This window comes from Pseudomonas sp. 1121_17 (assembly GCF_052850745.1).
Genome location: NZ_VXCX01000001.1, coordinates 683278 through 795691, shown reverse-complemented (window position 1 = coordinate 795691; position 112414 = coordinate 683278). Strand labels below are relative to the sequence as shown.

118 protein-coding genes, 4 tRNA genes and 2 pseudogenes (2 of these 124 running past the window's edge) are annotated in these 112414 nt (G+C 58.9%); 53 read left to right on the top strand and 71 right to left on the bottom strand.

What is annotated here, in order from left to right; translation table 11 throughout:
* Nucleotides 1-978, top strand: partial view of an asparaginase gene (locus FW789_RS03870; RefSeq protein ID WP_101320642.1) — the 3' portion only. Its footprint begins 111 nt before the window's first position; the window shows 978 of its 1089 coding nt (coding positions 112-1089); its start codon lies off the left edge, out of view; it ends in the stop codon at nt 976-978.
* 155 nt (nt 979-1133) lie between these two features.
* The gene (locus FW789_RS03865) at nt 1134-1376 is read left to right on the top strand and encodes a DUF1654 domain-containing protein (protein ID WP_101320644.1); all 243 of its coding nucleotides are present in this window, start codon (nt 1134-1136) and stop codon (nt 1374-1376) included.
* 8 nt (nt 1377-1384) lie between these two features.
* On the opposite strand, the gene FW789_RS03860 is transcribed toward FW789_RS03865, so the two are convergent.
* The 5 genes from FW789_RS03860 to FW789_RS03840 form a co-directional block, all read right to left on the bottom strand.
* The gene (locus FW789_RS03860; RefSeq protein WP_446431056.1) at nt 1385-3436 is read right to left on the bottom strand and encodes a PAS domain-containing protein; all 2052 of its coding nucleotides are present in this window, start codon (nt 3434-3436) and stop codon (nt 1385-1387) included.
* Between the two features lie 132 nt (nt 3437-3568).
* Nucleotides 3569-3994 carry a GTP pyrophosphokinase gene (locus FW789_RS03855; RefSeq protein ID WP_103437805.1) on the bottom strand — a complete coding sequence of 142 codons (426 nt, stop codon included), beginning with the start codon at nt 3992-3994 and terminating at the stop codon, nt 3569-3571.
* A gap of 87 nt (nt 3995-4081) precedes the next feature.
* Nucleotides 4082-4651, bottom strand: a complete 570-nt coding sequence (locus FW789_RS03850; RefSeq protein WP_103437806.1) for an SPOR domain-containing protein — start codon at nt 4649-4651, stop codon at nt 4082-4084.
* Nucleotides 4652-4787: 136 nt separating this feature from the next.
* Nucleotides 4788-4864 (bottom strand) — tRNA-Val (locus tag FW789_RS03845).
* A 192-nt stretch (nt 4865-5056) separates the two neighbouring features.
* Nucleotides 5057-5133, bottom strand: a tRNA-Val gene (locus FW789_RS03840).
* A 200-nt stretch (nt 5134-5333) separates the two neighbouring features.
* Between FW789_RS03840 and FW789_RS03835 the strand changes: the two genes are divergently transcribed.
* Nucleotides 5334-6617 (top strand): NAD(P)/FAD-dependent oxidoreductase, encoded by a 1284-nt coding sequence (locus FW789_RS03835; protein ID WP_103437807.1) that lies wholly within the window; start codon nt 5334-5336, stop codon nt 6615-6617.
* A 47-nt stretch (nt 6618-6664) separates the two neighbouring features.
* Here FW789_RS03835 and FW789_RS03830 read toward each other — a convergent pair whose 3' ends face one another.
* The 3 genes from FW789_RS03830 to FW789_RS03820 all read right to left on the bottom strand — a co-directional run bounded on the left by FW789_RS03830 (nt 6665) and on the right by FW789_RS03820 (nt 8879).
* Nucleotides 6665-7354, bottom strand: coding sequence for a peptidase C39 family protein (locus tag FW789_RS03830; protein ID WP_446430953.1), 690 nt, complete (start codon nt 7352-7354; stop codon nt 6665-6667).
* A gap of 480 nt (nt 7355-7834) precedes the next feature.
* Nucleotides 7835-8587, bottom strand: coding sequence for a TerC family protein (locus FW789_RS03825; RefSeq protein ID WP_101320657.1), 753 nt, complete (start codon nt 8585-8587; stop codon nt 7835-7837).
* 49 nt (nt 8588-8636) lie between these two features.
* Complete coding sequence (locus FW789_RS03820) at nt 8637-8879, bottom strand: hypothetical protein (RefSeq protein ID WP_150568843.1); 243 nt, start codon at nt 8877-8879, stop codon at nt 8637-8639.
* 131 nt (nt 8880-9010) lie between these two features.
* On the opposite strand from FW789_RS03820, the gene nhaR reads away from it, so the two are divergent.
* From nhaR to FW789_RS03805, 3 genes are all read left to right on the top strand, one after another.
* The gene (nhaR, locus tag FW789_RS03815) at nt 9011-9904 is read left to right on the top strand and encodes a transcriptional activator NhaR (protein ID WP_101320661.1); all 894 of its coding nucleotides are present in this window, start codon (nt 9011-9013) and stop codon (nt 9902-9904) included.
* Between the two features lie 66 nt (nt 9905-9970).
* The gene (gene sstT / locus FW789_RS03810) at nt 9971-11182 is read left to right on the top strand and encodes a serine/threonine transporter SstT (protein ID WP_103437810.1); all 1212 of its coding nucleotides are present in this window, start codon (nt 9971-9973) and stop codon (nt 11180-11182) included.
* Nucleotides 11183-11265: 83 nt separating this feature from the next.
* Nucleotides 11266-11913, top strand: coding sequence for a YceH family protein (locus tag FW789_RS03805; protein ID WP_181106770.1), 648 nt, complete (start codon nt 11266-11268; stop codon nt 11911-11913).
* Between the two features lie 27 nt (nt 11914-11940).
* On the opposite strand, the gene ahpF is transcribed toward FW789_RS03805, so the two are convergent.
* The 11 genes from ahpF to FW789_RS03750 form a co-directional block, all read right to left on the bottom strand.
* On the bottom strand, nt 11941-13503 hold the full coding sequence (ahpF, locus tag FW789_RS03800; RefSeq protein WP_446430952.1) for an alkyl hydroperoxide reductase subunit F: 1563 nt from the start codon (nt 13501-13503) through the stop codon (nt 11941-11943).
* Between the two features lie 124 nt (nt 13504-13627).
* Complete coding sequence (ahpC, locus tag FW789_RS03795) at nt 13628-14191, bottom strand: alkyl hydroperoxide reductase subunit C (RefSeq protein WP_101320669.1); 564 nt, start codon at nt 14189-14191, stop codon at nt 13628-13630.
* Nucleotides 14192-14326: 135 nt separating this feature from the next.
* Nucleotides 14327-15292, bottom strand: a complete 966-nt coding sequence (locus FW789_RS03790) for a fimbrial protein (protein ID WP_446430951.1) — start codon at nt 15290-15292, stop codon at nt 14327-14329.
* Nucleotides 15289-17757, bottom strand: a complete 2469-nt coding sequence (locus tag FW789_RS03785; protein WP_446430950.1) for a fimbria/pilus outer membrane usher protein — start codon at nt 17755-17757, stop codon at nt 15289-15291. The genes FW789_RS03790 and FW789_RS03785 overlap by 4 nt, the downstream gene beginning before the upstream one ends.
* A complete protein-coding gene (locus tag FW789_RS03780; RefSeq protein WP_446430949.1) occupies nt 17754-18482 on the bottom strand; it encodes a fimbrial biogenesis chaperone in 729 nt (242 codons plus the stop codon). Before FW789_RS03780 ends, FW789_RS03785 begins: the two co-directional genes overlap by 4 nt.
* Before the next feature lie 55 nt (nt 18483-18537).
* A complete protein-coding gene (locus tag FW789_RS03775) occupies nt 18538-18987 on the bottom strand; it encodes a fimbrial protein (RefSeq protein ID WP_446430948.1) in 450 nt (149 codons plus the stop codon).
* Between the two features lie 271 nt (nt 18988-19258).
* Nucleotides 19259-20614, bottom strand: coding sequence for a glutathione-disulfide reductase (gene gorA / locus FW789_RS03770; protein WP_207073101.1), 1356 nt, complete (start codon nt 20612-20614; stop codon nt 19259-19261).
* Between the two features lie 69 nt (nt 20615-20683).
* Nucleotides 20684-21523, bottom strand: coding sequence for a UTP--glucose-1-phosphate uridylyltransferase GalU (gene galU / locus FW789_RS03765; protein ID WP_101320675.1), 840 nt, complete (start codon nt 21521-21523; stop codon nt 20684-20686).
* Between the two features lie 271 nt (nt 21524-21794).
* Nucleotides 21795-22709 carry a c-type cytochrome gene (locus FW789_RS03760; protein ID WP_446430947.1) on the bottom strand — a complete coding sequence of 305 codons (915 nt, stop codon included), beginning with the start codon at nt 22707-22709 and terminating at the stop codon, nt 21795-21797.
* The gene (locus FW789_RS03755; protein ID WP_411564632.1) at nt 22706-23356 is read right to left on the bottom strand and encodes a c-type cytochrome; all 651 of its coding nucleotides are present in this window, start codon (nt 23354-23356) and stop codon (nt 22706-22708) included. The genes FW789_RS03760 and FW789_RS03755 overlap by 4 nt, the downstream gene beginning before the upstream one ends.
* Nucleotides 23357-23502: 146 nt before the next feature.
* Nucleotides 23503-23862: a hypothetical protein gene (locus FW789_RS03750; RefSeq protein ID WP_103437819.1), complete on the bottom strand. Its 360-nt coding sequence runs from the start codon at nt 23860-23862 to the stop codon at nt 23503-23505.
* A 163-nt stretch (nt 23863-24025) separates the two neighbouring features.
* Here FW789_RS03750 and FW789_RS03745 point away from each other — a divergent pair, with 163 nt between their 5' ends.
* From FW789_RS03745 to csrA, 8 genes are all read left to right on the top strand, one after another.
* A complete protein-coding gene (locus tag FW789_RS03745; protein WP_101320683.1) occupies nt 24026-24328 on the top strand; it encodes a DUF1883 domain-containing protein in 303 nt (100 codons plus the stop codon).
* 7 nt (nt 24329-24335) lie between these two features.
* The gene (locus tag FW789_RS03740; RefSeq protein ID WP_178080774.1) at nt 24336-24506 is read left to right on the top strand and encodes a hypothetical protein; all 171 of its coding nucleotides are present in this window, start codon (nt 24336-24338) and stop codon (nt 24504-24506) included.
* A gap of 51 nt (nt 24507-24557) precedes the next feature.
* Complete coding sequence (locus tag FW789_RS03735; RefSeq protein WP_446430946.1) at nt 24558-25631, top strand: NAD(P)H-dependent flavin oxidoreductase; 1074 nt, start codon at nt 24558-24560, stop codon at nt 25629-25631.
* A 91-nt stretch (nt 25632-25722) separates the two neighbouring features.
* A complete protein-coding gene (modA, locus tag FW789_RS03730; RefSeq protein WP_446430945.1) occupies nt 25723-26478 on the top strand; it encodes a molybdate ABC transporter substrate-binding protein in 756 nt (251 codons plus the stop codon).
* Nucleotides 26478-27158 (top strand): molybdate ABC transporter permease subunit, encoded by a 681-nt coding sequence (gene modB / locus FW789_RS03725; RefSeq protein WP_411562923.1) that lies wholly within the window; start codon nt 26478-26480, stop codon nt 27156-27158. The genes modA and modB overlap by 1 nt, the downstream gene beginning before the upstream one ends.
* A gap of 1 nt (nt 27159) precedes the next feature.
* Nucleotides 27160-28251, top strand: a complete 1092-nt coding sequence (modC, locus tag FW789_RS03720) for a molybdenum ABC transporter ATP-binding protein (protein WP_446430944.1) — start codon at nt 27160-27162, stop codon at nt 28249-28251.
* Nucleotides 28252-28309: 58 nt separating this feature from the next.
* Nucleotides 28310-29326, top strand: a complete 1017-nt coding sequence (locus FW789_RS03715) for a DNA topoisomerase IB (protein WP_186699003.1) — start codon at nt 28310-28312, stop codon at nt 29324-29326.
* 253 nt (nt 29327-29579) lie between these two features.
* Nucleotides 29580-29780, top strand: coding sequence for a carbon storage regulator CsrA (csrA, locus tag FW789_RS03710; RefSeq protein ID WP_101320695.1), 201 nt, complete (start codon nt 29580-29582; stop codon nt 29778-29780).
* Between the two features lie 72 nt (nt 29781-29852).
* Here the strand turns inward: csrA and FW789_RS03705 are convergent, their stop codons facing one another.
* From FW789_RS03705 to FW789_RS03695, 3 genes are read right to left on the bottom strand one after another with little or no spacing between them, the layout of a single operon-like run.
* Nucleotides 29853-30206: a response regulator gene (locus tag FW789_RS03705; protein WP_446430943.1), complete on the bottom strand. Its 354-nt coding sequence runs from the start codon at nt 30204-30206 to the stop codon at nt 29853-29855.
* A gap of 10 nt (nt 30207-30216) precedes the next feature.
* Nucleotides 30217-31662: an ATPase domain-containing protein gene (locus FW789_RS03700; RefSeq protein WP_207073096.1), complete on the bottom strand. Its 1446-nt coding sequence runs from the start codon at nt 31660-31662 to the stop codon at nt 30217-30219.
* Between the two features lie 23 nt (nt 31663-31685).
* On the bottom strand, nt 31686-32828 hold the full coding sequence (locus FW789_RS03695) for a two-component system sensor histidine kinase NtrB (RefSeq protein ID WP_446430942.1): 1143 nt from the start codon (nt 32826-32828) through the stop codon (nt 31686-31688).
* A 338-nt stretch (nt 32829-33166) separates the two neighbouring features.
* Here FW789_RS03695 and FW789_RS03690 point away from each other — a divergent pair.
* A tRNA-Leu gene (locus tag FW789_RS03690) sits at nt 33167-33251 on the top strand.
* 104 nt (nt 33252-33355) lie between these two features.
* Nucleotides 33356-33769, top strand: a complete 414-nt coding sequence (locus tag FW789_RS03685; protein WP_446430941.1) for a DoxX family protein — start codon at nt 33356-33358, stop codon at nt 33767-33769.
* A gap of 37 nt (nt 33770-33806) precedes the next feature.
* On the opposite strand, the gene FW789_RS03680 is transcribed toward FW789_RS03685, so the two are convergent.
* Both FW789_RS03680 and FW789_RS03675 read right to left on the bottom strand, forming a co-directional pair.
* A complete protein-coding gene (locus FW789_RS03680; RefSeq protein ID WP_150568829.1) occupies nt 33807-34013 on the bottom strand; it encodes a hypothetical protein in 207 nt (68 codons plus the stop codon).
* Between the two features lie 354 nt (nt 34014-34367).
* The gene (locus FW789_RS03675) at nt 34368-34535 is read right to left on the bottom strand and encodes a hypothetical protein (protein ID WP_178080775.1); all 168 of its coding nucleotides are present in this window, start codon (nt 34533-34535) and stop codon (nt 34368-34370) included.
* Nucleotides 34536-34758: 223 nt separating this feature from the next.
* On the opposite strand from FW789_RS03675, the gene FW789_RS03670 reads away from it, so the two are divergent.
* A complete protein-coding gene (locus FW789_RS03670) occupies nt 34759-35013 on the top strand; it encodes a helix-hairpin-helix domain-containing protein (RefSeq protein ID WP_186698996.1) in 255 nt (84 codons plus the stop codon).
* A 12-nt stretch (nt 35014-35025) separates the two neighbouring features.
* On the opposite strand, the gene chrA is transcribed toward FW789_RS03670, so the two are convergent.
* Nucleotides 35026-36396, bottom strand: coding sequence for a chromate efflux transporter (chrA, locus tag FW789_RS03665; protein WP_446430940.1), 1371 nt, complete (start codon nt 36394-36396; stop codon nt 35026-35028).
* Between the two features lie 237 nt (nt 36397-36633).
* Here chrA and FW789_RS03660 point away from each other — a divergent pair, with 237 nt between their 5' ends.
* From FW789_RS03660 to FW789_RS03640, 5 genes are all read left to right on the top strand, one after another.
* Nucleotides 36634-37014 carry a hypothetical protein gene (locus FW789_RS03660; protein WP_446430939.1) on the top strand — a complete coding sequence of 127 codons (381 nt, stop codon included), beginning with the start codon at nt 36634-36636 and terminating at the stop codon, nt 37012-37014.
* A 9-nt stretch (nt 37015-37023) separates the two neighbouring features.
* On the top strand, nt 37024-37833 hold the full coding sequence (locus FW789_RS03655) for an IclR family transcriptional regulator (RefSeq protein WP_101320711.1): 810 nt from the start codon (nt 37024-37026) through the stop codon (nt 37831-37833).
* A 249-nt stretch (nt 37834-38082) separates the two neighbouring features.
* Nucleotides 38083-39426 (top strand): MFS transporter, encoded by a 1344-nt coding sequence (locus tag FW789_RS03650; protein WP_411562917.1) that lies wholly within the window; start codon nt 38083-38085, stop codon nt 39424-39426.
* A 22-nt stretch (nt 39427-39448) separates the two neighbouring features.
* Nucleotides 39449-40258: a sugar phosphate isomerase/epimerase family protein gene (locus tag FW789_RS03645; RefSeq protein ID WP_446430938.1), complete on the top strand. Its 810-nt coding sequence runs from the start codon at nt 39449-39451 to the stop codon at nt 40256-40258.
* A gap of 113 nt (nt 40259-40371) precedes the next feature.
* Nucleotides 40372-42081, top strand: coding sequence for an FAD-dependent oxidoreductase (locus FW789_RS03640; protein WP_411562915.1), 1710 nt, complete (start codon nt 40372-40374; stop codon nt 42079-42081).
* A 69-nt stretch (nt 42082-42150) separates the two neighbouring features.
* On the opposite strand, the gene FW789_RS03635 is transcribed toward FW789_RS03640, so the two are convergent.
* The gene (locus FW789_RS03635; RefSeq protein ID WP_103437832.1) at nt 42151-43611 is read right to left on the bottom strand and encodes an L-lactate permease; all 1461 of its coding nucleotides are present in this window, start codon (nt 43609-43611) and stop codon (nt 42151-42153) included.
* Nucleotides 43612-43742: 131 nt separating this feature from the next.
* Between FW789_RS03635 and FW789_RS03630 the strand changes: the two genes are divergently transcribed.
* From FW789_RS03630 to FW789_RS03620, 3 genes are all read left to right on the top strand, one after another.
* Nucleotides 43743-44231: an Lrp/AsnC family transcriptional regulator gene (locus tag FW789_RS03630; protein ID WP_103437833.1), complete on the top strand. Its 489-nt coding sequence runs from the start codon at nt 43743-43745 to the stop codon at nt 44229-44231.
* A gap of 180 nt (nt 44232-44411) precedes the next feature.
* The gene (locus FW789_RS03625; RefSeq protein WP_103437834.1) at nt 44412-45830 is read left to right on the top strand and encodes an ATPase domain-containing protein; all 1419 of its coding nucleotides are present in this window, start codon (nt 44412-44414) and stop codon (nt 45828-45830) included.
* 44 nt (nt 45831-45874) lie between these two features.
* Nucleotides 45875-46237: a response regulator gene (locus tag FW789_RS03620; protein WP_103437835.1), complete on the top strand. Its 363-nt coding sequence runs from the start codon at nt 45875-45877 to the stop codon at nt 46235-46237.
* Nucleotides 46238-46439: 202 nt separating this feature from the next.
* Here FW789_RS03620 and FW789_RS03615 read toward each other — a convergent pair.
* Together FW789_RS03615 and sohB are read right to left on the bottom strand one after the other, a co-directional pair.
* A tRNA-Cys gene (locus FW789_RS03615) sits at nt 46440-46513 on the bottom strand.
* A gap of 153 nt (nt 46514-46666) precedes the next feature.
* On the bottom strand, nt 46667-47686 hold the full coding sequence (gene sohB, locus FW789_RS03610; RefSeq protein ID WP_101323058.1) for a protease SohB: 1020 nt from the start codon (nt 47684-47686) through the stop codon (nt 46667-46669).
* A 197-nt stretch (nt 47687-47883) separates the two neighbouring features.
* On the opposite strand from sohB, the gene FW789_RS03605 reads away from it, so the two are divergent.
* The 4 genes from FW789_RS03605 (at nt 47884) to FW789_RS03590 (ending at nt 51042) form a co-directional block, all read left to right on the top strand.
* Nucleotides 47884-48594, top strand: a complete 711-nt coding sequence (locus FW789_RS03605; protein WP_446430937.1) for a histidine phosphatase family protein — start codon at nt 47884-47886, stop codon at nt 48592-48594.
* A 54-nt stretch (nt 48595-48648) separates the two neighbouring features.
* Entirely contained in the window at nt 48649-48966 is a 318-nt protein-coding gene (locus tag FW789_RS03600; protein WP_101320731.1) for an SCP2 sterol-binding domain-containing protein, read from the top strand.
* A 217-nt stretch (nt 48967-49183) separates the two neighbouring features.
* Nucleotides 49184-50251, top strand: coding sequence for a phosphotransferase family protein (locus FW789_RS03595; protein WP_446430936.1), 1068 nt, complete (start codon nt 49184-49186; stop codon nt 50249-50251).
* 23 nt (nt 50252-50274) lie between these two features.
* Complete coding sequence (locus FW789_RS03590) at nt 50275-51042, top strand: SDR family oxidoreductase (protein WP_150568821.1); 768 nt, start codon at nt 50275-50277, stop codon at nt 51040-51042.
* Nucleotides 51043-51051: 9 nt separating this feature from the next.
* Here FW789_RS03590 and FW789_RS03585 read toward each other — a convergent pair whose 3' ends face one another.
* Nucleotides 51052-51402 carry a hypothetical protein gene (locus tag FW789_RS03585; protein ID WP_103437839.1) on the bottom strand — a complete coding sequence of 117 codons (351 nt, stop codon included), beginning with the start codon at nt 51400-51402 and terminating at the stop codon, nt 51052-51054.
* A 118-nt stretch (nt 51403-51520) separates the two neighbouring features.
* On the opposite strand from FW789_RS03585, the gene FW789_RS03580 reads away from it, so the two are divergent.
* Nucleotides 51521-51823 carry an RcnB family protein gene (locus tag FW789_RS03580; RefSeq protein WP_446430935.1) on the top strand — a complete coding sequence of 101 codons (303 nt, stop codon included), beginning with the start codon at nt 51521-51523 and terminating at the stop codon, nt 51821-51823.
* Between the two features lies 1 nt (nt 51824).
* On the opposite strand, the gene FW789_RS03575 is transcribed toward FW789_RS03580, so the two are convergent.
* Entirely contained in the window at nt 51825-52985 is a 1161-nt protein-coding gene (locus FW789_RS03575; protein WP_446430934.1) for a GGDEF domain-containing protein, read from the bottom strand.
* Between the two features lie 243 nt (nt 52986-53228).
* Between FW789_RS03575 and FW789_RS03570 the strand changes: the two genes are divergently transcribed.
* From FW789_RS03570 to FW789_RS03560, 3 genes are all read left to right on the top strand, one after another.
* Entirely contained in the window at nt 53229-53624 is a 396-nt protein-coding gene (locus FW789_RS03570) for a bacteriocin (protein ID WP_103437842.1), read from the top strand.
* A 202-nt stretch (nt 53625-53826) separates the two neighbouring features.
* Nucleotides 53827-55656 (top strand): SLC13 family permease, encoded by a 1830-nt coding sequence (locus FW789_RS03565; RefSeq protein WP_340610394.1) that lies wholly within the window; start codon nt 53827-53829, stop codon nt 55654-55656.
* 104 nt (nt 55657-55760) lie between these two features.
* On the top strand, nt 55761-57173 hold the full coding sequence (locus FW789_RS03560; RefSeq protein ID WP_103437844.1) for a GGDEF domain-containing protein: 1413 nt from the start codon (nt 55761-55763) through the stop codon (nt 57171-57173).
* 545 nt (nt 57174-57718) lie between these two features.
* Here the strand turns inward: FW789_RS03560 and FW789_RS03555 are convergent.
* Nucleotides 57719-58072 carry an SH3 domain-containing protein gene (locus FW789_RS03555; RefSeq protein WP_411564620.1) on the bottom strand — a complete coding sequence of 118 codons (354 nt, stop codon included), beginning with the start codon at nt 58070-58072 and terminating at the stop codon, nt 57719-57721.
* Between the two features lie 64 nt (nt 58073-58136).
* On the bottom strand, nt 58137-58628 hold the full coding sequence (locus tag FW789_RS03550; protein WP_207073082.1) for a GNAT family N-acetyltransferase: 492 nt from the start codon (nt 58626-58628) through the stop codon (nt 58137-58139).
* A gap of 126 nt (nt 58629-58754) precedes the next feature.
* Between FW789_RS03550 and FW789_RS03545 the strand changes: the two genes are divergently transcribed.
* Both FW789_RS03545 and FW789_RS03540 read left to right on the top strand, forming a co-directional pair.
* Complete coding sequence (locus FW789_RS03545; protein ID WP_446430933.1) at nt 58755-59702, top strand: LysR substrate-binding domain-containing protein; 948 nt, start codon at nt 58755-58757, stop codon at nt 59700-59702.
* Nucleotides 59703-59948: 246 nt separating this feature from the next.
* Entirely contained in the window at nt 59949-60152 is a 204-nt protein-coding gene (locus tag FW789_RS03540) for a hypothetical protein (protein ID WP_446430932.1), read from the top strand.
* Between the two features lie 11 nt (nt 60153-60163).
* On the opposite strand, the gene FW789_RS03535 is transcribed toward FW789_RS03540, so the two are convergent.
* Nucleotides 60164-60478 (bottom strand): hypothetical protein, encoded by a 315-nt coding sequence (locus FW789_RS03535; protein WP_446431055.1) that lies wholly within the window; start codon nt 60476-60478, stop codon nt 60164-60166.
* Between the two features lie 244 nt (nt 60479-60722).
* Here FW789_RS03535 and FW789_RS03530 point away from each other — a divergent pair, with 244 nt between their 5' ends.
* The 6 genes from FW789_RS03530 to FW789_RS03505 all read left to right on the top strand — a co-directional run bounded on the left by FW789_RS03530 (nt 60723) and on the right by FW789_RS03505 (nt 67180).
* Nucleotides 60723-61238, top strand: coding sequence for a sigma-70 family RNA polymerase sigma factor (locus tag FW789_RS03530; protein ID WP_446430931.1), 516 nt, complete (start codon nt 60723-60725; stop codon nt 61236-61238).
* Nucleotides 61238-62203: a FecR domain-containing protein gene (locus FW789_RS03525; protein WP_242548567.1), complete on the top strand. Its 966-nt coding sequence runs from the start codon at nt 61238-61240 to the stop codon at nt 62201-62203. The genes FW789_RS03530 and FW789_RS03525 overlap by 1 nt, the downstream gene beginning before the upstream one ends.
* A 104-nt stretch (nt 62204-62307) precedes the next feature.
* Nucleotides 62308-64755: a TonB-dependent siderophore receptor gene (locus tag FW789_RS03520; RefSeq protein WP_446430930.1), complete on the top strand. Its 2448-nt coding sequence runs from the start codon at nt 62308-62310 to the stop codon at nt 64753-64755.
* Nucleotides 64756-64860: 105 nt separating this feature from the next.
* A complete protein-coding gene (locus tag FW789_RS03515; protein WP_101320755.1) occupies nt 64861-65196 on the top strand; it encodes a hypothetical protein in 336 nt (111 codons plus the stop codon).
* Between the two features lie 215 nt (nt 65197-65411).
* Nucleotides 65412-66653 carry a DUF1835 domain-containing protein gene (locus tag FW789_RS03510; RefSeq protein ID WP_411562908.1) on the top strand — a complete coding sequence of 414 codons (1242 nt, stop codon included), beginning with the start codon at nt 65412-65414 and terminating at the stop codon, nt 66651-66653.
* A gap of 191 nt (nt 66654-66844) precedes the next feature.
* A complete protein-coding gene (locus tag FW789_RS03505) occupies nt 66845-67180 on the top strand; it encodes a hypothetical protein (RefSeq protein ID WP_207073079.1) in 336 nt (111 codons plus the stop codon).
* Here FW789_RS03505 and FW789_RS03500 read toward each other — a convergent pair.
* Entirely contained in the window at nt 67170-68774 is a 1605-nt protein-coding gene (locus FW789_RS03500) for an ATP-binding response regulator (RefSeq protein ID WP_181003847.1), read from the bottom strand. The two genes, FW789_RS03505 and FW789_RS03500, sit on opposite strands and share 11 nt — an antisense overlap.
* A gap of 122 nt (nt 68775-68896) precedes the next feature.
* Here FW789_RS03500 and FW789_RS03495 point away from each other — a divergent pair, with 122 nt between their 5' ends.
* Nucleotides 68897-69499 (top strand): LuxR C-terminal-related transcriptional regulator, encoded by a 603-nt coding sequence (locus tag FW789_RS03495; RefSeq protein ID WP_101320763.1) that lies wholly within the window; start codon nt 68897-68899, stop codon nt 69497-69499.
* A 21-nt stretch (nt 69500-69520) separates the two neighbouring features.
* Here FW789_RS03495 and FW789_RS03490 read toward each other — a convergent pair whose 3' ends face one another.
* From FW789_RS03490 to FW789_RS03475, 4 genes are all read right to left on the bottom strand, one after another.
* Nucleotides 69521-71119 (bottom strand): histidine kinase famiy protein, encoded by a 1599-nt coding sequence (locus tag FW789_RS03490; RefSeq protein WP_446430929.1) that lies wholly within the window; start codon nt 71117-71119, stop codon nt 69521-69523.
* Nucleotides 71120-71271: 152 nt separating this feature from the next.
* A complete protein-coding gene (locus FW789_RS03485; RefSeq protein WP_446430928.1) occupies nt 71272-73758 on the bottom strand; it encodes a TonB-dependent siderophore receptor in 2487 nt (828 codons plus the stop codon).
* A 117-nt stretch (nt 73759-73875) separates the two neighbouring features.
* Nucleotides 73876-74835: a FecR domain-containing protein gene (locus FW789_RS03480; RefSeq protein WP_446430927.1), complete on the bottom strand. Its 960-nt coding sequence runs from the start codon at nt 74833-74835 to the stop codon at nt 73876-73878.
* A complete protein-coding gene (locus FW789_RS03475) occupies nt 74819-75337 on the bottom strand; it encodes a sigma-70 family RNA polymerase sigma factor (protein ID WP_103437856.1) in 519 nt (172 codons plus the stop codon). The genes FW789_RS03480 and FW789_RS03475 overlap by 17 nt, the downstream gene beginning before the upstream one ends.
* 239 nt (nt 75338-75576) lie before the next feature.
* On the opposite strand from FW789_RS03475, the gene FW789_RS03470 reads away from it, so the two are divergent.
* The gene (locus FW789_RS03470) at nt 75577-76194 is read left to right on the top strand and encodes a glutathione S-transferase family protein (protein ID WP_446430926.1); all 618 of its coding nucleotides are present in this window, start codon (nt 75577-75579) and stop codon (nt 76192-76194) included.
* Nucleotides 76195-76444: 250 nt separating this feature from the next.
* Here FW789_RS03470 and FW789_RS03465 read toward each other — a convergent pair whose 3' ends face one another.
* Nucleotides 76445-77062, bottom strand: a complete 618-nt coding sequence (locus FW789_RS03465) for a hypothetical protein (protein ID WP_103437858.1) — start codon at nt 77060-77062, stop codon at nt 76445-76447.
* A 190-nt stretch (nt 77063-77252) separates the two neighbouring features.
* Between FW789_RS03465 and FW789_RS03460 the strand changes: the two are divergent.
* Nucleotides 77253-77495: pseudogene (locus FW789_RS03460) on the top strand (GntT/GntP/DsdX family permease); the annotation flags it as partial.
* On the opposite strand, the gene arfB reads toward FW789_RS03460, so the two are convergent.
* On the bottom strand, nt 77469-77882 hold the full coding sequence (gene arfB / locus FW789_RS03455) for an alternative ribosome rescue aminoacyl-tRNA hydrolase ArfB (RefSeq protein ID WP_186698949.1): 414 nt from the start codon (nt 77880-77882) through the stop codon (nt 77469-77471). The pseudogene FW789_RS03460 and the gene arfB sit on opposite strands and share 27 nt — an antisense overlap.
* Nucleotides 77883-78126: 244 nt before the next feature.
* Here arfB and FW789_RS03450 point away from each other — a divergent pair, with 244 nt between their 5' ends.
* Together FW789_RS03450 and FW789_RS03445 are read left to right on the top strand one after the other, a co-directional pair.
* Entirely contained in the window at nt 78127-78783 is a 657-nt protein-coding gene (locus FW789_RS03450; RefSeq protein WP_371411614.1) for a LexA family protein, read from the top strand.
* Nucleotides 78784-79093: 310 nt separating this feature from the next.
* Entirely contained in the window at nt 79094-79726 is a 633-nt protein-coding gene (locus FW789_RS03445; protein WP_181003807.1) for a polysaccharide lyase family 7 protein, read from the top strand.
* A 296-nt stretch (nt 79727-80022) separates the two neighbouring features.
* On the opposite strand, the pseudogene FW789_RS03440 reads toward FW789_RS03445, so the two are convergent.
* The 4 genes and pseudogenes from FW789_RS03440 to FW789_RS03425 all read right to left on the bottom strand — a co-directional run.
* A pseudogene (locus FW789_RS03440) lies at nt 80023-80142 on the bottom strand (AsnC family transcriptional regulator); the annotation flags it as partial.
* Nucleotides 80143-80151: 9 nt separating this feature from the next.
* On the bottom strand, nt 80152-81522 hold the full coding sequence (locus tag FW789_RS03435; RefSeq protein ID WP_446430925.1) for a pyridoxal-phosphate dependent enzyme: 1371 nt from the start codon (nt 81520-81522) through the stop codon (nt 80152-80154).
* Between the two features lie 242 nt (nt 81523-81764).
* Nucleotides 81765-82085, bottom strand: a complete 321-nt coding sequence (locus FW789_RS03430; protein WP_446430924.1) for a DMT family transporter — start codon at nt 82083-82085, stop codon at nt 81765-81767.
* Between the two features lie 90 nt (nt 82086-82175).
* The gene (locus tag FW789_RS03425; protein WP_411564610.1) at nt 82176-82862 is read right to left on the bottom strand and encodes a B3/B4 domain-containing protein; all 687 of its coding nucleotides are present in this window, start codon (nt 82860-82862) and stop codon (nt 82176-82178) included.
* A gap of 45 nt (nt 82863-82907) precedes the next feature.
* On the opposite strand from FW789_RS03425, the gene FW789_RS03420 reads away from it, so the two are divergent.
* Nucleotides 82908-83510 carry a helix-turn-helix domain-containing protein gene (locus FW789_RS03420; RefSeq protein ID WP_186698942.1) on the top strand — a complete coding sequence of 201 codons (603 nt, stop codon included), beginning with the start codon at nt 82908-82910 and terminating at the stop codon, nt 83508-83510.
* A gap of 99 nt (nt 83511-83609) precedes the next feature.
* On the opposite strand, the gene FW789_RS03415 is transcribed toward FW789_RS03420, so the two are convergent.
* From FW789_RS03415 to FW789_RS03390, 6 genes are all read right to left on the bottom strand, one after another.
* Nucleotides 83610-84815, bottom strand: coding sequence for a trans-sulfuration enzyme family protein (locus FW789_RS03415; protein ID WP_446430923.1), 1206 nt, complete (start codon nt 84813-84815; stop codon nt 83610-83612).
* 16 nt (nt 84816-84831) lie between these two features.
* The gene (locus tag FW789_RS03410) at nt 84832-86385 is read right to left on the bottom strand and encodes an amino acid permease (protein WP_446430922.1); all 1554 of its coding nucleotides are present in this window, start codon (nt 86383-86385) and stop codon (nt 84832-84834) included.
* A 151-nt stretch (nt 86386-86536) separates the two neighbouring features.
* Nucleotides 86537-86917: a RidA family protein gene (locus FW789_RS03405; protein WP_411564607.1), complete on the bottom strand. Its 381-nt coding sequence runs from the start codon at nt 86915-86917 to the stop codon at nt 86537-86539.
* Nucleotides 86918-87004: 87 nt separating this feature from the next.
* Entirely contained in the window at nt 87005-88420 is a 1416-nt protein-coding gene (locus FW789_RS03400) for an aldehyde dehydrogenase family protein (RefSeq protein WP_446430921.1), read from the bottom strand.
* Between the two features lie 2 nt (nt 88421-88422).
* Entirely contained in the window at nt 88423-89472 is a 1050-nt protein-coding gene (locus tag FW789_RS03395; protein WP_446431054.1) for a homoserine dehydrogenase, read from the bottom strand.
* Nucleotides 89473-89600: 128 nt separating this feature from the next.
* On the bottom strand, nt 89601-90038 hold the full coding sequence (locus FW789_RS03390) for an Lrp/AsnC family transcriptional regulator (RefSeq protein ID WP_186698933.1): 438 nt from the start codon (nt 90036-90038) through the stop codon (nt 89601-89603).
* A 290-nt stretch (nt 90039-90328) separates the two neighbouring features.
* On the opposite strand from FW789_RS03390, the gene FW789_RS03385 reads away from it, so the two are divergent.
* The 4 genes from FW789_RS03385 to alr all read left to right on the top strand — a co-directional run bounded on the left by FW789_RS03385 (nt 90329) and on the right by alr (nt 94138).
* Nucleotides 90329-90811, top strand: coding sequence for a DinB family protein (locus FW789_RS03385; RefSeq protein WP_225913027.1), 483 nt, complete (start codon nt 90329-90331; stop codon nt 90809-90811).
* A gap of 119 nt (nt 90812-90930) precedes the next feature.
* Nucleotides 90931-91830: a LysR family transcriptional regulator ArgP gene (locus tag FW789_RS03380; protein ID WP_446430920.1), complete on the top strand. Its 900-nt coding sequence runs from the start codon at nt 90931-90933 to the stop codon at nt 91828-91830.
* Nucleotides 91831-91946: 116 nt separating this feature from the next.
* Nucleotides 91947-92585 carry an FMN-binding negative transcriptional regulator gene (locus tag FW789_RS03375; protein ID WP_186698927.1) on the top strand — a complete coding sequence of 213 codons (639 nt, stop codon included), beginning with the start codon at nt 91947-91949 and terminating at the stop codon, nt 92583-92585.
* A gap of 323 nt (nt 92586-92908) precedes the next feature.
* On the top strand, nt 92909-94138 hold the full coding sequence (alr, locus tag FW789_RS03370; RefSeq protein WP_446430919.1) for an alanine racemase: 1230 nt from the start codon (nt 92909-92911) through the stop codon (nt 94136-94138).
* Nucleotides 94139-94498: 360 nt separating this feature from the next.
* Here the strand turns inward: alr and FW789_RS03365 are convergent, their stop codons facing one another.
* From FW789_RS03365 to FW789_RS03345, 5 genes are all read right to left on the bottom strand, one after another.
* Nucleotides 94499-95167, bottom strand: a complete 669-nt coding sequence (locus FW789_RS03365; protein WP_446430918.1) for a PDC sensor domain-containing protein — start codon at nt 95165-95167, stop codon at nt 94499-94501.
* A 71-nt stretch (nt 95168-95238) separates the two neighbouring features.
* Nucleotides 95239-96021, bottom strand: a complete 783-nt coding sequence (locus tag FW789_RS03360; protein ID WP_446431053.1) for an ABC transporter ATP-binding protein — start codon at nt 96019-96021, stop codon at nt 95239-95241.
* 62 nt (nt 96022-96083) lie between these two features.
* Entirely contained in the window at nt 96084-96794 is a 711-nt protein-coding gene (locus tag FW789_RS03355) for an ABC transporter permease (protein ID WP_186698923.1), read from the bottom strand.
* Nucleotides 96791-97519 carry an ABC transporter permease gene (locus FW789_RS03350; protein WP_186698921.1) on the bottom strand — a complete coding sequence of 243 codons (729 nt, stop codon included), beginning with the start codon at nt 97517-97519 and terminating at the stop codon, nt 96791-96793. Before FW789_RS03350 ends, FW789_RS03355 begins: the two co-directional genes overlap by 4 nt.
* 52 nt (nt 97520-97571) lie before the next feature.
* Entirely contained in the window at nt 97572-98354 is a 783-nt protein-coding gene (locus tag FW789_RS03345) for a transporter substrate-binding domain-containing protein (RefSeq protein WP_047583110.1), read from the bottom strand.
* Nucleotides 98355-99316: 962 nt separating this feature from the next.
* Here FW789_RS03345 and FW789_RS03340 point away from each other — a divergent pair.
* A complete protein-coding gene (locus FW789_RS03340; RefSeq protein WP_446430917.1) occupies nt 99317-99505 on the top strand; it encodes a hypothetical protein in 189 nt (62 codons plus the stop codon).
* A gap of 200 nt (nt 99506-99705) precedes the next feature.
* Nucleotides 99706-99927 (top strand): hypothetical protein, encoded by a 222-nt coding sequence (locus FW789_RS03335; protein WP_186698914.1) that lies wholly within the window; start codon nt 99706-99708, stop codon nt 99925-99927.
* 240 nt (nt 99928-100167) lie between these two features.
* Here FW789_RS03335 and FW789_RS03330 read toward each other — a convergent pair whose 3' ends face one another.
* The 16 genes from FW789_RS03330 to FW789_RS03255 all read right to left on the bottom strand — a co-directional run.
* Complete coding sequence (locus FW789_RS03330; protein WP_446430916.1) at nt 100168-100461, bottom strand: hypothetical protein; 294 nt, start codon at nt 100459-100461, stop codon at nt 100168-100170.
* Nucleotides 100449-100802, bottom strand: coding sequence for a LexA family protein (locus tag FW789_RS03325; protein WP_446430915.1), 354 nt, complete (start codon nt 100800-100802; stop codon nt 100449-100451). Before FW789_RS03325 ends, FW789_RS03330 begins: the two co-directional genes overlap by 13 nt.
* Nucleotides 100803-100810: 8 nt before the next feature.
* On the bottom strand, nt 100811-101026 hold the full coding sequence (locus FW789_RS03320; RefSeq protein ID WP_150569008.1) for a hypothetical protein: 216 nt from the start codon (nt 101024-101026) through the stop codon (nt 100811-100813).
* Nucleotides 101027-101093: 67 nt separating this feature from the next.
* Nucleotides 101094-101597: a DUF2514 domain-containing protein gene (locus tag FW789_RS03315; protein WP_446430914.1), complete on the bottom strand. Its 504-nt coding sequence runs from the start codon at nt 101595-101597 to the stop codon at nt 101094-101096.
* Entirely contained in the window at nt 101594-102025 is a 432-nt protein-coding gene (locus tag FW789_RS03310; RefSeq protein ID WP_446430913.1) for a lysozyme, read from the bottom strand. The genes FW789_RS03315 and FW789_RS03310 overlap by 4 nt, the downstream gene beginning before the upstream one ends.
* A complete protein-coding gene (locus tag FW789_RS03305) occupies nt 102025-102252 on the bottom strand; it encodes a hypothetical protein (protein WP_446430912.1) in 228 nt (75 codons plus the stop codon). The genes FW789_RS03310 and FW789_RS03305 overlap by 1 nt, the downstream gene beginning before the upstream one ends.
* A 58-nt stretch (nt 102253-102310) precedes the next feature.
* Nucleotides 102311-102754: a tail fiber assembly protein gene (locus FW789_RS03300; protein WP_446430911.1), complete on the bottom strand. Its 444-nt coding sequence runs from the start codon at nt 102752-102754 to the stop codon at nt 102311-102313.
* Nucleotides 102751-103266, bottom strand: coding sequence for a hypothetical protein (locus tag FW789_RS03295; RefSeq protein WP_446430910.1), 516 nt, complete (start codon nt 103264-103266; stop codon nt 102751-102753). The genes FW789_RS03300 and FW789_RS03295 overlap by 4 nt, the downstream gene beginning before the upstream one ends.
* Before the next feature lie 11 nt (nt 103267-103277).
* Nucleotides 103278-104123 (bottom strand): hypothetical protein, encoded by an 846-nt coding sequence (locus FW789_RS03290; RefSeq protein WP_446430909.1) that lies wholly within the window; start codon nt 104121-104123, stop codon nt 103278-103280.
* Nucleotides 104123-104428, bottom strand: a complete 306-nt coding sequence (locus tag FW789_RS03285; protein WP_446430908.1) for a hypothetical protein — start codon at nt 104426-104428, stop codon at nt 104123-104125. Before FW789_RS03285 ends, FW789_RS03290 begins: the two co-directional genes overlap by 1 nt.
* Nucleotides 104425-109347, bottom strand: a complete 4923-nt coding sequence (gene gpJ / locus FW789_RS03280; RefSeq protein ID WP_446430907.1) for a TipJ family phage tail tip protein — start codon at nt 109345-109347, stop codon at nt 104425-104427. The genes FW789_RS03285 and gpJ overlap by 4 nt, the downstream gene beginning before the upstream one ends.
* Before the next feature lie 66 nt (nt 109348-109413).
* A complete protein-coding gene (locus FW789_RS03275) occupies nt 109414-109998 on the bottom strand; it encodes a tail assembly protein (protein WP_446430906.1) in 585 nt (194 codons plus the stop codon).
* Nucleotides 109995-110777, bottom strand: coding sequence for a C40 family peptidase (locus FW789_RS03270; protein ID WP_446430905.1), 783 nt, complete (start codon nt 110775-110777; stop codon nt 109995-109997). Before FW789_RS03270 ends, FW789_RS03275 begins: the two co-directional genes overlap by 4 nt.
* 2 nt (nt 110778-110779) lie before the next feature.
* On the bottom strand, nt 110780-111481 hold the full coding sequence (locus tag FW789_RS03265) for a phage minor tail protein L (RefSeq protein WP_446430904.1): 702 nt from the start codon (nt 111479-111481) through the stop codon (nt 110780-110782).
* Nucleotides 111482-111516: 35 nt separating this feature from the next.
* Nucleotides 111517-111864: a phage tail protein gene (locus FW789_RS03260; RefSeq protein ID WP_446430903.1), complete on the bottom strand. Its 348-nt coding sequence runs from the start codon at nt 111862-111864 to the stop codon at nt 111517-111519.
* Nucleotides 111864-112414, bottom strand: the end of a protein-coding gene (locus tag FW789_RS03255; RefSeq protein ID WP_446430902.1) for a phage tail tape measure protein. Its footprint extends 1981 nt past the window's final position; 551 of the gene's 2532 nt are visible here — the last part of the coding sequence; its start codon lies beyond the right edge, outside the window; its stop codon occupies nt 111864-111866. Before FW789_RS03255 ends, FW789_RS03260 begins: the two co-directional genes overlap by 1 nt.

The following is a 112414-nucleotide window of genomic DNA, read 5'->3' as shown; positions in this document are numbered from 1 at the left end:
GTGATTCTCGCCACCGGCGGCACCATTGCCGGCGCCGGCGCCAGCGCCGCCAACAGCGCTACCTATCAGGCTGCCAAGGTAGGCATCGACAAATTGATCGCTGGCGTACCGGAGCTGGCTCAACTGGCCAATGTGCGCGGCGAGCAGGTCATGCAGATCGCATCCGAAAGCATCAGCAACGACGACCTGCTCAAGCTGGGCAAACGCGTCGCCGAGCTGGCTGACAGCAACGACGTCGACGGTATCGTTATCACCCACGGCACCGACACCCTGGAAGAAACCGCCTACTTCCTCAACCTGGTAGAAAAGACCGACAAGCCAATCGTAGTGGTCGGTTCGATGCGCCCGGGCACCGCAATGTCGGCTGACGGCATGCTCAACCTTTACAACGCCGTAGCCGTCGCCAGCGACAAGCAATCGCGCGGCAAAGGCGTACTGGTGACCATGAACGACGAAATCCAGTCCGGCCGTGACGTCAGCAAGTCGATCAACATCAAGACCGAAGCGTTCAAGAGCGCCTGGGGCCCGATGGGCATGGTCGTGGAAGGCAAATCGTACTGGTTCCGCCTGCCAGCCAAGCGTCACACCTCCAACTCCGAGTTCGACATCAAGCAAATCAGTAGCCTGCCTGCCGTAGACATCGCCTACGGCTACGGCAACGTCACCGACACCGCCTACAAGGCTCTGGCGCAAAATGGCGCCAAGGCGCTGATCCATGCCGGTACCGGTAACGGCTCGGTATCGTCCCGCGTGGTACCAGCCCTGCAAGAGCTGCGTAAAAACGGCGTGCAGATCATTCGCTCTTCCCACGTAAACCAGGGCGGTTTCGTACTGCGCAACGCCGAGCAGCCGGATGACAAGAACGACTGGGTGGTTGCCCATGACCTGAACCCGCAAAAGGCACGAATTCTGGCGATGGTCGCAATGACCAAGACCCAGGACAGCAAAGAGCTGCAGCGGATCTTCTGGGAATATTGATCTGTTGATTGCCTGAGCCGAGCAACGCTTTGCTCACCGCTGTCGCGGGCTGTATGGCCCGCGACAGTCACTGGGCCAAGGCTCACGAGGTTGTTGCGAAATTGCCTGCAGTGAAATACTGTACGCACATACAGCACAACAAGGAACGCCCCCCGATGGCCGCTGCCTCTCAAGCCACCCCCAGCCCATACCAACAACTGGGCGAGCGCATTCAGAAAATCATAAACAGCCCTACCGCCCAGCGCAGCAAGTCTGCGTTGATCTTTCGGCTGGAGCACGAGTTGCCGGACGACTGGGCAACACTACTCGAAGAGATCGCTGAAAACGACAACGTCACCCTTGCCTACCGGGATGATGGCGGCGTGCAGATATTCTGGACTGTACCCAAGGAAGACTGAGCAGGAACTCAAGCCTTGGCGGTAGCATCGTCCGCTTGCGGCCTGAGCAAAGCATTGACCTGCGAGGTCAGTGCCTCGAGGGTAAATGGCTTGGTCAGTATCGCCATGGTCGACTCCAGCGGCTGGCGATCGAGCACTTCAGGTTGCGCATAGCCCGTCATCAGCAACACCGGCAGGTCAGGCCTCGACTGCCTGCCCGCCTCCGCCATCTGCCGCCCGTCAAGCCCACCGGGTAAACCGATGTCGGTCACCAGCAGATCAATGCGGATGTCCGAACGCAGCAGTTGCAACCCTGCCAGGCTGTCAGCCGCCTCGATCACCACATAGCCGTAACTGCCCAGGGTTTCGCTGACAAACATGCGCACGGAGGACTCGTCATCGACCACCAAAACCGTTTCGCCAGCTGCGGCCGTGGGCTCGGCACACCCGCCAGGTTGCGCCTGCGGGGCGTCCAGCGCAGCGGCGTGGCCCGGCAACTGCAGCAGCACCCGCGTGCCTCTGCCCGGTTCTGACTCGATCCTCACCTGACCACCGGATTGCTTGGCAAAACCATAGATCATCGACAAGCCAAGCCCGGTACCGGCGCCAACCGGTTTGGTGGTGAAGAACGGCTCGAAGGCCTTGCCGAGCACTTCGGCGCTCATGCCGCTACCACTGTCCGCCACGCAAATGCTCAGGTAGTTGCCGGGGCTCAACTCTGGATCAAGCTCGGGCCCAGTCGTCAGCCGCTGGTCGCGAGTGCTTATCAGAATCCTGCCGCCACCCGGCATGGCATCGCGCGAATTGATACACAGATTAAGCAAGGCGTTTTCAACCTGCGCCGGGTCGACCAGACAAGCACTGGCCTGGGCTGCCAACTCCACCTTCAGGCTGATTGCCGGCCCGACCGTACGCCGGATCAGCTCCTCCATGCCGCCAATCAAGGCATGCACATCCGTCTCGACCGGCACCAGCGTCTGCCGACGGGAGAATGCGAGCAGGCGATGGGTAAGGGCAGCGGCGCGCTGAGCGGCACCATGAGCAACGCCCAGATAACGCTCCAGGTCTGCCGTGCGCCCCTGATTCAAACGCAGCCTGATCAAGTCGAGGCTACCGCTGATGCCGGCCAGGAGATTGTTGAAATCGTGAGCGATGCCCCCGGTCAGTTGGCCCACAGCCTCCATCTTCTGTGCCTGACGCAGCGCAGCCTGAGCTGCCTCGCGCTCGGCAACGGCGACGCTGATGCGGACTTCCAACGTACGATTTAGCTCGAGCAAGGCGGATTCGGCGTTCTTTCGCGCGGTGACATCCATCGAGGAGCCGATCAAACCGATCACCTCACCGGCGTCGCTCAGCAACGGCGCCTTCACCGACAGCCAAACGGCTACAGAACCGTCCGGCATGTCGACCCGCTCTTCGATCTGCTCAGCCTGACCGCTGTCCATGATGCGCTGGTCGTTCGCCATGACCTGGCGCGCCTGCGCTTCGTCTTCAAGGAATTCCAGGTCGGTCTTGCCCAGGTAAACCTCGGGGGGCTTGCCGATCAGCTGCGTAGTGCCGTGGTTGGCGACCAGCATCCGTCCCTGGCGGTCCTTGGCATACACCACGCCAGGAACTGCCGCCGTGAACGTGCGCAACAAGGCGTTTGCGCGATCGCGCTCAGTTTCGGCAACACGCCGTCCCTCAATGTCCATCAGCACGCCTGGAAAGCGCACAGCCATGCCCTGTTCATCGAGCTCGGCGCGACCATTGGCCTCTACCCAGCGATAGCAGCCGTCCTCATGGAGAACACGATATTCACAGCGAAAGCGCCCACCGCGAGCCATGGCCTGTTCGATGTCACGGCCAACCCGTTCGCGGTCTTGCTCGTGGATGGAGGCAAACGCCTCGGAGATCGGAATACCACTGGTGCAGCGTTCTGCACACAGCCCGAATGAGCGGGCGAAGCGCTCATCCGCCGTCACGCAGTCATTACGAATATCCCAAAGCCAGGTACCAATGATGGCGCCAGCATCGAGAGCCAGTTGCAGACGCTCCGAGGCATCAGTCGGGAAAACCTGAAGACGGTCGGGCCTGACCATCGCTTCGACCCGCTCCGCAGGGCCTTCTCGATCCATTGCTACCTCTTGAGTTACCGAGCTTCAAGGTCGGGCATATTACCGACCAAGCGGGTAAATGTGCTATAGGGTAGACAGCGCAACCGAGGCGAGCGTTCAAGTCAAGGCTTGCAGATAGGCACTGGCATGTTGATAGCGGCTGAGCCGGGCAAGGTCAGCGGGACCTGGGCAGGCAATGCGACTGAGGTCACTGTTATCGGCCAGATCAGCCAGCTTGACCTCTCGTGCCAGAGGGTCAGCGCCGGCCCGAATCACAAACGCCTCATAGCTCTCGCCAGGACGTCGACTCAGCGAGAGCAAGGCGGCGAGGATTTTCAGCGGGAAACCCTCAAGAGCGAGGTCCGATACCGTCAGGGGCGTGTCTTCGAGTACATCGTGGAGCACGGCGACAATCCGCTGCTCAGGTGTGGACACTCGCATCATTACCCGCAGCGGATGAAGAATGTAGGCGGCCCCACCCTTGTCGTACTGCCCCTCGTGGGCTTTTGCGGCTACAGCGATGGCCCGTTCCAATGTAGACATGCGACCTCTCCCTGTTCAGCGCCCGCTTAGCCAAGCATAGCCAACGATCGCGTTCAGGCACAGCCCGCCTGCCTCATCAGTCACTTATCAGCGCTGGGCGCCATGCTGGATCACCACAGAGTCAGTGCCTTGACGCGCCATCACATCGGCCTTGCGCGCCTGCGCCTCTTCTTTGGTCGGGAATGGACCCAGCAGCACCACCGGCTTGCCATCACGGTACTCGACTGAAGAGGGAATACCCTTTTCTATAAGGCGCGCAGTCATGTCGCTCAGAGCCCCCATGTTCGGCCCCTGCACCACCTCGACATCCCAGCCCTCTGGCGCCGGCTGATCGGCCAGGGCTTCGGCGCGACGCTGCAGCTCGGCCCCTCCACAGATCTCGCGGATGCGCAGGTCGTCGCCGGTTTCGTCGACGATGATCTGGTACTGGCCATCCCGCTTGATAGCAACGTAGCTGCGGTAAGCCTCGAATTTGCCGTCAGCGTCCTTGCCACGGAATTGACCGCAGATCGAGCCATCGGTATCGAAGCGCACGTTGGCGAATTTGGCGGTCTTGGGATTACTCAGGTGTTCGGCCACCTGTTTGTGCACGCCATCCACTTCATTGTTGCAGCCCGCCAAGGCCAGCATCGCTGTTACCACCGCAAGTTTACGCACGCGTCTAACTCCAGAATCGAAGGCGCGGATTCTACCATGATGGCTGGCTAGCGCCGATGGGCAGGCTGCCGCAGGGTGTTTCAGGCGCGAAACAAATGCAAAAAGGGCGACCCTTTCGGATCACCCTCTTCAAGTTTGGTAGGCACAATTGGACTCGAACCAACGACCCCCACCATGTCAAGGTGGTGCTCTAACCAACTGAGCTATGTGCCTGTCGTGGGGCGCATATTACGAGTGAAGCGCACCCCTGTAAAGCTTTTTTTTGAAGAAAATCAAAACCTTTGCGCCACCGAGCGGCGCACTCTGGTGCACGCCCCTGAGACTGTGGTCGCCCCACCAGTCTCAGCAACCAACAGCAGCGTAAATGAAAAAAGGGTGACCCTTGCGGATCACCCCTTTTCGATTTGGTAGGCACAATTGGACTCGAACCAACGACCCCCACCATGTCAAGGTGGTGCTCTAACCAACTGAGCTATGTGCCTGTCGTGGGGCGCATTCTACGGAATCCAAAAACCCTGTCAACTGTTTTTTCCACGCTAAGCCACTGAATCATAAAAATATTTACTAATAGTCACGCGCCACCGCTGCGTAAAGGATTTTCACCGTACGACTAGCGGGTGTTTATTATTATTGATAGCATCGGTACATTCGTTAAAAATATAAAACACGAGGTCTCTCGAGCATGGCTAATACCCCCTACCCACAGTCCTACTACGCCGCCTCGGCCAACCCGGTGCCGCCACGTCCGGCGCTGCAGGGTGAGGTGGAAACCGACATCTGCGTAATTGGTGCGGGCTATACCGGCCTGTCCAGCGCACTGTTCCTGCTGGAGAACGGCTTCAAGGTCACCGTCGTCGAAGCGGCCAAGGTTGGCTTTGGTGCATCCGGCCGCAACGGTGGCCAGATCGTCAACAGCTACAGCCGTGACATCGACGTGATCGAACGCACTGTTGGCCCGCGCGAAGCACAATTGCTGGGCGCGATGGCCTTCGAAGGCGGGCGTATCATCCGCGAGCGCGTAGCCAAGTACAACATCCAGTGCGACCTCAAGGACGGCGGCGTATTCGCGGCCATCACGCCCAAGCAGATGGCCCACCTGGAATCGCAAAAACGCCTGTGGGAACGCTATGGCCACACCCAACTGGAGCTGATGGACCAGAAGCGCATCCGTGAAGTGGTCGCGTGCGACAGCTATATAGGCGGCATGCTCGACATGAGCGGCGGCCATATTCACCCGCTCAACCTGGCCTTGGGCGAAGCGGCTGCGGTCGAGTCGCTGGGCGGCGTGATCTATGAACAGACCCCAGCCATACGCATCGAGCGCGGCGCCAACCCGGTCGTGCACACCCCGCAGGGTAAGATCCGCGCCAAGTACATCATCGTTGCCGGCAACGCTTATCTGGGTAACCTGGTGCCGGAGCTGGCCTCGAAGTCGATGCCATGCGGCACTCAGGTGATCACCACCGAGCCACTCAGCGATGAGTTGGCTCGTACCCTGCTGCCGCAGGACTACTGCGTCGAGGACTGCAACTACCTGCTCGACTACTACCGCCTGACCGGCGACAAGCGCCTGATCTTCGGCGGCGGGGTGGTCTACGGCGCACGCGACCCGGCCAACATCGAAGCGATCATCCGGCCGAAGATGCTCAAGGCATTCCCGCAGCTCAAGGACGTCAAGATCGACTACGCCTGGACCGGCAACTTCCTGCTGACGCTGTCGCGTCTGCCTCAGGTCGGCCGCATCGGCGACAACATCTACTACTCGCAAGGCTGCTCCGGCCACGGCGTGACCTACACCCACCTGGCGGGCAAAGTCCTGGCCGAAGCGCTGCGCGGCCAGGCCGAACGCTTTGACGCATTCGCCGGCCTGCCGCACTACCCGTTCCCGGGTGGCCAACTGCTGCGGGTACCGTTCAGCGCCATGGGTGCGTGGTATTACAGCCTGCGCGATCGCCTGGGCTTCTGAGCCATAGCGAATGAAGACGGCCGGCCATCAGCGCCGGCCGTTTGCGTTCAGGGCTGGCCGAGGCTGCTGACGGCTTGCCTGGCCGCCATTTCCTGCCCTGCCCGGGCAAGTTCATCGGCGCCTCGCAACCAGCGCTGGCGATCAACCTGTGCAGGCAGTTGCTGCGGTGACTGAATCAACACTGCCCAACTGCCCTGCTCCGCCCACGCCTTGGCAAAAGCGTCGAACGACATCATCTGCCGCCGCTGCATGCCTGCGCGCAGCAGCACCCGCTGCTTGTAGCTGTCATAGCCGACCAGTACCGCATAGCGCGGCTCACTCCACCACGCCGAACCCTCTTGATAACGCAGCAGCACCGGGTTGCCCGCCGCCACCTGGGCGAGCAATGCATCCAGACGCTTGTCCAGCGGATACACCAGCATGCCGTAATCACGCGCCACAGGCGGGATCGATGTTTCCAGCGCTTCGGCTGCTTCAGGCAGCTTCAGCGGCTTGTCGAGCAAGCCCGGGGTGATCCGAATGCCTTGCTGCGAGAGCATGACCGCCAGCGCCATGGCGCCGCTGTGATTGGCGTTGCCGCGGAAGAACGGCACGCTGCTGATCTCGACCCGCTGCGGCAAGCCTTTTACATTCGCTGGAGGCGCGCCGGCGCAGCCAACCAGACTGGCCGCCAGCAGGCATGCAGCGAGCAGGCGCTGTGAAGGGTTGAGCAACGACTTGCGGGAAGCTTGCAACATGGACACTCACTTGTCTGAAGCCGGGCTGGCATCCGGCGATGGTCTCTGATCATAGGGCGGACGCGCGCGCAGGAATAGCCCGACGCAGGCTAGTAACAAATCGGACCAAGGGTTCGACCTAAGCTCAATTGAACGTCATGAAGGTAACGCTAGACTAAGTAAGTGTCTGGAAGGTAAGCCTGGGGCAAGCCCGAGAGAAGGAGGCACACATGAGCCTGACTATGGGAATTCTGCTGTTGGTAGGTATGTGGCTGAGTGTGGCCGCTGCCATGTTATGGGGGGTTCTGCGGATTGTCCGCAGGCATTCACATCATCCACTGCCGGTTCAGGCCAAGCCCTTGCCCGTGCAACGCGCTCGTCAGCCCGCTGCAGCGCACTGACATCGCGTCAGCGCAAAACAAAAAACCGCGCAGCTTGAAGACATACGCGGTCGCTTGATGAAAATGCTATTGCGATGGGGCGCCAAGCGCCCCGCGCACCTCACTCCTGTGCCGCCTCACGCTTGAGGCGAGCGCGGCGGGCAAAGATGTTGAGCATCTCGATCGCAGTCGAGAACGCCATCGCTGCATATACATAACCTTTAGGCACATGGGCACCGAAACCTTCGGCGATCAGGGTCATGCCGATCATGATCAGGAAGCCCAAGGCCAGCATCACGACGGTCGGGTTGTCGTTGATGAAGTTGGCAAGCGGATCGGCCGCCACCATCATCACGATAACAGCTGCCACTACAGCGATGATCATGATCGGCAGGTGCTCGGTCATGCCAACTGCGGTGATGATGCTGTCGACCGAGAATACGATGTCCAGCAGCAGAATCTGGAATATCGCCGCGGCGAAGCCCAGGGTCACGGTGGACGAGACCGTGGCCTCATGCTTGGCACCGTGCGGATCGACACTCTCGTGGATCTCTTTGGTTGCCTTCCACAGCAGGAACAGGCCACCGGCGATCAGGATCATGTCCTTCCAGGAGAACGCATTGCCAAAGATCTCGATTACCGGATCGGTCAACTGAACGATCCAGGCCACGGTGCTGAGCAACGCCAGGCGCATGATCAACGCCATGCTGATACCAATCCGGCGCGCCTTGGAGCGGTACTCGACAGGCAGCTTGTTGGTCAGGATCGAGATGAAGATCAGGTTGTCGATACCGAGCACAACTTCCATTGCCACCAATGTGGCCAAAGCTACCCAGGCGGTCGGGCTTGCGGCGAGTTCCAGCAAATATTCCATGAATCAATCCTGTTTCTGGCTATGTTAGGGCTGTGTTCGCAGCTGTGGATCAGATGTCCTGGGTCTTGCCTTCGCCATCGGCAGGCTTGGCCGATTTCTCACCCTCGCCGCCAATGACGTCATTCAACGCTTGCTGAGCGGCTTCATTGGTCTTGTCGATGGCCTGCTTGGCAGACTGCGCCGCCTGATCGAGCACCTGCTGGGCAGATTTCTCAGCCTGATCGCACCCGGCCAGGCTGAACAGCGCCAGCGCAAGCACCAACGGGGTACCGATGGATTTCAGTTGTAGCATAGGATCCTCACTTGTCATGTCTGGGCAGCGCGCGTGGCGCCTGATGAAAGGCATTCTAATGAAGCGGAAACATCCGGAAAATTCGTTTTTTTAGCGGCTATACTTCGTTTTTTACGAATCCGGAAACAACCATGCTCAATTACCGGCAGCTGCATTATTTTTGGGTAGTCGCACGCACCGGCAGTATTGCCCGCGCCAGTGAGCAGCTGAATCTGACGCCGCAAACCATCAGTGGGCAGATCAGCCTGTTCGAGCAGACCCATGGTCTGGAATTGTTCCAGCGTGTCGGGCGTCAGCTTGAGCTGACCGAGAGCGGCAGGCAGACACTGGTCTACGCCGAACAGATGTTCCAGATCGGCAGCGAGCTCGAGACCATGCTGCGCGCCGGGCCGCAGGAGCAGATCCTGTTCCGCGTCGGCGTTGCAGATGTGGTCCCCAAGTCCATCGTTTATCGCTTGCTGGCCCCGACCATGGAGCTGGACGGCGCCCTGCGCATCAATTGCCGGGAAGACAAACTCGAGCGGCTGCTGGCCGACCTGGCCATCCAGCGTCTGGACCTGGTGATTTCCGACAGCCCCATGCCCAGCCATCTGGATATCAAAGGCTACAGCCAGAAACTCGGCGAATGCGGCTTGAGCTTTTTTGCCACCCCAGCTCTGGCGGCAGAATACTCGGGTGCATTTCCGGCCTGCCTGAATGATGCGCCGTTGCTGATCCCGGGTCAGGAGACAGTTGTACGCAGCCGTTTACTGCGCTGGCTGTCCGAGCAGCAGGTGCAGCCGCGGATCGTCGGTGAGTTCGATGACAGTGCCTTGATGCAGGCCTTCGGTCAGTCCGGCAGCGGCATTTTCGTTGCGCCCAGCGTGATTGCCGATGAGGTGTGCCGCCAATATGCAGTGGTGCTGATCGGCCATACCGAGGCGGTCAACGAGTCGTTCTATGCGATCTCGGTAGAGCGCAAGGTCAAGCACCCGGGGATCGTCGCGATTACCGAGGGTGCGCGCAAAGAGTTGTTCCACTGGTAAGCAGCGGCCGGGAACGCTGGTCTATGGTACAGTCGCGCCCGTCCAAATCCCTGAGATTCGCTGCACATGCTGCCTGTTCTTCGCCTGCTCACCCGCACCAGCCTGGTTACCCAGATCGTCATCGGCCTGATCGCCGGCATCGCCCTGGCCTTGCTTGCGCCTGCCGTGGCGCTGGACCTGGCGTTTCTCGGCAAGGTTTTCGTCAGTGCGCTCAAGGCGGTAGCGCCCGTCCTGGTGTTCGTGCTGGTGATGGCCTCGATCGCCAACCACAAGCACGGCCAGCAAATCCATATCCGCTCGATCCTGTGGCTGTACCTGCTGGGCACCTTTGGCGCAGCCGTGGTCGCCGTGATCGCCAGCATGCTGTTCCCCTCGACCCTGCTGCTCAGCGCCAGTGAGGCGTCGCTGAGTGCTCCGGGCGGTATCACCGAAGTGCTGCAGAACCTGCTGCTCAGCGCTGTCGATAATCCGGTAGCGGCGCTGCTCAACGCCAACTTCGTCGGCGTGCTGACCTGGGCCATCGGCCTGGGGATCGCCCTGCGCCATGCCAGCGAGGCCACCCGCACCGTAGTCGACGACCTGTCCAATGCGGTGACTTATATCGTGCGCGTGGTCATTCGTTTTGCGCCGCTGGGGATCTTCGGTCTGGTCGCAGCGACCCTGGCTCAATCGGGGCTGAGCGCCCTGCTTGGCTACCTGCACCTGCTGGCGGTATTGATCGGCTGCATGCTGTTTGTCGCACTGGTGATGAACCCGCTGATCGTGTTCTGGAAGATCCGCCGCAACCCCTACCCGCTGGTGCTGATGTGCCTGCGCGAGAGCGGCATCACGGCGTTCTTCACCCGCAGCTCGGCCGCCAACATCCCGGTCAACCTGACACTGGCGAAGAAACTCGGCCTGCATGAGGACACCTACTCGGTCTCGATCCCGCTGGGCGCAACCATCAACATGGCCGGTGCGGCAATCACGATTACCGTACTGACTCTGGCGGCCGTGCATACCCTGGGCATCAGTGTCGATCTGCCCACTGCCGTACTCCTCAGCGTAGTGGCTGCGGTGTGTGCCTGCGGCGCATCGGGCGTGGCCGGTGGTTCTCTGTTGCTGATCCCATTGGCGTGCAGCCTGTTCGGCATTCCCAGTGAAATCGCCATGCAGGTGGTCGCCGTCGGTTTCATCATCGGTGTGCTGCAGGACTCGGCTGAAACAGCGCTGAATTCTTCGACTGATGTGATCTTCACCGCCGCCGCCTGTAAGGCCCGGGAGCGACGCGCAGCCTGAGTGATAAGGCGGCGCCGCTGGCAATTGCTTAACGGCGCCGCTTTACCTAGGCTAGTGGCCTTTCCTCGCAACGAGACAGGGCCATGTCAGAACAACACAACGCCAGTGAAGGCCGCTTCAACAGCACCGAGATCCGCATCCTCGGCTCGCTGATCGAAAAGCAGGCCACCAGCCCTGAAACCTACCCCTTGACCCTCAACGCGCTGGTGGTCGCCTGTAACCAGAAGACCAGCCGCGAACCGGTGATGAATCTCTCTCAGGGCCAGGTTGGCCAGGCGCTGCGAGCGCTCGAAGGGCGTGGTTTTACCAAACTGCAGATGGGCAGCCGCGCTGACCGCTGGGAGCAACGCGTAGACAAGGCGCTGGAACTGGTGCCCGCGCAGCTGGTGCTGATGGGTTTGATGTTTTTGCGCGGGCCGCAGACGATCAACGAGTTGTTGACCCGCAGCAACCGCTTGCATGAGTTCGAGGATGACCAACAGGTCCAGCATCAGCTCGAGCGCTTGATTTCACGTGAGCTGGCGGTACACCTGCCGCGCCAGGCTGGGCAGCGGGAAGACCGCTATACCCACGCGCTGGGTGATCCGGCAGAGATCGAGGCTATTCTTGCGGCGCGCCAGCAAGGCGGCGCTGAACGCAGCTCGGCCCCCAGCATCGCTGAAGAACGTATCAGCGCGCTGGAGGCACGAATTGCAGCACTGGAAGAACGCCTGGCCCTGCTGGAAGGCTGAACCCAGCCAGCGCAGCAGGCGTCTACGTCAGGCCGGCGCCGAGCTGCGGATCAGGTGATCGAAGGCGGACAGCGAGGCCTTGGCACCCTCGCCCACCGCAATCACGATCTGCTTGTACGGCACGGTGGTGACGTCCCCGGCAGCGAACACACCAGGGATGTTGGTCTGGCCCTTGGCGTCGACGATGATCTCGCCACGCGGCGACAGCTCGACCGTGCCTTTTAGCCAATCGGTGTTGGGCAGCAGGCCGATCTGTACAAAGATCCCTTCCAGCGCGATGTCATGCAGCTCATCGCTGTTGCGGTCCTTGTAGCGCAGGCCGTTGACCTTTTCGCCATCTCCCAACACTTCGGTGGTCAGCGCACTGGTGATCGCCTTGACGTTGGCCAGGCTGTGCAGTTTGCGCTGCAATACCGCATCGGCACGCAGCTGGCTGTCGAACTCGATCAATGTCACCTGAGCGACGATACCGGCGAGGTCGATGGCCGCTTCCACACCTGAGTTGCCGCCACCGATCACCGCCACGCGCTTGCCCTTGAACAGCGGGCCATCGCAGTGCGGGCAGTAGGCAACACCGCGGGCGCGGTACTGCTGCTCGCCAGGCACGTTCATCTCGCGCCAGCGTGCACCGGTCGCAAGGATCACGGTCTTGGCCTTGAGCGAAGCGCCGCTGGCCAGCCGCACTTCGTGCAGGCCGCCAGCAGCAGCCGGGATCAATGCCTCACCGCGCTGCAGGTTCATGATGTCGACGTCGTACTGTTTGACGTGCTCTTCCAGCGCCGAGGCCAGTTTTGGCCCTTCGGTTTCCTGCACCGAGATGAAGTTCTCGATCGCCATGGTGTCGAGCACCTGGCCGCCGAAACGCTCGGCGGCAACGCCGGTACGGATGCCTTTGCGCGCAGCATAGATTGCAGCTGCGGCGCCGGCTGGGCCACCGCCCACCACCAGCACATCGAAAGCGTCTTTGGCGTTGATCTTCTCGGCCTGGCGAGTGCCGGAGCTGGTGTCGATCTTGCCAAGAATCTCTTCCAGGCCCATGCGGCCCTGGCCAAACACTTCGCCGTTGAGATAGATACTCGGCACGGCCATGACCTTGCGTGCTTCAACCTCGTCCTGGAACAGCGCGCCATCGATGGCCACGTGTTTCACATTGGGGTTGAGCACCGCCATCAGGTTCAACGCCTGGACTACGTCCGGGCAGTTCTGGCACGACAGCGAGAAGTAGGTTTCAAAAGTGAAGTCGCCTTGCAATGCCTGGATCTGCTCGATCACTTCGGCACTGGCCTTGGATGGGTGGCCGCCGACCTGCAGCAGCGCCAGCACCAGAGACGTGAATTCGTGGCCCATGGGAATGCCGGCAAAGCGCAGGCTGATATCAGCACCCGGGCGGTTCAGCGAGAACGAGGGCCGGCGCGCGTCGCTGCCGTCCTTGTTCAGGGTAATCAGGTCCGACAGGCCGGTGATCTCCACCAGCAGGTCGTGCATTTCGCGGGACTTCGCACCGTCGTCGAGGGAGGCTACGATCTCGATCGGCTGGGTGACCCGCTCCAGGTAGGTTTTCAGTTGCGATTTAAGCGTGGCGTCCAACATACGGGCGATTCCTTGAGCAATCAGGGTAAACAAAAACGCCCAGGCAAAAGTGCCCGGGCGTTTGGCAGGGCGGTGATGACTTCAGCTATGGCGGCTGTTCACCGCCCGCGACTGGCGCACGATCTTAGATCTTGCCAACCAGGTCCAGCGATGGTGCCAGGGTGGCTTCGCCTTCTTTCCACTTGGCCGGGCAGACTTCGCCTGGGTGAGCGGCAACGTATTGGGCAGCCTTGACCTTGCGCAGCAGCTCGCTGGCGTCACGGCCGACACCACCGTCGTTGATTTCGACGATCTTGATCTGGCCTTCTGGGTTGATCACGAAGGTACCGCGATCAGCCATGCCAGCTTCTTCGATCAGCACGTCGAAGTTGCGCGAAATGACGTGGGTCGGGTCACCGATCAGCGGGTACTTGATTTTGCCGATGGTTTCCGAAGTGTCATGCCAGGCTTTGTGGGTGAAGTGGGTGTCGGTCGACACACCGTAGATTTCCACGCCCAGCTTCTGGAACTCGGCGTAGTTGTCGGCCAGGTCGCCCAGTTCGGTCGGGCAGACGAAGGTGAAGTCGGCTGGGTAGAAGAACACGACAGCCCACTTGCCTTTCAGGTCGGCTTCGCTGACCTGAACGAATTCGCCGTTGTGGAAGGCAGTAGCGTTGAACGGTTTGACCTGGCTGTTGATGATAGGCATGAGAGAAGCTCCGTCATGGGATTAAGAAGTGGTTGACGGGGAGAATACTAACCACCTAAACCGGCGATGGCTCATTGGCAAAGCTCATGCTGCTGATTGGTTTTGGCTATAAGCGGCTCACTCCGGTAGATCCTTTCATTCATAGGAAAGCAGCACAGTGGCACGCGCCTTGGCCACTCCCGGCCGAACGCTCTGCGCAATCTGCACATACGCCGCACGCAGGCCTATCCGCACAAAGTCGTCCCCAGATCGCACTCTGGCCAAGTTATGCCGAGTGGTGCCCAACTGCAGCAAGCCGCCATCACTGCGCATCAGACGCACCCCCAGGCCCGCAGCACTTGATTCGCCGGCAAGTTGCAGGTGATCAGTTGCGCCACCACCGCTGGCATCTTCGAACTGCGCAAGCACCTGCACTGACCGGCCATTTGTGCTCGGCTGGCAGCGCAACCGCAACTCGAAGTCGACAGCCGCCGACTGGCTGCCAAGGCCCCGGAAACGGCTCCAGGACTGGACGCTGAGGTTGACCTGAGTGTCCCGGCTTGACCCCTCCAGATGGCAGGTCGGCTGCTGCACGCCCACGCTGATCACCGCCGGTGTCAGACCAAGACGCTGAATCAGCTGCGAGCCCGCATAAGCCTCGGCCGCAACCGCTGGCAGCCGTAGTTCACCGGCGCTGATCGGGCCGGTCTTGATCAGCGCGAGCTCATAACCGCTGTCGAAGCGGTGCTCACCTGCCGGCAGCATCCGCTCGCTCATCGGCCAGGTCAGGCCGCTGCGTTCGCCTGGCAGCGGTCGTAACCTCACGCTGATGCCGGCAATACTGGTCGACAGCAGACCGGGCTGAGCATTTCCTGCACCTGGCGCGTGCAACCAGCCCTCGCGCAACGGTGCTGGCTGGCTGCAGCTTACCTGTAGTGACGGGCCATTCACCTGCTTGCTGAACAGCACCTGACCAATGCCAGCCGCCGCCGGCAGTTGCAACTGCGCCGGTAATGCCAGCGCCAGGCGCGCCGGCTGCTGCCCCGAGCCCAACCGGCATTCGGCGGTTGCCAACGGCGTGATGACCAGGCTGATCATGAGTAGGCCGAACGAACACTTCATGCTTGATCCTCAGGGTGGGCAAGGCACACAGCTACCAACGCTTGGGCAGGCACCTCAGTACGTTGCTCAATTCGGCAGCGTTGTCCGGCAGCGCTACCCCAGGTCACATCCAGCGTTGCCTGCTGATCATCACTGCGCAGGTGCAGGCGACTGCCCTGGCCAACCAGACCCAGCTCAGTGCCGTGCACATCGGTCACCTGTGCGCCAAAAGGCAACGCCTGGCCGTACTCGCGGCGGGCTTCGAGAATCCATGGGCGACCGCTGCGAGTGGCGAACTCCAGATAGCCGACGGCGCCAGCGCGCGGCACCAGGGATTGTGCAGTCAATTGCAGCTCGACTTGATCGGTCATGCCTCGCGGGTCGAGCTCGACGGTGTTGACGCTGTAGGGCGTCAGGGCCGGCGTGACGGCATAACCGCGACTGTCCAGACGTATGTAGGGGTGCTGGGCAATCCGCGCCGAGGCAGCGCCGGGCGCGCGAACGATGGCGAAGCTCTCGCCCAACGCCGGCGCTGCGATCACCCCACCCGCATGGGCGACCAGCGCACCACGAATGCCCAGCGCGGCCTGTCGATGACCCGGACGGCTGGCCAGCGAGCCGCTGAGCTCGCCAGCAGCGCTGCGCCGCAGCAGGTCGGCGTCAAGCCCGGTGGCGTTGTCAACGCCACCCTGGCGTACCGCGGCCAAACCATAGCGCCATTGATCATCCTCACCGGCGGTGGCGCTCCAGCGCAGACTGGCACTCGACTGGCCTTCGCTGTCCAGACTAAGGCCGCTGCTGATCGAACCGCTCCGCCGCTCGCCGAGGGGGGCGCTGACGGTAAACGTCAGGCTGTTGACAGCAAGGCCATCGGCACGCTGCTCACGGCTCAGGTTCAGGCCATACCCCATCGCGCGGTAAGCATTGTGATACCCCAGGTTGTAACCGGTAGTAGTGCCCTGTCCCAACCAGCGCTGGCTGCTGATGGCGCTGAAGTTGAGCCGACCGCCGCCAGGCCCGAGGTCTTGATTGAGGCTGGCGCTGGCACGCCAGCGGGCCTGATCGCTGCGGCCATCGGCGCGGGCGAAGGCAAAGTCGTTGAAGGTTTGATAGCCCGCGCTGTCAGTCTGGGTCAGACTCAAACCCAGATCGGTGGCGCTGGACTCGAACCGATGGCGCCAGCTCCATCGCAGCGCTTGGCCTTGCAGCGTCGGCCCGGGATGGGGCGCGGAACGGGATAGGTAAGCGGTCAGGCCGAATGCGCCGAAATGGCTGTTGATCGCCGCGCCCACAGCGCTGGCCAGGTAATCGTCGCTCAGCCAGCCGCCACCGTGGGCGCTAAGCTGATTATTCAGCCCCTGCTGCCAGCTGCCTTGGACGAAACCGGGCCCCGTGTCGCCCTGACCGTCACGCCAGACGCCGCCGTTGAGCTCGAAGCGATGCGCACCAGGACGCAGTGCCAACGGCGCGGCCTGGTAGGGTATGGTGAAACTGCGCACACTGCCATCAGCCTCGCGCAGGCTTACCTGCAGATCCTGGTTGATGCCACTGGCATACATATCCTCGATTTCGAACGGCCCGGGCGGCACGGTCGACTCATGCAGCAACACCCCGCCCTGGCGAATGCTCAGCAATGCAGTGCTGTTGGCTACACCACGTACTACCGGCGCAAAGCCCCGCATCGACTGCGGCAACATGCGTTCATCGCTGCTGACTTGAAGCCCTCGGAATGCACTCGTCTCGAACACATCGCCGGCACTGTGACCGTCCCCTGCAGTGAACTGCGCCGACCAACTGGGGATATCCCGCCTGACCCAGCTCGCCGCAGGTAGATAGTGCGAACGGCCATCACTGGTCGCTTGCCAGCTGCCTTCGTGACGCCAGTACCAGGCGCCGGTATTCACCCCGGCGCGCACGCCAAGGTAACCTTGCCGACTGCTGCTGTGCTGCTGCAAATCCTGTTGCTGGAACAGGTTCAGGCGATAGTCGATAAAGCCCGCCGTGACACCGGACTCCCACGTACTGGGCGGCAGATAACCGTGCGGTTGCCTGAGCAAGGCCTGCTGAGCAACCTCAAGGTGCAGGCGTAGTTCGGCGAAGTTCAAGTCTTCACTGGCTGACAGTTGCAACGCCGGCAAGCTCAGGCAGGCGCTCGTATCAGCCAGCGCCTCAACTGCACCTGCTGGCAGTTGCCCCCTATCCACGCCCAGCGCCTGCAGCAGTGAGGCACTGTAACAAGGGCTGGCTTGCAGGTTGAGCGCCTGGCGCCGCAGTAATACCGAGTGACGTCCCAGCCAGCGCTGGTTGAGCGTTATATCGAGGGTCACTTCGGTCTCCGGTACGCTCTGGTCGTTCTCGTAACGCTGCAGATCAAGGCTGGTGCCAGGTCGCAGAAATCCCGCTTCGAATTCAACCGCGAAGGTCAGACGGGTGGCCAGGCAACTGGCCAGGATGGTCAACCCGCAGGATGTGATCCAGCTTTTCATGGGCGCGCTAGCCCAACGCTCTCGCGCAAGGCGCCGTAGTCGTCGATGGCCGCATAACTGACCTTGACAGTTGCGCCCGGCGCAGGCTGCAAGCCCGGGATGGCAAATCGAGTACTCGCCAATGGGGGCACGTGGCTGGGCTCGCCGTGCAGCTCGCCTCCCCCCTGAAGCATGTCGAGACTGCTCAAGTTAATGAAATACGGGGTCGGGTTATAGGCCTCAAGGGCCCAACCCTGGGTATCGCTTACCAGCTTCCAGGTCAGTTGGAGGTAGGCCTCTGCGGCACTGCCGCTCAGCCCCACGGGCCGATACAACAGCTTGATCCGGCTGCGTAGCGACACCTGCAAGACGTTTCCGTCAGCCTTGGGCGGTACATCCAGGATATTCAGCCAGTACAAGCTCTCACGGTCTGCCGGCAGTGCCTGGCCAAGCTTGGCAATGCGCAGACTCTGGCCCTTTTTGGGGTCGATGCGAAACAACGGTGGCGATAGACTGAACGGCACGTCCAGATCCTCCAGGGCCGCTTGAGCGCGGCCGTCATCGATCCAGGCCTGAACCAGCGAAGGGCTGCTGCCTTCGTTACTGAGCCTTACGGTGACCTCGGATTGCTGCGCCGGGTAAATCACCCGAGTGGTGGCAATCACCACACTGGCACTTGCCTGAGAGGGCAGCACGCAGGCGCACAGCAGCAGCCCGCACACGCGGGCGGGAACGAACGATTGCATGGGGAGTACTCGCTGAGGGTTGGAAGGCAGCTCCGAACAGAGCTGCCTAATGCACTTACAGGTAGTTCAGCGAGTACTGAACGCGCGAGCTGACAGTGCCAGGCGTGGCTGCGCCAGTCGCATAGTAATTGACCGAATACTGCAGGAGCGCGCCGCCATTGCTGATTGCAACGAGCTGCGAGTTCTGGCTGCCGTCTGCGCCAGCCAGGTTCATTGGAACGCGGGCGTTGTTGAGCAGTTGCAGCTGGACGTTGCGGGCCCCCCCGGCGTCGGTGATCAGGCGCCCCTCAGGACTGATGGTCGGGCCTGGCTCGAAATAGGTGGATACACGACCGATGCCTGGAGCGCATTCACTCAGGCGCAACTGGAAGTTTGTATTACCGGCAATCCGGCCGGCACGCGACAGGGCAGAGGCGTTGACTGGCTGCAAACGCACAGGCAGGTCATTGCTGCCTCCATTGATCACACAGGTTGGCGCGACCACTTCCCCGGAAAAGCTGATCACGCCATCCGTTGCATTAGCGGAAGTAGCTGCCACAAGCAATGCGCAGCAAGCCGCAAGCGAGGCTTTCGATACCATGTTCATGTTCACCTTTGCTGATTCAAATAAGCATTCAGGCCTTTGCCTGGACGGCACCACCGCTGGGGTGCCGGCTCAGTATCTGCAAGGTGTGCTTGACTTGATGTCGGCTCTGGTAGTTGCAACAGGCGCTAAGTCACCGGACACCGTAGGAAACTAGGCAACTTAGCGTCGGCCCCTGACCCCACCAGCAGGATCAGCGCATTGCCGTGCGCATGGTTACAAACTCTTCGGCCGCTGTAGGGTGCACGCCAATAGTCTCGTCGAATTGCGCCTTGGTCGCGCCTGCCTTGAGCGCAATACCCAGGCCTTGAATGATCTCTCCCGCGTCTGGCCCGACCATGTGACAACCCAGCACCTTGTCGGTATCGGCGTCCACCACCAACTTCATCAGGGTCTTCTCCTGAATCTCGGTGAGGGTCAGCTTCATTGCTCGGAAGCGGCTTTCGAATACTCGCACCTTGTGACCCGCCTCAATGGCCTGCTCCTCGGTCAGCCCAACCGTACCAATCGGCGGTTGACTGAACACCGCGGTGGGGATGTTCCGGTAATCCACCGGTCGGTACTGCTCCGGTTTGAACAGACGCCGCGCAACGGCCATGCCTTCAGCCAGAGCCACAGGGGTGAGCTGGACTCGACCGATGACATCACCAATCGCCAGAATAGAAGGCTCAGTGGTCTGGTACTGATCATCGACACGCACGAAGCCACGCTCGTCGAGTTCCACACCCGTGTGTTCCAGGCCAAGGTTGTCCAGCATCGGCCGGCGGCCTGTCGCGTAGAACACGCAGTCGGTGAGCAGCTCACGGCCATCCTTGAGGGTGGCCTTGAGGCTGCCGTCTGCCTGCTGATCGATCCGTTGAATGTCGCTATTGAACTGCAGGTCAACGCCGCGCTTGTCCAATTCGTCCTTGAGATGAGTGCGCACCGAGCCGTCGAAGCCGCGCAGGAACAAGTCGCCGCGATAAAGCAGGCTGGTGGCGCTGCCAAGCCCTTGGAAAATGCCGGCAAACTCGACCGCGATGTAGCCGCCGCCGACAACCAGAATGCGCTTGGGCAGCTGCTTGAGGTAGAACGCCTCGTTGGATGTGATCGCCAGCTCTTTGCCAGGGATGTCCGGCACCTGCGGCCAACCGCCGGTAGCGATGAGGATATGCTTGGCTGAGTAGCGCTGACCGTCTATTTCGACTTCATTGGCGCCCGTCAGTCGCGCATGGCCTTCAAGCAGGGTCACCCCACTGTTGACCAGCAAGTTGCGGTAAATGCCATTGAGCCGCTCGATTTCGCGATTCTTGTTGGCAATCAGCGTACCCCAGTCGAAGTGCCCCTCTTCCAGCGTCCAGCCGAAGCCCGCAGCCTGCTCCATTTCGTCAGCGACGTGGGCGGCATACACCATCAGCTTTTTCGGCACGCAGCCCACATTGACACAGGTACCGCCCAGGTAGCGGCTCTCGGCCACAGCGACCTTGGCGCCAAAACCCGCCGCGAATCGCGCGGCACGCACACCGCCGGAACCGGCACCAATCACGAACAGATCAAAATCGTAAGTCACAATCCAGACTCCACAAAAAAGCCACCCAAGAGGGTGGCTGTTTTTCATACGGGCTGCAAGCCTGCAGGCTTAGTAAGCCTTGCCAGCCTTGTAGAAGTTCTCGAAGCAGAAGTTGGTCGCCTCGATGTAACCTTCGGCGCCACCGCAGTCAAAGCGCTTGCCCTTGAACTTGTAGGCAATCACACAGCCTTCCTGCGCCTGCTTCATCAGCGCGTCGGTGATCTGAATCTCGCCGCCTTTGCCTGGCTCGGTTTCACGGATCTTCTGGAAGATGTCCGGGGTCAAGATGTAGCGGCCGATGATGGCCAGGTTCGACGGGGCATCTTCCGGTGCTGGTTTCTCGACCATGCTGTTAACACGGTAGATGTCGTCACGGATCATCTCGCCAGAGATAACGCCGTACTTGTTGGTTTCCTGCGGATCGACTTCCTGAATGGCAACGATCGAGCAGCGGAACTGGTTGTACAGCTTGACCATCTGCTGCAGCACGCCGTCGCCGTCGAGGTTGACACACAGGTCGTCCGCCAGCACGACCGCAAACGGCTCGTCGCCGATCAGCGGTTGGCCGGTCAGGATGGCATGGCCCAGGCCTTTCATTTCGGTCTGACGGGTGTACGAGAACGAGCACTCGTCGAGCAGACGGCGAATACCGACCAGGTATTTTTCCTTGTCGGTGCCTTTGATCTGGTTTTCCAACTCGTAGCTGATGTCGAAGTGGTCTTCAAGCGCACGCTTGCCACGACCGGTCACGATGGAGATCTCGCTCAGGCCGGCATCCAGTGCCTCCTCGACGCCATACTGGATCAGTGGCTTGTTTACCACTGGCAGCATTTCCTTGGGCATGGCTTTGGTAGCTGGCAGGAAGCGGGTTCCGTAGCCGGCTGCCGGGAACAAGCATTTCTTGATCATATACGTCCTTAACAAGGGCTTAGCGTACGAAATTCGGCGCAGTCTAATCAGGCGGCGCGCACCTTACAATGCCCAGCCTGAAGCGACCGCTGCCATGATAGAGATACCCCAGTGTAGTTAGTTCCAACGGATCGCAAATATTCAGCCTCTTGCCGGCAGGTTTGGCCCGCTGACAGCGGGCTCCGGTAGCCCTGAACCCGCTTCGAGGCGCGTCATTTTCACGCCAGTGCATACGCAAAAAGACGCGCATCAGAAGTGTCTACCGCAAGCGTTACCGGGTTGTGCCCTGCCCGATCACTATGCCATCGACCTTTTGCCCATACAGGTTGACGCCGTCATTGGCATGAAACTTCAATCGGGTTTTTTCGACTGAGCCTTCCACCAGGCGCGGGTCCTGCGGCCGTTCGTGGCGATTGATCCATGCAGCGACATCCCATGCCTGCTGATCACTGAGGCTGCCGGGCTTGCCAAGTGGCATGTTGTACTTGATGAACGACGCCGCCGTATTGATCCGGTGCATGCCAGCGCCCCAGTTGTAGGAGTCCTTGCCCCATAGCGGTGGCATCACGTATTCACCTGCCACCTGCTGGCCTTCGCCTTGGTCGCCGTGGCAGATCGCACATTGCTCGCGATACACCTGCTTGCCGCGTTTGAAGTCATACCCACCCTTGGGCTGAGGCACTTCGGGATAACCACGCCCAGGTGCCTCGACCGCGGTCGGCGCATTGGTCGACAGCCAGTATGAGTAAACGCTCAGTGCGGTCATTTGCGGGCTATCCGCCGCAGGCGGCTTGCCGTTCATGCTGAACTGGAAGCAGCCCTGGATGCGTTCGGCGAAGGTGTTGACCTTGTCGTTTTTCCTGCGATATGCCGGGTACATCGGATAAGCGCCCCACAGCGGCGCAGAAAACGCCATACGGCCCTGATCAAGGTGGCAATTGCTGCAGTTCATGCCGTTGCCCACGGCCTCGGGCATCAGCCGGCGGGTATCGACAAACAAGGCATGGCCCTCGCGGACCATCTGGCCAAAGGCGTTGTCCGGGATCTGGCTTTCAGCGGGGGGCGCGAACTGCACTGCAGCCTGCGTGCCGGGCACCTTGAGCTGGGATTGATCTTCCATGGCAATCGGCGTGGCAGCCTGGGCGCTACCCATGGCCAACAACAGGGTTGCAATGATCGGCTTCATGGCTTGACCTCCTGAGCCAGTGGATGGGCGAAGAACTCGGCAACTGCCGTGATCTCGGCATCGGTCATGGCCTTGGCCACGCCGACCATCAACTGATTGGGGTCATTGCTACGGCTGCCGTCGCGCCAGGCATTGAGCTGCGCCACCAGGTACGCCGCGGGCTGCCCCGCCAGTGGCGGGAAGTGCTCACCGACGCCGCTGCCGCCTGGCCCGTGGCACTGCACACAACCCGGGATTTGCCGGTCCCAGTCGCCGTACAGGGCCAAGCGCGACACCGGGTCGGTGGCAATCTGCTGGCGACGCAGATCAGACGCCGGGGCACTCGGCAGGCTGGCCAGGTACTCACTGACGGCTTTGGCTTCCTGCGCGCTCAAGGCTTTGGCCAGCGGCTCCATCACCGGCTGCTTGCGGCTGCCACTGCGAAAGTCTTGCAGCTGCTTGTTCAGGTATCCGGCCGACAAGCCGGCCAGCCGCGGAAACCCTGCAGCGGCGATGCCCTTGGCATCGGGCCCATGACAGCCCAGGCAGGCCATCGCAGCGGGGTTGGCCCCACCCTGGGTGAAAATTTTCTGACCTTCGGCGGCATGCGCCGCAGGCCAGGCCAGGATCAGCGCAGTGCTGATCGCAAAACGACTCAACGGATTCATCACGGGACGCTCCATTTCCTTGTTATAAGCTTAGGCTTAAAAGGTATAAGCACAAAAATAGTAGGCTTATCCTCCGGCAGGCAACAACGCCTACCGGACAAGAACATGAGAATTGGCCCGCTAAATGGCCGTTTAGCTGAGCTGGATCAAGATCCGGAGATGCATTTGGTCGTGGCTGCGCGCACATCACCCAGGCGCAGCGGGAAGTTGTTCAGCCGCTCGCGCAGCTTGATGCTGCTGCCGCTACCACGCTTGTCGATGTCGAGCAACGCAGCAGGACCCGCACCCGCGGTCAGCTTCTGCGGCACGATCAGGCGCAGGCCGTCGCCGCGCTTTTCCTGCACCAGCGCGTCGCGGCTACTCGCCAACTCGGCCTTGATACAATCGGCGTACACCTGAGGCGCCTTGCCAGACATCACATCCATGGTTTCTCGCGATTGCTCCAGCTCAGCGACACTTACACAGCCGCCCAGAGTCAAGGTCATCGCCGCCACCGCCCACTTCATTGGAATACCTCTGCCTGCTTTAAAGAATGTGTATGACAACAACCGGGCGGGTTTGCTCCCTGCTTTGGCGGATTTATCCCTACCCCGGCCATCAGGGGCGGGAGTGTACCGCTACATCGTGATATCTTGCGCAATTGCACGAATAAACTTTGCGGAGCATCACATGAAATTCGTACACCAGCGCGAGCACCTCAACGAGGACGACATTGTCGTGATCGAGTGCTCCCAGCGCTGCAACATTCGCCTGATGAACGACGCCAATTTCCGCAGTTTCAAGAATGGCGGGCGTCATACCTACCATGGCGGCGCGTTCGACCAGTTCCCGGCGAAGATCGTCGTGCCCAGCACCGGCTTTTGGAACATCACCCTCGACACGACCACGCCCCGGCCGATCTCGGTCACGCGCAAGCCAACTTTCACGCACAAGATCAAAATCGTGCGTCGCTCGTCGTCGCAACTGAGATAAGCCCGCCATGACCCAGAACATCAAGTACGTGATCAAATACAAGCTCGATGGCGAGCAACGCTTCGACTTCGCCGTGATGCCGGACAACTCCGAAGAGCAGGCGCGCCTGGCGCTGCAACAGATCCATGGCGATGACGTCGCCAAGATCAGCGACATCAAGGTCAGCAAGGCCCTGTAAACCTGGCCCTGGCTGGGCGCCGAGTTGGAACAGACGTTGACAGGAGTGCACATGAGCAACTGGCCAGACCGCCGTATCCTGGATCTGCTCGGCATCGATGTGCCGATCCTGCAAGCACCGATGGCCGGAGCCACCGGCTCACCCATGGCCATCGCTGTGGGCACGGCTGGCGGCCTGGCCGCTCTGCCCTGCGCCATGCTCAGCCTGGATCAGGTGCGCAGTGAAGTGGCAGCGTTCCGCGCCGCCTGCGCAGGGCCTTTGAACCTGAACTTCTTCTGCCATCAACCGCCGCCCGCTGATGCAGCCCGCGCACTGCGCTGGAAGCAGGCCCTGCAGTCGTATTATCAGGAGCTGGGCGCTGATTTCGCCGCGCCGACGCCGGTATCCAACCGCGCGCCATTCGATGAGCACAGCTGCCAACTGGTTGAAGAACTGCGGCCGCAGGTGGTCAGCTTTCACTTCGGCCTGCCCGCTGCCAGCCTGCTGCAGCGGGTCAAGGCCACCGGCGCCAAAGTGCTGTCGAGTGCGACCACGGTGCAGGAGGCGCTCTGGCTGGAACAGCACGGTTGCGATGCGATCATCGCCATGGGCTATGAAGCCGGCGGCCATCGCGGCATGTTCCTCAGCGATGACATCACCAGCCAGATCGGCACCTTCGCCTTGATCCCGCAAATTGTCGACGCAGTGCGGCTACCGGTGATCGGCGCCGGTGGCATTGCCGATCACCGCGGCCTGGTGGCCGCACTGGCTCTTGGCGCCTCGGCAGTGCAGATCGGCACTGCCTACCTGTTCTGCCCGGAGGCGAAGGTATCTGCAGCACACCGCCAGGCGCTGGATACCGCCCCCGCCAGTGACACAGCGCTGACCAACCTGTTCACCGGGCGGCCCGCGCGTGGCATCAACAACCGCATCATGCGCGAACTTGGCCCGATGAGCGATCTGGCACCCGCCTTCCCCCTGGCAGGAGGCGCATTGATGCCGCTGCGGGCGATCAGCGATAGCGCCGGCAGCAGTGACTTCAGCAATCTGTGGGCCGGCCAGGCTTTGCGCCTTGGCCGACACCTGCCTGCGACAGAGCTGACCAGAGACATTGCCGAGCGCGCGCTGGAGCAGTTAGAGCGCTGATTCGATCCCGCGACTATGGCCCTTCCCGCAGAGCCGACTCTCGCTATATAGTCCCGTATATAACGATAACCTGCTCCCGGAGAGTTGCTTCATGCGTATGCGTTTGTCCTACCTGGCTGCAACGGCGGCCACCCTGCTCGCCTGCACCAATGCCTGGGCCGATGAAGTTCAAGTTGCCGTCGCAGCCAACTTCACCACGCCGATCCAGGCGATTGCCAAAGACTTCGAGAAGGACACCGGGCACAAGCTAGTGGCCTCCTTCGGCGCGACGGGCCAGTTCTATGCGCAGATCAATAACGGCGCACCTTTCGAAGTATTCCTGGCGGCCGATGACAGCACTCCGGCCAAGCTTGAGCAAGAAAAGCAGACCGTTGCCGGCTCGCGCTTCACCTACGCCATCGGCACCTTGGCACTCTGGTCTGCCAAGCCAGGCTACGTCGACGCGCAAGGCGAAGTGCTGAAAACAAATGACTACAAGCACCTGTCGATCGCCAACCCCAAGACCGCTCCCTACGGCCTGGCAGCGACTCAGGTGCTGGCCAAGCTGAACCTGACTGAAGCCACCAAAGGCAAGCTCGTCGAAGGCCAGAACATCACCCAGGCGTTCCAGTTCGTTTCCACCGGCAACGCTGAGCTGGGCTTTGTCGCCCTGTCGCAGATCTACAAAGATGGCAAAGTCAAAAACGGCTCGGCCTGGATCGTCCCGTCCAGCCTGCATGACCCGATCCGCCAGGATGCGGTAATCCTCAACAAGGGCAAGGACAACCCCGCTGCCAAGGCGTTTATTGACTACCTCAGAGGCCCCAAGGCCACAGCCGTGATCAAATCCTATGGTTATCAGATCTGATGCCGCTTGATGCTGCAGACTTCGGAGCGATCTGGCTGACCTTCAAACTGGCCAGCCTGACTACTCTGATTCTGCTCGTCATAGGCACACCGATTGCCTGGTGGCTGGTGCGGACCCGCTCGTGGTTGCGCGGCCCGGTCGGCGCGGTGGTCGCTCTGCCATTGGTGCTGCCGCCGACGGTGATCGGCTTTTATCTGCTGATCGCCCTCGGCCCGCACGGCTGGCTGGGCCAAGCCACCCAGGCACTCGGCCTGGGCAGCGTGGTATTCAGCTTCACCGGCCTGGTAATTGGTTCGGTGGTGTACTCCATGCCGTTTGTGGTGCAACCCCTGCAAAACGCCTTCAGCGCGATTGGATCAAGGCCTTTGGAAGTCGCCGCCACGCTGCGTGCAAGCCCTTGGGACACTTTCATTCACGTCGTGCTGCCGCTGGCTCGGCCGGGGTTCGTCACCGCCAGCATCCTTGGCTTTGCCCACACCGTGGGCGAGTTCGGTGTGGTGTTGATGATCGGCGGCAATATCCCTGACAAGACCCGCGTGGTGTCGGTGCAGATCTTCGACCATGTCGAGTCGATGGCCTACGCACAAGCACACTGGTTGGCCGCAGCCATGCTGGTGTTCTCGTTCCTGGTGTTGCTCCTGCTGTACGCGGGGCGCCGTGGCAAGCCCGGCTGGAGTTGAGATGAGTGCTTCAATACTGACGCGACTGACCCTGGCGCGCGACGATTTCACTCTGGATGTCGACCTGCAACTGCCAGGTTCAGGGATCAGCGCCTTGTTCGGCCACTCCGGGTCGGGCAAAACATCGTGCCTGCGTTGCCTGGCGGGTCTGGAGCGTGCGGCGAGCGCCTACATCGAGGTCAACGGTGAAGTGTGGGAAGACAGTGCCAGCGGGTTTTTCCTCCCCCCACATCGGCGCCCGATCGGCTATGTATTCCAGGAAGCAAGCCTGTTTCCCCACCTGTCAGTGCGCGCCAACCTGGAGTTCGGCTGGCGCCGGGTGCCGGCGGCACAGCGCAAGGTCAGCCTTGAACAGGCATGTGCGCTACTGGGCATTGGTCATTTGCTTGAGCGCCGTCCAGCCACCTTGTCTGGCGGCGAAGCGCAGCGGGTCGGCATCGCTCGCGCCCTGCTCAGCAGCCCGCGCTTGCTGCTGCTGGACGAGCCGCTGGCAGCGCTGGATGGACCACGCAAACGCGAGATTCTGCCGTATCTGGAGCACCTGCATGAAGAGCTGCAGATTCCACTGGTCTACGTCAGCCATGCCCAGGATGAAGTGGCGCGGCTAGCTGACTATCTAGTGTTGCTGGAGCAGGGCAAGGTGCTTGCAAGCGGCCCCATCATCGAGACACTGGCCCGGTTGGACCTGCCGTTGGCTCAGGGCGACGATGCCGGCGTGGTGCTGGAAGGGCTGGTGGTTGGCCATGATCCGCACTATCAACTGTTCGACCTGCGCTTGCCGGGCAATGACAGCCAACCACTGCGTATCGCTCACCCATCGTTGCAGGTCGGTAGCACGCACCGGCTGAAGATCCAGGCCCGCGATGTCAGCCTGGCCTTGGCGGCAGACAGCCAGTCGAGCATTCTCAACCGCTTGCCCGTGCGCGTGCGTGAGCTGCGCGCCGACGATAACCCGGCCCACCTGCTGGTCAGTCTGGATGCGGCCGGGACCACGATGCTGGCGCGCATCACCCGTTACTCCGCCGACCAGCTCGGCGTGCACCCGGGCCAGGCGCTATGGGCGCAAATCAAATCGGTCGCTGTTTTACTCTGAGCATCCACGCCAACGGCGTTGTCCATTGAGCAGACACCTGGTCGCTGGATGCCGCCCCATGCTCGATTGCCCGCTGCCCCGTTCCCTGCACTATGTCGACGACAGCCAGCCTGGCCTGAGCCGGCGCCGATGGCGTGATCGCTTTATCTACCTGGACGCCGACGGTGAACGGGTGCGCGATGAGGCGACGCTTGCGCGCATCGCGGCGCTGGTCATCCCACCGGCCTACACCGACGTGTGGATCTGTGCCGACCCGCAGGGCCATCTGCAAGCCACCGGCCGCGACGCCCGCGGACGCAAACAATATCGCTATCACGCGCAATGGCGCGAAGTGCGCGATCAGCATAAATACGGACGCATGCTGGCCTTTGCTCAGGTGCTGCCCAAATTGCGCAAGCAGCTCGACGCCCACCTGCGCCGCCCAGGGCTGGGCCGGGAAAAGGTCATGGCGCTGGTGGTCAGCCTGCTCGACTCGACCCTGATCCGCGTCGGCAATCGCCAGTACATGCGCGACAACAACTCCTATGGACTGACCACCCTCAACTCCGATCATGTCGAGGTCAAGGGCAGTACCATTCGCTTCCAGTTCAGGGGCAAGCGCGGCGTGGAGCACAACGTTACCTTGCGCGACCGGCGGCTGGCCGGCATGGTCAAACGCTGCATGGAGCTGCCCGGGCAGACGTTATTCCAGTACCTGGATGACAACGGCGAGCGGCACAGCATCGGCTCGAGCGATATCAACCTGTTTCTGCAACAGCTGACCGGCGCTGACTTTACCGCCAAGGACTACCGCACCTGGGCCGGCAGCAGCCTGGCCCTGCACCTGTTACGCCCATTGGCCTGGGAGCCGGAAACCGAAGCCAAGCGCCAGGTCACGGCCATTGTGCGTCAGGTTGCCGCACGCTTGGGCAACACGCCGGCAGTGTGCAGGCGCTGCTACATCCACCCGGCAGTGCTTGAACACTTCCAGCTGGGGCGCCTCGGTGCTCTGCCGCGAGCCCGCATTCGCCAGGGGCTTGAGCCAGAAGAAGTGACCTTGATGCACTTTTTGCGGGCGCTGCAGGAGTCCGATTGAGCGGGTCTATGTGCGCTATCAAGCAGAGAAATTTCCAATCTGCGCGTAAGCCCCCTATTCTTGCCCCCGAGCACCTCCGCCGGGGCACTTCAACCCGCAAAACCGGCACCTGCAGCTAGAGACATGAAACAGATTTTATTTACGGGGGAATTACTATCCTCCGAAAGCGTCTTTAATGAGAAGGAAGAGGGACACGCTCCCGCCGCAGCGGTAACTGACCGCACGGTTTTCGTTATTACCCAAGGAGAACTACATGCTGATACTCACCCGCAAGGTCGGCGAAAGCATCGTCATCGACGATAATATCAAAGTGACCATTCTGGGCGTCAAAGGGATGCAAGTGAGGATCGGCATCGATGCGCCTAAAGATGTTCAGGTTCATCGGGAGGAGATTTTCAAACGCATCCAGGCAGGCAGCCCTGCACCGGAAAAGCCCCACGACGAGCAACACTGAAACCTGCATCGCTTGAAGCCGCACGGATGCGCTTGACCGATCGGCCCGCCGATGCGGGATCTTGCCAGGCCCTCAGCCGCCCAGCAGCTCCCGCACTTTGGCAACCAGTTCATTGGCATGAAATGGTTTCTGAAACACCGCACCGAACAAATCGCAGTCCGCTTGCGCGGCTTGCGCGCCGCTTATCAAGATCAGCGGTAAATGCGCCAGCGCAGGATCATCTCGAATTGCCCTGGCCAATTCCTGGCCATTCTTCTTCGGCATCATGTAATCGGTAATCACCAGATCAATAGGCTTCTGGCGCAGCAGATCCAGCGCCTTTTCGCCATTGTTGGCCTTTTCCACCAGGAAACCCTCGTCCTCCAGGGCATAACCCAGGATCTCAGCGATTTGGTATTCGTCATCGACGATCAAAATGGTCTTCATCGCTGGACTGTCAGCCCCCCTCCGAATGCGTAGGCGTGCCGCTAAGCACTGCGCTGGCACCTTCGAACGCCTTGCGCACTACCACTCCATCCGGCCCCATGCACAGCTCATGGAGCGCAGGGTCGTAGTCGCTGTCGCGCACCTTGAGCAGTGACAGCATGCGCCGCAGCCGGCTATCGAGTTCGACAAATCGGGTCAGGATCAGGTTATCGACGATGCTCGACAGGTCGGGTGACGGCGCACTGACTTCGGCACCAAACAGATCACGCACTTCCCAGGTCATCAACATCGTCACATCGCGGGCACGCAGCTCGCCGATCAGGGCGCGGAAGAAGCCATTGATGCGTGCCGGATCGAATGCCAGCCGGCTGAGTGCACCGAGGCTGTCGATCACCACGCGCTTGGCGCCGAGGCTATCAACCTGTTTCAGCAAGCGCGCACCGACCTGATCGAGCAGGCCCTCGGTGGTTGGCTGCCAGCTCAACAGCAAAGCCCCTGAGCGCTCCAGCTCAGCGAAGTCGTAACCAAAGGCACTGGCCTTCTGGCGCAATCGGGTAGGCGATTCGTAGAAGCCAAAATGCACCGCCGGCTGCACAGGTGACGCAGCCGCTACGAATGCCAGGCCCAGAGAGGTTTTGCCGATCCCCGAAGGCCCCATTATCAATGTAGTTGAGCCGACACTGACGCCACCGCCAAGCATGTCGTCCAGCGCTTGCGAGCCGGTGCTGATAGATTCCATTGTCTCCGAGCCAAGGTGGCTGGGATGGCTGTAGAGCGCCTCCAGACGCGGGAACACCGTCAGCCCGGCGCTATCGATCTGGCACTCGTGCAAGCCAGACAACGCAGCGCTGCCGCGGGTCTTGCGCAGCTGAATAGTACGCACGGCACGGCTGCCAACCAACGTCTCACCCAGTTCGATAACGCCATCGACCATGGTGTGTTCGGGGCTGCCTTCCTGCAGGCGCGAACTGGTCAGCAGCAGCACGGTGCAACCCGCGAAGGCGGCATGCCCTTGCAGCTCGGAGATGAATTTCTTGGTGTCGAGCGTGGTTTCGGCACGTATGCGGGCATTGAGCAGGCCATCGACAATCAGCAGGCTGGCCTGCTGCCGGCTAATTTCCTGACGCATCAGCCGCACCACGGCATCCAGGCCCTCCTGTTCGAGGGTGTCGAACGCGCTGACAAACTGGATCTGATCGCCTACCAGCGCCGGGTCGAAGAACTCCAGCGTCGACAGGCACTGGAACAACCGCTCATGTGATTCGCTAAGCAGAGTGGCCACCAGCACCCGTCCGCCATTGCGCACGTGGCCACACGCCAACTGATTGGCGAGGATGGTTTTGCCGGCCCCAGGCGGGCCTTGAACGACATAGGACGCGCCAGCGACCAGGCCGCCACGCAGCAAAGCATCCAGCCCTTCGATACCTGTCTCGACTCGCTTGAGTACTTCAACCATGGCCGCTACCTGTCGGGTTCGCGTTAAGGGGGGCTCAGCACCGCCGGCAAGTACAGGCACATACTGGTGCCCTCCCCGACCTTGCTGGACGCACAGATGGCACCGTTGCTCTGCTTGGCAAAGCCATACACCTGGCTAAGACCCAGCCCGGTACCCTTGCCAAACGACTTGGTGGTGAAAAACGGCTCGAAGATGCGCGGCAGCACATGCGCCTCGATACCCACGCCGGAGTCTTGCACATTGAACCGCACGAATGGCCCGTGCAGGCCCTCGACCTCACCTGACAATTGCACGCAATCGACCTCGAGGCGAATCCGCCCCTCACCTTCGATCGCATCGCGCGCATTGAACAGAAGATTGAGCAGAACCATCTGCAATTGGCCAGGGTCGGCCTCGATCAGCGGCAGCTCTGTCGCCAGCTGCTGCTCGAATTCGATGCTGCCGGGTAGCGCGTGCTCGATCAAGCCACGGGTCGAATCAATCAGCGCGAGCGGAGCAATGCTCACCGAACTCAACTGGCGATGGCGGGCAAAACTGAGCAGTTGCTGAGTCAGTTGAGTGCCGCGCTGCCCTGCATCGATGATGTGTTCGAGCAAGCGCTGGACCCGCTGCGGATCCTGGCTGCTGCTGGCCATCCGCGCCGAGCTGAGGATAATCGTCAGCAGGTTGTTGAAGTCATGCGCCAGCCCGCCGGTCAACTGCCCCAGGGCTTCGAGCTTTTGCGCCTGGAACAACTGCGCGCGTACCGCGTCGAGCTGCAGCGCAGACTCGCGCCGGTCGGTGATATCGCGCGTAACCTTGGCCAGGCCGATGATCTGGCCCTGCTCATCGCGCACTACGTCCAACGCGGCCAACGCCCAGAACTGCGTGCCGTCCTGACGCACGCGCCAGCCTTCATCCTGGGCGACGCCATTGTCCAAGGCCTCGCGCAAGATCTGCTCGGGGCGATCCTGGGCACAGTCCTCAGGCGTGAAAAAAACGGAGAAATGCTGGCCGATGATCTCGGCGGCCTTGTAGCCCTTGATACGCTCTGCACCCGCATTCCACGACACTACGTGGCCCGAGGGATCAAGCATATAGATAGCGTAATCAACCACCGACTGAACGAGCTGCTCGTAGCGGTTGGCGGTCATTTCGGATTGGTCCGGGTGGTCGGTTGAAACCATGAAAACTCCACAGGCACCACAGGGTGAGGCATAAACATGATGTTGAGTCTACTCGCCCTTTACAGGCTAAGCGAAGCTCTTGACGAGTAGCCGTCTGACGGAGCCGCTTCGGGCTGGCGATATCGCTCGCAGTGAGCAGCATGGTCGACTGAAAAGTCGCGAACAGTGGCTTAATGACACTATCGTGTCAATTGCTTGGAGTTCAGCCCTCAGGGATCAGCCGGAAATGCCTGCATGGAGGGGTGTTTTGTTGACGCATCTATAACGATGGGTTATAAAGCGCGCTTGATTGCTGAGCATCGGTTTAACGTGCCGGTCGCACAGACCCTTTCAAGCGTGCGAGTGTGGTGGAATTGGTATACACAGCAGACTTAAAATCTGCCGGCGTGAGCCTTGCGGGTTCGAGTCCCGCCACTCGCACCACTTATTGCGTAAAGGGCGCCCCACGGGGCGCCTTTTGTTTGCGCGCAAGAATTGTTCGCAACTCCTGCTACAGTGAAATCATCCAACCTCACTGGTATCCCGCCATGCGCTATACCCTGTTCGCCGGTCAACGCGATGCCATCATCCTGCTCGCCCGCATCCTTCTGATGATCCTGTTCTTGCTCTCGGGCTGGAGCAAACTGACAGGCTTTGAAGGCACGGTCAGCTACTTCACCTCGATAGGTGCACCTGCGCCGACACTGGCAGCAGCCATCGCAGTGATCATGGAGTTCTTCGTCGCAATCGTGCTGATTCTCGGGTTCTATACGCGACCATTGGCGATGCTGTTCGCGCTCTTCGTGGTCGGCACCGCAATGATTGGCCACCCGTTCTGGGACATGGTCGAGCCTGCGCGCAGCGCCAACATCACTCAGTTTTTCAAGAACATGAGCATTGTCGGTGGTCTGCTGCTGCTCGCCGTGACGGGCGCTGGCAGGTTCTCGCTGGATCGGCGCTGAGTGCTTGCCCTCGGCTTGAGCTGCGTGCTGGTGTGAGTCAGTCGTCTACGTCATCGTGCCAGGCAGGATGGTCGTATTCGTCGTCGCTGTCATCGAGGGTGCTCTCATCGAGCGTGCTTTCGTCATCCTCGACCTCATCCAGCAAACCCTGGGCATCGGCCTCGGGCGCAAAGTCTTCATAGAGGAATTCGTGATCAAGCAGATGATCGTGTTCGGGTTCGTGGAGGTCGTGTTCGTCGCTCATACCAGGCTCCTTGAATAGCTCGCCTGTATAAAGTGATCATCGGTGCAGGTCAACGGCTGAGCTGTTAATCCCGACTTAACCAGGGCATTGCACCCTGCCTGAGCTCCCTTCAAGAATCCTTGCCTGCCTTACGGCGGGCTTTTTTTCGCCTGCAGATTACCTGAATGATCTTGCTACATCGTCTTCACGTTTTACTGACAAGCCCGGCCAGATACTACACAGGCTCCGTACGATCTTTAGACCCGCCCACCGTTGGCGGGTTTTCTTTGCCTGTGATTCGGCAATCGCGCAACTCGGCGTCCAGCCAGCGCAGCGCAAACGCGCACGCGCCGAAGGACACCTGTTACAGCAGACTCACGGCGTCTTGGCAGCCTGAGCCTTGGTCCAGTGCACCTTGGGCGCGGCAGGGTTGAAACCGCTTACGCCTCGTGGCACTTCCTTGATCTCGCCGCCCTTGGACAAGAACTGCTCAATTTGCTCATTCAAGCGCAGTTGAGCGTGATGGGTCGCAGACTGGGACATGCTGATACCTCACTGATGAGCCACCCAGAGAGAGGACTCGCCCGCCACTATACACCGCAAAGCACGTAAGCAGGACTTTAAAGCCAGATAAAGAGAGATCCCTGCCAAATTTACGCAGATATCAGCAAGATTAACGAGCGTAAAACTTCGCGCTCTTGCCTCGGTTGTGGTGGCCTCGAATATGAGTGAAGCTTGGCGAAACTCACGGAGAGAGGATGTACCCATGCCGTTTTCAGCGGACGAACGCGCAGCACTGCTGGCGCTCAAGGGCGTAGGCCCGACGGTTATCAGCAGGCTTGAGCAGATGGGCATCGAGTCACTGCAGATGTTGGGCGATTCGAACGTAGATGACATTCTGGCGCAGGCTTCGGCAGCGCTGGGGTCAACTTGCTGGAAGAACAGCCCGCAGGCGCGAGCGGCGATAACTGCGGCAGTGATGCTTGGCAAGCAGTCGAGCATTAGCCTGTCACTGCGCTAGCGCGCTCATCTATCAAACCCGCAGCATATGGACTGCCAAACCTGCAACGGCGCAAGCGAATAGAACCTGGATCACTGTTAGCTTGAAGCGGAACAGGGCAATAGCGGCAGCAACCGAGATCACCGCTGCAGTCCAGTCAAATGCGCCGCTGAAGCCTTTTGGCCAGAGCACGTGATAGCCGAAGAACAGGGCAAGATTGAGGATCACTCCGACCACAGCAGCGGTGATGGCTGTCAGCGGCGCGGTGAATTTCAGGTCGTTGTGCGTCGACTCCACCACCGGCCCACCGGCAAGGATGAAGATGAACGAAGGCAGGAACGTGAACCAGGTGACGAGCCCGGCCGCGACTGCGCCTGCAAGAAAGGGATGCTGCGCAACGAACATCGGCTGCACATAGCCGCCGACGAAACCGACAAAGGCGACCACCATGATCAGCGGCCCTGGAGTCGTTTCACCTAAAGCGAGGCCATCGATCATCTGAGCTGGCGTCAACCAACCGTAGTGCCCGACAGCGCCCTGATAGACATAAGGCAGCACAGCATAGGCGCCGCCAAAGGTCATCAATGCAGCCTTGGTGAAGAACCAGCCCATCTGCGTCAGCGTACCATCCCAACCAAACGACAGCGTCAGCAACCCCATGGGCAGACACCAAAGCCCAGCCCCGATCAGTAGCAGGCGCACCAGCTGCGCCCAGCTGAAACGTGCATGTTCAGGCGTCGGGGTATCGTCGTCGATCATGGCTGGGCCGTAGCTGTTGCTCGCCGCGCCATGGCCGCCACCGATGGCGAATATGCCAGGAGCGAAGCGACCACCCATATAGCCGATGATGGCAGCGGCGAGCACGATCAGCGGGAACGGCACGTTGAGGGCAAAGATAGCAACGAACGAGGCACCGGCCAGGCCCCATAACCAACCGTTCTTCAGCGCGCGCGAACCAATCCGGTGGGCCGCATGAACGACGATCGCCGTGACCGCCGGCTTGATGCCATAAAAGATCCCCGCCACTACCGGTACCTCGCCAAAAGCGATGTACACCCAGGACAAACCGATCAGCATGAACAGCGAAGGCAGCACGAACAATGCGCCGGCAATCACCCCTCCCCAACTGCGGTGCATGAGCCAGCCGATGTAGGTGGCAAGCTGCTGGGCCTCGGGGCCTGGCAACAACATGCAGTAGTTGAGCGCGTGTAAAAAACGCTTCTCGCTGATCCAGCGCCTGCGCTCGACCAGCTCCTGGTGCATGATCGAAATCTGCCCGGCCGGCCCGCCAAAACTGATGAAGCCTAGCTTGAGCCAGAACAGGAAGGCCTGGTAAAGGCCAACCGGCTGCACAGCCGGCTTGGATGGCGACTGCTTGTTCACCGCGCAAGTGCTCTCAACCATCTTGAGCTTCCTCATCAGCCAAGGCCGTCAGTTGCGAAAGTCGAAACTCGTTCAAAAAATCTGGACATGAATCGGAATAAACTTATTAACTGGAATTCAATTCCAATTTCTATATCATAGCCTCTGACTCAATCGAGCGGCTCGGTCGCAGCAATGGGCTGACACGTTCGCGCCACACCCTGCTGCTTCGCTTAGGTGCGGGATACGCAGCCTGGGACAGCCCTAAGGAGAGATTGGATGTCACAGTTGTTGATACCCAGCCCAACTGGCAAGACCCGGATTTTTGCGGTTATCGGTGATCCAGTGAAGCAGGTCAAGGCTCCAGAGCTTCTCAACAGAGTATTCGCTGATGAAGCTGTAGACGCAGTGATCGCGGTGCATGCCAGGCCTGAGCAACTCGCGATGGATAATTTTTCCGGCATGCTGATCTCCATTCCGCACAAACCTTGGGCCTTCGTGCCCCCTGGTAGCCACATGCTCAGTGAGCAATTAGGCTGCTACAGACAGTTCTTCAGGATCTGGGCCAAAAACCGGATGAATCGGCAATTCAACGTGGATACCATTTGTCCGGAGGTGGCTGCCACTATCCATGGGGCCGCTGATCTATCGCAAACCTAAGGAAACAACATGAGCAATGCGCTTGAACGCGGCCTGCATGCCATCGAGTTGCTCGCCGGCAAAAGCTCCGGGCTGGCACTTCAACAAGTAGCGGAAGCCTTGGACATTCCGCCGAGCGCGACCCACCGCATGCTCAATTGCCTGGTCGAACAGGGTTTCGTGCGCCAGGAGCATCAGCACGGCAATTACGTGCTTGCCCTGAAACTGGTCTCACTGGCGCTCAAGCATCTGTCCAAGAGCGACATGGTCGACCTAGCCCGCCCGATACTCGAGCGCCTGGCGCAAGCGTCCGGCGAGCTTGTGCGCTTGAGCATCGTAGATGGCGATAACCTGATCTGGATCTCCAAGGCCCAGGGCAGCCGCTCCGGTCTGCGCTACGATCCCGATGCAGGTGCCGAGGCCAAGCTCTGCTGCACGGCGTCTGGCCTGGCCTGGTTGAGCTGCCTCAGCAACGAGCGCGCGCTGGAGCTGGTTTACCGGCAAGGCCTGGCTAAACCGGGCGAATATGGCCCCAATGCGGCCACCACCATCGAACACCTGCTCGACAACCTGAAGATCGCCCGTGAGCAGGGCTATGCCAGCGTCGACGAGAGCTTTGAAATTGGCGCCGCCTCGATGGCTGCAGCAATTCGCGATTCGCAACAGCAGGTCGTCGGTGTGATCAGTATCGCCGGCCCCAGCGTCCGCCTCCCTGCCGAACGCATGCAAGCGCTGAAGGCAGCGTTGCTGGACGCCGTAGAAGAGATCACCGCGATCAACCTGGACAGCCTCCCGAAGCTGTCGCTGATGACCTCCCACATCAGCGAACACACCGCCTGATCGGCACCTCGCTTGACCGCGGCCTGGCTTACTGACCTGGCCGCCGTTCCCTAGCAATTGCTCGACAGCAGGCCCTTCACAGGTCCTGGATTGCCAGCGCCCAAAAAACACATTGGAATCAAATATTAAAATGGAACGGATTTCCAATTATGATAATATCGGCCTACCAACCCCGGTATACCTTGGTGCCAACCTGCCAGCCCATAACCGGAGAGGCATTTTCATAAAAACAAAAAGCAGGAGTTATTCATGGCGAACCCTCCAGATGTAGATGTGAGCACCTTCATGGATGCTCGAAAGATGAGCACCCGACAGTGGCTGGTGCTGTTCCTCGGTTTCATGGTGCTGGTGTTTGACGGCTTCGACACCACCGCGATCGGCTTCATTGCCCCGGCGCTGGTCGACGACTGGGGCGTGCTGCGCCAAGACCTCGGCCCGGTAATGATGAGCGGGCTGCTCGGGCTGGCATTTGGTTCGTTGACTGCCGGGCCATTGGCCGACCGCTTCGGCCGCAGGCCAGTCATCATTGGCTCGGTGCTGTTGTTCGGTTTCTGGAGCCTGGCCTCAGCCTGGTCGACCGGGATCACCAGCCTGACGATACTGCGCTTTCTGACCGGGGTTGGGCTGGGTGCCTCGATGCCCAATACGGCGACCCTGATCTCGGAATACGCCCCCAAGCGCTACCGCTCTCACATGGTTTCGTTCATCTACTGCGGCTTCGCCTTTGGTGCGGCGCTGGGTGGTTTGGGCAGTGAGTGGCTGATCGAAAACTTCGGCTGGCGGTCAGTGTTGGTGGCCGGCGGCGTGCTGCCGATTGCGTTCGCCCTTCTGCTGCTCTTGAGCCTTCCGGAGTCCATCCGCTTCCTGGCGCAGAACAGTGCCTTGAAGGACCGCCTGATCAAGGAAATCAACAAGGTCGCTCCGGGCCTGGCCAACGCCCAGACGCGTTTCCATAGCAGCGAAGCGGCGATCAAGGCGACAGGCAAGGTCAGTGCCCTCTTCGCGCCCGGTTTCACCCTGGGCACCTGCATGATCTGGGTCACTCTGTTCATGGGTCTGCTGACCATGTACCTGCTGTCGAGCTGGCTGCCGCTGCTCAGCCGCGATGCTGGTCTGAGCATGGGTCAGGCGGCGCTGCTGGGCTCGTTGCTGCAGATCGGCGGCATGCTGGGCAACTTCACCGTCGGCATGAAGATGGACCGCTGGGAACACCACAAGGTGGTCGGCACCACGGTGTTCTGCGGCGGGGCCTGCGCAGTGCTGATCGCCTTGCAGCAGCCGACGATGCAGGTGCTCTGCCCGTTGATACTGCTACTGGGCTACTTCCTGAACGGCGTAAACGTCGGCGGCTACGCGCTGGCCGCCTCCTTCTACCCCACTCAGATCCGCGCTACCGGCGTGTGCTGGGCCACTGGCATTGGCCGGCTGGGCGCGATCAGCGGCGCCGGGATCGGTGCACTGATGCTGGCCTCGCAATGGAATTTCAGCCAGGTCTTCCTGTTCCTCGCCATCCCTTCCCTGATCGGGGTTACAGCGCTGTGGATCAAAAGTCGCAAGCGCAACGCGTCGGCACTTCCCGCTGCCATCAACTGAAGCAACTGTAGGTAGACATGCCATGCAAGCCAGCTATTCCATTGCACAACTGACCGCGCTCGCGTTAACCCCGCCGGAAATGATCGAACTGGCTGCACGCACCGGCTATGACCAGGCTGGCGTGCGCTTGCTTCCGGTGGCGCCAGGGGCAGTCGCCTATTCCTTGATGGACGACAAACCGATGTTGCGCGAAACCCTCGCGCGCATCGACGACACCGGGGTCAAAGTTTTTGATCTGGAATTGATCCGCCTCGACGAGCAATTCGACGTGCAGCGTTATCTGCCCTTCCTCGACGTCGGCGCGCAGCTCGGCGCCAAGGCCGTACTGGTGGCAGGCGACGACCCGGAACCCAACCGGCTGATCGAACACTATGCGCGGCTATGCGACGCTATGCAGCCCTTCGGCCTGACGGCAGACCTGGAGTTCATGCCGTGGACGGCTGTCCGCGACCTGGCCAGTGCACTGCACATCGTTGAGCAGGCCGACCGCGCCAACGGCGGCATCCTGGTTGACGCGCTGCATTTCGACCGTTCCGACAGTCGCTTCGAGGACTTGCAACGTATCCCCGTGCAATGGCTGAACTACGCGCAGATATGCGACGGCCCAGCGCGGCGACCGAACACCCGTGACGGCCTGATTCAAGCGGCGCGTGGCGAGCGTCTATTGCCGGGCGAGGGCGATATTGACCTGGCGAGGATCTGGCGCAGCCTCCCGGCTACAGTCCCGGTCAGCGTCGAGATCCCCCATGACCGCAGGGTTGCGCAAGTGGGCGTCGAGGCCTGGGCACGACAGGCGCTGGCCGCTGCCAAGGCAATTATCGAACCGCTCTGATCCGCTTGAGCACACCACAGCAGGCAACTGCTGAATGCTGCCGACACTTCACCTGCACAAGGGCGGGCTGCCAAACCGCCCATGAATTACCACGCCATGAAGGAGCAACCATAATGAGCACCATCGCCCCCCTCCCCTGGGACCAGGAAGTCGACCTGCTGGTATTCGGCGCAGGCGCTGCAGGCATGACCAGCGCATTGATGGCCAGCCACCACGGGCTGGACGTGCTGCTGTGTGAAAAGACCGCCGTGGTGGGCGGCATCAGCGCGACCTCAGGCGGCACCACCTGGGTACCCGGCACCCACCAAAGCCAGCGCGCAGGTGTACCGGACAGCGCGGCAGAGGCCGCGACCTTCCTCAAGGCGGTGGTTGGCCAACGCGGCGGTGAAGCGTTGCGCGAAGCTTTCCTTGCCAGCGGGCCACAGGCGATTGATGAACTCGAGCGCATCAGCGAAGTTAAATTCGTTGCAGCCGCCGCTCATCCCGATTACGTCAGCGGCCCCGGTGCAGCGTTCGGTGGCCGCGCCCTGGCGCCCCTCGCGTTCGATGGCAGGCTGCTGGGCAAAGACTTTGCCCGCGTGCGCCCACCTCGGCGCGAGTTCATGGGTCTGGGCGGCATGATGGTGCCACGCGCCGATCTGGATGCGCTGCTTTCGCCCTTCGCTTCGATGCACCACCTGACTCGCACCTTGAGCACAGTCGGCCGCTATTGCATCGACCGCCTGAGCTACCCACGCGGCACCAATCTGGTGATGGGCAACGCCCTGGTCGCCAGGCTGTTCTACAGCCTGCGCCAGCGCAAGGTGGCGCTGCGCTTTGAAACCCCTTTGCACGAACTCATTGTGGAAAACGGTCACGTAATGGGCGCAGTGGTGCTGCACAACGGCGAGGCCATGCGCATCCGCGCGCGTCGTGGCGTGGTGCTGGCTACCGGGGGCCTGACGCGCCACCCAACTCTACGCAAACAGCTGTTCCCGAGCGCTGCCCAAGCCCTTTCACTGTCGCCCCTGACCCACACCGGCGACGGCATCGATCGCGCGCTGAAGGCCGATGCCCAGCTCGACGACGGCCACGACAGTCCAGGCCTGTGGATGCCCTGCTCGATCCGCACCGCGAAGGACGGCTACCAGGCCATATGGCCACACATCCTGCTCGACCGCGCCAAGCCTGGATTGATCGCCGTGAATGCCCAAGGCAAGCGCTTCGTCAACGAGTCGAACTCCTACCACGACTTCGTCATGGGGATGCTTAACGACGGCAGCGCCACTGCTCACCTGATCTGCGACCAGAACTTCCTGCAACGCTACGGCCTGGGCCTGGTCATGCCGCTGCGCAGCGCCATCAATATTGCCAGGTTCGTCAAAGCCGGCTACTTGATCAAAGGCAGCACCCTGGGCGAACTTGCCAGCAAGCTCAAGGTTGATGCCGAGGGGCTGGCAAACACCGTCAGAACCTACAACGCCGCCGCTGCAAACGGTGACGACCCTGCATTCAACCGCGGTACCAGCCCCATGAACCGTCACAATGGCGACCCGCAGCAACTGCCCAACCCGTGCGTGCGCCCGCTAGGCGATGGGCCCTACTATGCCGTCACAGTGCAACCGGCCGATCTCGCCTGCAGCGCAGGCTTGAGTGGTAACGCCGATGGCCAGGTGCTGAACATGCAAGGCCAGGTGATCGATGGGCTATACGCCTGCGGCAATGACCTTGCTTCAATCTTTCGCGGCACCTACCCAGGCCCAGGCACCACGCTGGGACCTGCGATCGTATTCGGCTGGCGAGTGGCGCGGCATGCTGCGCGAGTTGCTGATCGCCAGTGTTGAAGCTAGCGACCAGTGAGCGCCTGCTTCGGGTTCGGGCTGTGTGGAAAAGTGCCATCCGCCAACACCAGGCTAGCCAAGCCATCCACTCAGCATCGCGGCGCCCAACGCAACTAACGCGGTATTGAGGCAAACCAGCATGAAGCCGAACCTTATCAGTTCGCCTTCCTCCCTGGCCTGGGTTTTGGCAAGCCCCAGAATCAGCATGACAACCGATAGCGAGCCCAGCGCCGCATGCCCCGCCGAGCTGTTCTGGACGGCAGCCAGCAGTAAACGGGAGGACTCTGGCAACGTCGCGATGGCCGGCATGAAGATCGCATTGCCGCCAACATTCGACCCGGTCATGTAGCCAGACAACGCGCCAAACAGGGCAACCAACGCCGTCGCGGCGGTGGGCGACAGCCCAGCCAGCAGTTGCATCAACCCCGCAAGGAAGCCGGCCTTAACCATCATCTGCGACATCGCGAGAAAGAAGAAAATGGTCAGCAATGGCCGCTTCGCCCGAGCCAACAGCGCAGCAGGCAGGTTAACGTCGTGTGCGGTCCGGGATTGTATGTTGCGCGCACGAACGCCTAGCACGATCAGGACAATGCCCAACGCCAGCCCTGGTGAGGCGAGTGGCTTCCAGTTGACCTGGGCGCTCTGTACAACCCAGTGCTCCTGCCAGGAGGTGATCGCCCACAGCATCTTCAAGCCGACAATGCAGACAATCAGCACCAGATACGGCCATGCCTGACGCGGCCATTGCACCGGACCGCGCTCGCTGTCGTAGCGGCGCAGGCGCCACAGCCCAACAGAGAGTACCGCTGCTGCCGTCACCAGGCCCGCAGCAACGCCGGCTACTTCCGGCCCCAGCCACCGACTTGCGCTGTAAAGAACGCCCACAAACAGCAGCCAGAAAACGCCCAACGCCCCCCATCCCCGCGAGTCACGAACGCCTGCAAGATAAAGCGCGAATGCACTGAGAGCGAAGAAAACCGGGGCGCTGGTCAATGCCGAGGTCGATGCCAGCATGGGTGCGTCCAGGTTAACCAACGAAGCACCAATGACAGATGCCAGGCCCAGCGTTCCCCAGGGCATGATGGCCATGCCGGCCAGTGCGATCCGGAGCGCGACCCGACGCTCGAAGAGACTGAGCAGCAGGGGCACCGTAGCGATCAACGACACGCCGAAACCAGTCATCGCTTCGAGCAACGGTGCCAACCCAAGGACGATTAACACGACTTGATCGCCGCGCCCAAGCCCCAGTGACCGCACCCATTGGCTCAGCGCCAGATTGACGCCCATGCGCTCGATAAAAATCACGAAGAGCAGACCTGGGACTATAACGAAAGCGGTACTTGCAAACAGCACGACGGTATCTTGAGCGGCGGCCACCATACTGCTCAGGCGCCATGCGTCTGCCGCGCCGGCGAGCCAGAGCACAATGACTAACAGAGTGCCTGCAACGGCGGCGTGAACGGGCGGCCGGCGCAATACCACGAGCATGACTGTAACCAACAGGACCGGGGAAAGATGGAACAGTGCGAGCATGCCAATAATATCCTGTGTGTGTTCCCGAATAGGCTGCATACGCAGACTGCTGGCAAGATAATATTGCTCTTGCCTAGATAAAGGGCCGCAGTTTTCTGGTAGTTTTCGAGAAAATTTCTCACGGATTTGCAATGGCCAAAAACGACGCTGAACCTGAATCGCTAGACAAATTTGACCGTGCCATCCTGGACCTGGTCCAGCGCGACAACACCATGCCGCTGCGCCTTATGGCCGAGCAGGTCAATCTTTCCACGGCCGCCGTTCAGCGCCGCATCAAACGAATGGAAGACCGGGGAGTCATCACGGGCAACGTAGCCATCGTCGATCCCACCGCCGTAGGCCGGCCGATCACGATAATCGTGGAAGTGATGGCTGAGCGCACCAGCATCGAAGCGCTGGAGGCGATGAAGGCACACTTCGCGGTGCCCGAAGTTCAGCAGTGTTACTACGTCACCGGCGAAGTGGATTTCATTCTGGTACTCACCGTCGCCAGCATGAAGGAATACCAGACTCTGGCGCGGCGATTGTTTGCCGAAAACTCCAACGTTACCTGGTTCAAGACAATCGTCGCGCTGGACCGTGTGAAAGTCGGGCTTGATGTGCCAAGCATGGCTGGGTAGATGCTCATGCAAAAGCCTGTGGTGGCTCGCGCCATGGCGGCAGATTTGCGCCCCAAGTCGCCAGCGCAACAAAAGCCACGACTGCTGCGCACTAGCCGGCAATAGCCCCTGAACGAAATTGGCGTTAGCATCACACTCTTAGTCGGCTTAACAGCCTGTTTTTCAGATCAGGGTCGCATCGTGGAAAAGCTCAAACGCCTCCAAAGTGGAATAGAAGGACTGGACGCTCTGCTCAAGGGCGGGCTGGTTGCAGGTGCCTCGTACATTATCCAAGGGCGCCCAGGTTCAGGCAAAACGATCCTGGCCAACCAACTTGGATTCCATCATGCGAACAACGGCGGCCGCGTTTTGGTTGCCACGCTGCTGGCCGAGTCACATGACCGCCTTTTCCAGTTTCTTTCCACACTGAGCTTTTTCGACTCATCCAGAATTGGCGAAGAAATTCAGTTCGTCAGCGCGTTTGACACACTGGAAAACGAAGGTCTGGATGAGGTGGTAAAGCTGCTGCGTCGCGAGATCAGCCGTCGCAAAGCTACCGTACTGGTCGTCGATGGCCTGCTCAATGCGCGCTCCAAAGCCGACTCACACATCGACACCAAAAAGTTCATTTCAGAGCTGCAGGGTCACGCCGCTTTTGCTGGTTGCACCGTGCTGTTTCTAACCAGTTCACGGCTGGACGACGGTAGCCCTGAGCACACCATGGTCGATGGCGTCATTGAAATAGGCGAAGAGCTATTCGGCACCCGCTCGGTGAGGCGCATTCAACTGCGTAAAACGCGCGGTAGTGCTGCGTTGGCAGGCCTTCACGAGTGTGAGATTACCGACAACGGGCTGGTGGTTTATCCTCGTCTGGAAAGCCTGTACAGCCACCCGTCCGCACCCGACAGTGCTGACATGACGCGCATTGGCAGTGGGATTGCCTCACTGGACACGATACTGGGAGGCGGCCTTTACAGTTCCAGCGTGTCTTTGGTCATGGGCCCTTCCGGCATCGGAAAAACGACGCTGGGTCTGAAGTTCCTGGCGGAGTCGACGGTGGACAGCCCAGGGCTGCATTTTGGCTTTTACGAAAGCCCGCAACGCCTGCGGCTCAAGGGCGACTCACTGGGCATCGACATCAAAGGCATGGAAGACAGCGGCGCCCTGACCATCGCCTGGCAGCCCACGACTGAAGGCCTGCTGGACGGGCTTGGCGCACGCTTGCTGAGTATCGTCGAAGAAAATGGCATCAAGCGTGTGTTCGTCGACAGCCTTAGCGGCATGACCCGGGTTGCAACCAATACGGCAAGGATTACTGACTTCCTCAGTGCGCTGATGAACGAGCTGCGCGCCCGAGGTGTCACGGTACTGGCAACGTGGGAAATGCGCGATCTGCTGGGCTCCGAGGTCAGCGCGCCCAACTCCGACCTGTCGAGCATCGTCGACAACCTGATGCTGATGCGCTTCGCCGAGAATGACTTTGAACTAAAGAGAACGCTTTCAGTTCTCAAAGTTCGAGATAGCGCTTATGACCCCTCCCGATTCGAGGTCGTCATCCAAGCCCAGGATGTTTTACTCAAAAAGGCTTCAAGACATGAACCATCAGTCCCAACTGAGTGATGTCCTGGTTCGATCTCTTAGGTTTTTGAGTGGATTACAATAAAGTGACTACCATCTTGGTCGTCGACGACGAATATTTAATTGCTGACATTCTCAGCTTCGCGCTGGAGGATGAGGGGTTTTCCGTGGTAACGGCCAGCAATGGCCGAAAAGGGCTCGATGCTCTGGACAGAGTCAAGCCAGCCTTGATCATCACCGACTTCATGATGCCGGCCATGGACGGCCTGGAGTTCGCTACCGCCGTGCGAGCCCTGCCATCGCTACTTCAAGTCCCGATTATTCTGATAAGCGGCGCCCAGGCACATATCGGTATGCAGCGACCGGATTTATTTGACGCGGTATTGCCTAAGCCCTTCAATATCGACGCAATTATTGCCGAGGTCAGAAAACTGCTGCATTCAGCGTAGCCGTGTCCACGCAGCTGACCCTGACTGCGCCGGCCACAGCCGAGTCATCTCCGAGCCTGCTCGGTTGCCCAGGCGTCTCATCGGTCATTTCTATCTATTCGGCACCCCATCAATAAACATTGGACTTCAGCTGCTTCACTCCATACTTTTCCGACCCACAAAGAAAAACCCCGCAGACGTTAATCTGCGGGGCTTTCAAATATGGAGGCCGAGGTCGGAATCGAACCGGCGTAGACGGATTTGCAATCCGGAGCATAACCACTTTGCTACTCGGCCTCAAAGGTTGGATCTAGCGGCTTGCGCCCTGCTATCTCCTTGAAACTTCAGCGCTTTTTCAAGCTTGCTGCGCTTCAATGGACGCCATTATGTCTGCATTCGCTTGGCCTTGCAACCCCCATGTCAGAAAAAATCTTCAAGGGGTTCAAGGTGTTAGCGCAGGCGGCCGAGTTTGCTCCACAGCCCCACCAAGGTGTTCTCAACCGCGCCGCTGGCGGCCACACCAATGCGCTCCTGCAAGCTTTTGCGTTCGGCAAAGCGCAGGTGGTAAAGGTTGGCTTCACGGGCGCGGTCACTGAGGTATTCGTCGCTGGTGCGCAGCTCATCAACCAGCTGCATGTTCAGCGCCGCAACACCCAGCCAGACCTCACCGGTGGCCACTTCGTCCATGTGCAGCTGCGGGCGGTAACGACCAACAAAGTCCTTGAACAGCTGATGGGTGACGTCAAGGTCTTCCTGGAACTTCTCGCGGCCCTTCTCGGTGTTCTCGCCGAATACGGTCAGCGTGCGTTTGTACTCACCGGCGGTCAGCACTTCAAAATCGATGTCGTGCTTTTTGAGCAGACGATTGACGTTCGGCAACTGAGCGACCACACCGATCGAGCCAAGGATGGCAAACGGTGCACTGACGATCTTGTCGCCGATGCAGGCCATCATGTAACCGCCGCTGGCAGCAACCTTGTCGATGCACACGGTAAGCGGGATACCGGCCTGACGGATGCGCGCCAATTGCGACGAGGCCAGGCCATAACTGTGCACCAGCCCACCGCCGCTCTCGAGCCGCAGCACGACTTCATCACGCGGGGTGGCGAGGGTCAGCAGCGCGGTAATTTCATTACGCAGACTTTCGGTGGCAGAGGCTTTGATGTCGCCATCGAAATCAAGAACGAAGACCCGCGCCTTGTCCTCGCCCTTGGCTTTCTTCTGCTGCTTGTCGGCCTTGGCCTGCTGCTTGCGCAGGGCCTTGAGTTGAGCCTTGTCGAACAGGCCCGCCTCGAGTCGCTCACGCAGCGCCTTATAGAAGTCGTTGAGACGGGTGACCTGCAACTGCCCGCCGGGCTTGCCGCGGCCTTTGCCACGCAGGCCGGCAATAGCCGAAAGCACCACCAGAAAAGCAATCACCAGGGTGGCGGTTTTGGCGAGAAAGCTTGCGTATTCTGCAAGAAACTCCACGTTGACTCCTTGATAAATCAGCACCTGCACGGTGCGAAACTGCTGCCAGCATACCGGGGCGTACGGGGCACTGCCAGCAGGCGAAAACGCTGGCAACATCTTTCAAACAAGCTTTTCAAACGCTTGTATGTTTTTTCGTTGACAGCCACTCTGGCGCATCCTAACCTCCCAGCAACTTCACTCGGCCGGATATCGATGTGGGCAACCTCTACCTGATCCGACATGGCCAAGCCTCATTTGGTGCCGCCGACTACGACGTGCTGTCGCCGGTCGGCGTGCGTCAGAGCCAGGCCTTGGGCAGCCATCTAGCCAACCTCGGCTTGCGCCTGGATCGTTGCATCGCCGGCGACCTGCGCCGGCAACAGGACACCGCCCTGCTCGCGCTTGAAGCCATGAGCACCCTGGGCTGCGCGGTACCGGCGCTGGAGACCGATGCCGGCTTCAATGAATTCGACGCCGATGGGGTGATCCGCACACTGCTGCCGGCGCTGCTGCCAGATGAGCCGCAGGCACTGCATGTGCTCAGCAACGCTGCGCAAAACCGCAGCGAGTTTCAGCGCCTGTTTGCTTTGATGGTCCAGCGCTGGCACGACGGCGAGCATCCGGTCGATGGGCTGGAGAGCTGGGAGGCTTTTACCGGCCGCCTGCGCATTGCCCTGCAGCGGGTATTGGACGCCGCCGACAGCGGCGACAACGTGGCTGTTTTCACCTCGGGCGGCAGCATCGCCGCCCTGCTCCACCTGATTACCGGCATCACCCCCAGCCAGGCGTTTGCGCTGAACTGGCAGATTATCAACACGTCGTTCAGCCAGCTGAAGTTTCGCGGCCATGACGTGGCACTGGCTTCCTTCAACTGTCAGGCCCATGTGCAGCTGTTGAAGGCGCCGGAGCTCATCACCTATAGGTGAGCCCGGCCTGTTGTGTCCCTGCGGACGCGAATTTCACTTAACAAGGAATACACCATGAGCGATGTAGCTAAAGCCGTCGAAGCGATGAAAGCCAAGTTCAATCCCGCTGCTGCTGAAGGCCTGGACCTGGTGTTCGGCTTCAACATCACCGACGAAGACAAGCAATACGCGCTGGTCGTCAAAGACGGCACCTGCGACATCCAGGAAGGTGAAAACCCAGATGCCAACTGCACCCTGGTGCTGGACAGCGAAACCCTCAAAGGCATCGTCAGCGGCGAAACCGATGGCATGCAAGCGTTCATGGGCGGCAAGCTGCGTGTTGAAGGTGACATGATGCTGTCGATGAAGCTCAGCGAGCTGTTCCCTGCCTGAGTGGCAACGACGACTGCATGAAAGAAACCGAAGCCGGCCCCGGCTTCGGTTTTTTTTTGCCTGATCTGGCCTTCATCGCACAGTGCAGAGGCCGCGCATCAAGCGCACTGATCAAGCGCCAACACGCCTGCCTATATGGCGATTGGCACGCTTGTTCCATTACCTCAGGCCGATTAGATTAGCCAATAATCCTCGACACCGAGAATAAGGATCACGCATGACGCTGACTGACCAGTCCACCCAGGTACGCCCCGGCGAAGAACTCGATGCCAGCGTCATCGATCCCTATCTCAAAGCTCATCTGCCTGGCCTGGAAGGCATGCCGCTGATCAGTCAGTTCCCGGGCGGCGCCTCCAATCTGACCTACCTGGTCAGCTACCCACAGCGTGAGTTCGTGTTGCGGCGTCCGCCCTTTGGCGCCAAAGCCAAGTCAGCGCACGACATGGCCCGTGAGTTTCGTATCCTCAATCAGCTCAACAGCGGTTTTCCTTACTGCCCCAAAGCGTACCTGCACTGCACCGACGAAAGCCTGATCGGCAGCGAGTTCTACCTGATGGACCGGGTCGAAGGGATCATCCTGCGCTCGGACATCCCGCTGGAGCTGGCCCTCGATGCCCAGCGCACCGAAGCCCTGTGCAAAAGCTTCATCGACCGTTTGGTGGAATTGCATCAAGTGGATTACCGCGCCTGCGGCCTGGCTGACCTGGGCAAACCCGAGGGTTACGTGCAGCGCCAGATCGAGGGCTGGATCAGCCGCTATGAGAAGGCCGCCACCCCGGATGCACCGCGCTGGCAGCAGGTCATCGACTGGCTGCGGGCAAAGATGCCAGCCGACCACCCGCGCTCAGCCATCGTGCACAACGACTACCGCTTCGACAACGTCATCCTCGACGCAGCCAACCCGATGCAGATCATCGGCGTTCTGGACTGGGAGATGGCCACCCTCGGTGACCCGTTGATGGACCTGGGCAACAGCCTGGCTTACTGGATCGAGGCCGATGACCCCGCCCCCATGCAACTGATGCGGCGCCAGCCAAGCAACGCTCCGGGCATGCTCAGCCGGGCGCAGTTCGTTGCCTACTACGCCGAGCGCGCCGGCATCCGCATCGACAACTTTGACTTCTACTATTGTTATGGACTGTTCCGCCTCGCAGGGATCGTCCAGCAGATCTATTACCGCTTCCACCACGGCCAGACGCAGGACAAACGCTTCGCGCAGTTCATTCACATGAACCGCCTGCTTGAGCAGATGGCACTGCAAGTGATCGGCAAGTCCGCACTTTGACCACACACAACAAGGGACACAGCATGGCCAAGACGCAACTGTTCGACCTCGACGGCAAGATTGCCTTCGTTTCCGGCGCCAGCCGCGGCATCGGCGAAGCCATCGCCCACTTGCTGGCGCAGCAAGGCGCGCATGTGATTGTCTCCAGCCGCAAGCTCGACGGCTGTCAGCAGGTCGCCGACGCGATCATCGCAGCCGGCGGCAAAGCAACTGCAGTGGCCTGCCATATCGGTGAGCTGGAACAGATCCAACAGGTGTTTGCCGGCATTCGCGAGCAGTTCGGCAGGCTCGACATCCTGGTCAACAACGCGGCCACCAACCCGCAGTTCTGCAACGTGCTGGACACCGACCCGGGCGCCTTTCAGAAGACCGTCGACGTCAACATCCGCGGTTACTTCTTCATGTCGGTAGAGGCCGGCAAACTGATGCGTGAGCACGGTGGTGGCAGCATTATCAACGTGGCCTCGATCAACGGCGTGTCCCCGGGGCTGTTCCAGGGCATTTACTCGGTGACCAAGGCCGCGGTGATCAACATGACCAAGGTGTTCGCCAAGGAGTGCGCGCAGTTCGGCATCCGCTGCAACGCTTTGCTGCCAGGCCTGACCGATACCAAGTTCGCCTCGGCACTGGTCAAGAATGACGCCATCCTCAACGTCGCCCTGCAGCAGATCCCGCTCAAGCGTGTAGCGGCGCCCAGCGAGATGGCCGGCGCAGTGTTGTACCTGGCGAGCGACGCCTCGAGCTACACCACCGGTACCCTGCTCAATGTCGACGGTGGTTTTCTGTCCTGAGCCGGCCGGTTACAGACAGGTCGCAGCAGCTGCCCGGCGGCGCAGTGCGGTGGTGTCGGCTGTTTGCGCGTAATAGTCGACGCGTGTGCCACCGTCTTGCGGGTAGATGTCGGCAAACGACTCTGCCTCACGGGTATATACCGTCAAGCCGCCACTCTTGCGCGGCTGCAGGTAACCACTGGCGTCGACCCCAAAGACAGCCTCATCCTGCCAACTGAACTGGATGCACTGGGCAACCAGTTCCGCAGCCTTTTGCGACTTCAGCTGTGCAGTCGGCGCAGTGCCGCGCGCGGCATCCATGGTCGACGAGGCACACCCCAGCAGCATCAATGCTGCGGCCATCGGCACAATTGCACGCATGTTTCATCCTCGTGGGCAAAAAAAGAACACGACTCTAGCATTTGCGTGCCTGCACAAGTGAATTCTCGACGCTCAGCTGTTGTCGCATTAACACACCTATTGCATTTGGAGACTGTGCATGAAAATGCGCCCACTGCTGTCCGCCCTGCTGCTCACCGCCACCCTGCCTTGCCTGCCATTGGCTGCCACTGCAGCCGAAAGCAACGTCGAGAGCGTCAAGGCGCCGGAATCCCACGACCGCGAGCTGAAGGTCGGTGACAAGGCCCCGGATCAATACAAACGCGATGATGCCGCCGTGGTTGACTGGAAAGCCAACGGCCTGCCAGCGCCGGAAAAAGAAAGCCACTGGGTGAAAATGGGCAATCGCTTCGTGCTGGTGCAGATCACCAACGGCGTCGTGCTGGCCATTCACGCGAAGTGATCTAGCAGGGGCCAGACACTGCTGCCATGTGCACGGTGTTACGCCCATCCGCCTTGGCTTGATACAGCGCCGCATCCGCTCGCCCGAGCAGCGCTGCCGCACTGTCATCAGGCCCGGGCACTGCGCACCACAGGCCGACGCTGAAGCGCAGCTCGATAGTGTCGTCAGCGAACTGCGCCGGGCTTTGTGCGATGGCCTGGCGCAAGCCCTGAAGTGCCGCCATCGCGCCCTCACGATCGGTATGTGGCAACAGCAGCAGGAATTCCTCCCCGCCATAACGCCCCAGGCTGTCAGCCGCACGCAGGCGCCGTTGTAGCTGGCGAACGCAGTGGCACAACACCTCATCCCCAGCCAGGTGGCCATACAGATCGTTGATCCGTTTGAAATGGTCGATATCGATCATCGCCACCGCCAGGTAATTGCCCTCATCACGTGCGCGCTCCAGCTCTTGGTCGAAACGCTGCAGGATGGCCCGCCGGTTGTAAGTTCCGGTCAGCACATCGTGCAGCGCCATGTGCTGCAAGCGCGACTCGCTGCGCTCTTTGGCCATCAGCACCAGGCCGAGCGAATACATCATCACCGTTACCGTGCCGATCGCCACCGATACTGTCTGCTTGAGGTTGCTGATGTCGTAGCGCATATCGGCTGCCTCCCCAGCCAGCACCGCGATAACCCGCATGCCCAGGCCTACCAGGCTTATAGAAGCGCCGATCACCAACAGCAGATGCGCCCGACCGGGACGTTCGGCATGACGCCGCGCCCAATGCAGCAACAGCCCGCATTGAGCCATGAGCACCACGGTGGCCAGCAGCATGCGTGGCTCGAGCGTCTCCAGCAGAAGCAGCAGCCCGCCTAACATGCATAACGGAATGATGAAAATAACTCGCCACGGTACTTTCAGTTCACGCACCCGAAACAAGCTTGCCGAGTAGAACGCCAACGCCAGCGACAGCAGGCTGTTGCCCAAGGCATAGCTGACCCACAGCGGGGCCTGGGCATACAGCGTGTAGCAGATGTATGCGAGGGCGTGCGCGAGCAGGCCGCAGCCGGTCAGCAGCAGGTTGTCACGGCGGTTGTATTGACCCACCAGCAACAGACAGAACGCCATGATGGTGGCGACCAGCGCGACGGCGGCGAACAGTGTAGGGGTATGGGCGATCATGTTGGTTAACCAGGCAGCGGGTGGCCGTCTCACTGCGGCCTGACGATAGTCTAGGGCGCCCTGCGCAAACCGGCCATGACCGAACGGGACAGATCAGCAGCCATCAAGCCCGAGCGTTCCCTCGCGTGACAAAAAATTCATTGTCGAAGAAACCAAATCGATCGAACCCGGTCCTACTGAGTACCCCGTAATCCCTTACGGATCAATGACCTGACTTAGCCACTTGTTTTGAGGTTCACCATTATGCGTCTGACTCTGCCTTCTCTCGCCTTGGGTCTGTTGCTGAGCCAAAGCGCTTTTGCCGGTGACGGCACTGCAGCTATCGGCGGCGGCCTCGGCGGCGTGCTCGGTAATGTGGTCGGTCAACAGATGGGCGGCCGCACCGGCGCAGCTATCGGCGCGGGCCTGGGCGGCGCAGCCGGTAGCGCCGTCGGCGCGCGCAAAGGCAATCGCACCGAGGCAGCGCTGGGCGGCGGCCTTGGTTCGGCAGGTGGCTCGCTGGTCGGTGGCGCCCTCGGCGGCTCGACCGGTTCGACCGTCGGCGCTGGCCTGGGCGGCGCAGCAGGTGGCGCTTTGGGTAACCACATGGGCGACAACGGCGGCAGCAAGAAGAAGCACAAGCGCCGCCATCGCCACTGATTGCAATTTCAGAAGGCCGGGGCCACGTTGCAGCCCCGGCAATCGCAAGCCGCCCTACCCTAACAATGCTTAGGCTGATCCCGCCCTGCGCCAGCACAGCGCGTCAAAAACCTGCATCACATCAACACCTCCATCACGCCAAACTGCCACACTGACTGCTACTGTCTTGTGTGCCCCCTGCGTGAAGGATCACTTCCTCGTCATGAACCCTGACCTACTCATGGTGCTCGGCCTGCTGGCCGTGGTTATCCTGTTATTCATCCTCAACCGCCCACGCATGGACGTGGTTGCGTTGCTGGTCATCGTATTTCTGCCGCTGTCCGGCATCCTCACTGTAGAGCAAGCCCTGGCCGGCTTCAGCGATCCTAACGTGGTCCTTATCGCGGCGCTGTTCGTCATCGGCGAAGGCCTGGTGCGCACCGGCATTGCCTACCGCATCGGTGAATGGATGAGCGCCCGCGCAGGCAACAGCGAAGCGCGTCTGCTGGTCTTGCTGATGGTTTCAGTAGCCGGCCTGGGTTCGGTGATGAGCTCGACTGGAGTCGTCGCTATCTTTATCCCGGTGGTGCTGAGCATTGCCGCGCGGCTCGGCCTGGCACCCAGCCGACTGATGATGCCGTTGAGCTTTGCCGGTTTGATCAGCGGCATGCTCAGCCTGGTGGCCACGCCGCCCAACGTGGTTGTGCACAGCGAGCTGGTGCGTCATGGCGAGCAGGGCTTCGGCTTTTTCAGTTTTACCCCGTTCGGCCTGGTAGTGCTGGTGCTGGGCATCGGCTACATGCTGCTGACCCGACGCTGGCTCAACGGCGAAGTACGCAAGGATGGCCGCACCGAAAGCCGCCGCACGTTGCTCGACCTGGTGCTCGACTACAAGCTCAATGGCCGCGAACGGCGCTTGCGCATTCGCCCTGACTCACCGCTGGTGGGGCATACCCTGGGTGAACTGGAATTACGCACTCGCCACGGCGCCAACGTGATCGGTATCGAGCGCCAGCACAAGTTCACCACCCGGGTGATCAGCGCCGACTCCAACAGCGTTTTGCAACAGGGCGATGTGCTGCTACTCGATCTGTTCGCCAACCGCGATGATCTGCGCAGCCTGTGCCAATCGATGCGCCTTGAGCCGCTGCACTTCAAGGCGGCCTACTTCATCGATCAGTCACAGGAACTGGGCATGGCCGAAGTTTCGCTGCCACCCGGCTCGCAGCTGATCGGCAAAAGCATTCTTGAGCTGACCTTCCGCAGCCGCTACGACCTCAACGTAGTCGGTCTGCGCCGCGAACAGGCCGCCATCGACGAGCAACTGGTGGAAGAAAAACTGCGCCAAGGCGATACCTTGCTGGTGGTCGGTCCCTGGAAAGCCGTGCGTCAGCTGCAAAGCCAGCCCAGGGATTTTCTGGTGCTGAGTCTGCCTGCCGAGATCGATCAGGTGGCGCCGGCACGAAGCCGCGCGCCATACGCCTTGATCAGCCTGGCGGTGATGGTTGGCTTGATGGTCAGCGGGCTGGTCCCCAACGTCATCGCCGCGCTGATCGGCTGCCTGCTGATGGGCGCCGGGCGCTGCATCGACATGAACAGCGCCTACCGCGCGATCCACTGGCAGAGCCTGGTGCTTATCGTCGGCATGTTGCCATTTGCCTTGGCCCTGCAGCAGACCGGCGGCATCGATCTGGCGGTCGGCGGCCTGGTCAGCCTGCTCGGCAATGCCGGGCCCAGCGCCATTCTTGCCTGCCTGTTCGCCGTGACTGCGATTATCGGCCTGTTCATCTCCAACACCGCCACCGCAGTACTGATGGCGCCAGTGGCGATCAGCACCGCCCATCAACTGGGCATGTCGCCCTACCCGTTCGCCATGACTGTTGCACTGGCAGCCTCGGCGGCGTTCATGACGCCGGTGTCTTCGCCGGTCAACACCTTGGTCCTGGGGCCTGGCCAATACCGCTTTGCTGACTTCGTCAAAGTGGGGGTGCCGTTCACCTTGCTGGTGATGCTGGTAACTGTGGTGATGGTGCCGTGGTTCTTTGGGCTCTAGTGAGGCAATTTGACAGCAGGCGGGCCGGCGAAACACACTGACACTAATGTCCCAGGTGCCTGCAGTCGTTGTCCTGGATCCGTCTATGCCAGCCGGTAGAACCCATGGTGTTTCCAGCACGCTCGCAGCTCTTGCCTTATGTTGTCCTGTTCAGCCTGACCCTGGCCCTTACCCTGGGCGGCATTCTCGCCCGCCCGATCGAGTCGTTGTCGCTGTTCTGGCCGGTCAATGCAGTGCTGGCAGGCGTCCTGTTGCGCTATCCCCGCCAGGCAACTCCACTAGGCTTCGCCCTGGTGTGGCTGGCCATGGTGGCTGCCGACCTGGCCTGCGGGAGTAATTGGCAACCGGCGCTGTGGTTCAACCTGTGCAATCTGAGCGTGATCGTTACGGTTTGGCTGCTGCTGGTCCGCTTGCCGCGCCAGCACCGGCGCATGCGCAGCCCTCAGGGCGTGCTTTGCGTGTTTGCCGCGTGCGCCGCTGGCGCCATGGTGGCGGCAAGCATGGCCTGCCTGATGTCGGCACCGTGGTTTCAGGAGTCGATGCGCGCGACTTGGCTGGCCTGGTTCAGCGAACAGTTCTCCACCTGCATATTGATTGTGCCGGCCCTGCTGACCGCGCCCTCGCGGGGCGTGTTGCTGCATGGCGGCGGTAAGCCCATTCGCCTGGCACCGCTGCTGGTGCTGGTGGGTTCGTTGGCACTGAGCATCGTATTTGGCGGCCCTGGCGCGATTGCGTTCCCGATCGCCGCCTTGCTCTGGTGTGCCTGGACCTACTCACCCTTCCTTTTGTCGCTACTGGCGCTGATGGCGGGCAGCAGCTTGATCGTCGCCGTGGCGCAAAATCTCATGCACTTCAGCGTGCCGCAGAGCGTGCCGGGGGTGACCACGCTGATGTCGGCACGGCTGGGCATCGCCATGCTGGTATTGGGCCCTCTGGTAGTGGCCTGCGTAAGTAATGCCAACCGGAGTCTACTGGCGCGGCTTGAGCATCAGGCAACCATCGATCATCTGACCGGCGCCCTCACCCGCAGCGCCTTCACGCGTTTGGCCAATGCCCTGCTCGACAGCCGCCAGCAGCTTGATCAGGCCATGCCGCTGACCTTGATGATGCTCGATATTGATCACTTCAAGAGCATCAATGACCGCCATGGCCACGGTGTCGGCGACCAGGTGCTGCGCACCTTCGCCCATGCCCTGCAAGAGCAGCTGCGCGATGGCGAGCTGTTTGCCCGGTTGGGTGGCGAGGAGTTTGTCGTGATCTTGCCCGGGCTTGCGCCCGAGCATGCCCAGTTCACTGCCGAGCGCCTGCGCCGCGCAGTGCAGGACCTGCACCTGACCCACGCCGACCCGCGCCTGCAGATGACCGTCAGCATCGGTTTGGCAGGTTGTGCCGAGGGCGGCCCATCGCCTGCGCTGGACGCGCTGCTGGTATGCGCCGACAAGGCGCTGTATCGCGCCAAGGCACATGGCCGCAATTGCGTCGAGCTCGCCGAACAGGCGCTACGGCAGACCGTCTGAATCCAGGCCGATAATCGCTGCTCAAATTCTGCTCAATCTAACGCAGGCCGCTAACTACCTAACCTGCAGCGATTTATCCACAGACCTACCCACGTTTTCTGTGGACAGTTTTCCCAAGACAAAGAACGACTTATCGCACATACGACAACGTCGAGTCGGCTTGTAGGCCACTCGGCTATGGGTAGGTGCACAAGGGTGAGCGCCGCAGCTCTGGCCCGCCTGGGGAAGCAGCGGGCCGGCAGCGAGGTATCGCCGGTCAAGGCGGCGGAATGGTGCCCAAAAGGCCGATACAGATTGTCAGCAGCAGAAAACCACCGAGGAACAGCGCAAGCTTGCCCATTGGAACCTCTACAGTGTGAACACGAATTGGCGTAGCTGGCCCGGGGCGGACCATCGCGGCACAAGTAGCTTGGCGTGCAACGGTCAGTCGATTGGGCTTGTGAGGTATTTTCCGCCTTCGGCTGATACGGTTACAGATGCAGGTTCGCGGAAAAAAAGCAGATCAGATGAGACCAGCAGCTGGCCGCAGGCACCTATTCAACGCGTCACTCCAGCAGTTGCAGCTTCTCGCGAGGCAGCCAGCCCAACTCACCATTGCCAGCAAGGCGGCACCACAACCAGCCGTTCATGGGCAGCAGGGCGAGCACCTGCTGCCCCGGATCAACATCCAGCTCATGCGCCGAGTAGTGCTCCAGCGCCCTGCCATGGGCGACGCCAACCCGCTCGATAAGCTGCGCCGGGATCCAGCCAGGCTCCTGCCCGGCGCAAGTGCACAGGTACCAGTCCAGCCAGCTCTCGTTACCCTCGTAACGCTGGCCGATCTCGAGCAGATCGCCCTTGGCGACCCGGATGGGTCGCGGGTATCCGGATCGATGCGCTTGGATAACAACGTACTTCACTTGCCTCTCCCTGGCTGAGTGCGCGTCGGGCCAACGCTGGCGCGCCCGAAATCATATAACTGCGTTACAACGCCATGACCATCTCGTGCCAGCTCATGCCACCGTGATCGGAGGGTGATGGCTGCACATAGCGATAGCCGAGTTTTTCGTACAGTGTGACGTGGCGCTGCTTGCACATCAGATGGATAGTCGCCTTGCCCCGCGCGCGCATCTGCTCGACGAAGTGCGCCATCAGCAGCCCGGCAAAGCCGCGCCCCTGCAGCGCCGGGTCTACCACCACCGACATGATCACCACATTGGCAGCGCGCGGATCATGCCCGACCAGCTCCTTGAAGGCCTCATCGGACATCACCACCTGCTCGGCGCAACCGCTGTTGATGAAACCAGCAATCTCGCCATCCAGTTCCAGAATCAGAAAGCCCTCTGGATACTGCTCGATGCGCATGGCTATTTTTTCCCGAGTGGCCGCCTCATCGCCCTCGTAGGCGCTGGTTTCGATCTGGTAGCAGCGCTCCACATCCTGCAAGCTGGCCTGGCGCAAGGTCGGCGTGGTCATCAAACTGTCCCCCATTTCGGTAAAGCCCGCCATGCTAGCGCAACTGCCGGCAAACTTGTTGCTCGCGGGACAGACTGACGCCAGAATCAGCCGATCAGCCCACACGCGCCGCAGGAAGCCGCCCCCATGAGCACCGCCAAGCGACGCACCGCGCCCAGCGTGATCAATCATCTGCTTGCCTTTGAGGCCGCTGCCCGGCTGGGCAGCTTCCGCGCCGCAGGCGAGGCGCTGAGCGTCACCCAGGGCGCAGTCGCCCAGCAAGTACGCACGCTGGAAGAGAAGCTCGGCATGGCCTTGTTCGAACGCCTGCCCCGCGGCCTGTGCACGACGCCCCAGGGCCGCGAGTACCTGCAGCGGGTGCAGCAGGCATTGCACATCATCGAAGACGCCACCACCGAGCTCCTCGCTCAAGGTGCCCCGGGCGATCCCCACCAGGTAGTGCTCAGCACCACGCCAGCTTTTGCCAGCCGCTGGTTGATCCCACGACTGGGCCGGCTGGCGGCCGCACATCCGCAGATCGCGCTGATGATCGATGCCTCCGACAGTACCCGGCCACTGACCGGCAAAGGCGCGGTGGACATGGCCGTGCGCTGGGGCACTGCCCCTTTCGCGGGCTGTCACGCGCGTCACCTGCTGGCGGGCCAGGCTCTGCCCGTGTGTGCGCCGTCACTACGTAACGCGGGTGACTGGCAGGTACCTGCTGATCTGGCCAGTGCACCGCTTGTTTCCGACAGCCACAACAACTGGAAGCGCTGGTTCGATCACTACGGCCAGCCAGGCACCCGGTTTACCGGCCCAGCGTTCTCGCAAACCATTCTGGCGATAGAGGCTGCCGAGCAAGGCATGGGCATCGCCTTGGTGCCAGCACTGCTGGTAGCCAACGCCCTGCAGGCTGGCACGCTGGTACTGGCCTTGGCGGGCCATGAGCTACCCACTCAAGCAGGCTTCTACATACTCACCGGCCAACCTTCGGCCACTGGTTCGGCAGCGGCGTTGGTCACCCAATGGCTAGAGCAGGAGGCCGCCGAGCCGGGCCAATTGCAACAGGTCATTTCACCGAAGCCGCGCAGCTAGGCGGATACAGGTGCAGTAACAAATCATTTCAGAGCGCAGACAAAAACCTTGGAAACACTGCACCGCTTGGCCTGCGAGCGGATTGAATACAAACGTTTCGAAATATCGGCACACACTCATCGTAGGACGGCTCTGATCAGCTCGTAGGAGTAAACCTACAGCAGTGCAATACCTGTACGAAAACGCAGTTCCGGCTCCCAGAATGAGCTGATACGGTCGGCTCATTCCTACAACGGCAGGGACGCCATGAGCCAGAGAATCGAGATGGATAACTACGACCAGTCCGCCCTAGCACTGCAGAAAAACCTACTCACCCTGCGTCAGCAGCGCGATCGTCAGCGCGCAGTCGGCAATGACACCGAAGCTGATCATCTGGACAAGCTGATTACAGGCATCGAGCAGACCTTCGCCCAGTTGCAGGACACCTTCAAGCCGACGACCCTGCAGTGATCTGAGCGGCCTCAGGCGTCGAATTTCTGCCGCACGACCCAGCTCAATGCCCAGCCGGCGAATGTGTAGAACGCGTCCAGATAAACCAGGCCTTTGTAATTGGGCAGCAGCCCACCCTGTGCCAGCAGTTCGGCCATGTCCGGCGTCGGCGGGCTCAGGAGGTAGTAGGCGTTGGGCAACAATGCCAACGCCAGCAGGATCAGATACGTCACGCCTTTGAACAATGACTCTCGCTCGCGCGATTGTGCGGCCAGGCGCATCCCGAAAAAGGCGACCACGCCCGCTACTGGCAAGACCCACAGATGGGATGGCATGTTGAAGAATATCTCTGCAGCCAGACTGCGTGATTCCACGGTTGAAGCTCCTTGTCAAAATGGGCAGGGCTTTTGCGGCGGCTGCATGACCGCCAAAAGGCCGGGATTGTTACAAGCGCGCAGACCAATTGCAAAGTCCGTACTGACTGAACGCGACCGCACTCCCCACCACCCCGCCGTGCCAGCCCCTCGAAATCATTGCCAAATTTCTCGCAACAGCGTCTAATTGCAATTAGTTATCATTAGTGACCATTCCATGTCTGCTGACGACATTGCCCTTCGATGCGCTACCCAGGATCTCTACAGTAGCCACAGCGGCTGGCTGCTCGGCTGGCTGCGCCGGCGTTTGCAGTGTCACAGCGATGCCGCCGACCTGGTCCAGGATACGTTCGTAAGGGTTATCAAGGGGCGCCGCGCGCTGGACATCCGCGAGCCGCGGCAGTACCTGAGCACCGTCGCCAAGGGCCTGGTCATCGACCTGTTCCGCCGCCGTGCTCTCGAACAAAGCTATCTGCAAGCCTTGGCCGCCCTGCCCGTCGACGAGTACCCCTCGGAAGAAACCCAAGCCATTGTTTTGGAGACCCTAATGGAGGTCGACCGCATGCTCGACAGCCTGGGCGACAAAGTCCGCCAGACCTTCATCCTGTCGCAGTTCGAAGGCTTGAGTTACCCACGCATTGCCGAGCGCCAGGGGATATCCCTGCGCACGGTAAACAACCATATGGCCAAGGCTATCGAACACTGCTGCCTGATCCGTATGGGCTTGCTCTGATGGCCGCGCGCCAGCCCTTGGCACCCGCCCAGCGCGATGCCTTGCGCAGCGCCGCCCAGTGGTACGCGTTGCTGTCCTCGGGCATGCAGCAAGCCCGCGATCAGCAGCGCTGGCAGCAGTGGCACGACGCCGACCCGCTCCACCAGCAGGCCTGGCAGCAGGTCGAAGAAGTCCGGCAGTTGGTTGCCGGCGTGCCGGCCGAGGTTGCGGTCACGGCCTTGCAACAGTCCAGGCAATCACGTCGCCAGGTCCTGCGCCAGTTGCTGGTACTCGCGGGCGTTGGCGCAGTTGGCTGGAGCGGTGCCCGCAGCGACCTGGCTACCAGCCTGCTCGCCACTCATCACACTGGGGTTGGTGAACAACGTGCGTTGGTACTGGCAGATGGCAGCCAGGTATTGCTCGATAGCCAGTCTGCGCTGGACGTGCGCTTCGATGATCAGCGTCGGCTGCTGCACCTGCACAGCGGCCGAATGCTGGTGCAGACGGCCGCTGATGTGCGATCGCGGCCCTTCTGGGTAACCTGCGCACAAGGCCAGGTAGAGGCGCTGGGTACCTGCTTCAGCGTGCAGGCCGACAAGTCATTCTGCGAAGTCGCGGTACTCGACAAGGCCGTGCGCATCCACCCTGCGCAAAGCCCGCAGTCGCTGCGTCTTGAGGCCGGCCAACACGTGCGTTTCGACCCGCATCAACTGAGCGAACCCGCGCCCTCGGATGCGTCGACGGCGTCCTGGCGTACGGGCAATCTGATTGCCATCAAACGCCCCCTCGGCGAACTGCTCGAAGAGCTGGGCCGCTACCGCCATGGCTGGCTGCGCTGCGACCCGTCGATTACAGCGCTGAAAGTCTCCGGCGCGTTCCCCCTGGACGACACCGACCGCGCCCTGGCCGCGCTGGAGAGCGGCTTTGATCTGCGTATCGAGCGCCGCAGCCGCTACTGGGTCAGCGTCATGCCAAAGCCAGCTTGAGCCGTGCAGAAAAAACTTCACGCAGCGGTGCACTGTTTCTCCATGTCGCTCGGCCAATCCTCAGAAACCTACCGTTTGCGCGGTTTATTTTTGGGGAGGACACCATGATGTATCCGATCGTGTGCCGGCTGAAGCCGCTGGCCGCAGCTATTCGACTGAGTTTTATCGCCCTTGGCAGCGCCACGCTACCTGGCCTGGTCACTGCAGCTGAACAGAGCGCGGTGCAGCCGTACCACATCGCCGCCGGCAACCTGACCGAGACCCTCAGCGCCTTTGCCTCGGCCTCTGGCAGCGCCTTGTCGTTCGAAGCCGCACTCACCGATGGCCGCCGCTCACCTGGCTTGCAAGGCAGCTACAGCGTCAGCCAAGGCTTTGTCCTGTTGCTGCAAGGCACCGGCCTGCAAGCCGAACTGCAAGGCAATGGCAGCTATGCATTGCGCCCCCAGGCAACCGCTGACGGCGCCATGCAGTTGGACGCCACCCGTATCGACGGTGCAGGCCTGGGTGCCTACACCGAGCACACCAACTCCTACACCACCGGCTCGACCAGCACCGCGACCAAGCTGCCGCTGTCACTGCGCGAAACCCCACAATCGGTCACGGTCATCACCCGCAAACTGATGGATGAGCAGGGTCTGTCGACCATCAACAAAGTGCTGACGTTTACGCCCGGCATCACCAGCAACCACCGTGATAGCGAGCGCTACACGTTCTATGCGCGCGGCTTTCAGATCAACAATTTCCAGTACGACGGCATCCCCTCACAGGTCGCCAACGAGTCGCAGCAGTACATCGGCGCGTTGTCCGACATGGCCATCTACGACCGCGTGGAAGTGGTCCGCGGCGCGACCGGCCTGCTCAGCGGCACCGGCAATCCGTCGGCGACAATCAACCTGGTGCGCAAACGACCAACTCGCGAGTTTCAGGGTTATGTTGCCGGCGAGGTGGGCTCATGGGACAAATACCGATCCGAGCTCGATGTGTCCGGCCCGCTGACCGACAGCGGCAATGTGCGCGGGCGCTTCGTCACCGCCTATGAGCATAAAAATTCGTACATCGACTGGTACAAGCAGGAAAACCGCGTGATGTACGGCGCCGTCGACATCGACCTGAATGACGACCTGACCCTGCGCACCAGCCTCGACTATCAGAACAACAACGCCGATGGTACCAGCTACGGCCATATCCCGCTGTTCTACAACAACGGCCAGCAAACCAACTTCCCGCGCAACTTCAACCCGGCAACGCGCTGGAGCTACATGAACAACACCGGCTATAACTTCAGTACGCTGCTGGAGCAACGCCTGGCCAATGACTGGTCCCTGAAAACCGCCTACAGCCACCAGTACTCCTACCGCAAAAGCCAGAGCGCATCAGCCAGTGGCGGCTATGCCGACCCGCAAACCGGTCAGGGCAACTTCGCCTTCGTCAGCCGCCTGGACAGCTACCAGACCCAGGACACTCTCGACGCCTACGCCTCCGGCCCGTTCAGCCTGGGTAAGCGCGAGCATGATGCGGTAATCGGTGTGAGCACCTCGCGTACGCACCTCAACTTCCCCGAGTACAGCGATCTTGGCCCGGTCGGCGATATCCCGCAGGTAGGCAACATCCATGAATGGGATGGGCGTGTTATCGACCGGCCGACATTCAGCAAGATTGGCGACAACCTCACCAAGCTGCGCCAGACCGGCATCTACGGCTCGGTACGGCTGAAGCCAACTGACGACCTGTCGATCATTCTAGGCTCTCGGGTCAGTTGGTGGGACATCAACGACATGAAGAGCACCGGCGGCAAACGGGTCGAGAAGGTCAAGAAGACCGGCGAAGTCACGCCGTATGTAGGCATCGTCTACGACCTCAATGACACCTATTCGGTGTATGCCAGCTACACCAGCATCTTCCAGCCGCAAACATTCTATAAAACCACCAGCGGTACAGCCGTCGCGCCGCTGACCGGTGACAATTACGAAATCGGTTTGAAGGCCGAGCTGTTCGACGGCGCGCTCAACGCCAGCATCGCGCTGTTTGATGTCGAACAGAAAAACACGGCATCGGCCATCGGTGTGGATGGTGACGGCCAGACCGTCTACAAAGCCATCGCCGGCACCAGCACTCGCGGTGTCGAAACCGAAGTGTCCGGCGAGCTGTTGCCGGGCCTGAACGTTTACGGTGGCTACACCTACCGCGAATCGCACGACAAGGACGGTGAGCGCGTCGCGACCAACCAGCCGATCAATCTGTTCAAGCTGGGGACGTCCTACCGCATGCCCGGCGACCTGTCGCGCCTGACCATCGGCGGTAACCTGACCTGGCAGAGCGAAGCCTACGCCGCCCAGCAGATCAACTGGAGCGGCCCCATGCGCAAAGCGACGCAGGATGCCTACGCAGTGGTCGGTTTGTTGGCCAGTTACGAGGTTGATGAGCACCTGACCGTCGGCTTCAACCTGAACAACCTGTTCGACGAGAAGTACTACGACGGTTTGGGCACCTTTGCCTCAGGTTCCTACGGCGAACCCCGCAATGCGCTGGTCAATGCCAAGTGGCGCTTCTGACAGTGACGCGGGAATGAAGACAGCCATCTGCAGAACGTCGGGGTGTTCTGGTAAAGTGCCGCCGCCCAATATTTGGATTCGGGCTCTAGCCCATGGAGTAGTAACGTGAAGTCATTCAGCAAAGTCATCGCTTCTGCAGTACTGGGCCTCGCTCTGGCAGGTTGCACCGGCACCGCCATGAAAACTCAGCAGTACGACAGCAGCCAGTACACCGTTGTTGGCCACAGCGAAGCCAGTGCCACCGGCCTGATGCTGTTCGGCTTGATCCCGATTCGCCAGAACAGCCGCTTCGTACGCGCGCAAGATTACGCCATCAAGGCCAAGGGCGGCGATGCGATGATCAACACCCAGGTACAAGAGAGCTGGTTCTGGGCATGGGTGCTGAACGGGTACACCACCACCGTTTCCGGTGATGTGATCAAGCTGAAGACGGCTCAGTAAGTAGCGTCTTGCTTGATAAAGCCCGGTTCGCCGGGCTTTTTTATGTGTGCCAACTCGCGATCAGGCTTTACCTCCGTGACGCCTGGCCGTTACAGTCGACGCCTGGGCGTGTGCTGCGCCTGCGGTCCGCGCGAAGGGGTTTCCCAGGCATGCGTTGTACATTGCCCATTCCAGCTCCCGGCTTGTCGGCGGACCGAGCCCTGTAAGGAGTTGGCATGCCCGCAATTAATGCTTCCCGCCATCATGGTCTTGTTGACCTGCCCTCGCTGCGCAAACGCGCCAAGCACTTACTCAAAGCACTCAAGAGCAATCAAGCCGAACAGGCCCGCGTACAGTTACGCACGATCGGTCTGCCGGGCCCTGACTACAAGCTTGCCGACACGCAGTGGCTGGTAGCGCGTGAAGCAGGTTTCCCCAGTTGGCCAAAGCTGATCGCACATGCCGACAGTGTCGCCTTCGCCGCCCGTCATCCAGACTTTGCTGCAAGCAACGAGGCCACCGTTCAGCACTGGCGCTGCGGCAACGATATCGAGCACAGCCTGCGAGTCGCTGGCTTCACGGGCACATTTCATATGTTCGATGATCCTATGGTCATGGGTCCTGTTCCGGCCCTGACTGACGACAATTACTGGCAAGTGCGTGCAGCGTTCATTCAGCAGACATTCGGCTTATCGCCACGTGATGCCCAGCAACGCCAAGCCTCACAACGCCAGGCCCTCGCGCAACTTGGCCACGATAGTGAATTGGTGCTGTGGTGCGAGGGCGACGCCTATGATCAGTTGTTTCTGATTCGGCTCCTGGCGAGTTTGGCTACGGTGCCGCGCAGGCTGGAACTGATCGAGATCAACCGCGTGCCAGGCGTTGAGCGTTTCATTGGGCTGGGCCAGCTGGCGCCGGATGTGCTTGCATGGCTCTGGCCACAACGGCGCGCACTGGCTGCAGACGCCTTGGCGCTGGCACGGGAGGCATGGGCGGCCTACACCTCAGCCGACCCTGGCAACTGGGCGCGGATGGCAGGCCCGGTGCATCCGGCATTGCCGCTGCTCGGTCCCGCGCTGGCCAGGCAACTCCAGGAACTCCCGGGCGCCTCGGATGGCTTGAGTCTGACCCAGCGTCTGACCCTGCGGATACTGGCAGATCACGGAGCGTTGCCTGCCGGCAAAGTGTTCGCTCATTTGAGAAAGGACTATGAACCTCTGCCCTTTCTGGGGGATTTGATGTTCGCTACGCTGTTGCGTCCGCTCATCGATGCGCCGCAGCCACTGGTGCAGGAACAGCCGGGCGGTGAGTGGCAGCACCGTCTTGTTCGAATCACCGACCTGGGTGAGCGGGTATTACGAGGCACCGTGAATTGGCTCGACTGTGCCCCAGCTGAGCGCTGGGTTGGCGGCGTGCAGATCGTTGCTGAGCAAAAGCCATGGGTCGTCAGTGAACACGGGGACGTCTGGCGGCGTTGATTCAGCGATCAACGCGCTCCTGTTACCGCGGCCCTAAAGTGCCACTAGCACACTTGTGCTAATCGACCCCGCACCCACCTGGCGCTATATTCGCCAGCAACCCCAATGCTCCCCGCCAGCACGGCGAATTCGCCGTGCAAGGGATCGTTGCGCGTTGAAAAAACCAAAACATCCCCCAAGGAAGAAACGCCATGAAACTGCACGCTCCAGTCACCCGCCTCGCCCTGCTCGGCGCCCTGATGATCGGCGTTGCCGGTTGCAGCCATATGAAACCCACCGAAGACCATCTCAAAACGCTCTCGGAAACCAATATCGGTGAGACGGTCAAGCGCGTTTCCAATGTGCGCAGTGACTCCATGTCCACCTATTACATCGCCAGCACCGCTTCCGGTGACTACAACTGCTCCGTGCCCAGCGGTGCCAGTGGCGGAATGTTCGCCGTGGCCAGCTTCGGCATGATGAAACCCGCCGCCTACTGCCAGCCAAAAGGCGCCCGCGGTAATGGGTTGACCCCGTTCAACCAGTAAGCGGCCCCTGACTGAGCTCACGCAGAGCGCCCCGTAGTTCAGCGGGGCGCACTGGCTTGGACAGAATGGCGATCTGCCGATCGTGCAGGGCTGCCTGGATTCTCTCGAGATCATGCCCGGTCAGAATCAGCGCTGGCACCGCCACGCCGCGCTGCGCGCGCAGATGGTCGATGCATTCGATACCGGTGGCGTGGTTGCCCAGGTCATAGTCGGCGACGATGATGTCGCAATCGCTGACCAGATCATGCCCGCTCGACTCCGCCTGCACCGTGCAGCCCCAGCGCTCCAGCAATGCCTGGGTGGCGAGCAGCACGTTGTGGTCATCTTCCACCAGGCACACTTTCAAACCGGTCAACAGACCCGCCTGACGTGGATCGTCGCGCACTACGTGTTGCTCAGGGGCGGTCGCCAGCGGCAAGCCGCTGAGGCTGACCGAAGTGCCACGGCCCACCCGCGAGCGCAGCGTCACGTCCATGCCCATCAACAGCCCAAGGCGCTTGACGATAGACAAGCCCAGACCGACACCCTCAACGTCTTTATCGCGCAGCTGGCGAACGCGATAGAACTCCTCGAACACCCGCGACAGATGCTCCTCGGCAATCCCCTGCCCCTGGTCGTGGATCTCCACCACCAGGCCGCCGTGGCGCCGGCGCACGCCGACCAGTACAGGGCGCTGGCGGCCGTACTTGAAGCAGTTGGAGAGCACGTTCTGCACCATGGTCGCCAATAGTGCCGGGTCGACCCGCACCCAGTGTTTGCATGGCCGCAGGCGCAATTCGACCCCGGCCCAACGGGCGGCTTCGGAGTTCTGGCGGAGCAGCTCGGCGAGCAACTCGCCCAGGTGAACTTCCTGATACTTGGGTAGCAAGCGGCCGTTGTCCAGGGTGTAGAGATCGAGAATGGAGCGGAACAATTGCGAGACGTTCAGCAGCGACCGGTCAATGTTATCTACCAGCCGCCGCTCTTCATCGCCCAGGCGTGCCTCACGCAGGCAGGCGGTGAACAGGCCGATGGAGTGAATGGGTTGGCGCAGATCATGGCTGGCCTGGGCCAGGAAGCGCGACTTTTCCAGGTTGGCGGCGATGGCCTCCTCGGAGGCCTTGCGCGTGCGCTCCAGCAGCAGGTGGGCGTAGACCGGAATCACCGTACTGGTGATCATCAGCATCAGCATCATGAAGGGCTGCGCCTGCCACAACGGATTCAGCCCGTACACGATCATCAGCGCCAGCAAGCCAAGGACGGTGGCAATCGCCAGATAGCGCGAACCATAGCGCATGCCGTTGCCCAGGTTGACCCAGACCATCACCGCATACAACGGCAACGCCGCCTCGCCGCCGATCACCAGGCCGAACGAGGTGCCGGTATAGTCGTGAATCATCCCGAAAACCCGCCGCGCCGGGTAATGCCCGGGCCAGCGCGCGATGACCTGACGAAGTACGATCGAGGCCAGCAGGAACACAACGATATAGAGCATCACCGGCACGTAGTGCGCCACCGACTGCCCTGGCAAGAAGCCAAGCACACCGATGTACACCATGGCGCAAAGGGCTACCACAATACGCAGGTTGGCTTGATCCAGTTCAGCGTCTTTCATGAACTTCACGGGCAACGTCCTTGTACGGTCATCGTCATGCTGGCACGCCAAGCAGGCAGGCCCTGAGCAGAGTGTTAAAGTACCACGCAGGCGCAACACCTGACCCCAGGGAGGGGCACTCCATGACATGCCGCATCATCATCGCTGACGACCACCCAATGTTTCGCGAGGGGATGCTGCGCACGGTGCAACGCTTGCTGCCCGAGGCTCAGGTAGAGCAGGCCGGCGATCTGGACACAGTGCTGAACATGCTCGAACGCGACAGCGACGTGGACACGCTGATCCTCGACCTGCGCTTCCCCGGCCTGACCTGCATCAGCCAACTAGGTGAGCTGCGCAAGCAGCTGCGGCGTACCACATTGATCGTGGTATCGATGGTCGATGACCCGCTGTTGATCGAACAGGTGATGGCGATGGGAGCCGATGGCTTCATCGGCAAGAACATCGCGCCCGAAGAGATCGGCCAGGCGCTGCTCGCCATCCGCGAAGGCGAGGTGCTGGTCAAGTTCGCACCCTCAGGGCTATTACCTCTGGACACCAACACCCTCACTACGCGCCAGCAGGAAGTGTTGCGGCTGATCGCTCAAGGCAAGACCAACAAGGAAATCGCCAAGGCCCTGGATATTTCGCCGTTTACCGTGCGCATCCATGTATCCGGATTGCTGCGAACCCTCAACGTGCCATCGCGGGCAGCGGCAGCCGTCAAATACAGCGCATCCTTGTAAGTCAGCGCTGCCGGGACACTGTTACACGCCGCCCGGAGAATCCAGCACCATCCTCACCTTGCGGCCAAGTTCCTGCGGTAAGTACGGTTTGGATATCACTTCAAATTCAGAACCGCCAATGTCAGTTCGCTCGATCGAGCTCTCTGCATAGCCAGTGGTCAGCAGAACCTTCATCGACGGATGCTGCAACTGCACCTTGCGCGCCAGCGTCACGCCATTGATGCCACCCGGCATGATCAGGTCAGTGAACAGCAGGTCGAAGTGCAGCCCCTTCTCCAGGATCATCAACGCATCCTTGGCATCATTGGCCACCTGGGTCTCATAGCCCTGTTCTTCGAGGATCACCTGGGCCAGCTCGGCAACATCGGCGCGGTCTTCCACGATCAGGATGCGCTCATCACCGGTTTTGGACTTGAGCAGGCTCGCACGCTCCAAGGGGTGCAGCTCGCTGGCGTCGGCGGGGAAGTAAAAGCGCACGGTAGTCCCTACGCCCTCTTCGGAGTAGATCTTGACTGCGCCACCGGACTGCTTGGCAAAGCCATACACCATCGACAGCCCAAGTCCGGTGCCCTTGCCCTCGTCCTTGGTGGTGAAGAACGGGTCCATCGCTCGACCGCGCACGGCCTCGGGCATGCCCTCACCGTTGTCGGTGAACGAGACGCAGACGTAATGTCCCGCATGCAGCCCTTCATAAGACGCTCGCGCATCTTCGGTCACGATGACGTTCTTGGTTTCAATATTGAGTGCCTGGCGCTCATCTCCAGCCATGGCATCGCGCGCATTGATGATGACGTTGAGCAAGGCGATCTGCGCCTGAGCCGGATCGATACGGCAGTTGTGCAATTCGTCATCCAGGCTGAGCGATACAGAGACACCATCGCCCAACGTCTGGTTGATCAACACCTGTGCGTCAGTGACGATCTGATTGATATTGATCACCCGCCCCTGCAGCGATTGCTTGCGCGAGAAGGCCAGCAATTGCTTGGTCAACGTATTGGCCCTTTCCACCGCCTCGGTGGCATGGGTCAGGCCCCTGACGATCTTGGCCAGATCGGGCTGCTCCTTCTCGGCAGCCAACTTGGCCAGGGAGACATAACCACCGATGACCTGCAGCAGGTTGTTGAAATCGTGCGCTATGCCGCCGGTCAACTGCCCCAATGCCTCCATCTTCTGCGACTGGCGCAATGCATCTTCCACATCTCGACGCCGGCTGACGTCCAGCTGGGATGCGAAAAAGTACTTGAGTTCACCGCTGTCGTTATAGATCGGCGAGATGAATAGCGCATTCCAGAACGAACTACCGTCTTTACGGTAGTTCAGTACCTCGGTGGAGAAGTCATAGCGCTGAGCGACGGCCTGGCGGATCGCAGAGATCACTTCCTGATCCGTATCCTTGCCCTGCAGGAACCGGCAGTTGTGGCCGATCAACTCATCTTCGCTATAACCGGTCATTTCCTGAAAGGCCTGGTTGGCAAAGATGATGGGATTGTCCGGCTGGTTGGGGTCCGTGACGATCATGGGCATGCGCGTGCTTTCGACGGCGGCGAAGAAAATGTCCTTCGGATGGCCCATGACTTCAGCAGTGAATCGATTGTCTACTCTAATCCCACTGGGCGGCACTGCGGAGTCCTCTGCGAAGGTACGCTGGGGTCTGCAGATAACTGCGACCCGGAGTGGCGGCAGGGCCGGCAAAGCGCGCCCAGATCCAAGCCATTGCGCTTGGATCATTGGGCAGCAGCAAAGGTTCGCAGATTTTTCGATTCAGCTCGCTGTCACCAATCGTAAGTCATTTCCACAGATGCAACCCGCTCCTGCCCGTAGTAGCAGCCAAACGCATAGTTGCAGTCCGAAATGAACTCGCGGTCAAACACGTTCTGCACGTTCAGGCTGGTACGCAAACCGCGCAGGCCGGCATCCAGCGCGCCCAAGTCGTAGCTGATGGTGGTGTCATAAACCACATAGGCGGGCACGTCGAACGAGTTGGCCGAGTCCCCTGGCTTGCGTCCGGTGTAGCGAGCGCCGGCACCGAAGGTCAGGCCAGCGAGCGTTGCCTGCGTGAAGTGATAGTCGACCCACAACGAGGCCGACACGGGCGCCGTTGCCTCACTGCGGTTGCCCTCATCGCCATAGGTGCTTTTGGTATAGAACGCGTCGATGTAGGTGGCGGCGGCCATCACATCGATATTGTCGAGACTGGACTTGGCTTCCAGTTCTATACCCCGTGCGCGCACTTCACCGCTTTGCGTCGAGTATTGCGGGTACTCGGTGTCGCCCGTCAGTACGTTCTTCTGTTTGACCTGAAACACCGACGCGGTAATCAGCGTCTTGTCGAAGGGCTGGTACTTCACCCCAACTTCGTACTGCTCTCCCTCGGTTGGCGTAAAGGCTTTGCCACCGCGCTCGGGGGCGGCGGTGCCGAGGGTCGGCAGAAACGACTCGGAGTAGCTGACATAGGGCGCCAGGCCGAACTCGGTGACATACGTCAGACCGACTCGTCCGGTGAACTTGTTGTCCCGCTGCGACGCTACGGTGTGGGCGAGCAGGTCCTTGTTGTCGATTTCCGCCCAGTCCTGGCGACCACCAATGGTCAGGACCCATTGGTCGAAGCGGATCTGGTCCTGCAGGTACACGCCGGTCTGGCGTAGGGTGTTGTCCCATTGGGTGTCGAGCACCGGGGTTACGCTGGAGCTGTCGTAGTTGTTCTTGCCATACAGATCGACCGGCAACACGTTGTAGGCGTTATAGCCATCGTACTTGCGAGTGAAGTGACGATAATCGACGCCGGTCAGCAGGGTGTGCTCAAGCGCACCGGTGTTGAAGGTGTATTCCAGGTTGTTATCGATGGTGTAGGCAATGTTGTGCTGGCGCCAGTCGAGTTTGACTCGATTGGCCCGAGTCTGATCAACCACCCCGGCCGCATCGGTGACGAAGCTGCGCAGATAAAAGCCCTTGTACTGGTCACGCACGTCGGTGTAGCGCGCGGTGGAGCGGTAAGTCAGGTCGTCACTCAAATTGTGGCTGAAGTCATAGCCAAAAATATACTGGTCACGCTTGTAGTCGTTGTATCGCGAATCACCGGAAAAGAACTCCCGCTTGATCTTCTGCCCGGTCGGGCCACGGTCCAGTGAGCCGATCCGCGGCAACGATTGATAGTCGGCCTGGCCATCGTCGCGCTGGATCTGCGCCAGCAGGGTCAACGAGGTGTCTTCGTTGGGCGTCCAGGTCAGGCTCGGTGCCAGCAACATTCGCTCGGAGTGGGTATGCGCAACCTGTTCGTTGCCTTTCTTGGCGACGCCTACCAGGCGATAGCTGAATGTCTTCTGCTCGTCGAGCGGGCCACTGGTATCGATTGCCCCGTTGACCCGGTTGTAGCTGCCCGCGCCGAGCTTGATCTGGCTGCGCTGTTCGCTGGTGGGGCGTTTGGACACCAGGTTGATCAGGCCGCCCGGCTGGTTCTGCCCGAACAGCACCGATGACGGCCCTTTGAGCACTTCGATGCGCTCCAGGGTATAGGGGTCGATCTGCGGCGCACCGCCGAGGCTACCGGCATAAGGTATGTAGGCACCGTCGAAATACAGCGGCGTCGGGGCGAAGCCGCGGCTGGTGATCTCGTCGGCGATCACGTTGCGATCGGTGAAGCCGCCGGTGGTCAAGCCCGGCGTGTAGCGCAGTGCCTGGGTCAGGTTGCGCGCGCCCTGCACGGCGACCTGATCGGCCGTCACCACGCTGATCGCCTGGGGGATTTCCAGAATCGGCGTATCGGTCTTGGTCGCGGTAGCGCTGCGCGTGGCGACATAGCCGTCGACCGGTCCGTAGGCCGACTCGATGACCTCGCCGGAAATATTGGTAGCGCCCAGTTGCATGGCGGCGCCCTGCTCACGCAGCAACAGCGAGTAGCTGCCGCTGGCCAAACGAACCGCTTGCAAGCGGGTACCGGCCAGCAGCTTCTGCAGCCCGGCATCAGTGCTGTAGCGGCCGAGCAAGCCGCTGGTCTGCTGCCCGGCAGCGTGGGCCGGATCGAACGAGACCGTCACGCCGGCAGCGGCCGCGAACTGAGTGAGCGCCGACCCCAGTGCGCCGGCGGGGATATCAAAGCTGCTTTCAATGTTGGTCTGAGCCGACGCCGGCTGGGCAATCAGCGCGGTGCCGAATGGCAGAGACAGCGCCATCCCCAGCAGCGCGGCGTGCACCGCACGGTTCAGGGGTTTGCCTGCAGGTTTGCTGAAGATTTCGCGCGGTTGAGGGTTGCGGGGGATCATGCGGTTTCCTTGCGCCCGGTGGCAGTAGGTGACGGCGTCTGTGTGCGCCTCTACCTACCAAGTCGAACGAGAATAAAAATCAACAACCCCTTGCGCTGGATTATTTTTACACCGGTTTCAAGCCGGCTCGACGCGCGTCCAGTAACGGCTGAACCGACGCAGGCGCACGGGTAAGGTCGACGTCAGATTGTCGAGGATGACGTCGCTGTCACCGAGGTGGAAGGCACCTGAAATCCGCAGCTGAGCCACCGCCGACGCACAGCCCAGATGGCCCGGGCGATAGCGTTGTAATTCGCTAATGAAGTCGCCCAGGGACCAGTCCTCGATAACCAGCATGCCGCGCGTCCAGGCATCCAGCTGCGACGGGGACTGCTGCAGCGTGCCGGCCTCGGTGCTGACGAAGTCCAGTTGTTGACCGGAATTGACGCGTACCGCCGAACCTGTGGCGCTTGCGCAGCGCACTTCAACCGCATGCTCCTGCACACTGACCCGAGTACGCTGCGCGTCGTAGCGCACCACGAAGCGAGTACCCAGGGCGCGGATGCTGCCCGAAGGGGTATGCACGATGAAGGGTCGCGCCTGCGCGTCCGGCGCCGTCTCGATCTGGATTTCACCGCTGAGCAGTTGGATTTCACGCACGCTCGCGCTGTAGTGAATGTCCACCGCAGTGGCGGTATTGAGCATCAGCAAGCTGCCGTCATCCAGGCGCAGCCGACGCCGCTCGCCGGTAACGGTACGCTGGTCGGCCATCAAGGTTGGCAGTGGCGTCGTGCTCCAGGCCAGCGTGCCAGCCCCGCCTGCGGCCAGCAAAAGCGAAAGGACCTTGAGCACGTCGCGGCGTTTGGCCCGGGCACTGCTCAGCGTTGGCCGGCCTATGCCTGGTGTGACCTGGGCGAGCTTGTCCTGCAGTCGAGCCAGTCGCTCCCACGCCTGAACATGCCGCGGATCACGCTCCAGCCAACGCAGATGCGCTTCACGCAAGGCAGCATCGGGCGTTTCGGTGCGCAAGTCGACGTACCAGCGCGCGGCAGCCTCGAGTGTTGCGTGGTCAAGGGCTTGCTCACGCACGTTCGTCATCTGCCAGCAGCAGGCAATGAGTCAGGGCGCGCACTGCGTGTTTCTTGACCGTGTTCACCGAGATATTCAGGCGTCGGCCGATCTCGACATAGCTCAGCCCATCGAGCTGGGCCAGCAGGAAAATCTCGCGCGTGCGCCCACCCAGGCCGTCCAGCATGCGGTCGATTTCCATCAGGGTTTCGATGATCAGCGCGCGGGTTTCAGGCGAAATATCCAGCGGCTCGGGGCTGAGCGCGAGGGTTTCCAGGTAGGCCTGTTCCAGGTAGCGACGGCGGAACATGTCGATCATCAAACTGCGCGCGATGGTGCTCAGATAAGCGCGAGGCTCACGCAATTCGGTTGCCTTGCGCTGGGTGATTACCCGAATGAAGGTGTCCTGGGCGAGGTCCGCCGCGTTGTCGACACAGCCGAGGCGCTGGCGCAACCAGCCGCAGAGCCACTGGTGATGGGTCTGGTAGAGTGACTGCACGGCGTTTTGCTGGGAATAGTCGACAGAAGACATGAGAAGCGGCCTGGCGCAGGATCTGATAATGACTCTCATTTTGGCCAAGGGGTGTTGGGATGGCAATAGCACGCAGTGGTGAGCGCATGTTTCGGCTAGGGTGATCCTCCTGCAACCGCCGGCAGCGCGACTGCAAAACCTGTTCAGTGAACATAAGCTCATCACGCGGTCAGTATGTATTCGGCAGAGCGGCGGCTCTATTCATGCCCTCGCCTCCACCACGACTGAGGATCACCATCATGATCACCCTGCATCACTTGAACGAATCGCGCTCCATTCGAACGCTCTGGCTGCTGGAAGAGATGAGCGTGCCTTACAAAGCAGAGTTCTATACCCGAGATAGAGCGACCCATTTCGCCCCTGAGTCGCTGAAAGCCATTCATCCACTTGGCAAGTCCCCGGTGATCGAACTCAACGGCAAAGTGGTCGCGGAGTCAGGTGCGATTACCGAGATTCTGATCGAACGTTGCGCCCCGCACCTGGCGCCGGCGAGAGACAGCGATGAGTACGTCGAGTACCTGCAATGGCTGCACTTCTCTGAAAGCTCCGCCATGCTGCCGCCGCTGCTTCAGGTGTTCATGCAGCGCGAGACGGCCGAGCTGGTTTTCCTGCCGAGCTATGCCCAGGCCGAGGGCAAGAAGATCTTCGCTTATGTGAATGACCAGCTGGAGAACAAAGACTACCTGGTGGGCGGCAAACTGAGCGGCGCCGACTTCATGATGTACTTTGTGGCTGAGCTTATTCAGCGCTTTGACCGCAAGGGTGAATACCCGAACATCGGGAAGTATCTGCTCAATCTGAAAACGCTTGAGAGCTGGAAGAAGGCGCAGGCGATCGAGGCTAGCCACTACGGATAAAAAGGTCCGTAGGATCAGCTGAGGTCGGTCCGAGGCTGTCGCCTTGAAGTGCATCCCTTTCAAGGCGTTCTGAATTTGCACATGGCTTGAGATTCTGTGGGAGCGGCCTTGTGTCGCGAAAGGGGCGCTCAGCGGCCCTAGCGATCACAAGCGAGAGAAAAATCCAGAAAAATGCAGAGACCTTGAAAGGGATGGCCTTGAAGCGGGCATGTAAAAGCCTGACACTTCGAGACCAACAACGCTCGTCAGCTTAGCGACTCCTTGGGTAGGCCACTTTGGCAACAAGAACGACAGAGACGTCGTACATGATGTCGCCCCCTCTTGTTGTCTTGTAAATATTACAGAGCATTCTGCCCTCGCCCGTAGGTGGAATCACTCTGATGGCATCGGGACCTGTGGTTCTTTCCAGGCTCAACGGCGCGGCTGTCAACTCTCCCGCGTAAATCTCGGCAACCACGATATTTTTGGGTGTCGTCTTCTGCGACCGTTGCCTGACTCCCTGCCCCAGCCCCCTGAGCCTTCCGGCAATCAAACGAACGCACATGTCATCCAACTGCGTCTTGAGGGGTCTGGTGTCCCTGCTGGAGGGCCATCGGACAAAATCACTCTTGACGCTCGTGACATCCTTTTTCAGTAAGTTCTTACCCGCAGACGGCACGCCAGAAGCATCCGCAGCGAAAATATAGCTAACCGTCGAGGGATAAGCAGATGCCAGCCGGCGCGGATCATTCTGGGCAAGGTGCTGTTTGATGTAAGCCTGCGTATACCACCGCGCTTCAATCTTTACTCTCTTCTTGTCGGTAGCCGCGTGGGCGCTATTGACAAAGACCAATGAAAGCACTGCGATGGCAATCAAGCTGAAATTCACGAGAGATCCTTTCTGTTTGTTGTGATGTGACGCGGCCGATCCGTAGCCAACCGTGCGCCAGCAGAAGCTGAGTTACAGGGCCGCAGATTACATCAATAGGTGAAGTGTGTTCAGCTAGCGCCTGACGATTCATCGTTTGTCGCTACCGTCGGCCTGAAATCTAATCCATCTTAAACAACTAACAATAACTGTGATGGAGCAGGCCCACGAGAACCCGCAGTACAGCCCCGAGATCCTGGTGATCGCCATCGGCGCCGGCGCCATCGGCTGGACCCACGTGACGGACTCGACGTTCTGGGATGTAAAAGAATACCTGGGGATCTCCCTCGCCGAGGCCCTCAAGCCGGTCAGTTGGTTCAATCCTGCTATAGCAAAAGCTTCAGTGGCCTTGCTCCCGCCAGCAGTACTAGAAGTCCACCTTGCCCCGACCTGACTTGATGGTGCTGCGCTTGGCTTTGCCTTCGAGGCGGCGGGTCTTCGAGCCCAGGGTCGGTTTGGTCGGGCGGCGTTTTTTCTCGGTCTTGCCGGCAGCAATGATCAACTCGGCAAGCCGCGCCAAGGCGTCGGTACGGTTCTGCTCCTGGGTGCGGTACTGCTGGCCCTTGATGATCAACACGCCGTCGCTGGTGATACGGCTGTCACGCAGCGCCAGCAGCCGCTCCTTGTAAAACTCGGGCAGCGACGAGGCACGGATGTCGAAGCGCAGGTGCACGGCGCTGGACACCTTGTTCACGTTCTGCCCACCAGCACCCTGGGCGCGGATGTAGGTCAGTTCGATGTCGCTGTCCGGCAGATGCACGTTGTTGGAGATGATCAGCATGACATGGCCCTTGTGATTGCGGCCATTATCACAGGCTCGGCGGCTCTCCCATAGCATCACATCTAAATCCGTTAATCAGTGCCGAAGCCGGCCGTCTCAGTCAGAGTCTTCGTATTCTTCCTGACTTCGATTCGGCATGTCGGCGCAGCCCCAATGAACCGCACACCCGATGATAACTCAAGCTATAGGCTACAAAAACATATGTTACTTGAAGCCCCATAACGTGTGTTTTACCCTTGACGGTATGACTAAATCCCCCGAAATGCTCAAAGATCGAATTCATCAACGCCGCACAGCCCTGGGCTTGAGCCAGCAGCAGCTCGCGGAAAGATCAGGGGTGAGCCAGGTCACCATTCAGCATCTGGAGAGTGGACGAAATGCGACCTCGAAGAAGTTGCTGGAAATCGCGAGGGCGCTCGGCGTAACCGCGGAGTGGCTGGGCTCGGGCAAAGAGGCTCCTCCAGCAAGGAGTAACGTGCAGGCGACGCACGTTCTGCCAGAGTCATACCGGTATCCGGTGATCAGCTGGGTTGCGGCAGGCGCCTGGGCCGAAGCGGTAGAACCCTTCCCGCCTGGCTACTCGGACAGGTATGAAATGTCCGATTACGACTCGAAGGGCACTGCCTTCTGGCTTGAAGTCAAAGGTGACTCCATGACCTCCCCAGTAGGCACCAGCATCACTGAAGGCATGCTTATCCTGGTAGACCCGGAGGCTGAAGCGATTTCCGGAAAGCTGGTCATCGCCAAACTTTCCGACAGCAACGAGGCCACCTTCAAGAAGCTGGTAGAGGATGGAGGCCGTCGCTTCTTGAAGCCGCTGAATCCTGCCTACCCAGTAGAGCCGTGCATGGAGGGCTGTCGCATTGTCGGCGTGGTAGTGCGCGCCATGATCAAGCTTTAAAGCGCTTACCCTGCCAAGGCCCAGCCATCGAGCTGGGCTTTTTTTTCTGATATTTCGCGGCGCCCAGTTCTCAAGCGTTGAAAACCTTCGGCACGCAAGGGTCCCCCACGCAGCGGGTTTCCATGCCAGAAATTATAACCTGTGTTATTGACATAAAGTAAACCTGGATTATCATCAATCAATAACACAAGTTATGTTCGCTTCGGTAGCCATAACGCTCTGCCCAGCCGGACGTGACCACCTTGATGCACCCAGGCCATTACATGTCTACAACGCGGCCTGGATTACTACCTTGAGCAAGGAGATCACCATGCACGCATTCGGCAACATCACCGCAAACGGCAAGGTCTATCTTTACCCAGCCGAGCTTCCCAGAGACCTGCTCTGGGTCGACCAGAACGGCCACACCAACTACTGGTGCTCGGTCCAGGCTGGCACCAGCGGCAGTTCAAAGAACCCACGCACCGAGGGACGGCAAACGCTGCCAGGCACCGCCGTGTCTTTCAACTGGCTACCGGGCAGCGCCAGGCACTCCATGTCCGGCCGGGTGCGGGTCGAGCAGGCGCCCTCCAGCGGCAAGGTCATCATCGGCCAGATCCACGCAGTCAATGCGCTCAACCCTTTTCTGATGGTGATCTGGTGGAATGGGTATGTGCGCATCGAGATCCGCGATGTGCCGCTCGGCGTAACCCGCACCCTGCTCAAGAAGCCGATGCCGCTGGGCCAAGTGTTCGATTACTGCATCCAGGTCGACGAGCGCAGCCAGCTAACTGCCACGCTCGACGAGCTCAGCGCCAGCGCGCCAGTGAACTCGAAGTGGAGCAAGTACCCGTTCTACTTCAAGGCAGGTGCTTATGTGATCGACAACAAAGGTGATGCGAGCGAGGGCGGCTGGGTAGTTTATGAGGCGCTCGACGTGATTGACGGCGTTCTGTCTGCTTGAATACAGGATTGGCGATGGGCTGTTCGAGATGCTGATCGAAAAGCTTTGTCTGCGAACCGGCCAGCCGAACGAATGTGGTCGGCAACTATCGGAAGCGCTTCCGAAATCCGCTGTTCACAAGGATATCCCCTGTAAAACTTTTCCATGCTCCATAAACGCAAAAAGCCCTGACAAGTCAGGGCTTTGAATATGGCGGAAGCGTAGAAATTCGAACCCTTCTCTAAGCAGTCCCCCCGTATACCGGTGCTGGAAATCCGTCACCGCTCACCTTGAAACCGAGTCTAACCCAATGAAACCTGACGGACTGCGTTGCGCGAAAGGTTGACCTTGGTACCAAGCTCTGCAAGGGCAATTTTGGCGTTGGCAGTGAGCTAAGCCAGGATCCGCTCATCCTGTGGATCGAACAGACGTTTCATACAGTATTCCTATATGCCCCGAATAAAGCTGGAAAGGCCATCGATATCTCCCTTGCTCAGCGCAAGATGATCCACGGACAAGCTGGCTGCCGCAGTCACGTCACCTTTCCACATGTTCAGCTCAGCCAAAAGCTGGGAGGACTTGCTGGGAGCAAGCTGCGCCAAGGTTACCATTGGGCTCGCAATGCTCCGACGATGAAGCCGCGCTGCGAGGGCGCCCGTTGCAGTCTGCGGATCGACGGCGGTTCCCGCCTCCTTGTACAAAGTAAGCATCTCCGCCTTGACTTGCTCATCCGCAACGGCATAGGAGTCAAACAACATACGTGCCTGCAGCCACTGCTTGTTCCCAATGCTCAGTTTACCGGAGTCCTCGAAAGCAGCCATTAGGCGCTGCACGGTACTGCCGTCACGATCATAGAGCTCCCAGATAAAGCGTTCGAGGTTTGAAAAGAGTGAAAAGTCCATTGAGGGAGACAGCGAATGGCTGACCTCTTGGGTAGAGTAGCTATTCTGATTGATGAAGCGATGCAGAGAGTCATTGGTGTTGGTCGACACAATGACCTGATTGATGGCCAGCCCCATTTTTTGGGCAATGAAGCAAGCATAGATCTCGGCAAAGCTCGCACCCGGTATGCTGAAACCAACCGGGCGCACCCCTCCCCCAAGCTGCAAAGCGCTGTGGAAAAAGAAGACGATCTGAGCCAAGACACCCACCCAGTTTGTAGAGTTGAAACTGATGGGAAGAACATCTCCCACCGGCCAAGCTCTCAGCACCTTGGAAACGAGTGTCTGGCAATCATCAAAGCTACCGCTAACCTCGATCAACTGAACATGATCCGAGCTTGAACCCATCAAACCTGCCAGGCGATCGGCAGGCACACCGTCCCGGGGATAGAGGGCCAACACCTTCACATTGTGCACATCCCTGAATGCTTCGATAGCTGCAAGCCCCGTATCACCATTGGTCGCCCCGATAACGACTGCCTGGCTGGGGGGAGTCAGGAAATGAGTAACAAGCCGAGACTGGAGTTGGGCTGCGAAATCCTTCGACGCCTGAGTCGGCCCGTGATGCAACTGCAAAACCCATTCATTTGGGCCAATCTGTTGAAGAGGAGCTACCGCTCGATGGTCAAAGCCTTGGTAGCAGTCTTTCAGCATTCTCTTCAAGGCAACACCTTCAATTTCCCCGCCAACAAACGGGGAAATCACACGAAACGCGAGCTCATCAAAGGGAAGCCATGACCAGCTGGCAATTTCTTCGCTATGAAAACGTGGGAGGTTCTCTGGCACGTAGAGCCCTCCATCAGATGCTATACCCGAGAGAATGACGCTACGAAAATTGGCAGGCTCAGCAGAACCACGAGTGCTTACGTAGTCCATATTTACTCCAAATAGTAATTAAGCGACCATCCTGTGCTGCTAGAAAATTCATCAAGCAGCCCTAAAAAGCACTTTATGCATGCAGCATCAGCAATTGAATAAGACAAATCGCATTATTTTATGGTCAAAATGCTCAGGGAAGAGCTTTTTGCTCGCACAACCTCTGGAATCCAAACGTGCTTACACATTATGAGATGAAAAAAGACCGCTCAATGGCGGCCTTTTGGGTCACTTCATGAAGCTCATACTGCAGACGAAAACTTCATAAGCACCAAGCCACCGATGATCATAATGGCAGCGATAATTCTGAGGGTGCCAGCGGGCTCGCCGAGAAATGCAATGCCTACTGCAAACGCTCCAATGGCACCAATCCCAGTCCAGATAGTGTAAGCGGTACCCAAGGGCAAACTTTTCATGGAATACGAAAGCAGAATAAAGCTGGCGACAACAGTAATGATAGTTAAAACTGACGCTCCGACCTTAGTGAAGCCTTCTGACTGCTTCATCGAAAAGGCCCACACGACCTCAAGTATCCCTGCAATAATCAAACTGAACCAAGCCATCGACGGCTCCATTAAGAAGCCGGGTCGTCCCGGCAAGATTAACCCAATTATAAGGGGTCGTCCCCTGGGCACTAGAGTCCTGAACTCAAATCAAACTTCAACGAGCTCACTAGTAATGACAGCATCTGGCATCATTTTCGACAAGCCAGTGACGAGATCATCTGCTGCTGCGTTCAGCGCCTCGATCGGCATTTCAGGTAGACTTTCAAGGATGAACCACATCTGCTTTGCATTTGCATCCAAACGGGTTCGTACACCTTGGCGCCAGTTCCAACGACGGCAGGTCACACCCTGATCGTCGCGCCAAATAACCTCACCAGCATCCGGTGGTTCATTCGCAAGCTCGCCACTTTTCATAGTGTCAAACTCTTCACTGCCATCAGCAATGGTCAACCGTGGCATGCCAACGTAGGCAGCGAAATTCTCGCCACCCACTGGAATGGCATATTGAATACTGATTGCATTGTAAAGGTCGACAACCGGATCAATCGTTGGAAGTTTCCCGTCTTTCTTGACCCGCTTTAGAAGCGCCTCAGCAGAGCATGGGGTACGCTGCGGCTTTACACCAAACTTACGGAAAGCGTCCCCCCAAGCAGCGAGGTGAGCATCAGCCCAATGTGCGGTGCCTGCCTCAACGACCTGGTACGCACGCTCCATCGCTTCAGCGGCTACACCAGGATTGACGATAGGGGCCGCCTCTACAACAACGCTGACGGCTCGAAAACCAGGAGTGAGCTCGGCAATCCTTGGGTCAATTGACGGATGTACAGAAAGCATCAGAGAATCTCCTAAACTGACCAATTTAGAGCATTTTACTGACCAATGACCATAAAAGTCAATATATCGACCGACCCAGAAACCCATGTCCAACAGGTCAGCGAGGCAGTCGCCAAGCGGCTTAGGGAGGTACGCAAGCAGCAGAAAATCTCTCTTGATGAGCTTGCCCGTCGCTCAGGCGTCAGCAAGGGAATGGTAGTGGAGATTGAAAACTGCAAAGCCAACCCAAGTATCGGCATCCTCTGCAAGATATCAGCAGCGCTTGGATTGTCCGTCGCTGATGTCGTGAATGTGGCAAGCACCCCCACGGCCCGCCTTATTGAGGCGCAGGAGATCCCAACGCTCTGGAATGGGCCTGAAGGTGGCACAGCCCGCTTACTCGCAGGCACCAGCGGGCCCAACATGATTGAGCTGTGGAAGTGGGAAATTAAACCTGGTGAAATTTTCGAGTCCGGCGGCCATCCCACTGGCACCTTCGAGCTGTTTCATGTTGAACAAGGTACATTGACTCTGGAGATCAGCGAGACGACGCTTATCATTGAGCAGGGGTGCTCAGCAATTGCGAAAACAGATGCTCCCCATCGGTACATTAACAATGGAAATAAGACCGTCATTTTCGCCATGACCGTAGCCGAGCTACACCAGTAACTTTTTTCAAGTAAAAAAGCCTCCCAGGTAGGGAGGCAAAGAGGGTTACCTACGAAGATCAGTGATTCGGGAGATTGCATGAGGTCTCCCGAATGCATTTCAGTTACTGAAAGTCTCGTCCAGGGCTGCCGAAATATCCTTGATCAGGTCGTCAGCATCTTCGAGACCAATAGAAAGACGCAGGTGACCATACTCAAGGAACTCTTTTGGATAGTGCTCGGAGCCACCACGGGCTTCAGGGCCCACGTGAACGATGAGTGATTCATCGTGGCCGATGGAAACGGCTGAAGTGATGACCCTAAGCTTCGCAACGAAGCGATTCTGCTTGTCAGAGCTGCCTTTGACAGCAAACGCCATCACACCACCGAACCCATTACCTTCGAACTGACGACGGGCCAGTTCGTGCTGAGGGTGAGAAGGCAGGCCCGGGTAGTAGACGTAGGCAATCCGATCATCGGAATCCAGGAACGCAGCCACCTTCTCAGCCGTAGCGAGATGCTGACGGATACGCAGAGGCAGGGTCACTGAGCCACGCATGATCAGCCAGGCATTGAATGGGGAAATGACAGCGCCCAAGTCAACCAAGGCGTCATGCTTGATCTTGCCGATCAGTTCTTTGCTGCCGATCACAACACCACCCATGGCGTCACCATGACCGTTGATGTACTTGGTCAAAGAGTGAACAACCAGATCAGCCCCTTTGCTCAAGGCGTGGAAGAACGGTGGCGGGGTGAAGGTTGCGTCAACCGACAGCAGAGCGCCATGCGCTTTAGCAATTTCTGCCAAGCCTTCGATATCAGCGACCTTGGTGGTCGGGTTCCCGATGGACTCAGTGTGGATCAGCTTGGTGTTAGGCTTCATTGCCTTACGTACCGCGTCCAAATCCCCCATGTTGACGAAGGTTGCTTGAATGCCATAGCGCTCAGGAAGCAGCTCTGCGAACAAACGCCACACCGCTTCATAGGTCACGTCGCCGACAACAATGTGATCTCCACTTTTCAGAAAGGTGAAGAACACCGAGTGCAGTGCAGCAACGCCGGTCGCAAACGCAGCTGCAGCCTCACCACCCTCGATAGCTGCGAGCTTTTTCTCCAGGCACACCTGGTTGTGGCCTGCGTTACGGGTGTAGACCAACCCATCTGGGCTCGACCAGTCCATATCTTCCGGGTCATCAGGAAGACGATAAGAGTTTGCCATAACCAGCGGGGTGCGCACGGCGCCGGTGGTGACATCCATAACGTTGCCACCATGAACTGCCTGGCTGCTAACGCCCAACGTGGCCAGGTTTTCTTTATCAGGACGCATCTTAATACCCTCTTACTTATTGAACTTCTTTTAATGTGGGCTTAACAGCCAACTGTTCGTTTGCTTCAGCAGCAGCGTTTGAGACCAACTCCTGATTTTCATCGAATTTCAATTTACCGTTTGCGATCCCGTAAACTCGACCTCGAACAACATACCAGCCAATTACAAGAACCGCTGCATAGAAGGGAATAGACGCTGCGGAGTACGTACCCACTGGATAGTCGCAAGCAATCAAAATGAAGACCAGAACGAAAAATGCCAGGGTTGCATAACCGCTATAAGGCGCAAACATCATCCTGAATTTGGGCCGTTCGATAAGGCCTTGCTGGGAAAGCTTGAAGAGCTTGAGCTGGCACAGAATAATCACTCCCCATGCACCAAGCATCAAAATAGCCGTCAACGACATAGCAATTTCAAAAGCCTGACCAGGGAGAAATGCGTTCATTGCAACGCCAACCAAGGAGGCAATTGTCGTGAACATAATCCCTGCAAACGGAACCCCATTGCTGTTCATTTTCACAAGGAATGGCGGCGCAGAGCCTGTTACAGCAAGCGAGCGAAGAATACGTCCAGTGGTATAAATCCCAGCATTGAGAGATGAAATGGCAGCAGTGAACAACACCATATTCATGATTGCATCAGCACCGCGCACCCCAATGGCACCGAAGAAGGTCACCAGTGGACTCACTCCTGGGATGTAAGAGGAACTCGGCATAAGCAACGAAAGCAGCAATATAGTGCCAACATAGAAAACAACAATACGGAAGACAACTGCGCGAATGGCTTTAGGCATGACCTTTTCAACATCTTGGGCCTCCCCTGCTGCTGTGCCAACAAGTTCAATACTGCCGTAAGCGAACACTACGCCTTGTATCAAAATTACAGCCGGCATCACACCATAAGGGAACCACCCCCCATGATCTGAAATCAACTGAAATCCAGGAACATGGCCATCGATGGGTGTACCGAAGATAACCATGTACACACCCACGCAGAGGAATGTAACCAGGGCTGCTACTTTAAAAAAGGCAAACCAGAACTCCAGCTCGCCAAAAATCTTGACTGACACCAGGTTAATACCAGTAATAATCGCTAGCACACCCAGTGCGGAGGCCCATTGTGGGACATCTTCGAGGAATGGGACATACGCCTTGAAGAAATTGAGGTAAAGCGCCGTCGCAGTGAGCTCAGCAATCGCAACCGCTACCCAGTTTGTCCAGTACATCCAACCCGCGGCATAAGCCAGTTTTTCACCATAGAACTCTCGGGCATAGGACACGAATGACCCGGTGGACGGCCTGTGAAGAACCAACTCACCAAGAGCGCGAATGATGAACCACGCAAAAACACCGCACACAGCGAATGCAAAAACAAGTGAAGGGCCGGCCTCAGAAAGTCGAGCACCTGCACCTAGGAATAAACCGCTGCCAATCGCCCCACCAATGGCGATCATCTGTATTTGACGAGCTCGCAACGTCTTTTTGTAACCGACGTCTTCCGCACCAACATACTTAACCCGGCTTGCACGCTCATTAGCTGGGCCAGCAGACACACTCTCTTTAAAGCTCATACGCCAACACCTTGTTATTGTATTACGGCAAGGTGCAAGTCATACACACCTTACATACGCAGCATATTCACATCGAAAAGTCATCAACCCGCACACTCCAAGCCAGGTAGACCTGGATGTAGCCAGCAGACAATCTATAACCGCACGACAGTTAGTGAGAATCGCCAATAAAAGCTTGAACTTCTATCTCAACATCCACACCCAGTACCAGCTCAGAAACAACCGTCGAGCGCGCAGGCAGATTTGTGCCGAAGAATTCTTTATAGACTTCATTCAAGCCATCAAAATGACTCAAATCTGACAACCATACTGTTGCCTTGACGACCTGATCAAAACTGGCCCCAGCCGCAGCCAAGGTTTCACCAATGCGCAGGCACACAGCTTTGGTCTGAGCCCTGATGTCACCCTTTATGAGATCACCAGATGCGCTAACCGGAATCTGCCCTGAAAGGAATAAAAAACCACCCGCCTTCGCTGCCCTGGAAAGAGGGAGTGGTGCCTGGCTAGGGTATCGTTGAATAAGGTTGCTCATTATCGCTCCCCTGATCTTGGATAAGGGGCACGGATGCCCCTCCTTTACTACCTGACGAAAAACCGGCCCCTGAAGTGTCTTCAGTCGTTACTCACTGGGCCCGTTCAGGCAAATGACCTTAGGCTGGGTCATATCTTCGTAGGCGAAGCGCACACCCTCACGCCCCATGCTGCCGTACTTGAAGCCACCAAATGGCATTGCATCGAAACGGTAGTCAGACGAATCGTTGATCATCACACCACCCGCCTCAAGCAGCTTTGCTGCCTTCATAGCGGTGTTCAGATTGCTGGTGAAAATGCCAGCGTGCAGGCTGTACTCTGGCTCGTTGGCGAGCGCCAGAGCATCTTCGAGCGTGCTGATCTCCTGCAGAATAACGATGGGGCTGAACACCTCTTCCTGCCAGACCTTACACTCAAAGCTCACGTCTTCCAGGACGGTTGGATAGAACAGTGTGCCCTCCCGCTTGTTACCAAGCAGAACCTTGGCCCCCTTGCTGACAGCTTCCTGTACAGAATCCTCTGCACGTTTGGCCGCTGCCTCAGAGATCATTGGGCCGACGTCCGTCGCCTCGTTTGACTGATTCCCTACTACCAAAGCGCGGGACTGCTCGACGAACTTCTCTTTGAAGATCTGATAGATCTTGCTGTCGATCAGAATCCGCTGGGTACCAATGCAATTCTGCCCTGCCGCCCAGTACGCGCCCGAAACGCACGACTCGACGGTGGATTCAAGCTCGCAGTCGGCCATGACGATCACTGGCGCATTACCACCAAGATCCATCGCAATCTTCTTGAGGCCGGCAGTCTTGGTAATCTGCTCGCCTGTAGCAAAACCACCTGTGAAGGAGATCATCCGTACAGCGCGGTGGGCAACCAACGCCTTACCCAGTTCAGCGTCACCGGTAGCCACCGAAACAACTTCAGTAGGCAACCCAGCCTTGTTCAGGTAACTCACCAGCTTGACGGCGGACAGCGGAGCGAGCTCGGAAGGCTTCAGCACCACTGAGTTGCCGCCGGCGATGGCCGGGCCCAGCTTATGAGCAACCAGGTTCAGCGGGTCGTTATAAGGGGTGATAGCCAAGATCACACCCAGAGGCTCGCGAGTGAACCACCCTTGGCGAGATTCAGAACCAACATAAGAGTCGAATGGAATCACCTCTCCGGCGTTACGCTTGGCCTCTTCAGCTGAAAGCTTGAGCGTGTTTACACAGCGGAGAACTTCCTTGCGCGCTTGGCGAATTGTTTTACCAGACTCCGCTGAAATGAGTTTCGCGAAATCATCCTTGTCCTTCTCCACCAGTGCAGCTGCGTGCTCCAGAATACGAGAGCGGTCAGCGCGAGAAAGGTTGCGAGCGGTCACAGCACCGTGCTTGGCAGCATCGATCACCAAGTGAGCAGAAGTGGCAGGAACCTTGGCTACCTCACCAATCACAGAACCATCAAACGGGTTGAATACTGGGATCTCTTCGTAATCTGTGGACAGAGCCAGACTCAAGCTATTCATATTCAGATCGCCTGTTTGGTTTTGTTCTTGTGGATGCTGATGATGTCGGACAGCAGTGCGTAGGCAGTTTCAATACGGCCAGCACCAGCACCTACAACAGTGACCGGGCCCAGCAGGTTGGTTTCGAAGCTGACAGCGTTTGTGGCGCCACTTACTCCAGCCAATGCATCAGAGTTGGGGAGGAGTTGCGGGCTGACCGAGGCAATTACAGTACCTGCCGAGGTACGCTGAGCGCTGCCGATGAGCTTCCAGCGGGAGTCATTGCGGGCCGCGTTTTGAATGTCTGCAGCAGTAATATTCGAGATGCCCTCACAGCACACATCGTTCGGGGTCAGCTGCGCGCCCAGCAGCTCATTGGCCAGAATGACGACCTTCAGACGGACATCGTGACCTTCAACGTCAGCAGTTGGGTCTGCTTCGGCATAGCCCAGCTCCTGAGCCTTCGATAAGGCATCGCTGAAGTCGAGCCCGGCTTGCATGCTGCTGAGAATGAAGTTGGAGGTGCCGTTCAAAATGCCCTTGAAGCCAGTGATTTCCGAACCGGCCAATGTTTCCTGGGCCAGACGGATCACTGGAGTACCGCTCATCACGGCACCTTCAAACTCAAAGGCTGCACCATTCGTCGCAGCCAGCTTCTTGAGCGCAGTCGAGTGGAGAGCCACTGGGCCTTTGTTAGTAGTCACAACGCTAATGCCCTTTTCCAGAGCCCAGCGACAGAATGTGGTTGCTGGCTCACCATCAACCGGATTGGTGAATGTGGCCTCAGCAACAATATCTGCACCGGAAAAACGAATGACCGTCTCGTTGGCCGGCTCAGCGCTACCATTTTCCAGAGCTGCAAAGGCGCCTTTGGCTACAGGCACCGCTACCAATTTTTTGGGATCCAGGCCGTCCTTACCAATCACCGAACCCAAGAAAATGTCGCTAACGCCAACGATTTTCAGCGTAAAGCCAAGCTCGGCAGCCCACAGTTCATTCTTCTCGGCTACCAGTTGGGCCAGAGCACGGTTCACACCACCGAAACCCAGCAAAGCAATTTTGTATTCAGTCACAGCAACGGCCTCATATTGTTGTTTACCACGGGAGGAAATCGTAAGCCGCAACCCTGCTTTACCAAATATGCCAAACAGACCGTTTTTGCTAGCAAAATGCTCGCGTCGCATGTCGGTTTGCCTGTTACCTATTTTGTGTGGGACAACACAAAGGAAGTCACAGTGTTCACCACGCCAGGGAGACTGGAAATATCAGTCCACACCTTATTTATTCTATCTGGAGAACAAGCTTCGACAGTCAGAACAATATCAAGATCGCCACTCATAACATTGCACGCAACCACTTCAGGGATTGCAGCCACAGAGCGCACCACCTCCGCTCCTCTCATGCGATCCTGTCGGTAAACAAACACGAGCGCTCGTATCGGAGGGTGCTCTGAAGTGGCAGACCCCTTTACTATGGTATACCCTTTTATATATCCATCTCGTTCCAATCGCTCAATCCGAAGCCTGACAGCGTTTCTAGAAAGGTTAACTTTCATCGCAATATCATTGTGAGCTAAACGCGAATTCCTAGTAAGTTCCTCGATGATCCTTTCATCGATTTTGTCCAAAGTGCGTTTCATCGCCACCTCCGGATCGCGCAAAGCAATCACACACACGTAAATTATTGTTTGAGCCCCGCACCTAGACACCCTCAGACTCGATCGAAGCAAGCTTGCTTTCCGGTTAAGGATTGGCCCGCCCTGGGAGCTTAGAGGCAGCCGCAGAACCCACTGCGCAGTGTTTTTTCACCAAGCGCCACCACAGCTTCGTGCCATCGACCGAAAAAGTCAATATACTGACCGCCGCCTCACCTTCCAGCATTTGCCTGTACGGCAAAGCCACCCAGTCCCGTGAGAGCAGAGGAGAAAAAATGACTGCTGCAGGCGTTTTCCACTCGTTATTCCAATACAAAGCTTGGTCTGAATCCGAGCTGTTCAAAATTTTGGCAGAGTCGCCTAATACATTCACTGCACCCCACCAGTCGGAGGCGCTCTGGCATCTCGCTCACATCAACATCGTGGACAACCTTTTCATTGGGCGGTTGCTCGGCGATGCCATGCCGTGTGACTCGACTACAACAGAAGAGCCGCAGCGTTTATCTGACCTGTCATTGAAATTCACAGAAGCAAACAATTGGTTTGTCAACTACACCAAAGCGGCCACTGAAGCTGATCTGGAGGAAAGGTTAATTTTTGTGTTTGCAGATGGTAAGCCTGGAAATATGAACAAGTCAGAAATGTTGAGCCATGTTTTATCCCACGGCCTGCTGCATCGTGGAATGGTTAGCGGCCTACTACCCTTTGCCGCCGCAGAGGGCTGGCATGATCACTTTTCTACATTCTTGAAGAGCTGATTCAGGTTCCAGTGCTGCTCCATACCGGGGCGCCCGTACTATACGAACCAAGACGTATAAGCTGAAATAAAGACGACTTGACCAGCACTCCTGACAATTAGCAAAGCGGAATACTGATTATGAAGATCGATAATTTGCAGCTTACCGCTTTTTCATCAGTGATTCGGGAGGGCAGCTTTGAGGGCGCGGCTAGAAAACTGCACATAACTGCCTCCGCGATCAGCCAGAGAATCAAGCAGTTAGAAGACAGGGTTGGACAGGTATTAATCATGCGAGGCTCGCCCTGCAAAGCTACTCCAGCAGGAATCACGCTATTGAAGTTTACCGAAACAATCGACTTTCTTGAAAACGAATTAAACCAAGACCTGGGCCTTCTCGATAATGGATTTCACAACCAGACCAGGATTCCCATCGCAGTAAACGCCGACTCCCTTGATACTTGGTTCATAGATGTTGTGGAATGGGTTAAAAATCAGTCAAACCTAACTTTCGACATCCGAATAGAAGACCAAGATCACTCACAGGCTTTACTTCGAGACGGCAATGTAGTCGCTGCCGTGAGTGGAAGCCACACTGCCGCACCAGGTTGCCAGGTAGAACACCTCGGAAAAATGCGCTATATCGCGCTAGCGTCAAGATGCTTTCATAATAAGCATTTCTCTGCTGGTTTGAGTACAGAGACGCTCTCCAAAGCGCCCCTGCTAGCATTCAACCACAAAGACGAAATCCAACACTCTTTCATGAGATTAATTTTAAACATAGATCTCGCCCCACCCGTTAATTACCTCCCCACCTTTCACAGTTTTTTTGAAGCGCTTGAACGTGGACTGGGCTGGGGAATGGCACCAGCGGTAGTGGCCACGACACTTATTGACTCTAAATTGCTAGTCAATATTGCCCCGAACCACTATGTAGATATCCCCCTTTACTGGCATCGATGGCGCTGTAACTCAAAGAATCTTGAGCTCTTGACTGCAGCCGTGCGCAAGCACGCCATGAGAAGCTTGCTTCCCTCTTAGGGCGCTTGCTGAACGCTGTTAGCAGCCCCGTGGCTGCCTGGAGCCCCCCCTGCGCTCACCCTTGCAAGCCACCTCAGATCACGTCAACCAAGCCCTTCTTATTAGAGACTGTAGACATGTATGTACCACGTCACTTCATGGAAGATCGAAAGGAAATTCTGCACAAGCTAATCATTGAAAATCCGTTTGGAACATTAGTTTCAAACGGACAATCAGGACTTGACGCCAACCACCTACCATTCGAGCTCGAGCCAAACATAGGCGAACTGGGAACACTGATGGCTCACGTATCGAAAAACAACCCTCTCCTAAACGACATAACCGCTCTGGATCAAGTACTAGTTGTATTCCAGGCGGGCAACGCTTACATCTCCCCCACCTGGCTACCCAGTAAAAAAGACTCCGAGCGTCAGGTGCCGACATGGAACTATTTGGTTGCTCACGCAAAAGGCCGTATAACATTTCACAACGATGAAGTCCATGTGCGCAAAATGGTTGCCCGACTAACAAAGCGCCATGAAGCGTCTATGGATAGCCCCTGGAAGATGTCCGACGCACCCAAAGACTATATAAGCGAGCTGTTGACCCACATCGTTTCCATCGAAATAGAAATCACCAGCCTGTTAGGAAAATCCAAACTTAACCAAGACGATGGGGCAACAGACATGATTGGGGCGGGGTCTGCGTTGATAGCGCAGGGCGAGCAAAAAATCGGAGTAGCGATGCTGGCAGCAGCAAAAAATCTCAAAGATTGATAGTCATCAGCAATCTAATCAGTCTCACGAACCACCTTAAACAATTAAAGCCATCACCACAAAATAAGCTTGCCGACGCCCTACACCCTGCTACTCGGGTAAGTAAAATTAGAGCACCATTAGAAAATCTAACCTGACCCTTTACACATCCTCCTCTAATAGTGATAAAACGAAGAAGTCACGAGCAGCGCTTAACTGCCTTTCTATTCCCCCTAATGAAACTGCACTAGAAAATGCAGAGGGAGGTAGCACTTGAGCGTAATCGGCACCCGGCAGCCCAACAACAAAAATTGACTAAGCAGTTCGCCCACGGAGAGATTCATATGCCATTCCGTCGTTCACTTCTCGCTATATCTTTAGGCCTCGCCTTTTGCCAAGCCCCTGTTTGGGCGGCGCCCCCGCTTAGCCTTCACAATGGCAGCGCTAACCTTGCCATCCAAGCGAGCAACGCTTGGGTAGAAGTTAACAAATCCGCATTCGAGCACAACATAAGAACCCTCCAGTCTACCTTGGAAGGGAAATCCAAGATTTGCGCGGTTCTTAAGGCTGACGCCTACGGACACGGTATCGGACTCGTGATGCCTTCGATTATTGCAATGCACGTACCCTGCGTCGCCGTTGCAAGCAACGAGGAGGCTAGAGTGGTGCGAGAAAGTGGATTCACCGGTGATCTGGTACGTGTCCGAACTGCGTCAATCGGTGAAATTCAGGATGCACTGAAGTACAACATTGAGGAGCTAATTGGGAATGCCCAATTAGCAAAAGAGGCTGGGGCCATTGCTGCACAGACGGGGAAAAAACTTAAGATACACGTCGCACTTAATGCAGGCGGCATGAGCCGTAATGGGTTTGAGCTCAAAAGCGAGCAAGGCCGTCAAGATGCTTTGAGCCTCACACATGATAAGAACCTCGAAATCGTGGCGATTATGACTCATTACGCTGTTGAGGATCGAGCAGATGTGATGAAGGGCTTAGAGGATTTTAAGAAGCAGTCGACCTGGCTCATTGAGAATGGGAAACTCGAGAGAAGCAAGATCAGACTACACACTGCGAATTCGTTCGCCACCCTTGAAGTACCTGAAGCTCGCCTGGATATGGTCAGACCCGGCGGGGCACTTTTTGGTGACACTGTCCCCTCGCATACCGAATATAAACGAGTTATGGAATTCAAGTCTCGTGTAGCGTCAGTTAACCCTTACCCCGCAGGAAACACGGTTGGCTACGATCGAACACTGACGTTGAAGCGCGACTCGAAGCTGGCCAATTTACCAGTCGGGTACTCCGACGGCTATCGCCGAGCCTTCACCAATAAAGGTTTCGTGCTTATAGATGGTCATCGCGTCCCTGTAGTCGGCAAGGTTTCAATGAATACCCTGATGATAGATGTCACAGACTTCCCTGACATCAAAGAAGGGGACGAAGTAGTGCTGTTTGGAAAACAGGGTGAGGCAGAAATTTCACAAGCTGAAATGGAGGATATAAACGGCGCACTGCTGGCTGATTTGTACACCGTCTGGGGAAACTCAAATCCTAAGGTGTTGGTAGAAAAATAAAACACTCTCATAATACAAAAACAAAATCCCTGAGCTCCTGCAGCCTGCAGTAACTCGGGGATTTTCATTAATGACTCTGTTAGGACATGGTCAATCGTCTGATACTTGCCTTGACAACAGTCGGCATATTGACTTTACGCCTCCCCTCCACCTAATGTTGTACGAGATCCATTTGTCACTTATAACAACAGACCGGATTAAGCCTTTGGCAATACACATGATTCTCTTTGACCCACAACCAGTGACTTACTGGCCTGCCATTCGGTCAGTGCGATGGAAATTAGGGTCATCCGTCCAGAATAATGGGTATTCCCATCCTCCACCGGTGTTACTGAACAACCAGCCATTTCCTGAATGCGCTCAGGTTGCACCAAGCAATACTGGAACTGCCGAAACGGCAGCAATAGGGGGCTTAATCTTAAAGATAAGCATAGCACCGGTGATGATCTCAACTAGGACTGTCACCCAAGCCAGAAATCCAGGAAGCCCAATGGATTCAAAGAAAGCCACGGTTCCGCTCATGGTAAACACGAACACTTTAAGAAAAAGCGAGTGCACAGGAGACGCTACAGTAAGCATAAGCTTTCCGTTCGTATCATCCCGATAAGGCTCGATTAACACAGTCCTACTCTTTAATGCTGCTGACTTGTACCAGGGGCGCGTACGCGGGTCATAGTCTGAAGGCATCTCATCTTGAGGACGTATTAAAAAGCCACCATCAGACTTTCCAAAGTACGTAAATGCGAATACTGAGTTCAAGACCGACTGTTCAAGAACAGCCAACTGCTTGCCCGCCTCCTCAGATGAAGCAAGTAACCCCTGCAAACTATCGAGCAACAGCAATCTGCCAGACATCCATTGTGAAATGCCACTGGCAGTTGATTGACTCAGGCCCGAAAGCTTTGCTTCAATGCCCCGATACAACGCATCATGTTGGAGGGTGTCGTTATACACCGCAAAACTCGTAAAAGAAGTAGCGACTACTAACGCAGCGGAAATTATAATCTTGCGCGAGAACATGAGTTTCATTGACGACCACCTTATCGCCGAAATACAAAGGCCAATCTAATTCGATTGGCCTGTAGGCATAGCATTGACTTTCATTTAAGACCGTTGGATAAGAACTGCTGCAATCGCTCACTTCGAGGGTTGGTCAGGATGTCTGCACCACCCTGCTCTTCAACTAGCCCTTGGTGCAAAAAGAGAATCTGGCTGGATACTCGCTTAGCAAAAGCCATCTCGTGTGTCACCATCAACATGGTTCGACCTTCCTCTGCCAGCGCCTGGAGAACCTTCAGCACCTCCCCCACCAGCTCCGGATCCAAAGCTGACGTTGGCTCATCAAAGAGCAATATCTCAGGTTCCATGGCCAACGCCCGAGCGATTGCAACACGTTGTTGCTGACCGCCAGACAAGAAGCCCGGGTACTGCGATGCCACCCGAGAGGGCAGGCCCACCTTATCTAGATACTCACGCGCTGCCTGTTCCGCATCGGCCTTCTTTACACCGAGAACTCGCTGGGGAGCCAAGGTGATGTTGTCCATGACACTTAAGTGACTCCACAAATTAAAGTGCTGGAAAACCATCGCCAAACGTGTGCGCAGCCTTTGGAGGTCTGCAGCTTGGGCTACACGAAGGCCATGCTTGTCCTTGACCATCGGGATTTGCTTTCCATCGAGCGTCATAGAACCGTCTGTAGGTGTTTCCAGAAAATTGATACAGCGCAGAAATGTACTTTTCCCAGACCCACTGGCTCCAATGAGGCTAATGACATCGCCTTTATTAGCCTGAAGCGATACGCCCTTGAGAACCTGGTGATCGCCGTAGCTCTTGTGCAGATTTTCAACCGTCAGCTTGTATCCTGACTCAAGATTTTTGCCCATGCGCTGGCTCTGCTCAATGCTATTTGGTGTTATTAAACTGGTCATCGGCGGCAATCCTAAAGTCAATGTACAGGGCCTAGAAACGACAACCAGCGTCGCTCAGCCAAACGGAACAACCCTACCAACGCAAATGAAAGAGCTAGGTAAATCAGCGCTCCGATCCCAAAGGACTGAAATGTCAGGAACGTTTCTGAGTTGGCATCACGGGCAATTTTCAAAATATCAGGAATCGTGGCGGTGAAGGCTACCGAAGTAGAGTGCAGCATCAGTATGACTTCATTGCTGTAATACGGAAGCGCTCGCCTCAATGCAGACGGCACTACCACGAACGCATTCAACCTCCAACCATTCAGTCCATAAGCTTTAGCTGCTTCGAGCTCCCCGTAGGGAATATTTCTGATTGCACCTGCAAAAATTTCAGTCGTGTAGGCACACGTATTGAGTGCAAAGGCCAAGATTGTGCAGTTCATTGCGTCTCTAAAAAACGCATCCAAGACGGGCTGGGATCGCACTGCAGCAATGCTGTAAATGCCGGTGTAGCAAATCAATAGTTGGATATAAAGCGGCGTCCCTCTGAACAGATATGTATAGAACTGCACGGGCCAACGGATATAGGCTCGTTCTGAAACCCTTGCAATTGCCAGTGGAATGGCCCCTAAAAAGCCGAGGACAATAGATGCCGTCAGCAACCATAGTGTCATGGCCAGACCAGTGATCTCCGTTCCATCCGTGTACAGGAAACTCTTCCAATATTCCTGCAGTAATTCAATCATTGCAAAGCCTCACGCGAGCCAGCAGAATATTTACGTGCAAGCCGCCGCAATACGTAGTTTGAGAGCGTTGTAATAAGCAAATAGACAAGGGCCGCAAGCACGAGAAAATAGAACAACTGAAAGGTGCTTTTACCGGCATCCTGGGCTGCTTTTACCAGATCTGCAAGGCCAATAATGGAAACCAAAGCAGTCGCTTTCAGCAAAACCAACCAATTATTCCCAATACCAGGAAGTGCAAACCGCATCATTTGGGGAAAGGTGATCAAAAAGAAACGCTGAGAGCGATTCAGCCCATAAGCAACTGCGGCTTCTCGCTGCCCTTTTGCCACCGCCAGCATTGCGCCCCGAAAAGTCTCAGTGAAGTAGGCCCCATAAATAAAGCCCAACGTTATTACGCCCGCTGCAAATGGGTCGATCTCAACATAACTCCACCCAAGGTACTGTGTCAGGTCGGTTAGCCAGGTCTGAAGGCTGTAGAAGATCAACAGCATCAGCACAAGATCGGGCACCCCACGAATCAGAGTCGTGTACAACTGCGCCGGCAACCTGACTACATATGCCGATGAAAGCTTGGCACTCGCGCCAATTAGACCCAAGATGACGCTCAACACAAGGGACAGTACTGATAGCTTGACGGTCATCCAGGCCCCTACCAACAGCAGTGGCCCAAAGCCCTGCATGCTAAGCCCTGGAAGGCCTACAGCTTCAAAGAAATTATCAATCATGATCGAAAACTCTTGGTGAAATGAAGCGCCTATGCGATATAGGCGCCTACAATCATTTACCGCTGTAAAGATTCAAATCACCAAAGTATTTTGACTGGAGCTTGGCATAAGTCCCATTTTCATGGATTGCCTTGATAGCCTTGTTCAGCTGCGCTTTAAGATCATCGTTACCTTTGACAACCGCAATAGCTGTTTTGGATGGCAGCAGTTCACTTTCGACCTGCTCACTCATCTCGTAACCTGCGCCTTGAGGAGAACTCAAGAATCCTGCTTTGGCTTGAAGCGTGTCTTGAATGGAGGCATCAAGACGGCCCGAGACTAGATCATAGTAAACCTGGTTCTGATTCTGATACGACTGAACCTTAACCCCTGCCTTCTTCAGAACCGCCTTAGCGTAACCTTCCTGGATACTTCCCTGAAAATAGCCAACACGCTTGCCTTTTAAAGCATTCACATCCGCACTGAGGCCGGACCCCTTCTTATACACATAGGATGTTGGGCCGGAGAACAACTCATCAGTGAAATCTACCGCTTTTTCACGTGCAGGCGTGACTGTCATTGAGGACAGGACACCATCAAATTTGTTAGCACGTAACCCTGGAATCAATCCATCAAAATCGCTCTCTACCCATTTGCATTCAGCTTTGAGCTCAGCACAGATGGCGTTGCCCAATTCGATATCAAAGCCCACAAGATTGCCGTCTGGAGATTTGGATTCGAAAGGAGCGTAGTTGGCATCCACACCGAAGCGAATCTCTGTATAGTCTTTAGCAGAGACAACGCCGGTAAATAATGGAAGAATTGCAAGAATTGACAGCTTACGAAGTGAAATCATGTTTGCTCCCTAGCTTTTGTAATTTATTCAGGGCTTTTGATGATTTTTGCCTGGGGCTCAGGCCAATGGCGCATTCGGGCTCCGTCCCCGCGAAGCAGATAAGCTGCCTCGCGCACCGTTTGGATCGAGAATTCCAAATCCTCACAAACGATGCTACGCCAACACTCAAAGCTGGGAACCTGTCAACTGGCTTTTAATTACGAGCAAAATGCCATCTTTTGCGAGCAAATTGCTCGAAACGCTAAATCCTCAAGCCCACACCGAGATACCGAGCACCGTCGATGGGGATACGCAATCACTCTCATACCGGACGGTTAGAACTCTCTAGATTGCGGGCCTCGGATGCTTCAGCGACTAACATGCTTTAGCAATCATATAGGCTTCTTCACATCAGGCTCACTCAAGAGAGCAGACAATGGGTGGCGCCTAGCGGTGATCCAGGCACCACTCCTCTGGAAGCGGTTACTTCGCTGAAATTGCTTCTATCGAAGCCTTCACTTGAATGCCCCTTCTGGCCCATAAAGCATCGAATAAACGATGCCGATTGAAATTACCGTCGCCAAAGTGATCCAGGCTGGGTCACGTGTTTGCAGCAGATGGAAAAACACAGGCGCAAAAAAATGAGGTCGATTGTCCCAAGGGCAAACATCCTTCTCTGGCCAACCTTGTCTCCAAGCCAGCCACAGTTAGGCTCGATTAACAGAGCATTCGCAATCTCAGCTGCTCGCTTCGCTGCCTCTTTGATATGCAAGCTGGTGGTATTGCCGATCGTTCCTCTCAGACCATCAGAAACTGCTGCAGCAGCAGATCGGTCCCAGACGAGGCACGATGTCAGTTTTTTTCTCCGGAAAACTACAACCAAAGGATGATCGGTCCACCCATCCAGCATGGATAAAATGCCACTATTAGGCCGCCACCTGGCGTAGTAGCTTTAGCGACTACTCACTGACAGGGATATCGCTATGAGAACCCACATCCAGTCGGCCATCGAAATGGCCAAAACCCCCTCCCGCTTCGCTTTGCTTCAAGCGCAGAAACAAGGCGATGAAATGCTCTACATCGTCAAGGCCCTCACGGATGCCATTGATGGGCTCACGGAGGCAATCCTGGTACTCGATAGCCATTTGGCCGACGTAGAGCGCAACCAGTAAGGCAGCCTGCCCCGGTCCGGAAAGCCCACGGACTGGGGTGGCTGCAACCTAGCGGTAGGTTCGAGCCAAGATAAAGAATTTAAACCGAGACACGCATTTGCTATCGACTGGGTTTCTCAATATGACTAATGCTAAGTCATCGCTGGGACGACGCCAGGAAGGAGGCGGTTGAAAATGCAGTCGCTGCAGGTGACCAGATAGTGGCCGACAGAATCAGCCAGTCCCAGTACCGCGACATTCGCCCCAAGGCAGCGTTTGAGATCGCATATGTCGACCACGCCAGCCTGCTGCTGGATCACACCAAGGGCGACATCGCCGAGCGGGTTTATCGCCGAGTAAGAGCACTCGCCAAGCCCAACCATCCCCAATGGTGTCCCACGGAGCGGTTTTGCCTACCCAAAAACGCAAAAAGCCCTGAATAATCAGGGCTTTGAATATGGCGGAAGCGTAGAGATTCGAACTCTAGGATAGTTGCCCATCGACGGTTTTCAAGACCGTGACACAAACGCCCGATTCATGCGGCTTAGACGCCAAAATCGATTCCAAAACAAACACGAAATAGCACGGCTACAGGCCGCATACCGCAAGGGTCGCTGTTTCAGTTTTGGAATCGATTTTGGCCGTTTCCTCCGGCGTCCTGCCGACCGAAACCAAACCCAAAACTACACCGCCCTGCACCACCAAGACTGCGCATACAGCACGCCGTCGACCTCCTCTACACCATTGATGTTGATGCCGAGCTGGGCCATGCCATTCACCTTCGCATCGTGCAGGCGCGGGATGATGTCGGCGCCGGGCGAATGAGTGAACACCCAGGCCTGCGTCGACACCCTGCCCAACGGCGCGCTGTGATGATCGCCGATGTGAATGTCTGCCTTCAGGGCCTGGATCTTCCCCAGCTGATCAGTCGGGATGGCCACGCCCAGCTTGCGCCGCCGGACGATCAGGAAATACATGACGTACGCCCATGGCTGCGCAGGCTGTAGGTGACCACTCCCCAGACCGAGAACTCGTCTCCCTCCATGATGAACCGCGGCGCATACCGGGGATTCTCCGAGCGCAGCACGATCTGCTGGCCAACGTGGTCAAGCCGCTTGCAGACCGGCTCGCCGTTGACGGCCGCGATGACGATGTGTCCGGCCCGCGCATCGATCGCCTTGTCGACGATCACCACATCCTCATCGAAGATCCCGGCACCCTCCATGCTGTCGCCGTCGATCCTCACCAGGTACACGCTGGGTCCACGGATCTGGAGAAGGTCGTCGAGTGAGATGGCCTGCAGGTCTTCGGCTCCCACGAAAGCACTCACGGAATGCATGGCTGGCCAGCCTCAAGGCCATAGAGACGAGCCGCCTCTGCCAGCTCGAGCATGTCCGCGAGCTGGTCGGCGTCAACCTCATTTCTGCGGTGAGCGGCCAATGCCATGACCTCGAGCACAGCCGCCCTTCCCTCCGGGTCGTCGGTCAAGGCAGCGACATCATCGAGCTCAGCGACCCAAAGCGCAGGTAAGTGTTGTGACATGGCGGCACCCGATACTGTATATAAAAACAGTATCGTAATGCCGAGCTGCGTCTCCGGCAATCGCCAGTCAGCGGATTACGCTCATGCCGGAGTATTCGCGTTCGCATTGACGCCCAGCTATCAGGGCACGGTCATAAGCTTTCGCCAGTTCTCCCGCTCGAGCATCAGCCCGTGCGAGCAGGTCGGAGAGCACCATGGCGGCGCGGGTGGCTGCCTGGCCTCTGGCGATAGCGGCGGTATCCGTGCCGGGGCAACCGACGGAGGTGGCGAGTTTTTCTGCGTCGTCGCGCATCCGCTGACCAGCAGGATCGGCGCCAGCAGCGCCAGAATCAGCAATCGTTCGTTCTTCATGGGCATGGGCTCTCGCCTCCTCCTGCGCCTGGGCGCGTTGATGTTCTTCTGCTCGAGCATCCCGTTCGCCCAGCACCTCGGCCAGGCGATCGCCGCTGTCACGAGTTGCTATAGCCGCGGTGGCACCTGCTCGCTCCACTGACCGGCCGTGCTGGTAAGTCAGCCAATACGAGCCGACCACGAGCAGAAGAGCGATCACTCTCACACCCCAACCGTTCACACCGGCTCCAAGAACAGATCGCGCTCAGCCTGGCGGCGCCGAGTCAGGCCAGCCAGAACCTTGCCACCCGCCTTGTTCCAGCGCGGGAACTGCTCAGCAGCAGCTGCATAGTTCCCGGCATTGAGCAGGCGGCGCAGCGTCGACGATTCAAGATTGGCGGCGCCGAGGTTGTAGGTGAAGCTCAGCAGAGCGGCCCATTGGTTCTGATTCAGCGGCGCCGTGATCAGGCGCTGCAGCTCTGGTTCAAAGCGCTGGACGTCGTTCAGCAACATGCGCTCGGCCTGCTCCTTGCTGATCGACATGCCAGACTTCACGCCACGGGTGGTCCCGTATCCGATGGTCCATACCCCGACGGAATCTTGGTAGGCCTGCAGGCGCAGACCCTCAAACGACTTGATGAGGCTCAAGCCTCTGTGACTTGTGCGCATCAGGCTTGCTCCTCTGTCGGCGCTTCCACCACCGCCTCGCCCGCGTCCTGCGCGGTGACGCGGACCTGGGCGCTGTAGCGTTTGATCACCTGCGCAGTACGCACGACCGCCGCCGGCTGGGCCTTGAGCAGCTCGCGCGCTGCGGCGTCAGCCTCCTGCTCGGTGGCGAATTCGTTCTGGTGAACAGGATCGAAGTTGTTGCTCGAGTTGATGACGATGAAGGGCATGGGCTTTCTCCAGGCAAAAAAATACCGCCAGGCGGCGGTCGCTTTGTTCGGTTCGGGTTCAGGCCGGCGGCGCGGGCCAGTCAATCGCATCGGGATACCCGGGTTGATCCGGCAGGCGGTTCAGCGCGACCCGGTAGCGCTTCCACCGCTTCAGCAGATCAGCCTCGATATCGGTGGCGTCATCAAGGTCCACGGCGTCTTGCAAGGGTGCGATGGCGGTGTCGGCGCTGGCACGCTCGGCACGGGCGCGCTCTTCAGCAGCCGTCAGCGCTCGCCGCCCTTCAAACTCAGAGACCTGCTCAGGGGTAGCAAGTGACCACCCTTGGATAACTGAGGTGGAGTACTCGACAACCGTGCCATCGGTATAGGCTTTGGGCTTGAAGAAGTCAGTGATTTCCCGGTTGGTCATCCTGGCGAGGTGCTGAGGGATGAATGCGTCCTGGCTACCGTCATCCTCGAACGCAAAGACCTCACCGGTCTGGCCATCTTTGAAGTACTTCATCCGCGTAACTCCAGCCAGCTGAACAGGGGGGCTGAACCGTTTGCGATAACCACGCTGTAGCTAGCTCCGGGAGCGATGATGCCATTGACTGACGGAATATATGCGCCTGCCGATGCCGCATACGCCCCCCTGAGCGACTTCCCGTCAACGTTCAGGAACGGCGATACATTCGCTGCACTGGTAGGGCCAACCAGGACTGTCACCTGAATCGGTCGCCCTGTGGTATTAACATAGGCAACGCCCAACTGACGCGAGGAAGTGAGATCTTGCCAGGATTGGCCAACGCCGATATCGCCGATACCCAAGTTGCTCTTCGCACCAGCTGCAGTGGAAGAACCCGTCCCACCTTTGGCAACAGGTAGCGCTGCTGGAAGGTTACTCCCCCCTGCCACTCCCGTCAGCCAATCATACAGTTCGTTGAAGTTGGATATCGCCTTGACCCAAGCGCTGCGGCGATCATCACCGCCAGCGCCTGCGGGGGCGGTCCCGAGGTTGATATTTTGTTTGGACATGTGCACCTGACTCAGTTGAAGGGGAATGGAAGCCCGGAAGTTCTGACGACCAGCGCGGTCGGGAAGCGACCAAGAGGTATCTGCCTCCAGTAGTTATAGGGCGCGCCGCCTGTAGCGGACTGAGTTGTGACAGCGGCGATGGTGAACATGAAACGCACGCCCCCAACATAACCGAAGGCGCCTTCCTGACATCCATATTCATAACCGCCTAGGCCAGAGTTCGACCCATTGCACCCTGCGCTTCTTGTAAAGTTGATACATGCTGCCAGCTCTCCGCCCCCCAAGGGCACATCAACATACGACTTCATGACTGGGCGGCCGGGATTGCTTATCGAGTTGTAGCCGCCAGCGTATGCTGTGTATCGATAGTCGCTACCTGATACGACCGGAGGGCCAGGGTCAGGCGCTCTGACTGAAGAAATTATATTAAGCGGCGGCTGTGACGAGTTGAATGTCAACCCACCGTCGGATTCTCTGAAGCATTTCAAGCCTGTGATAGGACCGGTATCGCTCATCAGGTCAAATACAAAGCACTTCGTGCTTCCTGAGGCTCCGACAAACAACAGGGTCTTGACGCCGTTCTCCAGCATTTCGCCGCATGGGCTGCCGTCTCCCACCAGGAACGCCATCGGCGAACTCCAACCGCTAAGAGAGATTCCGTAGATCGGCTCTATCGCCGAACTCTCAGCCCAGTTGGCGCCGTTATTGGGGTCCAATTGGGCTGACCTCAGATATTTCATCGGCCAGTAGGCGATCAGCTGCAAGTAGCCGCTTTTTTTCAATCCATAGCAAATCCTCTCGGTATCAAACAGTAGAGTCTGGTCCTGCTCCCTGTACGCAACAAACTTACCAGTCATTAGTAATACCCGTAGAAGATTCTGCAGTTGGCGGAAAAGTATCCCCAGCCGTTTGTGCTGTAGGAATAAGCCCACGTCATGGCGTTGCCAGATATTGTCACGCCCGGCTTCTTGCCCCGCTCCCTGTTCAAATCAACCAAAGCCACGATCATGTAAAATCGCGACTTCCCCGGCGGCAGGCTTGGGAGCGTTGCGCTCCCATTCGCGCCATTGGTATCGACACTGCCCATGGTCTGGCTGATGAACACTGTCATGTCAGTCATGACAGTGCCATCTTCCTTGAACGCCAGAAAGCCTGTGCTCATATGCCGATACCCATCTTGGTTGCTGGGTTACCACTCGCGTAGTAGGTATTGACCTGGCCATTGGTAATGAGGGTTGAGCCATCAGCGCTCTGACCTCGCAGAATGAACGTGCCAGCCTTGAAGTTGATTTCAAGGAGAGGCAGACCCTGCGCATTCAGCGTTTCGGACCTGATCGTCATCCCGGCCACAATCTCCTGAATGAACGCCGTGTTGATCACCGCCTGGTTGATGAAGACCTGGCCGTTCTGCACAACGAAAGGCAGGATCATGTTGCCATCCACCCCATCCACGATGGCCAGCCGCTGGGCTGACAACAGGATTTCGCCGACCTCTCCGTTGCTGCCCTGCACGATGCCGGTGGCCACCCGCCGGCCGTTGGCGTTGGTCTCGGTCTTCCAGGAGGAAATGGCTGAGACCTTGCCGTCGACGCCGGCAACCGTTTCGCTGATGGTCTGCACCGAAGCGCTGACCTCGCCGAACTGGGCTTGCACCGTATCGACTCGCTTGCCGGTGGCGATGAACTCGTCCGTGCGCGCCGATTGCTCGGTCCACACACCGACAAGGCTGCCTTGCTGGCCAGCCATGCCGGACGAATCGCCCTCCATCTCGGGATTGACCTGGACGTAGATCCCGTCCAGCCGCTCCGCCTGCGCGGTGATGGCCGTTCCCTGCTGAGTCAGCGAGGTGTTCATCTGGTTGATGGCGGTGGCCTGAGCCCTGATGGACTCCGCGCTGTTGCCTGTCACATAAACCGATGGCGCGGTTGAAGTGCCGATCTGCTTTTCGATCATGATGCGGTCGAAGGAAATCTCGGTACCTGAAACCCCTGAAAGGTTGGGCTGAACGGCGAAGACCATCCGGTTGCCCGAGAACGTCGCCGCGTTGGACAGGTCGATCACCGCCGAGTAGCGAGCCCAGACATCAGTGAGGGTAACTGCTGCCATCGCTGAGTTCTGCGCAGAGGCGGCGCTGTTCAATGCCCGCAGCCAGAATCGAACCTGGCGCCCAGTGACGTTGGCCTTGGCATAGAACGAGACGATGTACTTCCCGTTCAGATAGCTCATCGGGAACGACCCCAGCACACCTGGCGAGTTGGAGGTATGCATGTAGACGGCGGACGTAGTCGATGCATCAGCGCTGGTTAGCTTGAGCGCGTACCCGCCCTGAGTCGCAGAGTCAGCGAGCGTTGAAGGTGCGATCGCGCCGCCAATTGTCATCGCGGGAGCAGTGACGGAGTTAAATACGGAATACTCGGCCGGCATCTGGTTCGAGCCGGAACCACCTATTCCGTTGATAGTGCTCTGCAACTGGGTGACTGCCGTGCCCTGAACGGACAAGCCTGCCTCCGTCTGGGCGACCCGACCATCAAGTGCCGATGTAGCGATTGCGTTACCGATATCAGCCTGCGTAACCCTGGTGGCCGTCATGTTGCACCACAGCGCCCGCCCAGCGCCGTCAGCAGGCTGGATGCGGGTCACAAATCGCGCAGCTACCGCGCCTGCCGGTGCGGTGATGCGCCCAGTGAAGTTCTGGAAACCAGACCCACCCGCCTGCACGATGAAGGCGTTGAAGTAGCCTAGGCTGACGCTGCTCTTGTCGTAGAACTGCATCTGCAGGTTCGCAGTCTGGCCTGCGGTCATGAACTGGCGGCACACATCTGCGGACAGGTCGAACTGCTGGCCCGCACTGGTCAGGACAGAGTTGCCTACCCCGCAGAAGCTGTTGGCCACGAAGGCGATAGCCTTGCCCGCCGACGTGCCTGGCACGGTGACAGTTTCCACCGCCACGGCGCCCGTCCACGGATCGGCGATACCATCTTCGAACGAACCGCGGCGCAGCAGGTTATCGAGCTGCTGCCCTACCGTCGCTTGGACGCTCGTGATCGCAGTGCCTTGGGCAGTGATCGCCGCCCCCTGTTGAGTGACGGTGTTGCCCAGCGAGGCGACGGTAGAAGCATCAGCCTTGCCCGCCAGGCTCGACTGGACGCCATCAATGCGCAGCGCCTGAGCCGTCAGCTTCCCATCCTGCTCAGTAACCTTGGTCTCGACCGTGCTCACCCGCGCGGCCAGTCCGTCAGCCGTGCGCACTGCCTGGCCAACATCGGTCCAGTAGGTGGTGTTGGGCGGCGGGGTGTTGACCGGTACCGCCTTCTTGGCCTGGTACAGCTTGCCGTCGTCGCCCAGCACGCCTTGGTCGGTTGCGTAGGTCTGGTCTGGCTTGTACGGCATCGAGTCAGCCAGGTCTGCAATGCTGTCGATCTGCTCCTGCAACTGGTCGTTGATCGCCTGAAGCCGGTTGTTCACTGAGCCGGGCATGGTGGGTGGTCCAGAAATCAGCGCGATGTCTTGGCGCAGCGCTGGATAAAGCGCGCCGTTGCCGATCTTGTCTTTGAAGTACTCCTCATACTCCGACTGGTTGCTACTAGATGCCCCCGGCACGCCAACGCCGGCTGGATACCACGGCCCGATGTTGCCCGAGCGGTCGACCAGGCGGGCCCAGAAGAAGAACTGCAGGCCAGCGGCGCCCAGCTGCAGAACATGGTCCTTCTGCGGATAGGCGAAGTCGGCCAGCTTGGTCGCGTCCTGCCGGTTATTGGTCTTGCCGTACCAGATCTCGGTGCGCTGGGTGTCCTCGGCGCCAGCAGGGAATCCCCACGCCAAACCGATGGCATATACAAGCGGCGTGGCCACGAGGTGGGTCACTGCTGGCGGCGGCGTAGTTTTGCCCGCAACGTCAGTCAGCACCGAAGTGGTCGGTATCGACGAGACATCCATGGCGCTGACAGCGCGTACACGAGCCAGGTACTGGCCGGCGTACACGCCACGAATATCAGCAGCCAACTCGCCAGTTCTTGGCACCTTTACCCAATCACGCGAACCCCAGCGCCACTCCACGTCATAGGCTACTGCCCCGGGCGCTGCATCCCACGAGATAGTCATGGTGGTGACGGCGATGCCTTGGTCCACGGCGGAATGACTGCTGATGAGCACCCGCGCCGGGGCGTCTTGAACACCTGGTGGCAGTACACTGATAGGCCGGTCATCAATGACCGTGCCGTAGTCGATAGCGTCGAACTTGCTAGGTTCGTACTGGATACATTCAAGCTGGAACTGGTGCCATTCTGGCCGCGTGACGTTGCGGACGTAAAACTGCATGAGCTTCAGGTCATCAAAGTCCAGCACCCAGCCGCACTCAGCCTGCGGTACTTCGCTGAAGTCCGCCATGACAGTGATCTGGCGGCCGGACACCGAACGAACTTGGCGTGCCTCGGACTTGCCGCTGGGTAGGTTGACCAGCAGACGTGCGCCTGTTGGCACAGCGATGTCACGGTCGACCGTCACAACGCGGCCTGCCACGGCGGCAATACGCCCACCATTGGCGCGGCCAGCCAGCATCGGATCGGACAGGGTGATCACCTTCCCTGGCTTCGGTATGTAGCCGTCCAGGCCCACCCGGAAGCTAGCGCCACGCAGTTGCAGCTGCTCGGTCATCAGCGCCCACTGGCCTGCACGCTGGGCCTGCCCCCGAGACGTGCACCCGACAGCCTCCACGGATATCTCGCGCACACCATACTCGGCAATGGCGCTTTCATCGAAGACCGGTTCTTTGTCGGTGTCGTAGCCACGACCCGGGTCATCGAACGACACCATGGCCTGGCTGTGCCGCTCGCGCAGCTTGCTGCCGGTGTACTTGACCGCGCCGTCGTCGAGGATCTGCGACAGGGTGTAGTTGTAAACCGGGTCTTGCGGCATATCGGCATTAACGGTGATTTGGCTGCCGTCCCAGAAGGCTAGCCCATGGAAGATGGCGGCCAAATCCTGCAGTACTGCCCAGGCCTCGGCCTGCTTCTGCAGGTATAGGTTGCAGGTAAAGCGTGGCTCTTCGCCGCCCTTCCCGTCCGGCACCATCTGGTCGCAGTACTGGCCGATTCGGTAGAGCGACCAGCGGTTGATCATGCTTGCATCGATGCGGTCGCCAAGGCCGTAGTAGGGATGCAGGGCCAAGTCATAGAAAACCCAGGCGGGATTGTTGGTGTAGGCCTCCTTGAAGGTGCCGTCCCACACACCGTTCGTGGTGCCAGATCCGCCGGTGGCATAGGTGCGGGACTCCGGGTCATAGTTCATCGGTACTCGCACAATTCGCCCGCGCATCAGCACGGCGATCTTGGCGATGTCCCCGCCAAACTGCTCGGCGTCGTACTCCACGCAGCTGACAGCCGTCAGTGGGTACTCCTGATCGCTGTCGACCACCTCGGCGATGGCCTCAATGTACATGCCGTCCTGCACCAGCGAGCTGTTGAACTCGGGCGTGATGCGGCGCGCACGAATCGCCCAGCGCGAGCCGGCCGGCAGCTCGATGCGGTGTGAGCGCTCGTACTTGGTGACATTCTTGCGATTGACCTCAGAGGCCAGCACCTGCTGGAACGGGCCGTTGTCAGTGGAGACATCGACCGCATAGGCAATGCGAACGCCATCGATGTTGCCGCTCGAATCCTGGGACTGCAGCTGCGGCCACGAGAAGCGCACCCGCACAGCGTCCAGCATCGAGTTGGTGACTGTGTAGACGTAGGCAGTGGTGCTGAGCAGTTGCTGGCCGACCGCGATCTCGTTGCTCGACTCGCTGATACCGGTCATGCGCTCCTGGTTCAGCTCGCCGGAGCGAAACTGCCACTTCACGGCCGGGTAGTTCACGGTCCCGTCTTCCGCGACGACGGGTGTTCCATCCAGTTTCACGGAACGCAGCCCATTAACCGGCCCCACAATTGGCCCCCAGCTCCACAGATAGAGCATCCGGATGGTGGCAATCGAGGGAACGCTGTTAGAAGCGATACTCGGCTTTTTCTGCTTGGTGCTGCCGCCTTTGCTACCGGCAACCTGGCCACGCTTGGCCGCAACGCCGCGCCGCGGCGCGCGCTTCAATGCTTGACCCATTCCACTCTCCAGAAACGAAAAAACCCGCCGAAGCGGGTCAGGTGATGACGGCGATTAAAGCCGGTCTTGGGTATAAATCCCCCCGGATTCGACGGCTCCGCCGATCTCCCGTTCGCCATACAGCACAGGATAGGGATTGCCTTGGGCGATAGTGGTCACCGCGCCGCCAAAGCCGTAACTGGGATTATTCCCATCCTCGTTGCGATGCAGGCTGCCAGTGTTGGCCGTTGGTGACAGCATCTGCACAACGCCCGTGACCGCCATGGCAGCACCACCAGCCATCATGGCGACACCGACTGCGGAGGTGGTGCCGAAGGTGAAGTAACCCGCGACGATCAGCACAACGCCGAGGATTGTCGTGAACATGCCAGCCTGCTTGCTGCCCTGGATGATTGGCGCAATGCGTATATCTCCGGCGTCGCCGCCGCTCAGGTCCAAGTCCTCCGGCGACAGGTTGCGAGTGCCAGAGAAAACCGTGAACACCAGGCCCCGCTCCTCCCCGTTGGACAGGAACTTCTCGAAGCCGGGGATCATGTTGCACAGCGCCTGAATGGCATCACGGGTGCTGTTTACATCCAGGTCGTACTCTCGCCCGAAGTGCTTACGCAGCACCCCGTAGAGCTTCACCTTGCGCTTCATGGCTGATAGTCCTTGTGCCGCAGAATCAGTCGGCAGCGGTTTGCCATTGACCAGCCGTAGACCTCGCGCGTCGACGCCCTCCCTGCCATGTGGTGGTAGATGAATGGCCCGCTGCCGCCGAGCGATGCCGCAGGCTCACTGATCAGATCAGGCTGACTGCCCAGATAGATGGCGGCGTGGTTGGGGTGGAAGCACGGCCGGCCAGGCGACGGAACCATGAACACCAGCATGTCGCCGCGCTTGGGCTCGTCCACCTGATAGAAACCCGTCGAAGCGAAGTTTGCTTCGTACAGGCTCGGGCCGCTCTCCTGCTCCCACCACAAATCTTCCCGCTCGAAGTTGGGCAGCATCAGGCTGGCCTCGCGCGCGTACCAGTCGCGGCAGGCGCCCCAGCAGTCGAGCAGGCCGTGGGCGAACTCGCGGCCCAGCAGTGGCGCTTGGTATCCGGATGGTTTGAACCAGTGCATGTCGCCGCCTGGCCAACCAACGATACCCCAAGGCACTTCGTGCAGCTCACAGCTCACCCTGTCAGCCATGCTCGGCGTGGGCGCTGCATCGGGGTGGCTGTGCACGATGGCCAGCAGCTCGCCCTGGTCCTCGGCGTTCGCCAGGTCTTCGTGATACAGGCGGAAGTTCTCCCGCGGCGTATTCGCCAGGTTGCGACATGGCATGTAGGCCCGGCCCTGGTCGGTCTTGATCAGCACCCCGCACGCTTCTGCCGGGTACTCGCGTTCAGCATGCTCGCGAATTGCGGCCTGCAATGTCTGGTTGATGCGCATGGTTACCTCGAACTGGCAATCAGGCTCGCGCCCATTGAGCCGCCGAACCGGCGGGTGTTGCCGCGCAGCTTGCAGCTTCTCCAGCGCCCCGGGCAGCGATCTAGCGCCGGGTTGTCCGTGGGCTCGTCCTGCTTGGTGTACATGGCAGCGCCGGTGTAGGCGCAGGCCTCGCCCCGGTACTGCCCTCGGCAGGCCCAGCGGCATAGCTTGGTGATCTGCTGACTGGGCAGCATCACACCGCCCATGTCCAAGGGGCTGGAAAGCTGGAACGTCACCTGCTGGCGGTTTTCTTCAGTCTTCTGCTCGATGTACCAGAGGTTCTCTCGCGCTTGGTTGGACGCCTCGGGGTTACCGTCTGGAAAGTTTGCCGCGTCCAGGAAGTGGCGGAAGGTCTCAATTACCCTGACCCTGGAACCGACCATGTCCTTGAGCGCAAGGCACAGCGCGGTGACCGCGCCGCGTACGCCGCCGATCTCGTTGGTCAACTGCAAAGTAGGCGTTGCCGGGCGACCATCGCCACGGATGTCGAAGCCTTTGGCCTCGAGCTGCATAGCCGAGTACAGCTGGCCCTGCCAGATGATGTCAGCCTCTTGGGCATGACCGTGGAAGCGCATGATGTTTCCGCCCAGCCGCGTAGCGTCCAGCTCGTAAAGCCGGATCTGATTGCCCGGCTCAAGCTTCTGGATGTCGGATTCGAATGTCATGGGGCCTCAGAAACAAGAAACCCCGCAAGGCGGGGTCAATAGGGGGTGAATGTCTGCTTCATGGAGAAGCTAATCTCGAACAGCCCCGCGCCCTTCGGATCGAGCTTGTAGCCGTTCGACTTGTACCGGCCCAGCGTGCCGCCGGGTGGCGTCCAGAGAAATGACTTGTAGCCTTCGTGCCGGTCAAGGAAGTCGCGCATCAGACGCAATTCCTGCCCGGCGTCCAGGCTGCCTACGGCCTTGTGCGACCACTCCTGGGTTTTGGTGTTGATCCCGGTACCTCCGGCCTGGGTATACCCGTCACCGAAGTCGTTCTCCCACACCCGCTGCTTGATCTCGCCAGTCGCCCCCACCCGGGTGCAGAAGCTGAACGTTTCTGCCATCACCGCCTCCAGAGAATGCCGCCCTGCTGGGTGGCTTTGTAGATCACCTGTTCCATCTGCTCCTCGATCCCCTTCGCCATCATTTCGCCCTGCCGGCGCGCGGCGTCGTCGCTCATGCCGGGCTGTGCCTGGACGGTAACCGGTGCGTTGATAGTGATTCCGCCCCCGCCGCCGCTGCCAGCGCCAGCATCATCTGCATTACGCAGATACTGGGTGAGATCGCGGTTCTGGTTCGGATTTAGAACCCGCTCGCCGCCGTCGAGCAACCAGGTGCCCTCTCGCGGAATGTTGTCGAGGCCGTTGTGCGCCATACCCATAAGAGCGGTCGAAGCAACACCCGCAACCATCGGTGCGGTGGCTGCAGCAGCGGCGGCAGCAGCAGCAGGTGCAGCGGCCGGACCGACGATCGGGATGGCCGCGGTCGACGCAAACGCCGCAAGGCTTGCCTGGAAGGCCGTGGCCTGAGCATTGGCCACCATAGCCATACCCGCAGTCGACTGAGTAGTTTTGCCCACCACCAACTGCACAGCCTGATAAACCAACCACTGCG

Excerpts from the sequence above, each read along its gene's own strand:
- FW789_RS03345 (WP_047583110.1), bottom strand. The coding sequence starts at position 98,354 with ATGATTTCACTTCGTAAGCTGTCAATTCTTGCAATTCTTCCATTATTT.
- FW789_RS03410 (WP_446430922.1), bottom strand. The coding sequence starts at position 86,385 with ATGAGCTTTAAAGAGAGTGTGTCTGCTGGCCCAGCTAATGAGCGTGCA.
- FW789_RS03680 (WP_150568829.1), bottom strand. The coding sequence starts at position 34,013 with ATGAGCGACGAACACGACCTCCACGAACCCGAACACGATCATCTGCTT.
- FW789_RS03450 (WP_371411614.1), top strand. The coding sequence starts at position 78,127 with ATGACTAAATCCCCCGAAATGCTCAAAGATCGAATTCATCAACGCCGC.
- FW789_RS03855 (WP_103437805.1), bottom strand. The coding sequence starts at position 3,994 with ATGTCTACATTGGAACGGGCCATCGCTGTAGCCGCAAAAGCCCACGAG.
- FW789_RS03590 (WP_150568821.1), top strand. The coding sequence starts at position 50,275 with ATGGCCAAGACGCAACTGTTCGACCTCGACGGCAAGATTGCCTTCGTT.
- FW789_RS03290 (WP_446430909.1), bottom strand. The coding sequence starts at position 104,123 with ATGACTGGTAAGTTTGTTGCGTACAGGGAGCAGGACCAGACTCTACTG.
- FW789_RS03430 (WP_446430924.1), bottom strand. The coding sequence starts at position 82,085 with ATGGCTTGGTTCAGTTTGATTATTGCAGGGATACTTGAGGTCGTGTGG.
- FW789_RS03505 (WP_207073079.1), top strand. The coding sequence starts at position 66,845 with ATGAAACTGCACGCTCCAGTCACCCGCCTCGCCCTGCTCGGCGCCCTG.
- FW789_RS03640 (WP_411562915.1), top strand. The coding sequence starts at position 40,372 with ATGAGCACCATCGCCCCCCTCCCCTGGGACCAGGAAGTCGACCTGCTG.
- FW789_RS03405 (WP_411564607.1), bottom strand. The coding sequence starts at position 86,917 with ATGAGCAACCTTATTCAACGATACCCTAGCCAGGCACCACTCCCTCTT.
- modA (WP_446430945.1), top strand. The coding sequence starts at position 25,723 with ATGCGTATGCGTTTGTCCTACCTGGCTGCAACGGCGGCCACCCTGCTC.
- FW789_RS03330 (WP_446430916.1), bottom strand. The coding sequence starts at position 100,461 with ATGTATTTCCTGATCGTCCGGCGGCGCAAGCTGGGCGTGGCCATCCCG.
- FW789_RS03350 (WP_186698921.1), bottom strand. The coding sequence starts at position 97,519 with ATGATTGATAATTTCTTTGAAGCTGTAGGCCTTCCAGGGCTTAGCATG.
- FW789_RS03715 (WP_186699003.1), top strand. The coding sequence starts at position 28,310 with ATGCTCGATTGCCCGCTGCCCCGTTCCCTGCACTATGTCGACGACAGC.
- FW789_RS03270 (WP_446430905.1), bottom strand. The coding sequence starts at position 110,777 with ATGCGCATCAACCAGACATTGCAGGCCGCAATTCGCGAGCATGCTGAA.
- FW789_RS03550 (WP_207073082.1), bottom strand. The coding sequence starts at position 58,628 with ATGACCACGCCGACCTTGCGCCAGGCCAGCTTGCAGGATGTGGAGCGC.
- FW789_RS03635 (WP_103437832.1), bottom strand. The coding sequence starts at position 43,611 with ATGCTCGCACTGTTCCATCTTTCCCCGGTCCTGTTGGTTACAGTCATG.
- FW789_RS03420 (WP_186698942.1), top strand. The coding sequence starts at position 82,908 with ATGACCATAAAAGTCAATATATCGACCGACCCAGAAACCCATGTCCAA.
- FW789_RS03580 (WP_446430935.1), top strand. The coding sequence starts at position 51,521 with ATGAAAATGCGCCCACTGCTGTCCGCCCTGCTGCTCACCGCCACCCTG.
- FW789_RS03780 (WP_446430949.1), bottom strand. The coding sequence starts at position 18,482 with ATGCAATCGTTCGTTCCCGCCCGCGTGTGCGGGCTGCTGCTGTGCGCC.
- FW789_RS03645 (WP_446430938.1), top strand. The coding sequence starts at position 39,449 with ATGCAAGCCAGCTATTCCATTGCACAACTGACCGCGCTCGCGTTAACC.
- FW789_RS03700 (WP_207073096.1), bottom strand. The coding sequence starts at position 31,662 with ATGGTTGAAGTACTCAAGCGAGTCGAGACAGGTATCGAAGGGCTGGAT.
- FW789_RS03390 (WP_186698933.1), bottom strand. The coding sequence starts at position 90,038 with ATGAAACGCACTTTGGACAAAATCGATGAAAGGATCATCGAGGAACTT.
- FW789_RS03760 (WP_446430947.1), bottom strand. The coding sequence starts at position 22,709 with ATGAAGCCGATCATTGCAACCCTGTTGTTGGCCATGGGTAGCGCCCAG.
- nhaR (WP_101320661.1), top strand. The coding sequence starts at position 9,011 with ATGCTCAATTACCGGCAGCTGCATTATTTTTGGGTAGTCGCACGCACC.
- FW789_RS03820 (WP_150568843.1), bottom strand. The coding sequence starts at position 8,879 with ATGCTACAACTGAAATCCATCGGTACCCCGTTGGTGCTTGCGCTGGCG.
- FW789_RS03740 (WP_178080774.1), top strand. The coding sequence starts at position 24,336 with ATGACCCAGAACATCAAGTACGTGATCAAATACAAGCTCGATGGCGAG.
- FW789_RS03295 (WP_446430910.1), bottom strand. The coding sequence starts at position 103,266 with ATGTCCAAACAAAATATCAACCTCGGGACCGCCCCCGCAGGCGCTGGC.
- FW789_RS03660 (WP_446430939.1), top strand. The coding sequence starts at position 36,634 with ATGTCACAGTTGTTGATACCCAGCCCAACTGGCAAGACCCGGATTTTT.
- FW789_RS03305 (WP_446430912.1), bottom strand. The coding sequence starts at position 102,252 with ATGCCCTTCATCGTCATCAACTCGAGCAACAACTTCGATCCTGTTCAC.
- chrA (WP_446430940.1), bottom strand. The coding sequence starts at position 36,396 with ATGGTTGAGAGCACTTGCGCGGTGAACAAGCAGTCGCCATCCAAGCCG.
- FW789_RS03310 (WP_446430913.1), bottom strand. The coding sequence starts at position 102,025 with ATGCGCACAAGTCACAGAGGCTTGAGCCTCATCAAGTCGTTTGAGGGT.
- FW789_RS03375 (WP_186698927.1), top strand. The coding sequence starts at position 91,947 with ATGTATGTACCACGTCACTTCATGGAAGATCGAAAGGAAATTCTGCAC.
- FW789_RS03365 (WP_446430918.1), bottom strand. The coding sequence starts at position 95,167 with ATGAAACTCATGTTCTCGCGCAAGATTATAATTTCCGCTGCGTTAGTA.
- FW789_RS03385 (WP_225913027.1), top strand. The coding sequence starts at position 90,329 with ATGACTGCTGCAGGCGTTTTCCACTCGTTATTCCAATACAAAGCTTGG.
- modB (WP_411562923.1), top strand. The coding sequence starts at position 26,478 with ATGCCGCTTGATGCTGCAGACTTCGGAGCGATCTGGCTGACCTTCAAA.
- FW789_RS03655 (WP_101320711.1), top strand. The coding sequence starts at position 37,024 with ATGAGCAATGCGCTTGAACGCGGCCTGCATGCCATCGAGTTGCTCGCC.
- FW789_RS03510 (WP_411562908.1), top strand. The coding sequence starts at position 65,412 with ATGCCCGCAATTAATGCTTCCCGCCATCATGGTCTTGTTGACCTGCCC.
- FW789_RS03575 (WP_446430934.1), bottom strand. The coding sequence starts at position 52,985 with ATGATCGCCCATACCCCTACACTGTTCGCCGCCGTCGCGCTGGTCGCC.
- FW789_RS03265 (WP_446430904.1), bottom strand. The coding sequence starts at position 111,481 with ATGACATTCGAATCCGACATCCAGAAGCTTGAGCCGGGCAATCAGATC.
- FW789_RS03825 (WP_101320657.1), bottom strand. The coding sequence starts at position 8,587 with ATGGAATATTTGCTGGAACTCGCCGCAAGCCCGACCGCCTGGGTAGCT.
- FW789_RS03380 (WP_446430920.1), top strand. The coding sequence starts at position 90,931 with ATGAAGATCGATAATTTGCAGCTTACCGCTTTTTCATCAGTGATTCGG.
- FW789_RS03790 (WP_446430951.1), bottom strand. The coding sequence starts at position 15,292 with ATGAAGTGTTCGTTCGGCCTACTCATGATCAGCCTGGTCATCACGCCG.
- FW789_RS03560 (WP_103437844.1), top strand. The coding sequence starts at position 55,761 with ATGGTGTTTCCAGCACGCTCGCAGCTCTTGCCTTATGTTGTCCTGTTC.
- FW789_RS03630 (WP_103437833.1), top strand. The coding sequence starts at position 43,743 with ATGGCCAAAAACGACGCTGAACCTGAATCGCTAGACAAATTTGACCGT.
- FW789_RS03300 (WP_446430911.1), bottom strand. The coding sequence starts at position 102,754 with ATGAAGTACTTCAAAGATGGCCAGACCGGTGAGGTCTTTGCGTTCGAG.
- csrA (WP_101320695.1), top strand. The coding sequence starts at position 29,580 with ATGCTGATACTCACCCGCAAGGTCGGCGAAAGCATCGTCATCGACGAT.
- FW789_RS03475 (WP_103437856.1), bottom strand. The coding sequence starts at position 75,337 with ATGTCTTCTGTCGACTATTCCCAGCAAAACGCCGTGCAGTCACTCTAC.
- FW789_RS03600 (WP_101320731.1), top strand. The coding sequence starts at position 48,649 with ATGAGCGATGTAGCTAAAGCCGTCGAAGCGATGAAAGCCAAGTTCAAT.
- FW789_RS03675 (WP_178080775.1), bottom strand. The coding sequence starts at position 34,535 with ATGTCCCAGTCTGCGACCCATCACGCTCAACTGCGCTTGAATGAGCAA.
- FW789_RS03755 (WP_411564632.1), bottom strand. The coding sequence starts at position 23,356 with ATGAATCCGTTGAGTCGTTTTGCGATCAGCACTGCGCTGATCCTGGCC.
- FW789_RS03705 (WP_446430943.1), bottom strand. The coding sequence starts at position 30,206 with ATGAAGACCATTTTGATCGTCGATGACGAATACCAAATCGCTGAGATC.
- FW789_RS03285 (WP_446430908.1), bottom strand. The coding sequence starts at position 104,428 with ATGAGCACAGGCTTTCTGGCGTTCAAGGAAGATGGCACTGTCATGACT.
- FW789_RS03585 (WP_103437839.1), bottom strand. The coding sequence starts at position 51,402 with ATGCGTGCAATTGTGCCGATGGCCGCAGCATTGATGCTGCTGGGGTGT.
- FW789_RS03540 (WP_446430932.1), top strand. The coding sequence starts at position 59,949 with ATGAGCCAGAGAATCGAGATGGATAACTACGACCAGTCCGCCCTAGCA.
- FW789_RS03485 (WP_446430928.1), bottom strand. The coding sequence starts at position 73,758 with ATGATCCCCCGCAACCCTCAACCGCGCGAAATCTTCAGCAAACCTGCA.
- FW789_RS03565 (WP_340610394.1), top strand. The coding sequence starts at position 53,827 with ATGAACCCTGACCTACTCATGGTGCTCGGCCTGCTGGCCGTGGTTATC.
- FW789_RS03860 (WP_446431056.1), bottom strand. The coding sequence starts at position 3,436 with ATGGTCAGGCCCGACCGTCTTCAGGTTTTCCCGACTGATGCCTCGGAG.
- FW789_RS03835 (WP_103437807.1), top strand. The coding sequence starts at position 5,334 with ATGGCTAATACCCCCTACCCACAGTCCTACTACGCCGCCTCGGCCAAC.
- alr (WP_446430919.1), top strand. The coding sequence starts at position 92,909 with ATGCCATTCCGTCGTTCACTTCTCGCTATATCTTTAGGCCTCGCCTTT.
- FW789_RS03735 (WP_446430946.1), top strand. The coding sequence starts at position 24,558 with ATGAGCAACTGGCCAGACCGCCGTATCCTGGATCTGCTCGGCATCGAT.
- FW789_RS03785 (WP_446430950.1), bottom strand. The coding sequence starts at position 17,757 with ATGAAAAGCTGGATCACATCCTGCGGGTTGACCATCCTGGCCAGTTGC.
- FW789_RS03495 (WP_101320763.1), top strand. The coding sequence starts at position 68,897 with ATGACATGCCGCATCATCATCGCTGACGACCACCCAATGTTTCGCGAG.
- FW789_RS03745 (WP_101320683.1), top strand. The coding sequence starts at position 24,026 with ATGAAATTCGTACACCAGCGCGAGCACCTCAACGAGGACGACATTGTC.
- galU (WP_101320675.1), bottom strand. The coding sequence starts at position 21,523 with ATGATCAAGAAATGCTTGTTCCCGGCAGCCGGCTACGGAACCCGCTTC.
- ahpC (WP_101320669.1), bottom strand. The coding sequence starts at position 14,191 with ATGCCTATCATCAACAGCCAGGTCAAACCGTTCAACGCTACTGCCTTC.
- FW789_RS03360 (WP_446431053.1), bottom strand. The coding sequence starts at position 96,021 with ATGGGCAAAAATCTTGAGTCAGGATACAAGCTGACGGTTGAAAATCTG.
- arfB (WP_186698949.1), bottom strand. The coding sequence starts at position 77,882 with ATGCTGATCATCTCCAACAACGTGCATCTGCCGGACAGCGACATCGAA.
- FW789_RS03865 (WP_101320644.1), top strand. The coding sequence starts at position 1,134 with ATGGCCGCTGCCTCTCAAGCCACCCCCAGCCCATACCAACAACTGGGC.
- sstT (WP_103437810.1), top strand. The coding sequence starts at position 9,971 with ATGCTGCCTGTTCTTCGCCTGCTCACCCGCACCAGCCTGGTTACCCAG.
- FW789_RS03685 (WP_446430941.1), top strand. The coding sequence starts at position 33,356 with ATGCGCTATACCCTGTTCGCCGGTCAACGCGATGCCATCATCCTGCTC.
- modC (WP_446430944.1), top strand. The coding sequence starts at position 27,160 with ATGAGTGCTTCAATACTGACGCGACTGACCCTGGCGCGCGACGATTTC.
- FW789_RS03340 (WP_446430917.1), top strand. The coding sequence starts at position 99,317 with ATGAGAACCCACATCCAGTCGGCCATCGAAATGGCCAAAACCCCCTCC.
- FW789_RS03670 (WP_186698996.1), top strand. The coding sequence starts at position 34,759 with ATGCCGTTTTCAGCGGACGAACGCGCAGCACTGCTGGCGCTCAAGGGC.
- FW789_RS03595 (WP_446430936.1), top strand. The coding sequence starts at position 49,184 with ATGACGCTGACTGACCAGTCCACCCAGGTACGCCCCGGCGAAGAACTC.
- FW789_RS03830 (WP_446430953.1), bottom strand. The coding sequence starts at position 7,354 with ATGTTGCAAGCTTCCCGCAAGTCGTTGCTCAACCCTTCACAGCGCCTG.
- FW789_RS03435 (WP_446430925.1), bottom strand. The coding sequence starts at position 81,522 with ATGGACTACGTAAGCACTCGTGGTTCTGCTGAGCCTGCCAATTTTCGT.
- FW789_RS03355 (WP_186698923.1), bottom strand. The coding sequence starts at position 96,794 with ATGATTGAATTACTGCAGGAATATTGGAAGAGTTTCCTGTACACGGAT.
- FW789_RS03570 (WP_103437842.1), top strand. The coding sequence starts at position 53,229 with ATGCGTCTGACTCTGCCTTCTCTCGCCTTGGGTCTGTTGCTGAGCCAA.
- FW789_RS03480 (WP_446430927.1), bottom strand. The coding sequence starts at position 74,835 with ATGACGAACGTGCGTGAGCAAGCCCTTGACCACGCAACACTCGAGGCT.
- FW789_RS03470 (WP_446430926.1), top strand. The coding sequence starts at position 75,577 with ATGATCACCCTGCATCACTTGAACGAATCGCGCTCCATTCGAACGCTC.
- ahpF (WP_446430952.1), bottom strand. The coding sequence starts at position 13,503 with ATGTTGGACGCCACGCTTAAATCGCAACTGAAAACCTACCTGGAGCGG.
- FW789_RS03545 (WP_446430933.1), top strand. The coding sequence starts at position 58,755 with ATGAGCACCGCCAAGCGACGCACCGCGCCCAGCGTGATCAATCATCTG.
- FW789_RS03425 (WP_411564610.1), bottom strand. The coding sequence starts at position 82,862 with ATGCTTTCTGTACATCCGTCAATTGACCCAAGGATTGCCGAGCTCACT.
- FW789_RS03320 (WP_150569008.1), bottom strand. The coding sequence starts at position 101,026 with ATGTCACAACACTTACCTGCGCTTTGGGTCGCTGAGCTCGATGATGTC.
- FW789_RS03650 (WP_411562917.1), top strand. The coding sequence starts at position 38,083 with ATGGCGAACCCTCCAGATGTAGATGTGAGCACCTTCATGGATGCTCGA.
- FW789_RS03400 (WP_446430921.1), bottom strand. The coding sequence starts at position 88,420 with ATGAATAGCTTGAGTCTGGCTCTGTCCACAGATTACGAAGAGATCCCA.
- FW789_RS03750 (WP_103437819.1), bottom strand. The coding sequence starts at position 23,862 with ATGAAGTGGGCGGTGGCGGCGATGACCTTGACTCTGGGCGGCTGTGTA.
- FW789_RS03695 (WP_446430942.1), bottom strand. The coding sequence starts at position 32,828 with ATGGTTTCAACCGACCACCCGGACCAATCCGAAATGACCGCCAACCGC.
- FW789_RS03805 (WP_181106770.1), top strand. The coding sequence starts at position 11,266 with ATGTCAGAACAACACAACGCCAGTGAAGGCCGCTTCAACAGCACCGAG.
- FW789_RS03415 (WP_446430923.1), bottom strand. The coding sequence starts at position 84,815 with ATGCGTCCTGATAAAGAAAACCTGGCCACGTTGGGCGTTAGCAGCCAG.
- FW789_RS03275 (WP_446430906.1), bottom strand. The coding sequence starts at position 109,998 with ATGAAGCGCAAGGTGAAGCTCTACGGGGTGCTGCGTAAGCACTTCGGG.
- FW789_RS03530 (WP_446430931.1), top strand. The coding sequence starts at position 60,723 with ATGTCTGCTGACGACATTGCCCTTCGATGCGCTACCCAGGATCTCTAC.
- FW789_RS03500 (WP_181003847.1), bottom strand. The coding sequence starts at position 68,774 with ATGAAAGACGCTGAACTGGATCAAGCCAACCTGCGTATTGTGGTAGCC.
- FW789_RS03445 (WP_181003807.1), top strand. The coding sequence starts at position 79,094 with ATGCACGCATTCGGCAACATCACCGCAAACGGCAAGGTCTATCTTTAC.
- FW789_RS03260 (WP_446430903.1), bottom strand. The coding sequence starts at position 111,864 with ATGGCAGAAACGTTCAGCTTCTGCACCCGGGTGGGGGCGACTGGCGAG.
- FW789_RS03525 (WP_242548567.1), top strand. The coding sequence starts at position 61,238 with ATGGCCGCGCGCCAGCCCTTGGCACCCGCCCAGCGCGATGCCTTGCGC.
- FW789_RS03520 (WP_446430930.1), top strand. The coding sequence starts at position 62,308 with ATGATGTATCCGATCGTGTGCCGGCTGAAGCCGCTGGCCGCAGCTATT.